Origin of the sequence: Pantoea sp. (assembly GCF_028283705.1) — a bacterium.
Lineage (GTDB): Bacteria > Pseudomonadota > Gammaproteobacteria > Enterobacterales > Enterobacteriaceae > Pantoea.
Genome location: NZ_JAPWKD010000031.1, coordinates 114741 through 230083, shown reverse-complemented (window position 1 = coordinate 230083; position 115343 = coordinate 114741). Strand labels below are relative to the sequence as shown.

101 protein-coding genes (2 of these 101 cut by a window edge) are annotated in these 115343 nt (G+C 52.6%); 63 read left to right on the top strand and 38 right to left on the bottom strand.

Features of this window, described 5'->3' with window-relative positions; genetic code table 11:
* Positions 1-429 carry the end of an endonuclease domain-containing protein gene (locus PW844_RS22925; protein WP_299456715.1) on the top strand. Its footprint begins 663 nt before the window's first position, so 429 of the gene's 1092 nt are visible here — the last part of the coding sequence; the start codon falls outside the window, past its left edge; it ends in the stop codon at positions 427-429.
* A gap of 81 nt (positions 430-510) precedes the next feature.
* Here PW844_RS22925 and PW844_RS22920 read toward each other — a convergent pair whose 3' ends face one another.
* Together PW844_RS22920 and PW844_RS22915 are read right to left on the bottom strand one after the other, a co-directional pair.
* The gene (locus PW844_RS22920) at positions 511-726 is read right to left on the bottom strand and encodes a YdgH/BhsA/McbA-like domain containing protein (RefSeq protein WP_084872098.1); all 216 of its coding nucleotides are present in this window, start codon (positions 724-726) and stop codon (positions 511-513) included.
* Between the two features lie 190 nt (positions 727-916).
* Positions 917-1843 (bottom strand): LysR family transcriptional regulator, encoded by a 927-nt coding sequence (locus PW844_RS22915; protein WP_299456713.1) that lies wholly within the window; start codon positions 1841-1843, stop codon positions 917-919.
* Positions 1844-2025: 182 nt separating this feature from the next.
* On the opposite strand from PW844_RS22915, the gene PW844_RS22910 reads away from it, so the two are divergent.
* The 6 genes from PW844_RS22910 (at position 2026) to PW844_RS22885 (ending at position 7753) form a co-directional block, all read left to right on the top strand.
* On the top strand, positions 2026-3189 hold the full coding sequence (locus tag PW844_RS22910; protein ID WP_299456712.1) for a mandelate racemase/muconate lactonizing enzyme family protein: 1164 nt from the start codon (positions 2026-2028) through the stop codon (positions 3187-3189).
* A gap of 169 nt (positions 3190-3358) precedes the next feature.
* Positions 3359-4687, top strand: coding sequence for an MFS transporter (locus PW844_RS22905; protein WP_299456711.1), 1329 nt, complete (start codon positions 3359-3361; stop codon positions 4685-4687).
* A gap of 172 nt (positions 4688-4859) precedes the next feature.
* Positions 4860-5171, top strand: coding sequence for a cupin (locus PW844_RS22900; RefSeq protein WP_299456708.1), 312 nt, complete (start codon positions 4860-4862; stop codon positions 5169-5171).
* A gap of 216 nt (positions 5172-5387) precedes the next feature.
* Positions 5388-6317, top strand: coding sequence for an alpha/beta hydrolase (locus tag PW844_RS22895; protein ID WP_299456706.1), 930 nt, complete (start codon positions 5388-5390; stop codon positions 6315-6317).
* A 41-nt stretch (positions 6318-6358) separates the two neighbouring features.
* Positions 6359-7213 (top strand): NAD(P)-dependent oxidoreductase, encoded by an 855-nt coding sequence (locus PW844_RS22890; RefSeq protein WP_299456704.1) that lies wholly within the window; start codon positions 6359-6361, stop codon positions 7211-7213.
* Between the two features lie 111 nt (positions 7214-7324).
* Positions 7325-7753 carry a MarR family transcriptional regulator gene (locus tag PW844_RS22885; RefSeq protein WP_299456702.1) on the top strand — a complete coding sequence of 143 codons (429 nt, stop codon included), beginning with the start codon at positions 7325-7327 and terminating at the stop codon, positions 7751-7753.
* Here PW844_RS22885 and PW844_RS22880 read toward each other — a convergent pair.
* The 3 genes from PW844_RS22880 to PW844_RS22870 form a co-directional block, all read right to left on the bottom strand.
* The gene (locus tag PW844_RS22880; RefSeq protein ID WP_299456700.1) at positions 7750-8172 is read right to left on the bottom strand and encodes an ester cyclase; all 423 of its coding nucleotides are present in this window, start codon (positions 8170-8172) and stop codon (positions 7750-7752) included. The two genes, PW844_RS22885 and PW844_RS22880, sit on opposite strands and share 4 nt — an antisense overlap.
* 68 nt (positions 8173-8240) lie before the next feature.
* On the bottom strand, positions 8241-9506 hold the full coding sequence (locus PW844_RS22875) for an MFS transporter (protein ID WP_299456698.1): 1266 nt from the start codon (positions 9504-9506) through the stop codon (positions 8241-8243).
* A gap of 55 nt (positions 9507-9561) precedes the next feature.
* On the bottom strand, positions 9562-12669 hold the full coding sequence (locus PW844_RS22870) for a beta-galactosidase (protein WP_299456697.1): 3108 nt from the start codon (positions 12667-12669) through the stop codon (positions 9562-9564).
* A 204-nt stretch (positions 12670-12873) separates the two neighbouring features.
* Here PW844_RS22870 and PW844_RS22865 point away from each other — a divergent pair, with 204 nt between their 5' ends.
* Positions 12874-13944 (top strand): LacI family DNA-binding transcriptional regulator, encoded by a 1071-nt coding sequence (locus PW844_RS22865; protein ID WP_299456696.1) that lies wholly within the window; start codon positions 12874-12876, stop codon positions 13942-13944.
* A gap of 337 nt (positions 13945-14281) precedes the next feature.
* On the opposite strand, the gene PW844_RS22860 is transcribed toward PW844_RS22865, so the two are convergent.
* The gene (locus tag PW844_RS22860; protein WP_299456695.1) at positions 14282-15151 is read right to left on the bottom strand and encodes an ATP-grasp fold amidoligase family protein; all 870 of its coding nucleotides are present in this window, start codon (positions 15149-15151) and stop codon (positions 14282-14284) included.
* Positions 15148-16392, bottom strand: coding sequence for an oligosaccharide flippase family protein (locus tag PW844_RS22855; RefSeq protein ID WP_299456694.1), 1245 nt, complete (start codon positions 16390-16392; stop codon positions 15148-15150). The genes PW844_RS22860 and PW844_RS22855 overlap by 4 nt, the downstream gene beginning before the upstream one ends.
* 1462 nt (positions 16393-17854) lie before the next feature.
* On the opposite strand from PW844_RS22855, the gene PW844_RS22850 reads away from it, so the two are divergent.
* From PW844_RS22850 to PW844_RS22790, 13 genes are all read left to right on the top strand, one after another.
* Positions 17855-18130, top strand: coding sequence for a hypothetical protein (locus PW844_RS22850; protein WP_299456693.1), 276 nt, complete (start codon positions 17855-17857; stop codon positions 18128-18130).
* Positions 18127-20307, top strand: coding sequence for a polysaccharide biosynthesis tyrosine autokinase (locus PW844_RS22845; protein ID WP_299456692.1), 2181 nt, complete (start codon positions 18127-18129; stop codon positions 20305-20307). Before PW844_RS22850 ends, PW844_RS22845 begins: the two co-directional genes overlap by 4 nt.
* A 72-nt stretch (positions 20308-20379) precedes the next feature.
* Entirely contained in the window at positions 20380-21123 is a 744-nt protein-coding gene (locus PW844_RS22840) for a hypothetical protein (protein WP_299456690.1), read from the top strand.
* Between the two features lie 317 nt (positions 21124-21440).
* Entirely contained in the window at positions 21441-23591 is a 2151-nt protein-coding gene (locus tag PW844_RS22835) for a polysaccharide biosynthesis tyrosine autokinase (protein ID WP_299456688.1), read from the top strand.
* 98 nt (positions 23592-23689) lie between these two features.
* Entirely contained in the window at positions 23690-24547 is an 858-nt protein-coding gene (locus tag PW844_RS22830) for a glycosyltransferase (RefSeq protein WP_299456686.1), read from the top strand.
* A gap of 31 nt (positions 24548-24578) precedes the next feature.
* Positions 24579-25835 (top strand): EpsG family protein, encoded by a 1257-nt coding sequence (locus PW844_RS22825; protein WP_299456684.1) that lies wholly within the window; start codon positions 24579-24581, stop codon positions 25833-25835.
* A 29-nt stretch (positions 25836-25864) separates the two neighbouring features.
* Positions 25865-26902, top strand: coding sequence for a glycosyltransferase family 4 protein (locus PW844_RS22820; RefSeq protein WP_299456682.1), 1038 nt, complete (start codon positions 25865-25867; stop codon positions 26900-26902).
* Between the two features lie 39 nt (positions 26903-26941).
* Complete coding sequence (locus PW844_RS22815; protein ID WP_299456680.1) at positions 26942-27757, top strand: glycosyltransferase; 816 nt, start codon at positions 26942-26944, stop codon at positions 27755-27757.
* Positions 27758-27825: 68 nt separating this feature from the next.
* Complete coding sequence (locus PW844_RS22810; protein ID WP_299456677.1) at positions 27826-29136, top strand: flippase; 1311 nt, start codon at positions 27826-27828, stop codon at positions 29134-29136.
* Positions 29136-29672 carry a serine acetyltransferase gene (locus PW844_RS22805; RefSeq protein ID WP_299456675.1) on the top strand — a complete coding sequence of 179 codons (537 nt, stop codon included), beginning with the start codon at positions 29136-29138 and terminating at the stop codon, positions 29670-29672. Before PW844_RS22810 ends, PW844_RS22805 begins: the two co-directional genes overlap by 1 nt.
* A gap of 70 nt (positions 29673-29742) precedes the next feature.
* On the top strand, positions 29743-30618 hold the full coding sequence (locus PW844_RS22800; protein WP_299456673.1) for a beta-1,6-N-acetylglucosaminyltransferase: 876 nt from the start codon (positions 29743-29745) through the stop codon (positions 30616-30618).
* 49 nt (positions 30619-30667) lie between these two features.
* Positions 30668-32338, top strand: a complete 1671-nt coding sequence (locus tag PW844_RS22795; RefSeq protein ID WP_299456671.1) for a hypothetical protein — start codon at positions 30668-30670, stop codon at positions 32336-32338.
* An 84-nt stretch (positions 32339-32422) separates the two neighbouring features.
* Complete coding sequence (locus PW844_RS22790) at positions 32423-33997, top strand: hypothetical protein (RefSeq protein ID WP_299456669.1); 1575 nt, start codon at positions 32423-32425, stop codon at positions 33995-33997.
* Between the two features lie 53 nt (positions 33998-34050).
* Here the strand turns inward: PW844_RS22790 and pckA are convergent, their stop codons facing one another.
* Positions 34051-35676, bottom strand: coding sequence for a phosphoenolpyruvate carboxykinase (ATP) (gene pckA, locus PW844_RS22785; protein ID WP_299456667.1), 1626 nt, complete (start codon positions 35674-35676; stop codon positions 34051-34053).
* Between the two features lie 218 nt (positions 35677-35894).
* On the opposite strand from pckA, the gene PW844_RS22780 reads away from it, so the two are divergent.
* From PW844_RS22780 to PW844_RS22740, 9 genes are all read left to right on the top strand, one after another.
* Positions 35895-36794 carry a LysR family transcriptional regulator gene (locus PW844_RS22780; protein ID WP_299456666.1) on the top strand — a complete coding sequence of 300 codons (900 nt, stop codon included), beginning with the start codon at positions 35895-35897 and terminating at the stop codon, positions 36792-36794.
* Positions 36795-37137: 343 nt separating this feature from the next.
* On the top strand, positions 37138-38247 hold the full coding sequence (locus PW844_RS22775; protein WP_299456664.1) for an SDR family oxidoreductase: 1110 nt from the start codon (positions 37138-37140) through the stop codon (positions 38245-38247).
* A 290-nt stretch (positions 38248-38537) separates the two neighbouring features.
* The gene (locus PW844_RS22770) at positions 38538-45626 is read left to right on the top strand and encodes a hypothetical protein (RefSeq protein WP_299456662.1); all 7089 of its coding nucleotides are present in this window, start codon (positions 38538-38540) and stop codon (positions 45624-45626) included.
* Between the two features lie 287 nt (positions 45627-45913).
* A complete protein-coding gene (locus PW844_RS22765; protein WP_299456660.1) occupies positions 45914-46357 on the top strand; it encodes a hypothetical protein in 444 nt (147 codons plus the stop codon).
* 662 nt (positions 46358-47019) lie between these two features.
* The gene (locus PW844_RS22760; protein ID WP_299456659.1) at positions 47020-48120 is read left to right on the top strand and encodes an ABC transporter ATP-binding protein; all 1101 of its coding nucleotides are present in this window, start codon (positions 47020-47022) and stop codon (positions 48118-48120) included.
* A gap of 27 nt (positions 48121-48147) precedes the next feature.
* A complete protein-coding gene (locus PW844_RS22755) occupies positions 48148-49425 on the top strand; it encodes an ABC transporter substrate-binding protein (protein WP_299456657.1) in 1278 nt (425 codons plus the stop codon).
* Positions 49426-49435: 10 nt separating this feature from the next.
* Entirely contained in the window at positions 49436-50347 is a 912-nt protein-coding gene (locus PW844_RS22750) for a carbohydrate ABC transporter permease (protein WP_299456655.1), read from the top strand.
* A complete protein-coding gene (locus tag PW844_RS22745; RefSeq protein ID WP_299456653.1) occupies positions 50344-51138 on the top strand; it encodes a carbohydrate ABC transporter permease in 795 nt (264 codons plus the stop codon). Before PW844_RS22750 ends, PW844_RS22745 begins: the two co-directional genes overlap by 4 nt.
* A gap of 12 nt (positions 51139-51150) precedes the next feature.
* Complete coding sequence (locus tag PW844_RS22740; protein ID WP_299456651.1) at positions 51151-52047, top strand: metallophosphoesterase; 897 nt, start codon at positions 51151-51153, stop codon at positions 52045-52047.
* Here PW844_RS22740 and PW844_RS22735 read toward each other — a convergent pair.
* From PW844_RS22735 to PW844_RS22720, 4 genes are all read right to left on the bottom strand, one after another.
* The gene (locus tag PW844_RS22735; RefSeq protein WP_299456649.1) at positions 52044-52820 is read right to left on the bottom strand and encodes a TraX family protein; all 777 of its coding nucleotides are present in this window, start codon (positions 52818-52820) and stop codon (positions 52044-52046) included. The two genes, PW844_RS22740 and PW844_RS22735, sit on opposite strands and share 4 nt — an antisense overlap.
* A 177-nt stretch (positions 52821-52997) precedes the next feature.
* Positions 52998-53399 carry an H-NS family nucleoid-associated regulatory protein gene (locus PW844_RS22730; protein WP_299456646.1) on the bottom strand — a complete coding sequence of 134 codons (402 nt, stop codon included), beginning with the start codon at positions 53397-53399 and terminating at the stop codon, positions 52998-53000.
* 600 nt (positions 53400-53999) lie between these two features.
* Positions 54000-55274, bottom strand: a complete 1275-nt coding sequence (gene otnK / locus PW844_RS22725; RefSeq protein ID WP_299456644.1) for a 3-oxo-tetronate kinase — start codon at positions 55272-55274, stop codon at positions 54000-54002.
* Complete coding sequence (locus PW844_RS22720; protein WP_299456642.1) at positions 55268-55936, bottom strand: aspartate/glutamate racemase family protein; 669 nt, start codon at positions 55934-55936, stop codon at positions 55268-55270. The genes otnK and PW844_RS22720 overlap by 7 nt, the downstream gene beginning before the upstream one ends.
* Positions 55937-56134: 198 nt before the next feature.
* Between PW844_RS22720 and PW844_RS22715 the strand changes: the two genes are divergently transcribed.
* Together PW844_RS22715 and PW844_RS22710 are read left to right on the top strand one after the other, a co-directional pair.
* On the top strand, positions 56135-57385 hold the full coding sequence (locus PW844_RS22715; protein WP_299456640.1) for an alpha-hydroxy acid oxidase: 1251 nt from the start codon (positions 56135-56137) through the stop codon (positions 57383-57385).
* The gene (locus tag PW844_RS22710) at positions 57382-58077 is read left to right on the top strand and encodes a substrate-binding domain-containing protein (protein ID WP_299456638.1); all 696 of its coding nucleotides are present in this window, start codon (positions 57382-57384) and stop codon (positions 58075-58077) included. Before PW844_RS22715 ends, PW844_RS22710 begins: the two co-directional genes overlap by 4 nt.
* On the opposite strand, the gene PW844_RS22705 is transcribed toward PW844_RS22710, so the two are convergent.
* Complete coding sequence (locus PW844_RS22705; protein WP_299456636.1) at positions 58074-59108, bottom strand: LacI family DNA-binding transcriptional regulator; 1035 nt, start codon at positions 59106-59108, stop codon at positions 58074-58076. The two genes, PW844_RS22710 and PW844_RS22705, sit on opposite strands and share 4 nt — an antisense overlap.
* 265 nt (positions 59109-59373) lie before the next feature.
* On the opposite strand from PW844_RS22705, the gene PW844_RS22700 reads away from it, so the two are divergent.
* The 8 genes from PW844_RS22700 to PW844_RS22665 all read left to right on the top strand — a co-directional run bounded on the left by PW844_RS22700 (position 59374) and on the right by PW844_RS22665 (position 68549).
* The gene (locus PW844_RS22700; protein ID WP_299456634.1) at positions 59374-60696 is read left to right on the top strand and encodes an MFS transporter; all 1323 of its coding nucleotides are present in this window, start codon (positions 59374-59376) and stop codon (positions 60694-60696) included.
* Complete coding sequence (locus PW844_RS22695; protein ID WP_299456632.1) at positions 60693-61331, top strand: aldolase; 639 nt, start codon at positions 60693-60695, stop codon at positions 61329-61331. The genes PW844_RS22700 and PW844_RS22695 overlap by 4 nt, the downstream gene beginning before the upstream one ends.
* 45 nt (positions 61332-61376) lie before the next feature.
* Positions 61377-62528 (top strand): beta-propeller fold lactonase family protein, encoded by a 1152-nt coding sequence (locus PW844_RS22690; protein ID WP_299456630.1) that lies wholly within the window; start codon positions 61377-61379, stop codon positions 62526-62528.
* Positions 62529-62579: 51 nt separating this feature from the next.
* Positions 62580-63287, top strand: a complete 708-nt coding sequence (locus PW844_RS22685) for a hypothetical protein (protein ID WP_299456628.1) — start codon at positions 62580-62582, stop codon at positions 63285-63287.
* A gap of 137 nt (positions 63288-63424) precedes the next feature.
* Positions 63425-64831, top strand: a complete 1407-nt coding sequence (locus PW844_RS22680) for a c-type cytochrome (RefSeq protein ID WP_299456625.1) — start codon at positions 63425-63427, stop codon at positions 64829-64831.
* Positions 64821-65345 (top strand): sugar dehydrogenase complex small subunit, encoded by a 525-nt coding sequence (locus PW844_RS22675; RefSeq protein WP_299456623.1) that lies wholly within the window; start codon positions 64821-64823, stop codon positions 65343-65345. Before PW844_RS22680 ends, PW844_RS22675 begins: the two co-directional genes overlap by 11 nt.
* Entirely contained in the window at positions 65342-66979 is a 1638-nt protein-coding gene (locus PW844_RS22670) for a GMC family oxidoreductase (RefSeq protein WP_299456621.1), read from the top strand. The genes PW844_RS22675 and PW844_RS22670 overlap by 4 nt, the downstream gene beginning before the upstream one ends.
* A gap of 148 nt (positions 66980-67127) precedes the next feature.
* Positions 67128-68549 carry a hypothetical protein gene (locus tag PW844_RS22665; protein ID WP_299456619.1) on the top strand — a complete coding sequence of 474 codons (1422 nt, stop codon included), beginning with the start codon at positions 67128-67130 and terminating at the stop codon, positions 68547-68549.
* A gap of 49 nt (positions 68550-68598) precedes the next feature.
* Here the strand turns inward: PW844_RS22665 and PW844_RS22660 are convergent, their stop codons facing one another.
* Both PW844_RS22660 and PW844_RS22655 read right to left on the bottom strand, forming a co-directional pair.
* On the bottom strand, positions 68599-70029 hold the full coding sequence (locus PW844_RS22660; protein WP_299456617.1) for a Cu(+)/Ag(+) sensor histidine kinase: 1431 nt from the start codon (positions 70027-70029) through the stop codon (positions 68599-68601).
* On the bottom strand, positions 70019-70702 hold the full coding sequence (locus PW844_RS22655; protein WP_299456615.1) for a copper/silver response regulator transcription factor: 684 nt from the start codon (positions 70700-70702) through the stop codon (positions 70019-70021). The genes PW844_RS22660 and PW844_RS22655 overlap by 11 nt, the downstream gene beginning before the upstream one ends.
* 179 nt (positions 70703-70881) lie before the next feature.
* Here PW844_RS22655 and PW844_RS22650 point away from each other — a divergent pair, with 179 nt between their 5' ends.
* The 4 genes from PW844_RS22650 to PW844_RS22635 are packed head-to-tail and all read left to right on the top strand — an operon-like array spanning position 70882 to position 77060.
* Positions 70882-72267 (top strand): Cu(I)/Ag(I) efflux RND transporter outer membrane protein, encoded by a 1386-nt coding sequence (locus PW844_RS22650; RefSeq protein ID WP_299456613.1) that lies wholly within the window; start codon positions 70882-70884, stop codon positions 72265-72267.
* Positions 72268-72299: 32 nt separating this feature from the next.
* On the top strand, positions 72300-72653 hold the full coding sequence (gene cusF, locus PW844_RS22645; RefSeq protein WP_299456612.1) for a cation efflux system protein CusF: 354 nt from the start codon (positions 72300-72302) through the stop codon (positions 72651-72653).
* 26 nt (positions 72654-72679) lie between these two features.
* Positions 72680-73915 carry an efflux RND transporter periplasmic adaptor subunit gene (locus PW844_RS22640; RefSeq protein WP_299456611.1) on the top strand — a complete coding sequence of 412 codons (1236 nt, stop codon included), beginning with the start codon at positions 72680-72682 and terminating at the stop codon, positions 73913-73915.
* Positions 73916-73925: 10 nt separating this feature from the next.
* Positions 73926-77060: a CusA/CzcA family heavy metal efflux RND transporter gene (locus PW844_RS22635; RefSeq protein ID WP_299456610.1), complete on the top strand. Its 3135-nt coding sequence runs from the start codon at positions 73926-73928 to the stop codon at positions 77058-77060.
* A 4-nt stretch (positions 77061-77064) separates the two neighbouring features.
* Here the strand turns inward: PW844_RS22635 and PW844_RS22630 are convergent, their stop codons facing one another.
* From PW844_RS22630 to PW844_RS22610, 5 genes are all read right to left on the bottom strand, one after another.
* Complete coding sequence (locus PW844_RS22630) at positions 77065-77667, bottom strand: cupin (RefSeq protein ID WP_299456609.1); 603 nt, start codon at positions 77665-77667, stop codon at positions 77065-77067.
* A 144-nt stretch (positions 77668-77811) separates the two neighbouring features.
* Complete coding sequence (locus PW844_RS22625) at positions 77812-78918, bottom strand: FAD-binding oxidoreductase (protein WP_299456607.1); 1107 nt, start codon at positions 78916-78918, stop codon at positions 77812-77814.
* 14 nt (positions 78919-78932) lie between these two features.
* Positions 78933-79676, bottom strand: a complete 744-nt coding sequence (locus PW844_RS22620; protein ID WP_299456606.1) for an amino acid ABC transporter ATP-binding protein — start codon at positions 79674-79676, stop codon at positions 78933-78935.
* Positions 79669-80472, bottom strand: coding sequence for an amino acid ABC transporter permease (locus tag PW844_RS22615; RefSeq protein ID WP_299456604.1), 804 nt, complete (start codon positions 80470-80472; stop codon positions 79669-79671). Before PW844_RS22615 ends, PW844_RS22620 begins: the two co-directional genes overlap by 8 nt.
* Before the next feature lie 68 nt (positions 80473-80540).
* Positions 80541-81353 (bottom strand): ABC transporter substrate-binding protein, encoded by an 813-nt coding sequence (locus tag PW844_RS22610; protein WP_299456602.1) that lies wholly within the window; start codon positions 81351-81353, stop codon positions 80541-80543.
* A gap of 198 nt (positions 81354-81551) precedes the next feature.
* Here PW844_RS22610 and PW844_RS22605 point away from each other — a divergent pair, with 198 nt between their 5' ends.
* A complete protein-coding gene (locus tag PW844_RS22605) occupies positions 81552-82625 on the top strand; it encodes a LacI family DNA-binding transcriptional regulator (RefSeq protein ID WP_299456599.1) in 1074 nt (357 codons plus the stop codon).
* A gap of 85 nt (positions 82626-82710) precedes the next feature.
* Here PW844_RS22605 and PW844_RS22600 read toward each other — a convergent pair whose 3' ends face one another.
* Both PW844_RS22600 and PW844_RS22595 read right to left on the bottom strand, forming a co-directional pair.
* Positions 82711-83052 (bottom strand): type II toxin-antitoxin system HicB family antitoxin, encoded by a 342-nt coding sequence (locus PW844_RS22600; protein ID WP_299456597.1) that lies wholly within the window; start codon positions 83050-83052, stop codon positions 82711-82713.
* Positions 83049-83303: a type II toxin-antitoxin system HicA family toxin gene (locus tag PW844_RS22595; RefSeq protein ID WP_299456594.1), complete on the bottom strand. Its 255-nt coding sequence runs from the start codon at positions 83301-83303 to the stop codon at positions 83049-83051. Before PW844_RS22595 ends, PW844_RS22600 begins: the two co-directional genes overlap by 4 nt.
* A 286-nt stretch (positions 83304-83589) precedes the next feature.
* Between PW844_RS22595 and fecI the strand changes: the two genes are divergently transcribed.
* The 8 genes from fecI to PW844_RS22555 all read left to right on the top strand — a co-directional run bounded on the left by fecI (position 83590) and on the right by PW844_RS22555 (position 92580).
* Positions 83590-84111, top strand: a complete 522-nt coding sequence (fecI, locus tag PW844_RS22590; RefSeq protein WP_299456591.1) for a ferric citrate uptake sigma factor FecI — start codon at positions 83590-83592, stop codon at positions 84109-84111.
* A 1-nt stretch (position 84112) separates the two neighbouring features.
* The gene (gene fecR / locus PW844_RS22585) at positions 84113-85066 is read left to right on the top strand and encodes a ferric citrate uptake sigma factor regulator FecR (protein ID WP_299456588.1); all 954 of its coding nucleotides are present in this window, start codon (positions 84113-84115) and stop codon (positions 85064-85066) included.
* A gap of 86 nt (positions 85067-85152) precedes the next feature.
* Entirely contained in the window at positions 85153-87492 is a 2340-nt protein-coding gene (gene fecA, locus PW844_RS22580; RefSeq protein ID WP_299456585.1) for a TonB-dependent Fe(3+) dicitrate receptor FecA, read from the top strand.
* 14 nt (positions 87493-87506) lie between these two features.
* Entirely contained in the window at positions 87507-88373 is an 867-nt protein-coding gene (locus PW844_RS22575; protein WP_299456584.1) for a Fe(3+) dicitrate ABC transporter substrate-binding protein, read from the top strand.
* Positions 88370-89335, top strand: coding sequence for an iron-dicitrate ABC transporter permease FecC (gene fecC, locus PW844_RS22570; protein ID WP_299456581.1), 966 nt, complete (start codon positions 88370-88372; stop codon positions 89333-89335). Before PW844_RS22575 ends, fecC begins: the two co-directional genes overlap by 4 nt.
* Entirely contained in the window at positions 89335-90291 is a 957-nt protein-coding gene (gene fecD, locus PW844_RS22565) for a Fe(3+) dicitrate ABC transporter permease subunit FecD (protein ID WP_299456752.1), read from the top strand. The genes fecC and fecD overlap by 1 nt, the downstream gene beginning before the upstream one ends.
* Entirely contained in the window at positions 90292-91065 is a 774-nt protein-coding gene (gene fecE, locus PW844_RS22560) for a Fe(3+) dicitrate ABC transporter ATP-binding protein FecE (protein WP_299456579.1), read from the top strand.
* 132 nt (positions 91066-91197) lie between these two features.
* Positions 91198-92580, top strand: a complete 1383-nt coding sequence (locus tag PW844_RS22555; protein WP_299456577.1) for a hypothetical protein — start codon at positions 91198-91200, stop codon at positions 92578-92580.
* Positions 92581-92611: 31 nt separating this feature from the next.
* Here PW844_RS22555 and PW844_RS22550 read toward each other — a convergent pair whose 3' ends face one another.
* Entirely contained in the window at positions 92612-93301 is a 690-nt protein-coding gene (locus PW844_RS22550; protein ID WP_299456575.1) for a response regulator, read from the bottom strand.
* The gene (locus PW844_RS22545) at positions 93291-94928 is read right to left on the bottom strand and encodes a sensor histidine kinase (protein WP_299456573.1); all 1638 of its coding nucleotides are present in this window, start codon (positions 94926-94928) and stop codon (positions 93291-93293) included. Before PW844_RS22545 ends, PW844_RS22550 begins: the two co-directional genes overlap by 11 nt.
* A gap of 334 nt (positions 94929-95262) precedes the next feature.
* On the opposite strand from PW844_RS22545, the gene PW844_RS22540 reads away from it, so the two are divergent.
* Genes PW844_RS22540 through citG form a run of 8 tightly spaced genes read left to right on the top strand, consistent with a single transcriptional unit; the run spans position 95263 to position 102618 of the window.
* Positions 95263-96633: a 2-hydroxycarboxylate transporter family protein gene (locus tag PW844_RS22540; protein ID WP_084878917.1), complete on the top strand. Its 1371-nt coding sequence runs from the start codon at positions 95263-95265 to the stop codon at positions 96631-96633.
* Positions 96634-96655: 22 nt separating this feature from the next.
* A complete protein-coding gene (locus PW844_RS22535; RefSeq protein WP_299456569.1) occupies positions 96656-97519 on the top strand; it encodes a fumarylacetoacetate hydrolase family protein in 864 nt (287 codons plus the stop codon).
* A 15-nt stretch (positions 97520-97534) separates the two neighbouring features.
* Positions 97535-98554 carry a [citrate (pro-3S)-lyase] ligase gene (gene citC / locus PW844_RS22530; RefSeq protein ID WP_299456567.1) on the top strand — a complete coding sequence of 340 codons (1020 nt, stop codon included), beginning with the start codon at positions 97535-97537 and terminating at the stop codon, positions 98552-98554.
* 17 nt (positions 98555-98571) lie between these two features.
* Positions 98572-98865, top strand: coding sequence for a citrate lyase acyl carrier protein (gene citD, locus PW844_RS22525; protein WP_299456565.1), 294 nt, complete (start codon positions 98572-98574; stop codon positions 98863-98865).
* Entirely contained in the window at positions 98862-99737 is an 876-nt protein-coding gene (citE, locus tag PW844_RS22520; RefSeq protein ID WP_299456564.1) for a citrate (pro-3S)-lyase subunit beta, read from the top strand. Before citD ends, citE begins: the two co-directional genes overlap by 4 nt.
* 10 nt (positions 99738-99747) lie before the next feature.
* Positions 99748-101268, top strand: a complete 1521-nt coding sequence (citF, locus tag PW844_RS22515) for a citrate lyase subunit alpha (protein WP_299456562.1) — start codon at positions 99748-99750, stop codon at positions 101266-101268.
* 2 nt (positions 101269-101270) lie between these two features.
* Positions 101271-101810, top strand: coding sequence for a citrate lyase holo-[acyl-carrier protein] synthase (citX, locus tag PW844_RS22510; protein WP_299456560.1), 540 nt, complete (start codon positions 101271-101273; stop codon positions 101808-101810).
* Positions 101788-102618, top strand: coding sequence for a triphosphoribosyl-dephospho-CoA synthase CitG (gene citG, locus PW844_RS22505; protein WP_299456558.1), 831 nt, complete (start codon positions 101788-101790; stop codon positions 102616-102618). Before citX ends, citG begins: the two co-directional genes overlap by 23 nt.
* Here the strand turns inward: citG and PW844_RS22500 are convergent, their stop codons facing one another.
* The 10 genes from PW844_RS22500 to PW844_RS22455 all read right to left on the bottom strand — a co-directional run bounded on the left by PW844_RS22500 (position 102619) and on the right by PW844_RS22455 (position 110195).
* Complete coding sequence (locus PW844_RS22500; RefSeq protein ID WP_299456555.1) at positions 102619-103164, bottom strand: GNAT family N-acetyltransferase; 546 nt, start codon at positions 103162-103164, stop codon at positions 102619-102621.
* Positions 103161-104432, bottom strand: coding sequence for a type II toxin-antitoxin system HipA family toxin (locus PW844_RS22495; protein ID WP_299456553.1), 1272 nt, complete (start codon positions 104430-104432; stop codon positions 103161-103163). Before PW844_RS22495 ends, PW844_RS22500 begins: the two co-directional genes overlap by 4 nt.
* Positions 104429-104743, bottom strand: coding sequence for a helix-turn-helix transcriptional regulator (locus PW844_RS22490; RefSeq protein WP_299456551.1), 315 nt, complete (start codon positions 104741-104743; stop codon positions 104429-104431). The genes PW844_RS22495 and PW844_RS22490 overlap by 4 nt, the downstream gene beginning before the upstream one ends.
* A 158-nt stretch (positions 104744-104901) precedes the next feature.
* Positions 104902-105843, bottom strand: coding sequence for a threonine/serine dehydratase (locus PW844_RS22485; RefSeq protein ID WP_299456549.1), 942 nt, complete (start codon positions 105841-105843; stop codon positions 104902-104904).
* Positions 105840-106847 (bottom strand): succinylglutamate desuccinylase/aspartoacylase family protein, encoded by a 1008-nt coding sequence (locus PW844_RS22480; protein ID WP_299456547.1) that lies wholly within the window; start codon positions 106845-106847, stop codon positions 105840-105842. Before PW844_RS22480 ends, PW844_RS22485 begins: the two co-directional genes overlap by 4 nt.
* 5 nt (positions 106848-106852) lie before the next feature.
* Positions 106853-107635 (bottom strand): transporter substrate-binding domain-containing protein, encoded by a 783-nt coding sequence (locus PW844_RS22475; protein ID WP_299456545.1) that lies wholly within the window; start codon positions 107633-107635, stop codon positions 106853-106855.
* 18 nt (positions 107636-107653) lie between these two features.
* Positions 107654-108382, bottom strand: coding sequence for an amino acid ABC transporter ATP-binding protein (locus tag PW844_RS22470; RefSeq protein ID WP_299456543.1), 729 nt, complete (start codon positions 108380-108382; stop codon positions 107654-107656).
* Entirely contained in the window at positions 108363-109019 is a 657-nt protein-coding gene (locus PW844_RS22465) for an amino acid ABC transporter permease (protein ID WP_299456541.1), read from the bottom strand. Before PW844_RS22465 ends, PW844_RS22470 begins: the two co-directional genes overlap by 20 nt.
* Before the next feature lie 2 nt (positions 109020-109021).
* On the bottom strand, positions 109022-109684 hold the full coding sequence (locus tag PW844_RS22460) for an amino acid ABC transporter permease (protein ID WP_299456539.1): 663 nt from the start codon (positions 109682-109684) through the stop codon (positions 109022-109024).
* On the bottom strand, positions 109668-110195 hold the full coding sequence (locus PW844_RS22455) for a RidA family protein (protein WP_299456537.1): 528 nt from the start codon (positions 110193-110195) through the stop codon (positions 109668-109670). The genes PW844_RS22460 and PW844_RS22455 overlap by 17 nt, the downstream gene beginning before the upstream one ends.
* Positions 110196-110475: 280 nt before the next feature.
* On the opposite strand from PW844_RS22455, the gene PW844_RS22450 reads away from it, so the two are divergent.
* The gene (locus PW844_RS22450) at positions 110476-111210 is read left to right on the top strand and encodes a GntR family transcriptional regulator (RefSeq protein ID WP_084878934.1); all 735 of its coding nucleotides are present in this window, start codon (positions 110476-110478) and stop codon (positions 111208-111210) included.
* A gap of 102 nt (positions 111211-111312) precedes the next feature.
* Here PW844_RS22450 and PW844_RS22445 read toward each other — a convergent pair whose 3' ends face one another.
* Both PW844_RS22445 and PW844_RS22440 read right to left on the bottom strand, forming a co-directional pair.
* Positions 111313-111465, bottom strand: a complete 153-nt coding sequence (locus PW844_RS22445; RefSeq protein WP_299456533.1) for a Hok/Gef family protein — start codon at positions 111463-111465, stop codon at positions 111313-111315.
* A 388-nt stretch (positions 111466-111853) separates the two neighbouring features.
* A complete protein-coding gene (locus tag PW844_RS22440; protein WP_299456531.1) occupies positions 111854-112006 on the bottom strand; it encodes a Hok/Gef family protein in 153 nt (50 codons plus the stop codon).
* Positions 112007-112498: 492 nt separating this feature from the next.
* On the opposite strand from PW844_RS22440, the gene PW844_RS22435 reads away from it, so the two are divergent.
* Positions 112499-114112 (top strand): ABC transporter ATP-binding protein, encoded by a 1614-nt coding sequence (locus tag PW844_RS22435; protein ID WP_299456529.1) that lies wholly within the window; start codon positions 112499-112501, stop codon positions 114110-114112.
* Here PW844_RS22435 and PW844_RS22430 read toward each other — a convergent pair.
* Both PW844_RS22430 and PW844_RS22425 read right to left on the bottom strand, forming a co-directional pair.
* A complete protein-coding gene (locus PW844_RS22430) occupies positions 114098-115231 on the bottom strand; it encodes a hypothetical protein (protein WP_299456527.1) in 1134 nt (377 codons plus the stop codon). The two genes, PW844_RS22435 and PW844_RS22430, sit on opposite strands and share 15 nt — an antisense overlap.
* Positions 115232-115313: 82 nt before the next feature.
* Positions 115314-115343, bottom strand: partial view of a sulfurtransferase gene (locus tag PW844_RS22425; RefSeq protein WP_299456525.1) — the 3' end only. The gene runs 783 nt beyond the window's last position; the window shows 30 of its 813 coding nt (coding positions 784-813); its start codon lies off the right edge, out of view; the stop codon is at positions 115314-115316.

Genomic DNA, 115343 nt, shown 5'->3' with positions numbered 1-115343 from the left:
GTTGACGTTGCCAGTACGAAGCAGAAGGCACTGGCTGGCTTTAAGTCTGCCATCAGCACTGAGCAGATGTTACTCGAAGCATTGGTATCGGAAACGGAGCGTGACATCCGTCGTGATGCCATGCCGCCGTTAGCCCGTAAGAATTACGAAAATCTTATGGCGAAACTTGAAGCGCAAAACGATGGTCCGGTAAAAGCGTCGCGTGCAGAGATTTACCGGTGGAAAGCAATCACCAAACCCTCCCCCAACGAGGATCTGGAAATACAGGGGCAGATCGAAAGGGTGTATCAGGATGAAATGGCCCAGCGGAACCTGCGGATGATGCAGCTCAAACAACGCTGCGCCAATGACCCGGAGTTTGCGCGGCGTTTTCGCCTGAAAGTTGAAGAGACACATTTCCCTGAAGCAGACGTTATTTTTGGCGTGTGAACAGCGTTAAAACGGCTTCAGATGCGAAAAAGGCCGCCCCGTGGGGCGACCTCTTCCGGCACTTCCTTTTGCGACCATCTGTTATTTGTACAGTTCTGCGGTCATATGCACACGGTTATTGGTGTTGGCTTCGGTAATTTTATACTGATCGCCATGCTGTGCGGCCTGAGCGGCAACCTGAGCTTCGGCACCGTCCAGAGTATCGGCGGTAACAGAGATGCTCTGCGCGAAGCTTGCTGCTGACATCAGAGAAAGAGCGGCTGCGGCGGCGATGGTCATTGCTTTGATAGTTTTCATGGTCTTATTCCTTAGTTTGTATGGTTGAAAGCATGATTGCTTTCGATGGAAATAATGATAACCATAGCAACCATTATCATATTAACAATAAATTCTGGTATTGTGATCGTGCTAACTATAACGCTGATAGGGCATGCCTATAGGGGCGGTGTGCATTAAAGGAACATGCCCCGGCACACCCTCGCTCAGGCTAGACCTGACCATCTACAAAAATTTCCCACAGCTCCTCAACAGCCCTGGACATTCTCGCTGCTGGCCGAAAAAGCCTGATATCTATTGGCACCCACAGTGCGCTTTCTTTGCCCGCAGCAGCGGCAATCGTCCCGGCTTCGACATCCGGACCAGCGAGTGTTTCCGGCAGCCATGCGATACCGTCCCCGGCTCTGACCATTGCCAGCAATGTGGCCGCCAGATCGGCGGTGAAGGCGATATCCATCCCGCGCCTGGCTCGGTTTACCTGTGAGATATTCGCAAGGATTCTGCCCAGGCCAGATTCCGCAGAATAGGAGAGGAAAGGGAATTTTTTCCCGCCGGAGGCATGCCAGAGCGGCTGTCGGGTTGCCGGATCGCATTTTGCGTAAGGCAATAATGTTTCACGTCCGAGCCGGACGCTGAGGTATTTCGCGTCATCGAGGTTAATGTGCATGTGAGGGTGGTGGTAGCAAAGCAGAAACTGAGCGTCACCTTTTGCAATCATCCGTTCACAGGCACTCAGCGTGTCAGATAACAGGCGGAAGGATCCAAAACGAGCAATTTTTTCGTTGTTACGCATCAGCGCCGGGAAAAAAGAAAACGACAGGGAATGCGTAGCGGAAAAAATAACGTCTGGTCGGGTTTCTCCTGCCGCTTCGATGGCTTCGCTTCTCAGGGTGTAGAGCGCGCGGATAAGTTCCGGGATCTGCGTGACGAAAACTTCTCCCGCACGCGTCAGGCTGACGCCGCGACGGTTCCGCTCAAAAAGCGGCGTCCCCAGCCACTCTTCAAGCGAAACAATCCTGCGGCTGAATGCAGGCTGCGTCACATATCGTGAAGCTGCTGCCCGGGAGAAATTCAGTGACTGCGCCAGTGCAACGCAGTCCTCAAGCCATGTTAACTCCAGATGATGCCGATTTTGCATTACAGCCTGCCTCTTTGGCATTAGAACAGAATTCCCTGACTGCTTAGGATTGCATCAGACAGGACTCCGACGTCCTCGAATACTACGTTGGTGCATTATGCCGATAATTATCTGGCATGACATAACCCCTTTCACAGGCACTTAAGTTTGATGGCCATTAACTGAGAACCGCAGGAGAGAACATGCGTATCCTGGATGTTGTAGAAATTACCCAACCCATTGCTTCCCCTATCCGTAATGCGTACATCGATTTCAGCAAAATGACGACGAGCCTGGTTGCCGTTGTGACTGATGTTGAGGTGGGTGGACGCCGTGTAGTGGGGTATGGATTTAACTCCAATGGCCGTTACGGTCAGGGCGGTTTAATCCGTGAACGCTTCCGCAATCGTATTCTGGAAGCCGAACCGGGCAACCTGCTGAATACCAAAGGCGACAACCTGGATCCGCATAAAATCTGGGACGTGATGATGAGCAATGAAAAGCCCGGCGGCCACGGGGAACGCTCAGTGGCAGTCGGTACGCTGGACATGGCTATATGGGATGCCACCGCGAAAATCGCGGACAAGCCGCTGTTCCACTTGCTGGCGGAAATGAAGGGCGTAAAGGCTAATCCGCGCGTTTTTGTCTATGCGGCGGGTGGTTACTATTATCCGGGCAAAGACCTGAGCGCACTCCGTCAGGAAATGCGTGGTTATCTGAACCGTGGTTATAACGTGGTGAAAATGAAAATCGGTGGTGCGTCGCTGGAAGAGGACCGCCGTCGTATTGAGGCTGTTCTGGACGAAATTGGTAGCGAAGCGCGCCTCGCGGTAGACGCCAATGGCCGTTTCGATCTGGAAACCGGTATTGCTTACGCCAAAATGCTGCGTGAATATCCGCTGTTCTGGTACGAAGAGGTTGGCGATCCGCTGGATTTCTCCCTGCAGGCGGCGTTGTCAGAATTCTATCCGGGTCCGATGGCGACCGGTGAAAACCTTTTCTCTCACCAGGATGCACGCAATTTGCTGCGTTATGGTGGCCTGCGTCCGGATCGTGACTATCTGCAATTTGACTGCGCGCTCTCGTACGGTCTGGTGGAGTACCTACGTACTCTGGATGTGCTGGAACAGTTCGGCTGGTCACCGTCACGCTGCATTCCTCACGGTGGTCACCAGATGTCCCTCAACATCGCAGCGGGTCTCGGCCTGGGAGGTAACGAAAGCTATCCGGATCTGTTCCAGCCCTATGGTGGTTTCCCGGATTCGGTGAAGGTCGAAGATGGCCACATCATTATGCCAGAGCTGCCGGGTATCGGTTTTGAAGGCAAATCTGACCTTATTAAAGAAATGCGTTCGCTGGCGGAATAAGTCCTGCCGGTTATATCGCCTTGCTTCGCCTCTTTGTGTTGTCGGGGGGCGTTGTGGAAATAATTATGTTGTCCTGGTTTCTAAATAATAAATAAAAAATATATGACTGATATTTAAAAGGATCTGAATTCAGCTTCCCCCTACATCTGCTCCAAACGAGGAAATTATCATGAGAGGAAATACTCTTAAAGGTAATGCACTTATCGGAACAAAACGCTGGACAATAATATTACCTGCCGTCTTTATTATGTATACCATCTCTTTTTTCGACCGGGTCAATATCGGCATGGCGCTGCCCCATATTACCGCCGAAATGGGGCTTGACCCGGTTGCAGCTGGCTGGCTCGGCGGTGCATTTGCCTGGGGCTATGTCGCTACGCAGTTCACCGCAGGCTGGCTGGCACTGCGCTTTGGTTCCAGAAGAATCATTGGCGTCAGCCTGTTTCTGTTTGGTGCCTGCGCCATGCTGACCGGCCTGACGCGTAGCTTCAGCGAACTGGTCGCCATCCGCTTCTTTCTCGGGCTGGCGGAAGGTCCGATTCAGGCCGCAACGGCGATGTTTCTGGCTCAGTGGTTTATGAAGCCGGAGCGCGGACGTGCTTTCGGCATCTGGAATCTCAGCCTCGGTGCGGGCGCGTTTCTTGCCGGTCCGATCTCTGGCTGGATCCTTGCGCACCATAACTGGCGCATGATGATGATCATTGAAGGCGCGCCAGCGTGGCTGTTCTGCATCATCTGGTTTTATCTGGTGCCCAAAAGCATTCAGGCGGCAAGCTGGCTCAGCGCTGAAGACCGGGACCATATACAGAAAGATCTGGCAGCGGAGCAGTCGGGCTATGTCAAAGAGAAATCTGACCCATGGTGGACCATCCTGAAAATACCCGCGCTCTGGCTGATGCTAATCGGTTATTCGCTGCACAGCATGCTGGCGTATGGCTTTACGCTCTGGCTGCCGACGGCCCTCAAAGGTTACGGCACGCTCAGTGAATTTATGGTTGGCCTGATAAGCGGCATTCCCTTCCTGATGACCATGATCGGTATCTGGTATATCACCCGGCGTTCCGATAAGTACAACCAGGAACGGCGGCTGCATGCGGCCATCCCTACCGTTTTTTGCGGAATGGCTCTGTCGGCCGCAGCCTTTGTTCCGCTTGCTTACTACTGGGTGCAGATTGCCCTGTTCATGTTTGTCGGCCTGACCATGAAGATGCTGGTGCCGCTGGTCTATGTCCGGCTGACGGAAATCCTGCCGACGAAAAAAGCGGTGCCGGCGGTGGCATTCGTGGGGGCGTGCAGCAATTTCATCGGGCAGTTTGGCGGTCCGCTGGTGGCCGGATATCTGAAGCATCTGGGTGGCGGTACCGATATGACGCTGGCATGGAGCGTGCTCGGCCTGTTCTCTATCGTGGGCGGGGTGTTGTTTGCGCTTGCGGTGGGCCAGAAGGAGAGTGTCTGGGACATCAGGCAGGCGTTCCGGCCTCTTCCCGCCAGGGAATGACCCATCACAGCCTGCTCCCCGACACGGGGGCAGGCTGGACGTTGACGCAGAGGCGTGATGCGGACGTAACGGTGACAGATCCGGACAAGAGAGGTTGACGGTGTTGAATCAGTCGATCCCGTCTGGTACTTCTGCATGAACGGAGCTAATCCATTTTTATGTCGGGGAAAAAATGAAGTTTTATTGCAGCAAAGAATTTACTGGCTCTCAGGCCTGGGAATCGTTACCTGTTGCCAGTTTTGATAACACCAGCGTAAAGCTTCACTGGACCGATCAACCGTACAAGTGGCACATCAACGATGGACAGGAAGTTTTTGCTGTTATGGATGGTTGCGTCGAGATGCTCTACAAAGAAAATGGCGAGGTTAAAAGTAAGACGCTGCATACCGGTGATATTTTCTATGCCAGTGAGGGGACGGAGCATGTAGCCCATCCACAAGGAGCCGCCCGCGTCCTGGTGATCGAAAAAGAAGGTTCTGTTTAACCCCACTTCTGTTCACTAACCCGGGACGTGCTAAGCGCATTTTCGGGTTAAGACCACAAATCCCCCCGGCCTCAATCCTTCTCATTAACATACTAAACGATACATATGTGTTGACGGGGTTGCTTTGGCGTTATTAATATACCAATCGATACATATGTTATCAGGTCTGTTCGCACCCCTATTTCTGTCCAATTTACCTTTTAAGGATGTTTGTCGATGCAGTCTTCTCCTTTGTTAAACGCACCTGTCTCAAGCGAAGCCGCTGCAACTGAAGAGTTTCCGGTACCCGTTGGTTTTACCAGCGGGTACCGGACGATCAATGGCGTTAAATTGCACTACGTTAAGGGTGGGTCCGGCCCGCTGGTCTATCTGGTGCATGGTTTTGGTCAGAGCTGGTATGAGTGGAACCAACTGATGCCTGAGCTGGCAAAACGGTTTACGGTCGTGGCCCCCGATCTGCCGGGACTGGGACAGTCCGGCGTCCCGCATTCATATCGCGCCACCGACATCGCGCCCCTGCTATACAAACTGGCTGAGCAGTTCAGTGCGGGGCAAAAGTTCGATCTGGTGGCCCACGATATCGGAATCTGGAACACATATCCGATGCTGATCCAGCATCAGGACCGTATCCGTCGGGTTGTTTACATGGAAGCCCCGATCCCTGATGAGAGTATCTATTCGTTCCCTGCTTTCACTCCGCAGGGAGAATCGCTGGTCTGGCATTTCAGCTTCTTCGCTGCCAGTCAGCAACTTGCCGAGACTCTGATCAGTGGAAATGAGCGCGAGTTCTTTGAGCATTTCATCAAAGAGCATGCGAGCAACAAAGATGCCTTTACGCCAGAGCTGTTTGATCTGTATGCGAAGTCTTATGCCAAACCGCATTCGCTGAATGCCGCGTTCGAATACTACCGCGTCCTTAATCAGGGGGTGGCTGATAATAAAGAACTGTCAAAGAGCAAGATAAGCATCCCCGCGCTCGCCATCGGTGGCGGCGGGCAGGGTGGAATGGGGCAGTATCAAATTGACATGATGCGGCGCTTTGCAACCGATGTAACCGGAATGGTATTGCCGGACGGCGGTCACTGGTTACCGGAAGAATGTCCGGTTGCGCTCAACCAGGCGGTGACAGAGTTTCTAAGCTATTAACTTCACGACTTTTCATCTCATTCAGATAGAAGGATTATGACATGGAGATAGGAATTATTGGTCTGGGGGCGATGGCGCGCGCAATGGCCATCAACCTGGTCGCGGCAGGCAATCAGGTCAAATGCTGGAACCGCTCCGGCGGAGATGTGCCGGGAGTACAGATGGTGGATTCTCCCGCCGAAGCTTTTCAGGCTGACGCTGTGCTGACGATGTTATCGGATGATGCGGCGATACGCAGCGTGCTCCTCGAAGGAAACATACTCGCACAGGCGAAACCGGGCGTTGTGCATGTCGTGAGTTCGACCATCTCGGTGGCATTTTCACAGGAGCTGGCCGAACACCATCGCCAGGCAGGGATCGCCTATGTAGCTGCTCCGGTTCTGGGCCGACCCGATGTGGCAGCAAAAGGCGAGCTGAATATCCTGGCGGCAGGCGATCCGGCGGCATTACAACGTGTGCAGCCGCTGCTGGACGCAATCGGCAAGCGCACCTGGCAGCTCGGAGATAACCCACCGGGTGCGCATGCCGCCAAAATCGCCTGTAACATGATGATTGCGATGGCAATTGAATCGATGGCCGAAGCTGTTGCATTGACGGATGCCAATAACGTTCCACGCAGTGACTTCTTTGAACTGATGCTGGGCACACTGTTTGGTAGCCGTTCGTATCAGGTCTATTCGGCGATTATCACTGAAGGAAAATACCAACCGGGCTTTAGAGCTGAGTTGGGACTCAAAGATCTGCGTCTGGCGTGCGAGGCGGCACAGAATTTGGCGGCACCGTTACCTGCTCTGGCGGCCGTGCATGGACAGATGCGCAAAGCCGTCGAGGCGGGAGGCGCAGACCGTGACTGGTCGATCATGGCTGATTACACACTACGAGAATCGCGTGGATGAAGTAGAAATGATGATAGCGTTGCCGGACAGCGGTGATTTGATTCTCAATGGCGTCATCGCTTTGAAAAACGTCCGGCCTTGCTTTACCGTATATCCCCTGGAATAAATCACATGCAGGAAAATCTGTTGGGCACACCACTTACTCTCGCTGAAGAACTGCGCCAGGTGGTCAGCACCTTTGTGCGGCAGGTTCGCGTTGCCACCGATACGGTGCGTAATTCCCAGCATGAAACCCTGGAACTTCTGGAAACCCACGGCCCGCTGTCAATTGCTGACCTGGCGCGTTTGCGCGGCGTTAAGCACCAGAGTATGCGTCTGGTCATTAATGAACTGGAACAACAGGGCAATGTGCTGCGGCAAAAAAATGTGCTGGATTCACGAGCGTTGCTCATGGTGCTCAGCGAAGCGGGTAGCCAGCAACTGATGGCTGCACGCGCAAGGCGTGCCAGCTGGATTGCTAACGAAATCACGTCAAAGCTGGATGAGCAGGCACAGCAAGACCTGAAAAAGGGCCTTGAGGCGCTACGTAAACTGCTTTAAGACGGGATTTGTGTTTGCTGGAGTTGAGCAATAACGTTGCTCAATGTGTTCATTCCCCAATGCTCAACGTACTGACCGTTTTCAAGGCGAACCATATCAATCACCTCTATGGTCACGGTCAATCCGGTGGGCGCGATGCCCATTAATGTGCCGCTGTGCATGCCAGTGATACGTTTTCGGGTGGTCACCCAATCACGTTCAGCCACCTGTTCTTCAATAGTGACAGTGAGTCCGGAAAATGCCGGACGGAGCAGTCGATCAAACGTCCGCCACAGACTTTCACGATCGTCGGGAACCCCCGGAGCGGCAGACCGATTGATAAAGTTTACGGCGACAAGCTGATCAAATGCCTCACGGTTCCCGGCCTCAATCACCTCATGGTTAAAGCGACATACTGCAAGTTTGTTGGTTTGTGTCATACGCCCCCCTGATATATACAGTCTAACTGTATATATCAGGGGCGGCTTCGGCAAGTCTTAAGTGCTGGTCAGGCGGCGCTGTTATACCCGGTAGCCGGGAGCAGTGTTTTACTCCCTTTCAGGGTAAAGAGGGACATCGCGGTAAAACACAGCGTGATACTGCCCAGAATCAGGTATGCCTGGTGGAAACCAACGGTGTCATACATCCGTCCTACCCACGCCGACAGCACCACCCCCGAAAGCTGTTTCGATAAATTAAAACCAATCAGGAATAACGTAGCCGAGAGTTTCGGGTTAAATGCCGAAGAGATGTATTTAAAGGTCCCAACCAACAGGAACGGCACTTCAAACATATGCAGCATTTTTAAAATCACCACTTCCACCGCCGACGTGGCAAACGACGATCCTAAAATACGCACGGACATAATTATCCCGGCGGTTAACAGGGCGTTTTTCGCACCGATTCGGTTAACGATAGCGGGTGCACAAAACATAATCAGTGCATTGAGTAATTCCCCGCCCGTGGTGACAAAACCAAAAACTTCGGTCCCGCGTTGTGGGCTGGAGAAAAAGCCTTTAAAGAAGTTGGCAAACTGCTGGTCAAAAACGTCATAGACACTGGCGACGCCCACGACGTAAATAATAAAGCCCCAGAAGCGTGGCATCCGCAGCAGCTCAGCGGCGGTACGCATCGAAAAGGCCTGGCGGTTAGCGCCCAGCGCGTCGATAACCTGCTCGCTGTGACTGCTTTCTGGTCGGGACAACCACAACAATGCGCCAAGGACCAGTGCAAAACCGGAGGCAATCCAGAAGGTTATGTTGGGGTCGATACCGAACAATATCCCGGTGATTGAAGCGCACAATGCCCAGCCAATACAGCCAGAAACGCGAACTCTACCGTATTCGAAACGGTTGGCGCGGCTGACGCGCTCAATATAAGCTTCTACCGCCCCGGATCCGCTGGAGAAGACAATTCCCAGATAGATCCCGCCCGCCAGCGAGCCGATAATAATATTCATCTGGAGCAAAGGGGACAGGACAAAAATAAAGAAGGGGGCAAACAGGATCAGTAAGACCGTAATGGTCCACAGCAGGTGTTTGCGTAATCCCAGCTTATCGGAAATCAGACCAAACACCGGCTGGAATATAATCGCGAATAGCGAAATAGAGGAGAAAACAATCCCCGTTTCTGTTTTGGTTAAGTGATTAACTTCCGCCAGCCAGACCGGGAAAAAGGGATAATAGGCCGACATAATGAAGTAGTAGAAGAAAAAGAACAGCATAAAGTAGATAAAATTATGCCGTTCTCTTGGTGTGAGTTCAGAGAGTTTCATTGTGACTTTTCCATATTATTATGCCTGTAGGGTAGGGGGTTCGCACCCCCGATTATTATTGGAAATGAATCGTTAACTGATATTGCCATTGTGTTTCGAGCAGCAACCATTGCGGCAGTACGCTGGGTGTCCAGGAATCATCACCACCAACGCCCATATGCTGGCCATCAAGCGTTATCCAGACACCGTTTTCCGGCTGCATCCAGTGCCAGTGGTCAGTCTCCATTAATTGCGCGGTGCTGTAGGGGTGTACGGAGAAGTGGAAATCCCCTGCCACGTGCCAGCGCCCCCAGTCCAGTACTTTGCTGTCGCAACGCAGTCCGTTTTCGCTGGGGAAAATGTATGGCGTGCTCATCTCCTCCAGCGGCAACGTCCAGCGAGAGAAACAGGCGCTGGTACGACGATCCGGGTAGTTCTCATGCGGGCCAAAACCCAGCCACGAGACCGGCGTACCCTGGTCCGGGACCTGGAAATTCAGTCCAACGCGTGGCAGTGGCGGCAGGGTACCTGCACGTTCGCCATCAATCGCCAGATGCAGTTTGCCTTCGGCATCAAAGGTCATCCGCCAGTGGCTGACAATCACCACCTCGTCACCACTCAGGTAGTGCCAGCGGCTATCAATCACCACGTCATGGGCCAGCGTCTGTGCCTCACATTGCACACAGCGTGCGGTGAGGGTGTACAAACCGGCACTTTTCCAGCGTTCTATCCAGGCATTGGGATCGATGCGCTCGACCTCGCTCACGCCGATGTCATTATCCAGTGGTGCACGCACAAACTGGTCGCGCAGTGGGGTGAGCAGTTGCTCGGCACCGTCCACCTGCCAGTGGGTCAGCAGACCGCTTTCACGGTCGATCACCCACTGTTGTGATCCGGAGCGTACCGTCCACGCACGGCTGCTGCTCTCCAGCACGGGTGCCATTCCTGCCGATGCCGGAGCAGGTAAAACCAGCGGGGCGGCGAGGGCAAACTGCTGCCAGGCGGCACGATGACCGGCATCAGACCAGACAGTCGCCTGCGGCTGGATAACTTCCAGCGTCAGCCACACCGCTTCGGCACCTGCTGGCAGCGTAAGCGCCTCGCACAGCGTCAGTTCACACTGGCCTTCGGGACGAAGCTCAAGCGTCACGCTGCCGTGGGCAACGGTTTCACCAGCCGCCTGCACCTGCCAGTGCAGCACTTCGTTATCTGTCGCGCGGAACAGGTATTCGCTGGTAATGCTGATACGCAGCGGGTTTTGCGCCAGCAGAGCAAACTGGAAATATTGCTGCGCATGTTTGGCTTCAATCAATGAAGGGTGCGGGCGGCGGTCAGGGAACACCAGACCGTTCATGCAGAACTGACGGTCGTTCGGTTTATCCCCAAAATCACCGCCGTAGGCCCATCCCGTGCTGCCATCGTCAAAGGTTTTGCTGATGGCCTGATCGGCCCAGTCCCAGATAAACCCGCCCTGCAGGCGCGGGTAGTCACGAAATGCCTGCCAGTAATCGGCAAAATTGCCCAGGCTGTTGCCCATTGCGTGGGCGTATTCACACAGGATCAGCGGGCGCTGCTCGCCAGGCATACTGATCCACTTTTTGATCCCCCATTTAGGCACCGCAGGAATCAGGAGATCGTTTTCTACGCGGGCATACATCGGGCAGAGAATATCGGTTGTCGTGCTGTTGGCCCCGCCGCCTTCATACTGCACCGGGCGTGACGGATCATTACGCTTGAGCCAATGGTACATCGCTTCATGGTTGCTACCACCGCCGGATTCATTACCCAGTGACCAGATAATAATCGACGGGTGGTTACGGTTGTTCTGCACCATCCGTGTGACGCGGGCGCTGTAGGCTGGCAGCCAGGAGGGATCGTCGGAAAGACGACTCATTGGCACCATGCCGTGCGTTTCGATATTGGCCTCATCAACCACGTACAGGCCATAGCGGTTACAGAGCTCATACCAGCGCGGCGCATTGGGGTAGTGTGAGCAGCGTGCGGCATTAAAGTTGTTCTGCTTCATCAGCAGAATGTCCTGCACCATGTCTTCTTCGGTAACAACCTGACCACGCTGGTGGTGATGCTCATGTCGGTTGACGCCGCGGATCAGCAGCGGTTTACCGTTCAGTTTCAACAGGCCATTGCTGATTTCGACCCGGCGAAAGCCGATATCCCAGGCTTCAGCTTCGATCAGTTCATCGCCGCGCCACAGGGAAACCACTGCCCGATAGCAGTTCGGTGTCTCCGCACTCCACAGCGCCGGGCGTTCTACCGGCAAACGCATTACGGCGCGTTCTGCATAGTTGCCGCGCTCATCAATGATCGGCGAACCGGGTTGTTGCTGATGGCTGGCGACCCGCTGCGTGTCATGCCACAGTTCAACCTTAACTGTCAGTTTTTCCAGCAGCTGCGCCGGAGCGGCAACAGTGACATTGACCTCCAGCCCGGCGTCACGATAAAGCGCATCGAGCTGCGGGGTGAGTTGAACATCACTCAGGTGCAACGTTGGCTTATTCAGCAGCCAGACAGAACGGAAAATCCCGCTCATACGCCACATATCCTGATCCTCAAGCCAGGTGCCCGCGCTCCAGCGCATCACCATCACGCAGATACGGTTATCTCCTGCCCGCAGCTGGTTGCTGAGATCGAAGGCCGCAGGCAGGCGGCTGTCCTGCGAGTAGCCCACCCATTCCCCGTTACACCACAGATGAAAAGCGGAGTTCACACCATCGAAGATGATTTGCGTCTGTCCTTCGCTCAGCCAGCTTTCGTCCAGGGTGAGCGTCAATGAATAGCAGCCGGTCGGGTTGTCTTCGGGGACGCGCGGTGGGGGAGTGTCGATGGGGTAACGGACATTGGTATAAACAGGGGCGTCATAGCCCTCCATCTGCCAGTTAGAGGGGACCGGCGTACTGCTGCTGTCTGCCAGATCGCTTTCCAGCCAACGGGCATCCACCTCAAACGGGCTACGGGCATAAGAAAACTGCCACTGCCCATCCAGCAGGCGGCGGTATGCTGAGGGCTGATTATCCTTTGCGCAGTCAACGTCGCGCCAGCTGGCGAAAGTCGGATGGGCTGGTAAACGGTTAAGATGCGTAATGGTTTGGTTTTGCCAGTCTTCACGGACAAGCACTTCATGAAACAAAGGGGCCCGGGAGGTACTGGAATCGTGTTGATGCATATGCATTCCTGATGGATAAATGGAAATGTCATTCGCTAGACAAGTTGGGGTGAGTTATCAGATATTTTGTTTAAATCCACAATATTGGCGGAGGCGAAACTCACTATCGATCACGAAACACGACGGAATTGGCGGATTTTTGTCGTCAGTTAGACATAAAATGTTAGCGGACGACATTACTGTCGAGGAAAAAAGGAGAAGACGATGCAGCGCCATACGGCAACATTAGAAGATGTGGCTCGCGCAGCGGGAGTGTCTGAGCAAACCGTTTCAAGAGTATTGAATAAACCTGATGTGGTATCTGAACGTACCCGCGATAAAGTCATCCGTGCGATGCAGGCGTTGCACTATGTGCCAAATCGCTCGGCACAATTACTGGCGGGAAAGTCCGCACCGTCGATTGGCTTGATTACCGCGTCCTTGACCTTGCATGCGCCATCGCAAATCGCCGCCGCAGTGAAAAGCCACGCGGGTATACATCAACTGGAAGTGGCGATTGCTATGCCAGTAATGGCAGATTACGCCTCACTTCAGGCGCGGCTGAATGAGTTCCGCGCGCAGAATATTCGCGGTGTAATTATAAATTTGCCGCTGGAAGGCAGCATTGCCGAAAAGCTGGTGAGCGAAAACCCGGATATTTGCTGTCTGTTTTTGGATATCTCGCCGGAGACCGATGTTTGCTGCGTGCGGTTTGATCATCTTGATGGCTGCGGGGCCTGCGTAACCCACCTGTGGGAATTAGGGCATCGGGAGTTTGGGCTACTTGCCGGGCCGGAAAGTTCGGTTTCGGCACGCATGCGCCTGAGCAGTTGGCGTGAAACGCTGCATCGGCTGGGGGTGAGCAACGCCGTGACGGTCTTTGGTGACTGGAGTGCGGCCAGCGGCTGGCACAAGGCCTTCGAATTGTTGCATCAGTATCCGCGGATCAGCGCGATTGTCGTGGCGAACGACCAGATGGCCCTCGGCGTGTTAAGCGCACTGGCGCAACTGAATCGCACGGGGAGCAGGGCGGTTTCCGTCACCGGCTATGACGATACGGCGGACAGCCTCTATTTTCAGCCGCCGCTCACGACCGTTGCGCAGAATTTTAATAAGCTGGGTAAGCGGGCCGTTGAATTGTTAATCCAGAAGATGGCGGCTCCGCAGATAAGGATCCGCGAATTGTTGCCGACGCGTTTGGTTATCCGTCAGTCAACCTGGTCCAGGGGTGGAGATACCGCAGATGAGAAAGAAGCTGTCATTGCGCAATTGAAATCGCTGGTGGAAAAACTGTGAAAATGTCGCGTTCAGGTCATGTGGTTGAGAGGGAGCGGTGCGGGTCAGGTGTATATTGCAGCTGATTTTGAACACGTAGCTCCCTAACTGACTCCATATGAAACCGTGACCAGGAGATGCCATACAGATGTAGTCGTTCTCACCAGGCTGTCAGTCCTGACTCAAACGTATTTCATGCAGGTATTTTGTGACGGGAACTGAGGAAAGGAGAATGTGGATCCCTTTTAATTCCTAACCAAGGCGGCATACCGCTGAATTGCCGACTTGTGGTTATTGCCAGACTAAGTGGTAACGTAGTTATCTGTTCCAATAGTCAGTATCTATATCGTTTTGCACACTATAATTTTAGCTGGCTGCCCAAAACATTATCTGCTTCCTGTAAAGCAACATCCAGTCCCGCTGAAGGGGTAAATGTCAGTTCGCCGAAAATAACCATGCCATTTAGCAGGTAGAAGTCAACCCTGACAAACTTAAAATCAGATGCTAATTTAATGGCGTAATCTTTCATTATATCAAAACCATCAGGCATCTTTGGATGCTGATTTTCATTGATTAATTTAATCGTGTCCTCGAAAGGAAGAGGGTTCCAGTTCATGTCAAAATAATAGAACTTAGGTGTTCCTTTGTCTCGTCCTACGCAAACCATTACCGCGTAGGGTTTACCATTGAAACAGTAAAATTTATAATCGTCAGGAAAGCCACCGCGTTCATTTTCAATGAACTTTTCACATAGGATTTTTCTTTCTATCTTTCTATATTGTGGCTCAACAAAATTTGCCGAGTAGTCCTGTTTTAACCATTCAGTGAGTTTTTTGTTTGTTTTCTCAACGTCCATGGATGATTTATCATTGCATATTATGTTATATCCTGCTCCATGGTTGCATTTAAGTGCAAATTTTTCAGGTAACGCATCGTAATCTATATCTTGTGGCTTATCATACACGCCGTAGAGGACATTAAGGATTTCACCACACCCTTTAGAGGAAACATACTCCCTGACCTTATATTTATCAGCACATCTCGTGTAAATATCATTGTTAAGTTCATTGAACTTAAGCCATTGAATTTTCTCATTAAAGCTGGTGGGGTTTGATAAGTTTAATTTTCGCTTGAACCTGATAAAGTAGTGAGCTTTAGCATAAAACTCAGGGAAGGTGTTAGCGCTCATTTGCAGAGCCGATCTAACTGTTTGCTTGATCATTCTCATTTTAATACCCTTGGATTGAAAATATTAAGGTGCATTTTGATGATTGTTTTATTTCCGAAGAAATAATTAAGTAAAGTGCAAGACAAAACCTCTACAATCAAAAAGCAATAGGCAGCGCCATTAATCCCAAATGTACTAATCATCATCCAGGACAATGGTATTGTTAATATGCAACATAAAAACATTTTCTTAGCCAGGTAACTATACCCGGACTCTTTTATTATATACCTGTAACAAATTGTCCCTAACGCAGAGAACATTGTGGCAATAATTATGATGGGGATGATATTAATTGAAGCTATATAATTATCTCCATATAGTAAATGTACAAAAAAATCACCAAAAAGATAAAATCCGCATAAAGCGATAAGAGAAATCAGGATGACAATTCGATTGATTTTAATCAGTAGCTTATCGATGGTTGCCTGGTCTTTTTCATTATATATCTTTGAGAAGAAACTCGTGATTAATGCCAAAACAATGAATGACCAGGCGCCTCCTATTGTTAATGCGACGCTATAAATCCCCAGGTTTGAGTAAGAAAGTATCCTGGTTAAAAAAATACCCGATATCTGAGTGTATATGTCTACTGACAGGCTCGATAAAATTAACGTCCCCCCGGTGTATAGCATGTACCTGTTATACACTCCAGCACCTTTGCTGTTGTCTTCGATTTTTGTCGTGTATTTAAAATATATCAGGCGCATGACATAAGGGATGAGGGGGATTATGATAATGGGTATTGTGAAATAGTAAACCGGCATTTCGAAGTGCGAGATGCTGAATCTGATTAATAACGCAAAAGACAGCCCAATCACATTGGTTATTGTGTTGATCTTTGACTTTAATTGAGTGTTGTTGTAAATGGAAAAGAAATCCATCACGATGTAGTATGTGGCAATGCAATTGGCCACGCCAAATAAAAACACAATTGAATCAGTGAATAAGTAGAGATAAATTAAAATTGAACCTGATGACAGGAGAAAGAGGACCCGCCGTTGGTTCTGAGTGTGTATCGCCATTGCGATTCCGGATTTTGTTCTCTCACTCATGCGTTTAAATAGAATATTCTGACCACCAAACCATGATAATGTTTGCACGAATATAAACAGCGAGGTTGAAATATTTATTTTCCCAAAGTTTTCAGGCCCAATGTACTTCGCCATAAGTGAATTGATATATATCAGTCCGATAATGTTGACCGATTTTTCTAACATGATCCATATTGCGTTAGAGTACATTTCATGTCTCTCATATGTATAGTTATTTTTGTTGTTTACTTATGAACAAAATGTATATTTATCTGATAGGCTGCTATTTATTCAGATGGATATATATTTTCACTCATTGTTTTACGCATTTTATTTGGTGGGTAGTGTGGTTGTTTATATAAAAATAGTGAAGTCCATTTTCAATAAATCAGATTAATAGCAATGACACCCTTATAATAAGTCCGCATGTTAGTCGTGTTTTATGGTCAGATGCCGCGATGAATGGGATGATGCTCTTCGGGAGTATACTTTTCACTGGATCTGTCGTCAGCATTCTGATCCTGATATTGTTTACCCCCTGTTTAAATAAGGGGTGATCTGCACGCCCATCGGTTTACTCACAGCACATAACAATGTTGCTGCGAGCCTCTATGTTAATTGATGATTTTATTTTTACGCAGGGAAGTGACGACTGGTCTGAATTAAAATCTCACTTAATAATAAATCATTAATGTGATGCGGGTGTTATGAATACACATTAATAATCACGCGTAACCCAAATGGTCAGAATCTGGCAATGGCTTTGCTGTAAGCGCTGGTACTAAGATAAATCGCAGAAGCCGACCATTAAACATTAAAGGAAAATAAAGTAACTGCAATAATGGTTATCAATGTGCCATGGGAGGGGCCTCGTGAGGGTTGTGAAAAGCCAGGGTGTAATACCGACGATTGTTACTTTAGATTGGGGGTAATAAGGCAATGAAATCCCACATGGCAGGAATCTGAAGACCTTACGTTACCGAACAGTTCTGACCTGAGTGTCATTATAATGCCTGTGACGTAACTCTCTGTAATTATGATGATTTTTTGAGTGTTTAAGCCTGCTTTTTTTTATTCTTCGTATCCATCCATATCATGGCCTATCACCTCTTTCTCACAATCGCTATAAGATAATCACTAAATCAAATATCCTTGCAGTGGTGCCTAAAAGAGCCGTTATGTGTAGTGATCTGAGTCTGAAAAAAATATTCAGGCTTGTTTATGACGTTATGTCCAGATTCTGAAAAACATTGAAAATCACTAAAAATCCTTCTTTAAAAACCGGAGGTTAGAGATTTTAATATTCTGCGTGGCGCTATTATATCAATCGGGAAACTACGCTATGGAAAGTAAATCAAGGCGTCAGAAAGGAATAGTCAGATACCGGAATAAGGTTGTCATTGAGTATGCATTGTCAGCATTTCTCGTATTTTCGGAAAGAGGCTATATTCTTTTGAACTTAATAGGCAGATAGTGCCAACCAGGACGAAGACATTTTCTTGCAGGCTACCTGATACCGCGATGTCTGTTTTATTTTCCCTGCCTGCGCCCTGGTTCCTGAACATGTTTTATCCATGAGTAGTCAAGATCTGATTAAGTAAATGGATGCAGATTCGACACCGATGAATATCGGATCTCCTCTCTCCATTGGTACCAAAAATTAATAGAGTCATTGCAACCGAAAACGGTGATTTCCAGCCAATCGCTGGAAGATGAAATTAGAAAAATTCGATATCGTTTCGGCATTGGTGATGTGCTGATGGTTGCGCGTTCGCCTCAGGTAAGAGGGAAAATCATGCTATTCAGGCACGGGTTAGGCCAGCAAGTCATTATCAATACCTGGCACCAAAACACGGAAGCTTGCGAACCGTTTTTCAACTTATCGATCAGGCCTGTAAGCGTGGGGCAACAAGGCTCACTGGCTGATTACACAGGAATCATGGCATGATAACGGCTATCAAACATAAAATCATCACCGCCGAATCAGATGAAATCGATTTGGGGCGCGCGTACGGTGAGCTGCTTGATCATCGTAAATTGATTATTGGCGCGGCAATCGTTTCCACGATGCTTGCGGTAACCTATGCGTTATTCGCCACGCCGGTTTATCAGGCAAATGCGATGGTTCGGATTGAGAAAAATCAGGGTAATGCCATCCTCGAAAGTATTAACCAGATACTGCCGGATACGCAGTCCGTTGCTAAACCCGAAATGGCTTTGCTGCAATCGCGCATGATCCTCGGAAAAACCGTAGAGGATTTGAACTTACAGGCCGTTATTAGTCAGAACTATTTTCCGCTATTTGGTCGTGGCTGGGCAAGAATGACCGGAGAAGTGCCGGGCAAACTCAGTATCAGCCGGTTATATATGCCGCGGACCAGCAAAGATGTCCCGCATATGACCTTGACGGTTTTGGACAACAACCGCTTTCATGTTGAGGGGGATAACATTCAGTTTGATGGTGAAGTGGGTAAGCTCGTGACCCGCGATGGTATCGCTCTGAATGTTGACAGCATGAATGCTCAACCGGGTACCCAGTTCACCATTCAATATGTCTCACGCCGGGCCGCGATTGCTACTCTGCAGGATGCCTTCAGCGTGGAGGATCAGGGTAAAGATACCGGGATCCTGCTGCTGAGGTTGAGCAGTGATGATAAAGACAGGGCAGGTTCGCTCCTCAACAATATCACCCAGAACTATTTAGATCAGAACGTTATCCGGCAAGCGGCCCAGGATTCACAAAGTCTCGATTTTATCAGTCAGCAACTGCCGCAGGTGCGTAGTGATCTCGATACCGCAGAAGACAAACTTAATCATTACCGTAGTCAGAAAGACTCAGTGGATTTATCACTTGAGGCAAAATCCCTGCTTGATCAGACGGTGAATGTTGATAGCCAGCTGAATGAGCTTGCTTTCCTTGAAGCTGATATTTCCAAGCTGTATACCAAAGGTCATCCAACCTATAAGACGTTACTTGAAAAGCGTCAGACCTTATTGCAGGAACGCGATAACCTGAATAATCGTGTCGCCGAAATGCCCGCGACCCAACAGGAAGTTGAGCGACTGAGCCGCGATGTGGATTCTGGCCGCGCGGTTTACATGCAGCTGATCAATCGTCAACAAGAGCTGGATGTATCGAAGAACAGTGTCATCGGCAGTGTGCGTATTATTGACACTGCCGTCACACAACCTAAACCTGTCCAGCCACAAAAACTGATGGTTGTTGTCACCGGTCTGGTTTTTGGTTTGATGTTTGCACTACTTGTAATCGTGCTGAAAATTTTGCTGCGCCGCAGAATTGCCTCTCCTGAACAGCTGGAAGAGCAGGGTATTAGCGTTTATGCCAGTATCCCGCTGTCCGAATGGCTCAGTAAACTGAATAACCGCGGGAAAGCAAAACGCTTCAAAGGGAAGAACTCCGTTTCAGAGAGCAAATTTCTGGCGATCGAGAATCCTGCTGATATTGCCATTGAAGCCATGCGCAGTCTGCGTACCAGCCTTTACTTTGCCATGATGCAAGCCAGAAACAATGTTCTGATGATCTCTGGTCCCACACAAAATGCGGGTAAGACATTTATTGCCAGTAATTTAGCGGCAGTGATGGCTCAGTCAGGCAAGAGGGTGTTATTTGTTGATGCAGATATGCGCAAAGGTTATGCCCACAAACTGTTTAACCATACGGGCACGCAGGGATTGTCGGACATTATCACTGGCGCAGTGAACCCAGCGGAGTTAGATAAGAAGATCCCCTGCGCAGCATTCGATTTTATTGCCCGCGGGAGTGTTCCGCCGAATCCTGCGGAATTGCTCTCTCATAAAAGATTTGAAGGATTTTTAGCCTGGGCATCCAACAATTATGATCTGGTCCTTGTTGATACTGCACCGATTCTGGCCGTCACTGATGCAGCCATTATTGGACGCCATGCCGGTACGTCGATGCTGGTGGCACGGTTTGAGGTTAACACGCTCAGGGAAGTCGAAGTCAGCATTAAACGTTTTGCAAGTGCAGGGGTGGAAATTAAAGGATGCGTTCTTAATGGCGTGGTCAATAAAATGAGTAGTTATTATGTCTACGGATATAGCCCATATAACTACACCTATGCAGAAGAAAAAAATGGACGATAGCTGTGAGTAAATGCAATTGCCGTCCTAAGAGAGTGCTTTTAAACGCTAAACTCAATGGTTAAGGGTTTTCCTATGCGTAAAACTATCTTCGTAGTGATTTTAAGTGGTAAAAATTACAAAGACTCACGCGTACTGAATTGCATGATGAACAGGACCTATGCTGATACGGATCTTCTGATTATCAACCGGGGACCTAATCCACTACAATTTGATAAAGATTTTATTCATACGCTGGGCTTTTTTGTGAATAGTATCGATATTAAAGAGTCGATTGGTGACCTGCCGCTCGGTGAAGTCTGCAACGACGTCATCAGGGGTAGTGAAAGGTACGAGCGATTTATTTTCTTTGATGATGACAGCATTCTGAACAAAGAATATATAAAAAGACTGGATCGTTATCATGAAAATGGTGTGGATTTACAGATACCGAGTATCCGGGGCCGACTGGATGGGAAAGTATACTATCCCATCATTAACGATTCGGTATGCAAAACCAGTGATGGCCTGAAGATCAATACTGAAGTAAACGTAAAATCATTAGGTTTAGGTCTGGTGATCTATCGCTCTTTGGTGGAGAAATTTTCTGCAATAAGTACGAGCGTATTCGACAGCCATTTTACACTGAATGGTTGTGATACCGGATTTTTTAGTCGGCTCGAATTGCTGAAAATGGAAAAGATTGATGTAGCAATACAGGTGGTTAATACACTTAATTATTCACTGGCGCAATCCCACGATTTAACCAGTAAATGGCGCTTGCTGGACAAGATACGGGACGGATTCTTATCCGTAAAAGTCAGTCGCTTTCGCTATTGAAATGAATTCATTGTTAATGATGCCTTTACGGAAGAACGGGTTGTGCATTTTTAAGATTTTTTCAGCAAATACGTAAAATAAAATATTCAGTGATGTAATTGATTGGATTTACTTTATATGACTACTTTACAGCAGCGCATACACTTTAACGCCGCCTTGTTAATCTCTCTGGCATTGATTCATTTTATGGCGCACTCGCCACTGGCAGCGATTACTGCGAAAAATCTCAATCTGGAGATTGCTGCAGATATTTGCCTGTCTGTCATTTGGCGCGGGCTATGCCTGTAAATTATGCAGCAAGATAACAGGATGAAATCATGGCAACAAAACCCGTTGTGAGTATTTATAGGGAAGAAGAAGATGGCGTTGAGGTAAGCCGACTCTGCGCAGAGTTGCTTGACTCGCGCCATTTGATTCTGGGCATCACCACTGGTTTTATGCTGCTGGCTTTGGGCTACGCCTTTCTATTGCCCGCCACGTACCAGGCAAATGCGCTGATTCAGGTTGAACCCGAACCGACCAACACTGTTCTGGCCAGCCGCAGCAGCCTGATGCCAGACGGTAAGCCGGTCTCTTCAATTGATGTGAAGCTGTTACAGTCAAGACAGATTATCGGTGAGACAGTGGATGACCTGAATTTGCAGGCCGATGTACAACCAAAGCGTTTACCGATAATCGGTAATGCGCTGGCGCAGCTGACGGGTGAAACCGGGGGTGAAATTGATGTAAGTCAGCTCTATCTCCCCGGGGCAACGGACGATAAAACTGACCAGGCAACATTAACGGTGATTGATAGCCATCACTATCAGGTTGACTATCATAATAAATCATTCATTGCTGAAACCGGCAAAGTAGCCGGTCAGGCGGGGATGAAGATTCTGGCAGACAGAATTAGTGCCTTGCCTGGCGCGCAATTTATCGCAACTTATACTTCGCGACTAAATGCAATCAACGCGGTGATGCGTAATCTGACAGTGCTGGACCCTGTCATGAATAGCGGCATGCTGACTCTGACACTGACAGGTAATAGCCGCAGTGAAACCATTAAGATCCTGGATAATATCGCATCGCATTATCTGAGCCAGAATATCAGCGAGCAGGCGGCGCAGGATAGTCAAAGCCTGGAGTATTTAGATCAGCAACTGCCGATTGTCCGCAGTGATTTAGATCACTATGAAGATAAGCTCAATGCCGCCAGAGAGATCAATGGGACGGTTGATCTGCCGTTAGAAGCACAGTCTGTTCTTGACCAGTCGGTAGCCATTGATAGCCAGCTGAATGACCTCACCATCAGCGAGTCTGAAATTGCGCAGCTTTATACCAAAGATCATCCGGCTTATAAGACCCTGCAGGAAAAACGTAACACGTTGCTGACAGCAAAAGCGAAATTGAATGAGAAGATTTCTGGCATGCCCCTTATCCAGCAGGAGATATTGCGCCTGACGCGGAACGTGGATGCTAAACATGATATCTACATGCGTTTGCTGGCAAGGCAGCAGGAACTGAAAGTCGCCATTTCCGGCGCGATAGGCAACGTCCGCATTGTCGATAGCGCGGTTGATGATTCCGAATCACTGTCACTACAAAAACTCATTATTGTTTTTCAGGGCCTGTTATTGGGAATTTTTGTCTCAGCGACAGTGATCTTTATCAGAATAGCGATGAATAAGGCCGTGGAATCGTCAGATGAGTTAGAACAACGCGGCATGGCCGTGTATTCCAGTATTCCGTATTCGGAATGGCTGGAAAAAAGGAATCGGAAAAAGTCCTGCCAAATGTCTTCGGCTTTTCTGCTACGTGAAAATCCTGACGATTTGGCAATTGAAGCAATGCGCAGCCTGCGTACCAACATGTATTTCGCCATGCTTGAAGCACGTAACAACATCCTGATGATTTCGGGTGCTAGCGCGAGCGCAGGGAAAACATTCGTCAGCACTAACTTCAGTGCAGTAATTGCACAAACAGGAAAAAAAGTGCTGTTGATTGATGCAGATTTACGCAGGGGGACTGCACATCAAATTTTCAATATCCCGGGTAAGGCAGGGTTAGCGGAAATACTTGCGGCGGATTATCCGATCTCAGCAGTTCTGCCGGTCGAAATCAGTGACAGCCTGCACTTTATCGCTCGTGGCAAAGTTGCTCAGGGTTTCACCGAACTCCTGATGAGTAAACGATTTGGCGAGTTAATGCGGTGGGCCGAGAAAAATTACGATCTGGTGGTAATAGATACGCCTCCGGTGCTGGCGGTGACAGATGCGGAAATTATAGGTACCTACGCCGGAACGACGATGATGGTGGTTCGCTGTGCAAAAAATACAGTAAAAGAAATCGAAATTAGTCTGCGTCGTTTTGAGCGCAGCGGCATCACAGTGAATGGCTTTATTCTGAATGGTGCAAAACTCCGCGCCAATGGCTACTACAGCTACAGCGATATCCAATATTCATATGAATCCGTTGGTAAAGGATAATAGCAGTTATTAAACGAATCAGGCGAGTTGATTTTTATTATAAATACGTTATCTGAAAATAAAGATGCATATTATTTTCTATGCATGGAGATAAGATTATGAATGCCAGGCACACAGCACAGCCATTGGTCACAGTTTACATTCCCACGCATAACCGTTCGTCGCTGGTTAAAAGCGCAATCGCATCGGTGCAAAACCAGACTTATAAAAATCTGGAAATTATTATCTGTGATGATGGTTCATCAGATGACACCGCAGTCGTCATCGCTGAGATGCAAAAGAGTGACAATCGGATCGTTTATCTGAAAAACGATGTACCGATGGGGGCCTGCTATGCCCGCAATCGCTGTATTGAAATTGCACAGGGTGAGTTTATCACGGGTCTTGATGATGATGATTATTTCTTAAGTGAAAGGATCGCTAACTTTGTCGAGGCCAGTCGCAGGCTGAACAAATCATTCCTCTGTGCCAATATGATCTTCAAGAACAGGGATATTGAACGCAAATGGAAAGAATATACCGGTGATGTCACGTTAAATATGATGGGATTTAAAAACTGGGTCGGGAACCAGGTGTTTATTAAAACGGTGATGATGAAAAACATCGGTGGTTTTGATACCACTTTTCCGGCATGGCAGGATTATGATCTCTGGTATCGCATGATTTTGCGTTACGGCGCATGTTACAGAATGAATGATGCAACTTATGTGGTGAACATCGAAGATGATCGGCCAAGAATTACAACAGGAAGTAAGGCCTGGCAGGGATATCAGAAATTTATTACCACACATAAAGCACATCTGAGTCGTCAGCACCTTAATTCTCTCTATTTTCAGGATAAGCAGAACAGGAAAGATGAGATAAATTTTAAAGAATTTATGAGCTATCCTGGCATTGACAATCTGCTAATACTGGCTAAGCAAAAAGTCAGAAAGCTTATTGGTATCCAGAAATAAAGAATCACTGACAATAATGTAAGGTGAGCTCATGACTATGAGACTGAATAAGCTAATGCCTTTGAGCTTAGCAATGAGCATGACTATTCCATTAGGCGGTTTGGCACTTTCCTTTTTCTCTCTGGATAAAAAGGGAATGAACCGTCTGCCATTTTTTGTCATGTCGATGTTCTACTTTTTCCTGCTGATTAAGATTCCGCCATTGGGCGATCTTTACCGGCGCTATCTGGAGATCAGCGCCTATGGTCCGGGAACAAGATTTTCAGATATTGCCGGGGTGCATACTGATGTCCTGCTTTATGTCAATGGCTGGATATTCCAGTTGCTGAAAATCCCGTTCTTTTTCATTCCAGCCTTTTATGGCGGACTGATGTGTTATTTGTTACTGGCCTCGTTCAGAAATGTGACGTTGATAAAAAATTCAGGGATAGAAGATCGTCCGGTATCTTGCGGGAAACTGGCATTGACTTATTTTACTGTGTTTTCAACACTCAATATCTTAAACCTGGTGTTGGGCATTCGCTACGGCACTTCACTGGTATTTATGATCTATGCGGTTACCAGCTACTACAGCCGTGGCAAGATACGATGTGGACTATTTATTGCACTTTCAATACTCATGCACTTTTCCATGGCGTTTGTATTCCTGGTATTTTTAGGAAGTCTTTTCGTTAGAGTTGAAAAGAAATTTGTCATTCCGCTGAGCATATTTTTTGGTCTGTTGAGTGCTGTTGCATTGCGATCGATTCTGCCCAGCATTTCTTTTATGGGGGTTGGTGACTATGCAATGGGAGGGTATGTTGACGGTTCTTTTAGTTCCTCCCCCAACGATAGCAATACAATTGTTGTTGCACTCATTACGCGGCTGCTTGGATTTGCTTCTCTGATCTTTTATCTGCTGAGTAAAAGTGAATTGAAAGGATACGATAGATTCCTGAATGTATTCATTCCCAGCTGTTTCATCATGTCTATTTCATACACGGCAATGGGGCGTTACCTTAACATTGCTCAATATTTGCTTGCGATCAGGCTTTGCTATATCTATTTGTTTTCTGCCGGGATTAACTCGGTAAAATTTCGCATTCTGCTCAGGAATTTTCTGGTGGTATTTGCCCTGCTAAGTTTGCTGGTCATCAATATCTATACCCAGAGAAGGACGTTGTCGATGGGGGGGTTATGGTCCTACGCCTGGACAAGCCCGGTATTTCTGCTGAGTTATAGCGAAAGTGATTTTGATAAGTACCTCAACGATATCGACTATGACGGGTACTGGATAAAACATAGATAAATTTATCAATTTTTAAAAGACACCATTAAATGAAAAACAAGATCCTTTTTATTGTCCCGAGTTTAAAAAACGCGGGGCCGGTAAACGTATGTCTGACCATAATAAAAAATCTGCCTGACTTTTATGACATTGAAGTATTGGCTCTTAATGACGGCGAACGTAAAGGGGAGTTTGCTACACGAGCGAAAGTCACCATATTCAAACGAACGGCCATTTTACAGGCATTGAAGTTTATCCGGAAAGGAGGATTTTCGGTTGTGCATAGTCATTGCACGGTCTCCGATATCTTCAATTATTTCTCGTTTGCTTCAGTTCCACAGGTCACCACCATACATAACTATTTTGAAGTGGATTTCGTGCAGACCAAAGGGTTCGTTAAAGGGATGCTTGAAGGTCTGGTCGGACGCTTCATGATTCGTCATTTCTACAAAGTTGCCTGTTCAAATGCGGTGATGAAACATTGTGTAGGTCATCACGCGATGAAGAAGGTGACTGCCATCCCCAATGGTGTCGAACAGCCGCGTTCTTTACAACATCAGCATCATGGCAATGTGGTGCATTATTTTTATTTGGGTGTGCTAAACAAAAGGAAAAATGTTCAGCAAATTCTGGAAGCGTTTGAGACCTGGTGCCAGGGGAAGCGCGCTGAACTGCATATTATTGGTTCGGGTACTGATGAAGAACATCTCCGCAGCAGATTTAACAACGAAAAGGTTATTTTTCATGGTAGTACCGATCAACCTTATTCACTGTATAAAGATTTTGATTGTTTTATTTCAGCCTCTCACGCGGAAGGTCTTCCATTAGCCCTGATTGAGTCAATGGCCTCGGGTAAGACATTCATCTGTTCAGATATCGAGCCACATAGAGAAGTTCTTAATTCCTGGGAAGAGAAAAGTGGGTTTTTATTTAATAAAACAACATCGGGGCTGATTGACTGCCTTGATGAGCACTATTTTTTCAACGACAAGGCCAGTCTGTCAGTAAATGCCAAAAACAATTATTCGAAAAACTACTCCGCAAAAAAAATGGCACTTAGCTATAGCGAACTTTATCAGGAGATTTGATTGCATTGATTACTGATTACACACAGCAAAAGGTGACGTATGTTACAACAACCATTCTCTGTATTGATGTCCTTATACTTTAAGGAAACACCAGAAAATCTGGAAAGTTGTTTTCTCAGCCTGGAGCAGCAAACGCTTCAGCCTAAGGAAATTATTCTGGTTATCGATGGCCCTATTGATAATGCACTGGAGGAAGTGGTGACACGGTGGGAAAGTAAACTCTCCGTTCAACGGGTACAACTGGAAAAAAATATCGGTTTAGGACTGGCACTGGCCGAAGGCATGAAACACTGCTCCTGCGAATACATCGCGCGTATGGATACGGATGATATCTGTCTTCCGGAACGTTTCCAGCGACAGATGAAGTTTATGGAGGAAAATTCTGAAATTGCCTTACTGGGAGCTGCGGTTATTGAGTTTGATGAAATCGGCCAGCAGCGACTTAAACGTCTTCCTGAGAACCATACGGATATTAAACGCTTTTCAAGACTCAAAAATCCATTCAATCATATGAGTGTGATTTTTAAAAAATCGGTAGTTGATCAGGTCGGAGGCTATCGTCATCATCTATTTATGGAGGACTACAATCTCTGGTTAAGAATAATCGCAGGGAATTTTACAACACATAATTTAACAGATATTTTGTTGAATGTTCGGGTTGGCTCTGGCATGTTAAAGAAACGCCGGGGTTTTAACTACATTAAGAGTGAAGCGTCTCTCTTTAATCTGAAAAGACAACTGAAGACGGTCTCGATAGTTAACAACCTTGCTGCTTTTCTTGTCCGGGTTTCTACCCGGGTTGCGCCAGAGAAATTCCTTAACTTTCTTTATCGTGTTGATAGAGTAAAAATTTAATCTTTGCCTTGCCATCCCACCATATTTATTTTTGACGTGAAACAGTTTTGCTCTTACAGGAGATTGCTGTGAACAGGCGAGTGGTCACTAATGCTTTCTGGATTATCTCAGAAAAGCTGATAGCTGTATTTGGCCTGATTTTCGTTACGTCCTTCGTAGCAAAATATGTAGGGCCAGAGATATTTGGAGAGATCGCGTTCGCGACTTCAATTTTCCAGATAACGCAAATTGTTGCCCAGATGGGTAGTGATGTTATCATTTTCAAAAGGATGAGCAGGAATCAGCAGTCGGGAATCAAGATCACACTCACCACAGCCTGGTTCAGGTTGTTGATTTTTGCTGTGCTCTGTATTCCCTTCATCGCATTTACCTGGTGGCGATTGGGTGAAGAGGGCATCTATTTTGTCTTTGCATGTTGTCTGGCCTGCTTATTCACCACGCTGGATGTTTATAACCTGTTCTTTGATGCAAAGCTGGAGTCAAAAAAGAACACCTTGATCAATGTGATTGGTCTGGTGGTGAGCCTGCTTTGCCGCTGGGGGATTGCCTGGCTGGAAATGGATCCAGTCTGGTTATGTGTACCGATAATCCTGACAGGACTGATACCTTTTGTATTGCGTCGGTTCCTTTTCCATCTGGAAATTGACCGGCCAACGGTGGTCTGGCGAAATCAGATGCGTTATGCAAAATACCTTTTTTATTCCGGTATGGCGTTTGTTATTTCCTCAATCTCGGTTGCACTCTATACGCGACTCTCGATGATGGGGCTGGAATTTATGAAAGGTCATGGGAGTGTCGGGGTGTTCTCGGTTGCGGCCACTCTTGCAGGTGCATGGTCATTTGTGTTCAATGCTTTTACAACTTCTGCATTCCCTGCAATTTTTTCAGAAAATGATGAAGAAGAGGCATTAAACAAAACGGCCAGGCTTAATATCACGGTTATTGCTTTATCATTACCTGTTTTTATCGTGTCATTCTTTTTTGGTCGCTACTTCATCGATTATTTCTATGGCGAAAAATACGAGGACGCCTATATTCCGTTGTTGATTATTTTTGGCTCGACTATGCTGTCAGCATTGGGAACCGTGTCAGGACGATTTATCGCGAAGTATTCGGGCTATGCATTTTTGTCCAAGAAAACACTGTTGGTACTGTTTACCAGTATGGCTTTGAATTTTCCACTTATTTGGTTCTATGGCATCTACGGTGCAGCGATAGCGAAATTATTAACAGAACTTATTTCTCTGACTGTCTTCAACTATTTTTTCAGAAATGGGATTGTCTTCAGACTCCATGTTAGAACATTTCAGATCAATTTGCTTGGTTTTCTTAACAATAAACAAATCAGGATTAACTATAACTCTGGATCAGGTGAGTAATGATGAATATTTTTCGCAGCATGAAACTGACATTGTCAGAAATTAAAATGAATCCAGGTATCAAGTCAAAGCTGGTTGTATTGCTGTATCGGCTGGCATCTTTACATGCCCGGCGTGTGGCGGTGTTTTATCCGATAACATTGATCTTTGTTATCATGCATAAGTTTTTTAATGAATTTATGTTTGGGATTGAAATCTCATATCGGACAAAAATTAGCCATGGATTTGTTATCTGGCATGCCTACTCGGTTGTCATCAATAGCGGGTGTGTTATTGGCAAGAACTTCAATATCAGACAATGTTGTACCGTGGGAGGGAACCGATTGTCCTACCCCGAGCACTTTATCATCGGTGATAATGTCTCGATGGGGGTTAACTCCTGTATTCTCGGTGATGATATCGAGATCGGCCATAATGTGGTGATAGGTGCCGGAGCCATAGTGATGACCAGTGTTGCCGACGATCACTACGTGATAGCGCAAAAGCCTTTTATCAAAACCCGGAAATATCAACCTGAGAACATTCGTGTAGCCTGATATGAAGTGTTGCTTATCCTGTTGATTGAATTCATTAAAATGAGCTGTTTCAACTTTAGGAGAGTAAAGAATGAAGAAAATATTTTGTATTCTTTGCCATAAAATAACCAATCCACTTTTATATACGGTGAATTACTTATCTTCTTTTGAAGAAAATGTCATTTTAATCCATGTGGATGCTAAGTCTTCGATGGATGAATTTGAAGTTTTCACCGCGAAGAATGTTTTTTTTGTCAGAGATCGTGTTGATATATCCTGGGGAGGGTATAGTCTCGTTGACTCGACGATTAAAACTTTCAATGAAGCATTAAACTTTAATTTTGATTATATGTTTTTAATTTCGGGAGATGACCTCCCATGTATGACTAATCAGGAAATCAATGATTTGTTATCTTCCATTGAAATGAGGAATTTGATCCACTATCAGGATAAACGCAATACTTATGTGGATCCTCTGCTCCGGGTCAGGTATGACTACCCACACTATTTCTATAAGAAAGATAAAAGCCTCCCTGAAAAGGTGAAGACTCGAATGTTCAGACTGATTATGCCATTTTATGTCAGCAGGCGTTTTAAACAGGATGCGCATAAGGTGGCGAAGTTTTACAAAGGGACTAACTGGATTTCATTGAACCAGAAAACGTTACAGGCTTTAATGGCATTTATTAATGCCAATGACTGGTATCGTGATTTGTTTCATCATTCTTTTATTTCTGATGAAGTTTTCTTTCATACTGCTCTTAAGGAGATCGGTGTGACCGATAATTATCATGACGAAAATAAGCTGAATGATGCATTGAGATACATCGACTGGACAACCGGACCAGATTATCCAAGAATTCTTGATAGTAGTGACCTTGAAAGGATCAAAGCTTCGGGCTGTGTCTTTACCAGGAAAATATCATCAGGCATTCCTTATGAGTTCTTCGAAAAACTGATCCAATAAATAGTAAAGGGCTGGCATCCTGGCCCGCTCATTATCAGGGTATTTCAGAATGAAGTATATCTATGTTGATCCCTCATCGACTGCCCGTGGTGATGGGAGCCGGGAGCATCCCTTTCGTTCGATGGATGAAGTCATCGCCTCTGGTGTCACCCATCCTGTTACCGTTGCAATCAAATGTGGTACGCGTTTTAACTGGTCCTATCTTAGCCAGAACAAACTCGCCTTTTTCCTGAATCGTTCGGGTACACAAAGTGTCCTGACGTCTTATGGAGAAGGTGCCTGGCCGATCTGGTATCCTAAAGATGCCGCCACACGTCATACCGACACGACTTTCCAGAACTTTAATATCAATTCGTTACAGCTCTCCTCGCCGCCTGGCGAACAGCATACCGGAGGCTATCTGTATGGCACGGTGCGGGGAGACGAAAACGGAATATGCAATCTGGAAATCCACCATATTAATTTTATCGGTGACCCCGCCGCAATTTCTGGATCCGCACCCACTAAAGAAGTCGCCTGCATTCATCTGGCAGTCAGAGACAAGACAAATATTGCCCATAAAATCTTTCTTCATGATATTTACGGTGATCACATCAACTGTGGCATATTTTTTCGTGGTAACCCCAATCTTTCCGATCCTGCAACCTATTATGGCGACCAGCGCAAAAGTTATGGGGTGCGTATCCTTGATGTTTCATTCACTAATATCGTCAACTACGGCGTTTTACTTTCCGGTGCCGCCAGTAAAAATAAAAACCGTGATGTGCGTGGTGATGAATGGGAATCAGGTTGGGATAATATTTATTATTCTTCTTACCGCACTAATGTTTATAACCCGGTTAAAGATCCACAAGCCTGGACCACAGCCCGTGCTGATGTTCCGTTATGGATGACCATGTGCGCTTATGCCACCGGCCAGAATTTTGAGGTGCACGGTTCTGGTCCGGCAGCTCCTGATCGTTACGCACTGGATTTGGATTACCATTGCAATAATTGCCTGTTACGCTGGGGCTACCTGACCAATAATGCCAAGCCGTTTATGCTGGTTCAGGGACCGTTTTCTAATAGCTGGTACCATGCTAACGGCTATAAACCACTCAGTGAAGATACCTACACTCTCTACCATACCTATGGTGTAGGCTGTGTCGATAACGTGATTGAATATATTGTCTCGTACAATGATGGGGTAGCGCGAACGCAACGGACCTCTGATATTTACTGGAAAAAAGCCTGCTGTTTCCGCTACTGCTATAACAACGTGGTGCGTAACTGCCTGTTTATCGACACCGTTTCTCAGGCCAATGACCATGTTCTTTATTGCAATCCACGTAAAGAGGATAACCCGGCGGCTATAGCGTTAACCCTGGAGAATTGTATTTTCTACTGGAAACATCGGGATAATTCAGATCTTATCAGCCCGGAGCATGTTGCGACGTTTGGCAGTTTATTGACCAAATACGCTTTTAAAAATTGTATTTTCTTCTCAGAAGCCTGGCCGGACGCCGCGTCGGCAGCCTTACCGGGGGTTTTGACCCGTGATTTACATTATGTCGATCCTAAATTCAGATTCACTGTACCCCTGGTCCCTCCTGCGGGAATAAAAGAGGCAAAAAATATCCTTCAGCTCGCCAGCGATTCTCCAGCGTTAAAAACAGGCACAGCTAACACCAGTGTGGATATATGGGGAAAAACTGGCAATAACATTGGCTGGCAGCAGTAACCAGTGGCCGATAATAATGATGTCCGGGACTCTTTTTTGTGCTGTAGAGTTTTTTAATATGACCAGCATAGGCAGTGATTAATTATGACGATATCACGCAGAAATCTTTTGCACTGGATCCTTCCTTCAGCACTTCTCACGCTGTTCTCAACCCGAAGTGCGGCGGCAGCTTCCGCTGGGGGCCAGTCAACAACGCATCCGGCACCGGGCATTCCTTTCGTTACCAAAGCAGAACCAATGGCTGATGTTTTTAGCGGTGAAGGAAAGGCGATCGTTGGCAATGGTTTAGCCTCGGTGTTTGATCGGGTAAAACAACGCGGCCAGTTCGATGTTGTGCAGGGCGCTTCGGACCCAAAAGGCATCGCCGGAATGAGTTTTGGCGGCCCGGACAACCGGGCGGCTTTAATTATTGATGAACGCGGTCGTATGCAGACCTATGCGATAAAAGAAGGACGACCCACTGCGGCCAGAGTGGCGATCCCGTTCACTGAACCCTATGGGCAAGGTGTTGCCGCATGGAATGGCAGCATATTGCGATTACCTTTTGCCGGTGCAGAGGATGATACGCTGCACTCATCGTTGATTTTTCTCCCCAAATCTGACGGCTCTGCTGACATGTATATTGCCGGTCCCGGGCAATATACCGATTACGGTGCACCTTATGGCGGGGCCGGGGTGGTTGCTCCACGCGCATTAACGGATAAGGATTTAATCGCGCCGTTGAGGAAGGGCAGTGTCTATCCCACTGGCTGGAACAGTCAGCCTTATTGGGTCAAATTATTCGCGATTAAGACCGGGATCAGAAGCTCAGGTCCCAACTTCACCGGGTTTTATATCTCCGGCGGGACGTTATCAGAATCAATCTATACCTATCTTATCCAGTGCAATGATGTTCTGGTTTCGTCTCTGAATACGACTACCGCAAAGCATGTGTTGCGTATTACGAACCTGCGCGATCCTTCCGACTCACGACATGGCATTGCAGACCTGACGCAATTTGGCTATGTGTATGATGTTCCAAACAACATGCTCATCGTGTATGCAAAAATTGCCGCACGCAATGAAGGTGCGACGTTCATACCACTGCGTTATACCGATGCCGCAAATTCAGGTGTGGATAAAGTCTTTATTAACAGTTCAGGTGATGAGCACGTCACCAGTGAGCCTGATGGTATTGTGTATGTGGAGGCGGCAAATTCATTAACATCAAATACCTATGTTCCACTTAACGACGGGCGCGTCGTGAAGACGCTGGGAGCAGTGATCCGCATTTGTGATGCGATACCGGCAGCAACCCGATCGCCGGTGCAGGATGGCTTTAAACAAAACGATAATTTTAGTGCGATTAATCGCGGTTATGCGCAGTCAGGTCAAATTGCGGTGACAAAGCAATCGACGGGGAAATATAAAGTCACAGGCGCATCCGCAATCAGGAATAATTCCACCTGGAGAATCAGCAATCCGATGATTGCGGGAGGAGGAGGAATGCAGCATCTGGTGGCTGCCATCGAGTCTGACGCTGCCAATACGCTTGTGATTGGTGTCAGGTCGCTGAAGTACGCCTATAACAGTGCGGAAGGCACTGTGACCCCGGTTGCCGGTGACTATGCTGATATTCCTGCTGACAGCTGGGTCGATATACATACGACACTGCTGTGATGTATGCAGATGGCCTCCCCACTGAATACCGGGGAGGCATGCGTGCTTAGCCGTTATTCGCTGGCAACATCAGGCCCTGCCAGGGCGATGCGCGCGCCTTCCGGGGTTTCTGCGTACTGACTGAAGTTCGTCACAAACAGGCGGCCCAGTTTGGTCGCTTCTTCCTGCCATTTTTCTTCAGATCCCCAGCCATTACGCGGATCGAGCAGTCTGGTTTGCACTTCCGGCACCGCATCCGGGATCAGCAACCCAAATACCGGCAGCGTGTTATCGCCGAGCACAATGGTGTCATTCAAAATGCCACGAATGATATTACGCGTATCACGCAGTGAAAGTCGCTCACCGGCACCATTCCAGCCGGTGTTGACCAGCCAGGCTTCTGCACCCGTTTCGGCCATTTTCTCCGCCAGCACTTCAGCGTACTGGGTCGGATGCAGCATCAGGAATGCCGCGCCATAGCAGGCTGAAAACGTCGGAGTGGGTCGGGTAATGCCGCGTTCGGTGCCCGCCAGTTTCGAGGTAAATCCAGACAGGAAGTGATACTTCATCTGGTCAGTCGTCAGGCGCGATACCGGCGGTAATACGCCAAAAGCGTCAGCCGCGAGGAAAATCACTTTAGACGGATTTCCGGCACGCGATACCGGCTTGACGATATTCTCAATATGCGACAGCGGGTAGGAGACACGGGTGTTTTCGGTTTTGTGCCCATCAGCGTAATCAACGCTGCCATCAGCTCTGACGACCACATTCTCCAGCAACGCATCGCGGCGAATAGCGCGGTAGATCTCTGGCTCAGCGGCCTCACTCAGATTGATAGTTTTGGCGTAGCAACCCCCTTCAAAGTTAAACACGCCTTCATGGTCCCAGCCGTGTTCATCATCACCGATCAGCTCACGCTGTGGATCGGTAGAAAGGGTCGTTTTGCCGGTACCTGAGAGACCGAAAAACAGCGCGACATCGCCCGCTGCACCACGGTTGGCTGAGCAGTGCATTGAAGCAATGCCCCGCTGCGGCAGGAAATAGTTCATCACTGAGAATAAACCTTTCTTCATTTCACCGCCGTACCAGGTGCCACCGATCAGTTGCATCTTCTCGGACAGGTTAAAGGCAACAAAATTCTCAGAGTTCAGACCCTGTGCCTGCCAGTTCTGATTAGTGCACTTGGAACCGTTCATCACGATAAAATCAGGTGTGAAATTCTCCAGTTCTTCAGCCAGCGGCGGAATAAACATGTTTTTCACGAAGTGCGCCTGCCAGGCAACCTCGGTAATAAAGCGTACCGCCAGGCGTGAGTCGGTGCTTGCTCCACACCAGGCATCGACGACATACAGTTTTTTACCGGATAACTGGTTTGAGACCAGATGGCGTAATTCAGCCCAGACCGAAGGGGACAGGGGTTTGTTATCATTGCGGCCGGTACCGGCGTCAGACCACCACACGCTATCCTGCGTCAGCTCGTCGCGGACAATATATTTATCCTTCGGAGAACGACCGGTGAACTCGCCGGTATCAACTGCGACGGCACCGGATGCAGTCATCATTCCGCGCTCATAGCCACTGAGTTCAGATGAAGTTTCATGCTCGATAAGCAGATCATAATCCGGGTTATAGATCACTTCAGAAACGTCGGTGATCCCTAAATCTGACAGGGCAGTTTTAATCATCGCAGTGCTGGACATGTTATACCTGACTGATAGCTGGCTGAGTATTGGGTTGCATTAAACTGCGACCGGTTGTTGAGCGTGATAGTTAACTGAGCTGTTAATGAGTTTACGGAAATCAGTTAATCAACTGTTCTGGATACTAGCACCATCATTCAGATGCAATGATTGCATAATTTCTATATGCCATGCATAATTTGCATAGCGCCAGTTATGGTTTTGTGAGATTCCGCACTGTGGTCAGTAATCTTGAAGTTAAATGGTTTTATGACGTCATTGCTCTGGAAGAGACCCGCAGCTTTACCTTAGCGGCGGAAAAAAGAAACATTTCCCAGTCTTCATTTAGCCGCCGGATTCAATCACTTGAGTCTGCCATCGGCTTTGCCATCTTCGATCGCAGCGTCAATCCACTGCAACTTACCCGGCAGGGGAAGAGTTTTGTCGGTTATGCCCGCAACATGCTGGATGATATGGACTACCAGCTGAATCGAATCAAAGGGCTGGATAACTTTCGGCAAAGTATCAAGTTCGATGCCGCCCCCTCACTTTCCGTACTGCTGCTGCCTAACCTGATCGCCGGATACACCGATAGCGCTGAAAGAATTCATTATGTTGAGTCGATCAACGTTGACGAGGCGGTTTATAACCTGAAAGAAGGAAAAAGCGACTTTATTCTGACCTTCTACAACGAAGAATTTATGAATTATCCCTTTATTCATCATAAGGTTTTTGATTCCTTCCTTCATCTGGTCAGCCCCTGTGATGTGGATGGCAGACCCTTATTCAGTCTGAATGGCGATGTTTTGCCGTTGATGAAATATGCCAACGACAGCTATATGGGGCGCCAGGTTAATCAGGTCATCGATAAAATTCCCGAGAATACCTTTACGCTCAGCTTTGTGTCTTCCATGAGTGAGCTGCTCAAACGGATGATCGTAAATGGTCATGGGGTGGGGTGGTTACCGCAGTATTCGATTCAGCGGGAATTACGAGAAGGCAAGCTGGCCATTATGGATGGTTCACTGTCGTTGCCGATCTCGGCATATGTTTATCGTTCGGGAGCGAGGCTAAATCTTGCGGCAGAGCGCTTCTGGCAGCATATAAAATCGCAAAATATCAGGTTGGATGAGTTCTAACTCGCCATATCAGGTTATCGCCCTATTTTATATGAATTCTCTGGTGACCGGGCAGAATGATGGTAATAAGAATGAGAATTCTATCTATTTGATTTTTTTACTGCATGCGCCGATGTTTTTATTAAAGTGTTTCAGGGGTATAAATAAGTGCGTCAAAATGAAAGCGGCTGAAGATATTATCGACAGGATTTCCCTTGTGCCATGGAAGCATTGACCTTTCTTGATAAAGTTCACTCCTCCTGCCAATTTTTTTATGAATTACTTATTTAACTGCCATTTAATCTCGATGGAATAACGTGTGCCGGGATAGCCACTCTTTACACAACACCATTAGATTAAATCCATGCAAAATATATTAATCACAGGCGCAACAGGTTTTCTTGGCGGCGCAGTTACTGCTAATTTGTTAAAGAAAGGTCAAATAAACAACCTGCTACTGCTTGTCAGGGGAGAAACGCCTGAAGAGGGACTGGAGCGGGTTAAAAAAAATCTGGCGAAGTTCGGACTGGATAGCATTCTGCTGGATTCCCTGACAACGCAACAAATCCTGCCTGGCGATCTCTCTGCACCAGAGCATTTTACAGCGGATCCCCGGCTTGATGATGTTACTCACGTCCTGAATTGCGCCGCTGTGGCATCGTTCGGCAATAATCCCTACATATGGAAGGTAAACGTGGAAGGCACCTTCAAGTTTGCCAGCCGTATGAGTCAGGTGAGTGGACTTAAACGCTTTGTCCATGTGGGGACTGCCATGTCTTGTGTTCCTCGTGCCAACAGTCTGGTGACGGAAAGCGAACTGACCACATCCCGTCAGCAGCACATTGTTGAGTACACCTGGAGCAAAGCGACAATTGAAAGAATGATGACGGAGTCCTTACCTGCTCTGCCTCTGGTGATTGCGCGTCCTTCCATTGTGGTAGGTCATTCGCAATACGGTTGTGAACCCTCTGCCAGTATCTTCTGGGTGTTCCGCATGGCGCTTATGCTGGGTAAATTTATGTGCGAGCTTGAAGATCGTATCGACGTTGTTCCGGTGGATTACTGTGCCGATGCGCTCGAATTGCTGCTGACAGCTGACAAAGTTGAGAAGGATGTATTCCACATTTCAGCCGGGGTGGAAAGTAGCGTAACCTTTGCCGAAATCGACATCGCGATGGCAAAAGCATCTGGAGACGCACCCGTTTCTGCAACCTACCAGAAAGTTAATTACAAAGAATTGAGTGCGGATAAAAAGAATTTTTCTGCACTTTTTGGTCCGTGCAACGAACGCATCATGCTGCGGGCGATGAATCTTTATGGCCATTTTTCACAGCTTAACGTGGTTTTCAGTAATGAGAAGCTACTCAAATTAGGCATGCCACAATCATCAAAATTTACTGATTATCTTGATCGCTGCGTAGCTTCAACTCAGGGTTCTACTATTGCGGAGTTGATGGCGATTGATTTTAAATAACAAGGCGTAACCCAAATCATCCCTGTATATGCGATGCGGCGCAATGTATTGCGCCTGTTTCTGGCATCGTCGAGTGCATCCATGGCATCAGCCAGTTTTCTCCGTATTTCTTCTCCTTTACGTTCCCTGCTGCAAAATTTCTTCTGCTTACTGACCGCCCTGATAACAAGCCTATTCGCCTGGTAATTGGGCTAAATACATAAGTTCAGGTCTTTTCCCGATAATCCCGCCGAAGTGTTACCTGTAATCTCCCTGATTAATTTTTCTACTTTTTTACATCAGGGATTTCCATGGTTTCCAACGTTCTTAACAGCCGCATTCACACCCCGGCCGCAGAATCTCTCAGTATCGCAGGCAAATCCGGCAGTGAAGAGTTTCCGGTCCTGGCGGAAAAAAACGCTATCAGCTTATTCGATGCTCTCGAGATGCTTGCTTTTAATCCTGAAGGTGCATTCAACAAAACCGGTTCCGGCGAACTGTTAAACCTGAAGGATGAGCAGTGGGAAATGATGGCCTGGCTGGAAGCTAAAACCAGTGTGACATTAAATTTCAGCGAAGAGAATGGCCCCGTGAAACCTCTGGCAGAGAGGATGACCTGTAACGGGGCACCGGTTTCGAAAGAACAGTTCCATAAGTCGATGGAAGCGTTGGCCGAACTTTCTGAACACAACCCGGTACCTGAGCCCACGGTTGAGCAGGCGGAGACGCCGCTGTTCCCGGCGCTGGAGGAAGACATGCCCGAAGTGAAGCTCCCGGACCTGCTTAAAGAGCACGGGAAGCTGCAGGAGTTCCGCCGTCTGGGGAGGCTTCAGGAGCACCTGGACGTCAATATGGATGAGATGAAAAAGGTCCAGACGGAGATGTCGGAACGAAAGTGGTCCCCCTCGGAACCGTCTCTGAAAAAGGCTGGCGATGCTATCGGGGAGCTGAGCAAGGCCCTGGCGGGGTTGCCTCCGCAGTCAGGCCACCAGAAGGTTGGGATGATGAACGCGCAGCTTTCGTTAAACGGGGTGGCAGAGGCGCTGAAGAAGGCGGATGCAGTGCTGGCCGGGGTGGCGGAGCACCGGAAAAGCGGCGGCGTGGCGCAGCTGGCAGAGGGGCCGGAAGCGGTGCGGCGTGAGCTGCAACAGGCGCTGGGAAAAAGCAGTTTTATGTACCTGTGGCAGGCGGTGGAGGTGTCGGAAAAAGACAAGCCCTGGTCGGAGCAGGCGCTGCTGCATAAGGGTCTTGGAAACGCTTACGATGAGATGAAGTCAGACTGCGAGAAGGTAGTGAAGGCGCTGGAAAAGGTGCGCGACGCGTACCTGCGCGATGTGCGGTCAGAACAGAACGGGCTGCTGGAGGAAGAGCTGGCGCTGACGAAATTAGCAGTGGACACCGACGGGGCGGACGGTATGTCCGCCAGAATCCGGGACGCAGCACGGGCGCTGGCAACGCTATGTGGGGGGATAGGGAGTGAGCTGTCAGAGGAGGCAGGAAACAGGAAGACCGCGTCGTTACAAAACATGAAGGAAGCCGCCGTGGAACTGCGTAATCTGTCAGCGGCGCTGCACAGTGCCGCAGCCATCCGGGAGGTGACAGACGCGGCAGAGAAGGAAAAAGGGGGAGAACCGGTGAGGGCGCTGGCGGTAAAGGCGCTGGAGACGGTGATGAAGGACCTGAGTAAAGCGCGGGAGAGTCTGAAGCAGCACCTGAAGCCGGGGCGTATAAACCTGACGGAGAAAGCGTTATCGCGAGGCAGCCACTCACAACTTGCGCAGCAGCTTGAGAAGGCTGCCGCAGCGGTGAAAAGCGTGAAGAAGGCTATGGACCAGAACCGCAGTTTGCTGAAACTGGAAGTGGAGGTGGAAAAGGACGCGGTGGACGTCTTTCTGCATGTCCTGAAATCTGACAGGGCCATGAAGGCGACGGGGCGGCAGTGGGACAAGGTGGTGGACGTGGCGTCGGCGCTGGGACACCTTGCGGTGAAAGGCTGGCGTGCCACGCAGACCGGTATGGCGCACGGCTTTAATCCGGCGGAGCACAGCGATTTTCACTCGCAGATCAGGGGGGTGGTGTCCGGTCCGCTGGGGATGATGGTGAATGTTCAGCGGGCGATGGAAGACCTTGCCGGGGCGGCGATGGCGGCGTCAGAGAAGAAGCCGCAGGTGAAAAGACAGCTGAATGACGACTGCCGGGCACTGACCCCGGACCAGCGGAAGGAAACGCTGCAGCAGTACCGGGAAGAAAAGCTGGCGGAGCTGGATAAAAAACGGGTAGCGGCAGAGCAGCAGACAGAGATGCTGGGGCTGGTGATGGCGATGACGGAGAGTGAACTGGAAGACATGCTGGCAACCTTCACTGATGATCGGCACAGGAAGAGCATCGGAGTGCTGAGAAATAAGTGCCGCGCCACGGTAAAGCAGTGCCGGGAGGCGACCGGGAAAATGTGCCGCGAGATGGAGCAGCTGGTGAATCCGGGCGGGCGCAGCGGGATACCGGCGACAGCCCTGCGGGGTAAGCAGGATTACAAAAATGCTCAGCGCGCCATCCAGAAATGCCTGCAGTCCTCTGAGGCGGCGATGAAGAGTCTGTCGACGGAGCTGGCGGAAATCACCCACAAGGCGATTAACCTGTTTTCAAAGGATGCGAAGCTGGCGAAACATATTGCCGGGGTGGTGCACGCCAGTAAGGCCCAGATACCGGAGAATGCAGATGAGGCGCAACGGGCGCGTTTACTGGTGCTGTTTGACAGGATGGTAGATGAGCTGGGGCCGGCTTTTAAAACAGACGAAGACCCGGAGGGTAAAGATTTTGCGGCGCGTGTCAGGCGGGAGCTAATGCTGCATGACATGGAGGTGAACCTGGTGGCGGAAACGCCGGAACGAGCGGCGGAGCATCTACAGGGCTGGGTGCAGAAGATGACGAAAAAGTCATCCGGGAAGGTGTCCTCTGAGTTTACCAAAAGGATGGCGCAGACGCTGCTGGGACAGACAGCAAAGAGCCTGCTGGGCGGTATGTTCCATGGGACGAAGATACTGAAGTTCGGGTACAGCGTGGGGAAAGCGGTTGAGTCCTATCTATCGGACACGCAAAAGCTGGAGAGCACCGGGACGGTAGAGCGCCCTGTCCCGCAGTATATGCTTGATGCGGTGGAAAAACGGCTGATGTGCTCATTGATGGAACAGACGGTGAGTTTATTTGCGCCTTCGCTGCTGAAAACGGGTGTGCAGATTGGCTTTATGGTGAATAAAGTCCGGCAGGAAGGCTTCAGTGAGACGATGAAGGAGACGGTTGCGAAACTGCCGGAGAATATGGTTATTGATGGCGGTTTTCAGGGGATTATCGCGGCCGGAACAGTGGAGGTACGTGCGTTGCAGGAAACCGCAGCAACCGAAGCCGTGCAGGCAGCCACCCGCAGTGAAGGAAACGCGGGTGAAGCGGATAAGCCCAAAGTGGGGAAAGGCCGCCCGGCAGAGGCGCACCGGTTAGCGGAGCCGCAGGTAAAAAGCCGGGTCGGACGAAGTGCTCCGCCCGACAGGGAACAGGCAGCATCTGATGCCAGAGCCGTACAGCCACCGGTAAATGCTGCATCGGAAGCGGCAGAGGATGGTATCCCGGTGGATGCTTCACAGAAGACGTCCGTCGGCAATACCGACGCGACCGAATTCACGATGACCGAAGAGGAATATAACGATACGCAAATTGGTATCGACGTCCGCAATAGCACCAAAGTCAGAACATTTATCGAGAAAGATATTCAGGATGTCATAGACAGGCATCCTGATGGGCATGGAAAAATAACCTCCCCCTATAGCTGGGTGGATACCGTTAATTACAAAACAAAACCCCCCACTTTTGATCGCAAGCGTGTGATTGACATCTATACCGGTAACGGTGTTACTGATGATGTAAAGATATTGTGGGAAGGTGGCACGGGTAAGCGTGATTCAACTGACACCACAGAAGCCTTCCGCAGGGATCTTTTTGGTCATAAACCGTATAAATCAGACAAGAATAAGCCTTTCGAAATTATTCGTCTTACACCTGATGATGTAAATAATGCTGAGCGTTCATACACCAGGCTGCATCAGGCATGGACGAATCATATGACTGGAATGCGAAATCGAAAGCCTGAACTGGCAACGCTTTACCGCAACGCATTTAAACTTGGTTTTACCAATGCACTTAATTCGTCGGAAAATAATCATTCCGAAACTGAAAAAATAGCGATAAGGGGGTACTTAAACGGTGATACCAGCGGTGTTATCACTCTGAGATATAATGGGCAACCGGTACAGGACGTTATCGCCCTGGTTGTACCTGGTACCTCGGAGAATGAAACACATATATTAGTTATGGATTATGATGGCAACTTCAAACGGGTTAAGGCTACTCGTGAACTTGGTGAAATTAAGGATGGTGATACCCGCTACGCATTTAAACCTGATGAAGAGACTCAGCAATTTATTTCCCGGCGTCTGGTTTTGGGTGACAGGGAAAAAGCCTCAGCTCAGAGAACCCAAAAAGTCATCATGGACCCTTCCAGTCATTACGACACAAAACTGGCAGACAGGTATCTTACTACTCAGGATAGGGAGTTCAAACGAGTGGTGGCGGATCCAAAGAAGGAAATGCTCGATATCACATATAAAGCGATTGATGATATGGCAGGGCATCTGAGTATGGCGCTGGGTATGGCGGGTTTTCCTGAATCTACGCCGATGGGAGTGCTTGTTGGTGCACTCATAACCACAGGAAAGGGAATTGTAAAATACGTTATCACCCCAGCTGATGAAACGACCCGGTTGCGGAATATCCGCAACCAAACCATCAGAGATGTCCTATCGGGGGGGGTTGCCGACGAAATTACCGGGAAGACGATGGATAACTTGCCAAAGGGTGTTAATAAAACGGCAAAAAGCGGTCTGGTGTGGTATCAAAAATCAACAATGATGTCTGGGGATGCGGGTAAGATATTCAATAAAGGCCTTGATAAGGCATATGACTGGATGGGGTTGGCCATAGAGGATACGACGAGACCCGACACCCTCTTTTCAAATGCTGAGCAAACATCTGCACCCTCAGAGGACGCGCTGACTTCATCTTCCGGTGTCGGCGCGGATAGATCAAAAACTGAAACACTATGGACCCAGACCTTAGCTGATCTTAATAAGGGATTTGACGAACTTAGATATACTAAGCTATCGAAAGAAACCCTGGAAAGGCTGGAAAAATCAGGAATAGATTATAAGAAAATACTGGATAAGCATGGTAGCCCTGCTTCCATTGAAAAAGCGACCGTTAACGGCGTTACGGATTATAGCCAGGTAGTATATGATCAGCACGGCGTGAATGAACTCTGGGGGGAAGCCTCGAAATCGCATAAGAAATGGTCCCAGTCTGAGCGCCTTGAGAGAATGATCGATAAACTGGGGGAGCTGGAGAGTAAAGTAACGGGTGATCAAACCATCCAGATTCCATACAGTTTATTAAAAGACTTTCGCGATGCGGGGATTGATATAGATGATTACCTGTCAGGAAATGCTGTCGATGATGATAATAATCCGCAAACCCGATACGCGCAGAAATCTGAGCGTGCACGGTTAAATCACACTGAGCTAAAAAGATTAAAATTCATAGCGGAAGCGAAAAAGCTGCAACCTTCAGATATTAACGGCGCTCTAAAATTACTTGATGAAATAAGATGGTCCTTGAGTGGCGATGAAAAAACCACCATACCAGATGAGTTACAGCAAATACTTGAGAAACAGGGAATAAAGGTTAAGGATTATATCCGTACTCATGGCGACGAAGGACCTGCCCGTAAGGCAGTAAGTCAAAAAGGACTTCCACAGCTAGATCGACATTTATTGTTATCCGATCGTACCCTGGATAAACATCAATTCAGTGATCTGGCGGTGATGGCTCGTCTTAAACTCCTTGAGAAAAACGTGCAGGCACCTAAAGATGAGGTTGAGTCACTGATAAACAGTGGCACCCCAGGTCGATTAACTCCGGCGACAATTACGTCACTGAGGAATAATGGCATAAATATTGACGCTATTGCTCATCGTTATGGTACATCGTCTTCAAAAGAGGCGGCAATGAACGCGACAGGCGAACTTAATGTTGAAAAGGTTGATATTGATGCGAGCGGGGCCTTGTTACTTAGAACAAAAATTGAGAAAAAAATCAGGGACTATAAAATCAGTATAATGATTGAGAGAATGAAGTCTCTTAATAAAACGCCAGGTGTTGGCTATCGCCTGCCACATGATATTACTGACTTTATTAAACAAGGTCAGGCAACCAGTGATGGTGAACTCTTTCTGGAACATCTCAGACATAAAAATCTCAGCGATGCACAATTGAAATCGCTGCGCTGGATGTTAGAAGCTGAAGTTGAGTTATCTCCCGAAAGTACGTATGAAGAACTCGCTGCATTTGTACGCAAAATGGAAAGCGAGACTGCACCGGGGGAAAACGTTACTCTTCCCCCTGCTTTAATTCAATATTTAAGAGCGCGTGGGGTGAGTATTGATAAATATCTGCAGGAGAAGGGTAACTCAGAGATTGCGAAAGAAAATGCCAGAATAAGAGGTGATGAAAATCACCTTAACAAGGCAGAAATTGATATAAATAAAAGTCACCTCAAAGAAATAGAGGACATGGTTTTTGCTCAAAAAAGAAGGGCTGAGACTCCTGACATGATGAAGAGGCTAAATGATAGCAGGATGTCAATAGTTGGAAATGGCGAAGTTGACCTGCCTGAAGATATAAGGAAGTTTGTACTTGCCAGTCCGGAAATTGATGATAACAACAAGTTTCTGGAAGAGTTAAAATGGAGGACCGTGACCAAAGCCGAACTGGACTGGCTATATTGGACATTAAAAGCTGAAAATGAGCTAGGCACAGACAGTACTCCGGAACAAACCACTGCCTTTATGCGGGAAATGGAAAGTTCAATGGCCGGGGATGAGGTCAGAGCACTTCCTCCACGTTTAATTAACCGTTTGAAGAGCCATGGTATTGACGTTGATGATCATCTTAAACGGTTTGGTGATACCGGGCTTGCAAAGAATCTTGCGGTACTACGAGGCACTGAAAACATTCTCGACTCGAGAGATATTAAACTGAGTAAGCCTGGGCTCATAAAGTTGAGAGAGATGCTTGCCGCTAAGCCCGGTGCGCGGTTGAGAGAGATGCTTACCGCCGATCCAACTACGCAGTTGAGGGGGATACGTGCCCGCAAGCCAGCTGCGAAGCCGGAAGAGAAGCCAGCCGCCAATCCAACTACGCAGCCGGGAGAGATACCTGCCAGCAAGCCAGTAACGCAGCCGAAAAATGACGACATGATTCCCTTTATGGGAATGTCTGGAGAACGAAGGATGTGGTAGACGCAAGATAAGTCATATGGTCTGCGGAAAGCAAAATAGCGTACACTGGCAAGCGGTTCCCGGCCTCGTCATCTGAGATTGTTCAGCCTGCCTTGTCAGGTGAAACCAGTCTCGCGAGAGTAAGCTTTCTGGTTTTATTCGACCTGGACAAGGCGGCGGGAGCCATTCTGGAAACGAAGTCGCGGTGCCAGTGACTTCCGGCGGCGCGCGGATTTCAGGTTGTCGCACAATGTTGCATGGAGGAAGGTGCTGCCGGTAAAAGCAGTGATAACACAAAGGAAGTGATTATGGACAAAACGTTTATGCCCGCTCTGATATGGGGGACCGTTTGCTTTTTGCTGTTGTATTGCACGCTGCCTTCCGACTTCGCTCAATGGTGGCAGGTTCACCAGCAGTTCGGCGTTCCAATGCTGCAACTGCTGGCGAATAGTATGATTGCCGTCATTCCAGCGCTGATGCCGTTGGTGTGCTATGTGATATTAAGTGAACGGGTAAGCAGCAATAAAGGCGTTATCCTTGTCATCCCCGTGATGGCGTGGTTAATCGCCAAATTGGTGATTCTGGGAGTACTTTATTTTATTGCTGCGAAAACAGGTGATATGCCGCTGTATGCAGAGGGGTTTTTCAGCCTGGTGGGAAGAATTGTCACCCCACACTGGCTGATTAATGCACTGGCTTATATCCTGACCATTATGGCCAGCAGTTACGCCTTTTGGCGTGAGTGCCGGTGATAATGATGAACGCCCTGTCTCTGGCAGGGCGTTCATATTTTAACGTTCTACTCCGGGAAATGTCTGACCGGTACTGGCGTAATCCTGGGGCTGGAAATATTGTAGTGACGCCGTTTTAAAATACATTGTACACAGGGGATAACTTTTCTGAAATTATTCCTCGAAATACCTAACGCAATAACGAGCTGTTCATAACGTCCAATCAGAATCATATCCTCTTTATTTTCGCTATAAATACGGCAGGTAGCGTTATGGAGAATATGGTTATCATGAGTTTTAGATATGCTGATGTAGTATGTATTTTTCATTGTTATTATCTCTGAGGTATGGGGAAGTGGTAGGATGACTTAGGTATCCGGAAATGTGTAATTATTTTGTATGTTTTGTGATTGAATGCTTATTACGTTTTGTTACATGATTAACTAACATCATGAAAAGCGTGGGATCCCGTTTTTCGGTGAAACGCATTTTTCACACTATTGTTATACGAAATTTATATGAGTCAAAATTTATGATGGTTGAAGCGTTCAATCAGACAATTAATTTGTATTACCAGAAAGGGGCTGTTTGGTACTGCATCACTTAAACGTCATTCAACTTAAATAATTCCTTCATTATCCCCAGCTAACTTACCGCCATTCTGATTCCGGGCCAGAGGGCGCATGAGCTACCTTTCTCTTCATCACATCACCAAAGCCTGGGGCGAAAAAGTTGCCCTGAATGACATCAGTTTTACGGCTGAGGAAGGGACTTTTGTTGCGTTACTTGGGCCATCTGGTTGTGGCAAATCGACGTTGTTGCGGACCATCGCAGGTCTGGAAAACGCCGATCATGGCGAAATACATTGCCGCAATACCCTGATTACTCATTTGCCACCCTCACAGCGCAAGCTATCCATGGTATTCCAGTCCTACGCTTTGTTTCCGCATCTCAGCGTGCGGGAAAACCTGCTGTTTGGCCTGAAAGCGCGCGGCGAAGATAAACAGACGTTTGCCTCGCGACTGGCGGAAGTCAGTAAGCTGATGGAACTGGACAAACTGTTGGATCGCCAACCATCACAGCTTTCCGGCGGGCAGCAACAGCGCGTGGCGCTGGGCAGGGCGGTGATTGCCAATCATAGCTTGTGTCTGATGGATGAACCGCTTTCCAACCTTGACGCCAAACTGCGCCAGAGCATGCGCCGGGAAATCCGTGCACTCCAGAAGAAGCTGGGTCTGACAATGCTGTATGTGACGCACGATCAGACCGAAGCCATGAGCATGGCCGACAGCATCATTCTGCTCAACGACGGCTGTATTGAGCAGCACGCCACGCCCGATGATCTCTACAACAACCCCGCCAGTGTCTTCGCAGCGCAATTTATTGGTGCGCCGCCGATGAACATTTTGCCGCTGCAGCGGCGGGGCTGTAGCCATTACTTATCCCAGATGAACTGGCCGGTGCTGGATGATGATGAACCGGCCCTGAGTCTTGGCATCCGTGCTGAGGACATTCAACTTATCGACATCGCGCATGCTGCGCTCACCGCCCGGGTAATCAGTTACGAATATATGGGGGCGGATACCCTGTTGGTGTGTGCGCTGCCGGATATCAATGAGCCGTTAACCGTTAAAGTGCCGGGTATGAAACGCTTCGACGAAGGTAGCCGGGTCGGGCTGCAATGGTCAGCCTCGAAGCAATACCTGTTTTCCACCACCACGGGGAAGCGCTGCCCATCGGCTGAACAACAACTTTTCGCATCCGGAAAAAAATACGCTGTTTAATCTTCATCTTTTGATCAGGGAATAATCATGTCTGCTATCCGTCCTTTACGCCTGGCTTCTGCATTATTGCTGTGTACGGCTTCCACTGCCTTTGCCGCTGACGCGGTCAAACTGCAGATGTATTACCCGATTGCGGTCGGTGGCAAGGTCAGCCATACCGTGGATACGCTGGTGGCCGACTTTGAAAAAATTCATCCGGAAATCAGTATTCAGCCGGTTTATACCGGTGACTATGCCACGACGGTGACCAAAGCGCTGACGGCGTTTCGCGGTGGCAATGCACCGCAGATGGCGGTGATTGGTGATATCGAAGCCTATTCGCTGATAGATGCCGGTGCCATTGTGGCTGCCAGCGATCTGGCGAATGATGCAGAAGGGAAAAAATGGATCGACGGTTTCTACCCGGCCTTCCTGCGCCACATTGATGGTAAGGTCTGGGGTATCCCATTCCAGCGCTCCACGGTGGTGATGTACTGGAACAAGCAGGCATTCGAAAAAGCCGGTCTGGATGGCAACACGCCTCCTGCGACCTGGCAGCAGGTAGTCGATTTTGGTAAGAAGCTGGTGATCAAAGATAATAACGGTGTCAGCCAGTGGGGGATCGAGATCCCATCTACGCCAAACGGTTACTGGAACTTCCAGGGACTGTCAGCCACCAACGGTGGCCGTCTGGATAACGGAAAAGGCACGGCGGTGAACTTCAATACACCGGGCAATATCGAAACGCTGCAATGGCTGACCGACCTCGGCCAGAAAGAAGGCGTATCACCGAAGGGCGCTATTGCCTGGGGCACCACCCCACAGGACTTTATCAGTGGCAAAACCGCCATGATGGTCACCACCACCGGCAACCTGACCGGGGTGCGTGAAAACGCCAAATTCCCATTCGGTGTCGCGATGCTGCCGGAGAAAACTCAGCGCGGTAGCCCAACGGGTGGTGGCAACCTTTATGTGTTCAAAAATGCCTCCCCGGAACAGCAGAAAGCTGCCATGGAATTTATTCGCTGGGTTTCTGCTCCTGAGCAGGCCGCGCGCTGGAGTATTGCGACCGGTTACGTAGCCACCTCGCCAGCCGCCTGGGACACCACGGTGATGAAGGATTATGTGAAGGACGTTCCGCAGGCGCTGGTGGCGCGTGAGCAGCTGAAGTATGCCCAGCCTGAGTTGTCAACCTACAACAGCGTGCAGATTCAGGAAGCGCTCAACCATGCGATCGAAGCGGCTGTGACCCAGGCGAAGACCCCGGCAGAGGCGCTGGAGTCGGCGCAGAAGCAGGCCGACCGTCTGTTAAAATCGTACCAGTAAGCGCCCTATTATGAGCACGTTACTCACCATGGCACCGGCTACTCGCCCCAGATTCTGGTCGTTGCAGCTATATGGCTACCTGCTGATATTACCTGCGCTGGGTTTTTTGCTGTTGTTTACCCATTATCCAGCGCTGGCTACGGTGTGGGAGAGCGTGTTCAGTGCCGCGCGTAATGGCCATCCAGCTCGCTTTGTCGGGCTGGACAATTATGTCGCGCTGCTGGATGACGATGTGTTTATCCAGTCGCTGCTCAATAACCTGTTATATGCGGTGATCACCATTCCGCTGGCGGTGGTGCTGTCGCTGATGATGGCGCTGGCGGTGAATCGCCACCTGCGCGGTAATGCCATGGTGCGCGCCGCTTTCTTTATTCCTTCTCTGTTGCCGATGATTGCCATCGCCAATTTATGGCTGTTCTTTTATACGCCACAGCTCGGATTGCTGAATAAGCTGCTGGCGGTGTTTTCCCTGCCTGCGGTGAACTGGCTGGGCGAGCCGGGTAGCGCCCTGTATTGCCTGATGGCGGTATCGGTATGGCGCGAAGCCGGATTTTTTATGATTTTCTATCTCGCCGCATTGCAGCAAATCGACCCGCGACTGAGTGAAGCCGCTGAAATTGAGGGCGCATCGCGCGGGTACTTTTTCCGTCGTGTGCAGTGGCCGTTGCTGATGCCCACCACCTTGTTTGTGTTGATCAACGCATCAATGAACGCCTTCCGCATTGTGGACCAGGTGATCGCCATGACCAACGGCGGACCCGATAACAGCAGCAGCCTGTTGTTGTTCTATATCTACCGTACGGCTTTCAGTTACTGGGACATGCCTGCGGCGGCCGCGATGACGGTGGTACTGCTGGTGATCCTCGCCTCTATTGCGCTGATCAAATTCAACCTGCTGGATAAGCGAGCGCATTACCAATGAGATTACTCAACCTGGCGATTTGGCTGGCCGCGCTGCTGTGGTTTTTACCGATTCTGGTGGCCTTGTGGGTGGCAATCCATCCGGCGTCCGACCAGGGCAGTTTCAACCTGTTTTCACCGCTGACGCTGCAAAACTTCGTCAATGCCTGGCATGCCGCGCCTTTTGGTCGCTATTTTCTCAACACCATCCTGCTGGTGCTGATGATTGTGATTTGCCAGCTGGTGCTGGCGACAATGGCGGCTTACGCGCTGGTACGCTTCCGCCTGAAATATTCCGGCGTGCTGTTTGCTCTGATCCTGCTGCAACTGATGATAAGCCCGGATGTGCTGATCCTGAATAACTACAAAACCATCGGCGCGCTGGGCCTGCGCGACACGCTGACGGGCATTGCGTTGCCCTATTTTGCTTCGGCGTTTGCGATTTTCCTGCTGCGCCAGGCATTCAAAAGTATTCCACTGGTGCTGGAAGAGGCAGCGATTATCGAAGGGGCCAGCCGTTTCTATATCCTGCGCAAGATCTATATTCCGCTGGCGAAGCCGATTTATGTCGCGTTTGCGCTGGTGTCGATTAGCTTTCACTGGAATGATTTCCTCTGGCCGCTGGTCATTACCGATTCCGTCAATGTGCGGCCATTAACCGTGGGTCTGCAACTATTTTCCGCGCCTGAACAGGGTGTGCAATGGGCGCTGATTGGGGCCGCGACGCTGATGACCACCTTACCGTTGCTGATCCTTTTTTTGGTGTTCCAGCGCCAGTTTATCCAGTCCTTTATGCGCGCCGGTATTCGTTAAGGAGTGATACCCATGGCATTTCCTGTTCCCTTCACGCAGCAGCAGCGTGAATTATTGGGTGACGTCAGTCAGCTTTATCAACTGCCCGCCTTACGTCCGGCTATGCTGGATCCCACCCGGTTGCGTTTTGGTTTGATTGCCGATCCGCAGTATGCCGACGTGGATACGGACTGCGAAAATAACCTTTACTATCGTCACGCGTTGCACAAACTGCCAGGCGTGATTGATCAACTTAACCAACAGCCGCTGGATTTTGTGGTGACGCTGGGCGATTTGGTTGATCGTCATTGGGAAAGCTATGCCAGGTTGCTGCCGCTCTATCAGGCGCTGCAACACCCCCATGCGGTGGTAATAGGTAACCATGATGCCCAGACCATCATCGGACATCTCAAAGACGCCGCGGCGTTGCCGAAAAGTTATTACGCTTTCCGTCTCCAGGGCTGGCGCTTTGTGTTTTACGACGGTAATGACATCAGCTTTTATTGCCTGGGTGAGGAACGCCAGCAGGCCGAATTATGGCTGGCCGATTTAATGGCGCGTGAACAACCCCAGGCGCAGCCGTGGAATGGCGCAGTAGGCCGCCAGCAGTGGCAGTGGCTTGAACAACAATTGCAGGATGCGCAGGCCTGTGGCGAGCAGGTGGTGGTGTTTGGTCATTATCCTCTGGCACCGCATAAGAAACATATCCTTTGGAATGGTACCCAGCTGGCGCAGTTGTTCAGTGATTACGGCGTGCGCGCGTGTTTCGCCGGACATGATCATCGCGGTGGTTATGCCCGTAGCGGTAATACGGAATTTATCACCCTGAAGGGGATGCTGGATGGCCCTGATGCTGCACCTTTTGCGATAGTGGATATCACTGCGGAGTCATTGACGGTGACGGGGTACGGTGGCGAGATCAGCCGTTAAACGCGTACCGGCATCACCGCCAGCACGCCGAGCAGGGTAAGGTGTCCGGCATAAGCATGATAGAAGAAGCGCCGCGGCCAGAGTCGCGTGGCCGAGATATGCGGCAGGGCGGCCACTGCCGCGATAATCAGCAACGGCACCGCCAGCGTGGGTAGCAGATCATACATGAAGGTGTTTTCATAGCCGCTGCCCGGCGTATTCAGCCAGGCCAGCGCCGCCAGCACCAGCAATAAAAACAACCGGCTTTCTGCCACGGCACTGATGCAGCGGGCGGCCATACACAGCAGGCAAAATACCACACCGGGAATGCCGTAGCTTGCCGGTGTCAGTGGCCACGCCAGCATCAGCAGCACCGCCAGCCCGGCCATTGCGCCATTGACACCCCAGCGGGACGCCCAGCTCAGCATCTGCGTACAACCGGCATAGGCAAACAAAATATTCAGTGCCAGCCAGGATTGACCTTTCATCATAAACGCCAGCCAGAATAACGGCTGGGTTGCCATTGCCCATAACCAGAGACGTCTGGCGCGCTGACGCAGACGTACGGCGTCATCCGGCAGATTGGCGGCCCAGATAATGGTAAATAAAGGAAAGGCAATATGGCCGATGGCCGAGAGTAACGCGCTGCGACCATTTAATAAAATGGTGTTGATGTGATCAGCTAACATCGCTGCCAGGGCAATAGTTTTTATGATATCGGCCTGAAATGGGCTTAACGATTTAACCTGGTCAAAAGGTGAGGGGAACCTAAGAGAAGTAAGCAGCGCGTGCATGGGTGGTCACCGACTATTTATGTTTATACCGGTCATACTTCAATCTTTCGCTAACCGAAACATTACAATGTGCGCCAGCGCGAGTAAAGCAGGTAATAATCCTAATCAGCCAGGGAAAAAAGTAATGTGGGCTGGGCAGCCCACATTTTATCATTTGAGGATCGACGTGATCGGCAATTAGATCAGGAAGTCGTCCAGGGATTTACCACTTTCGATAGCGGCTTTAATCACCGCAGGGGTACGCCCCTGACCCGTCCAGTTTTTCTCCTGACCGTCTTCGTCAGTATATTTATACTTCGCTGGACGCGGCGCGCGTTTGCTACGGGTTTTACCCGCTGCCTGCAATGCACCTAATAATTCGTTCGGGTCGATACCGTCACCCAGCAGCAGGTCACGATACTTCGCCAGTTTTTCCGCTTTCTCACGTACGGCGGCTTCTTCTGCCTGGCTCTCATCGCGACGTTCAGTCACGATAATGGTGAGCTTCTCCAGCATTTCTTCCAGCTCGCTGAGCGGAAATTCACGCGCCTGGGCGCGCAGAGTACGAATGTTATTTAACGCCTTAAGTGAATCACTCATGGACTTCTCCCAAAAAAATCTGTGTCGTTGAACGAATAAAATGAGGTTATGTTAATTTATACAACGCAATTATAGGTAGAGACGCTATCCTTACATTTCTGTGCCGAGAGTACAACACAACCTCGCTGTAGAATAAAGTACGTTGAGTGTTAGTTTTAACTTTCTCTGCGAAACATCCTGTAAGTAGTGAGACAATTTTAATGCTAAGTTGATGTGAATTACAACGTTTCAACGGTTGCAGCACAAATTCATCATTTATTGTTGTGAGAAAGTTCAAACGTTGGCGAGGATCTTTAATGTCAGTTGTGTCAAAAAAGATCCTTTCTGTTTATTGTGATCGACAGAGAAGACGCGGGCTGGCGGGAAGTCTGGAGTAGTGATTTTAGTTAATGGTTTCGATAAATATTAAAAACAGTCTGAAATCATATGAGAAAAATCTATCTGCTGGCGGATTTAACGACTTAAGAAGTGCCATATAGACCTCTCAATTCAAGAAAGTTAAGGGCGACTCATGTCGCTTATCGGTTATTTTTGCGAGGGGTGTATAACAACGCTTTAAAGCCAAAAAACCCGGTGAGCGGGTTTTTTGTATGCTTGATCTCAAATCAACTCTTTCCCAGCCAGCCTGTCCAGCGCATGCTGGAAAAAACTCACCCGGCCAAAGTTGCCAGATTTTAGCGCCAGCGCCAGTGGTTTTTCTCCGCCGGAGAATAACGCCGGGACGCCAGGATCGATTTCAGCACCGACCCGCAGTTGGCCGAGATTAAGTGCGCTAACCACCGCGCCCGAGGTTTCGCCACCCCCCACCACCAGGCGTTGTATTCCGGTTGCATGAACCAGTTTTTTAGCGGTTTCACCAAACAGCTGATCCAGCGCAGCCGATATTGCGTGCTGACCATAGCGTTGCTGCGCGCTTTTGATGGTGTCGGGATCGCCGGAAGAATAAACCAGCGGGTATTTATCCAGGTTGGCACTTATAAAGGCCACCAGGTCATCCGGTCCCACGCTGCCCGCCATCACGGCATCAAGGGCGATTGGCAGCACCGCCCAATGGCGCTGATGCTCCGCTATCTGCCCGAGGGTGGCTCCTGAACAGCTGCCTACCAGAATCGCCCCCGGTCCCGGCAGAGAAGGGGGTTCCGTCTGGCCTCCCTGGGCTTTGCCCGCCTGAATAAAGTTATGAGGCAACGCGGTGGCGATACCGGAACCGCCACTGACCAGGCGTGACCCGGCGGCGGCGATACCGATCAGCGTTAAATCATGATCGGTGATCGCATCGGTCACCAGTAGCGCCGGATCGCCGTTATGCAGCGCCTGACGAATCGCTTCGCTACCCTGGACTACCTGCTGCCAGCTGATAAAACCTACCGGGGTTTTCGCCTGACGGGCCAGCACCCGGCGGATATCGGCATCGGTCATTGGGGTGAGGGGATGATGTTCCATGCCGGACTCATTCAGCAGGCGATCACGGACAAACAAATGCCCCTGATACAGGGTGCGGCCCATGGCCGGAAACGCCGGGCAGACAATCACGCGCGGCGCGTCCAGCCTGGCGGCCAGCGCATCCAGCACCGGACCGATATTTCCTTCATCGGTAGAATCAAAGGTGGAGCAATATTTAAACACGATCTGCTCGCAACCCTGATCCAGCAGCCAGTTGCAGGCGGCCAGTGACTGTTGCACCGCCTCTGCGGCGGGTAGCGAGCGAGATTTCAGCGCCACCACACCGACCTCAACATCCGGTGATGCCGGTTGTTGTTGCAGGCCAAGATATTGCGTGGTGCGCAGCCCGCCTTCACCCGGCAGACCTTTGGTGAAGGTCACGGCGATATCGCTGGCACCGGTAAAATCATCTGCAATCACCCCAATTAACATGATGCCGCTCCTGTTACCTGCAGCTTCATCTTATCGACCGCCGCATGGGGTGCCGTCAGTACCGGAACCGTAACCTGGCGGCGGACTGCTTCCGCCGCCTGCGAGGTGGAGAAGTGCGCCAGCATAATCACATCGCAATGGCTGAGCTGAGGAGCGGCGGCGGCCACCAGGCGGTTATGGCTGGCGACATCGCCTTTACGCAGCAGGTCGATGGCATCGGGTACCAGCACGCTCTCCAGTGTCGCCGTCGAGCCGATTAATGACGCGTAGTGGTCGAACTCCTGCGTCATGGTGCCGAGTGAAGGTCCGAACGTTGCCAGCATGCCAATGCGCTGACCCTGTTGCAGTGCGGCTTCAAACATCGCTTCGTTAGGTTTCAGCACCGGAACCGGCACGCTGGCCGCCAGGGCATCGATCGCCGGGCCGAATGCGGAACAGGTTACCAGAATCCCCTGTGCCTGCATGGCGTAGCCGTAGCGCCCGAGGGTGACGAAGCGATCGGTCAGGGCAGGTGACAACTGATCTTCTTTCGACCGGTCAAGGGTCAGGCCGTCATCAAGCAGATTCACCACTTCGGCTTCAGGCCAGTTATCTTTAAACGCGTTCTGCACCGGTGCCATGGCTACCGGTGTCGCGTGCAGTAAAACAATTCGTGTTGTCATCTTTTATTCCCGTCGCGGAAGAGTTGCGCTGAGGTGCTACAACACCATAACTTGCGCGACATGAAAATGTAAGGGCTTACAAAATTACTCGTAAGGTGACAGCGATCACATAAAAAAACTCAATTCCTGTCAGGATTAGCGTGGGATGCATTCACCTGAGTGCGCAATTTGAAATCGCTTACACGCTGAGAGCGCAATATGACAACACATGGAGAGACGACATCGTTAGATGCGGTGGTAACCCCACAGGCGCAGACCCGTCCGGCCAATACGGTGCCACGACCCTTCCGCGACCTGCTGGCACTGGAAGATTTCGAACGGCACGCGCGCAAGCGCTTACCGAATATGATTTATCAATACGTGGCGGGTGGGGTAGAAACCGGACGCGGTATCGCGGCCTGTTATGAGGCGTATCAGCAGTATGTTTTTGTGCCGCGCATGTTTCGTGACGTCTCGGGACGCGACCAAAGTGTCAGCCTGCTCGGCCATAACTGGTCCCATCCGTTTGGTGTTGCGCCGCTGGGTGGTGCCTCGTTTGTCAGCTATCGTGCCGATATCATGCTGGCCCGCGCTGCCCGCGCGATGAACGTGCCGATGATTCTCAGCGCATCGTCGCTGATCCCACTGGAAGATGTGATCGCTGAGAACCCCAATGCCTGGTTTCAGGCGTATCTGGCCGGAGATCAGCCACGTATTGATCGTCTGGTGGACCGCGTCGCACGCGCCGGTTACCAGACGCTGGTGGTCACCGGCGATACCCCAATGCTTGGCAATCGCGAGCACAACACCCGTAGCGGCTTCAGTATGCCGATCAAACTCACCCCAAAAGTGATGTGGCAGAGCGCGTTAAGCCCGCGCTGGCTGTTGGGCACCGTGGCCCAGACGTTTCTGCGCCATGGCGCACCGCATTTTGAAAATACCGATGCGGAACGTGGGCCACCGATGATGTCCAGCAAAGTGCGTAACACCAACGCCCGTGACAAACTGAGCTGGAAGCATGTCGAAGCGATCCGCAAAAAATGGCGCGGCAATCTGGTGATCAAAGGCTTGATGTCGCCGGACGATGCCTTTATCGCCCGCGACCTTGGTGCGGATGCGGTCATCCTCTCCAACCACGGTGGCCGCCAGCTCGATCATACCGTGCCGCCTCTGCACACCCTGGCGGAAATCGCCGCCGCCAAAGGGGATATGAAGGTGATTATCGACAGCGGTATCCGGCGTGGCACTGACGTGATGAAAGCTATGGCTCTCGGCGCGGATTTTGTCTTTCTTGGGCGCCCGTGGCTGTATGGCGCAGTGATTGGCGCACAGGCGGGTATTGAACATGGCATGCATATTCTGCGGGATGAAATTGATCGCGATATGGCGCTCATTGGCGTGACACGTCCGGATCAGCTGGACAAATCATTGCTGCGTCGCGCCCCGTTATTTGCCCGTGAGGAGGGATGATGGTGACTTTGCACATCTACAGTGCGTTGGCGCTGAGTGCGCCGTTCGAGCGCCTTGCCCGTTTATGGCAGGCAGCGTATCCGCAGATCGCGCTTCAGTTCCGCTGGCATCCGAGCACCGTGATTGAGCAGCAGATCAACGCCGGGCAGGCGGCGGATGTGGTGATCGCCACGGTGGAGACGCTGGACCGCTTAACCCAATCCGCACGGGCGGAAACGGCAAGCCGCATCGAGCTGGTGGATTCGCCGATCGGGCTGGCAGTGCTGGCGGGTGCGCCAAAACCGCCGATTCATGATACCCAGGCGCTGGTGCAATCGCTGCTGGCGGCACGTTCGGTGGCGTGGTCAGAAGCCGGGGCCAGCGGTATTTATTTTTCCGGCCTGCTGAAGACGCTGGGCATTGACGACGCGCTCCGCGCCACGGGCACAGTAATCCCGGCGGGCTTTACCGCCGAACAACTGGTGAACGGGAAGGCGGATGTGGCCGTGCAGCAAATCAGCGAGCTATTGATGGTGGAAGGGATTGAGATCGTCGGGCCGCTGCCAGCGGAGGTACAGCAACCTATCTCGCTGTCGGCGGCGCTGCTGGCTACGGTGCAACAGCGTGAGGCGGCAGAGATATTGCTGGCCTGGCTGAAAACACCGGCGGTGACGGATGTTTTCAGCCATTTTGGGCTGGTGAGCCGCAGTTAACGTTCCTGGCGGGGCACGGAGCCGCTGCTGCCCCGCACAATCAGTTCCGTTTGGATCAGCGTATGCCGTTGTGCCGGCTGATTATTCAGCGTTGCCAGCAGGTATTCAGCCGCGTGGGTGCCAATCGACGCCAGATCGACGCGCATGGTGGTCAGCGGATGTTCCAGATGCTCGGCGTATTCGTAATCGTTGAAACCAACGATGGAGATGTCGTTAGGAATACGCAGATAGCGCTCGCTGGCGGCGCGCATCGCACCAAAAGCCAGCAGATCGTTACCACAGATGATGGCGGTGGGCGGTTCCGGGCTGTCCAGCAGACGGAAAACCGCTTTGCGCGCATCGTTCATGCTGTAGGCGTTATCAATCAGATGGCTTTCCGGCAGGGTCAGGCCCTGTGCTGCCAGCGCTTTGCGCGTGCCGTACAGACGATCGGAGATACGATCGTTCGAAGGCGGCGTGCCGACAATCACCCCAAAGCGGGTATGTCCCAGCGCCAGCAAATGGCTGGCAATGGTCTGGGCGGCCCCCTCGCTGTCGTATCCTACGCAGGGTTTCTCGCTATCCTGGGAAAAAGTTTGCACGCAGGGCAGATCCTGCGCGTTGATGCGCTCCCATAACTTCGGATGATGGGTATGGCCCACCAGCATCAGGCCATCAATGCCGTATTCAATCAGTTTGTTAACTTCTTTCAGCTCGGTATCAGGGTCGAAATTGGAGTTGGCCAGCAGCAGCGTATAACCCGCGTCGTGGATTAACTGCTGAAACGCCGCCAGCGGGCGTGAGAAGGTTTCGGTGGCCAGCGTCGGCACCACGGCACCAATCGTCATGCTGCGGCGCGAAGCCAGCGTGCGTGCGGCGCGGTTAATCACATATCCCAGTTCTTCACACGCCTTTTCCACCGCCGCCCGGCTTTTGGCTTTGACGGTATCGCTGCCGTTCAGTACGCGTGATACGGTCGCGGTGGAGACGCCAGACAAGCGTGCGACATCCTCCAGCGAGACGCGTCCAGATCCATTCTGCTTTTCACTCATCAAGTCACTCCTGTTGAAACAGTGAGCTTGTCCACAAAATTCGCAGACAAACGCCCTGCAATTTTGAAAGCGCTTACTTTTGGCTTGACTCCATTTTGTAATCGCTTACTTTTTACCTCATGTTATCAGGTTGGGGTGGCCTGCTCACGTTTAATTAACGGTTTTATGACTTCTCACCCCATTTGGTAAACAAACAGCCTCTGATGACCGCCGTGCGGCAGCAGAACCTCTTGTTACTCATAAATAAATCATAAAGGAATTCACCATGCGCAGATATCCACGTATTCGCTGGCTGATGATCGTGTTCTGCTTTTTCGCCATCGCCATTAACTATATTGACCGTATCAACCTCGCGATCGCTGCGCCGCATATCAAAGCCGATCTCGGGCTGGATGATGTCAGCATGGGGCTGATCCTCGGAGCCTTTTTCTGGACTTACGCCCTGCTGCAAATCCCGGCGGGTCGCATTATCGACAAACTGGGTACCCGCGTCGGGCTGGCGCTGGCCGTGGGCTGGTGGTCGCTATTTACCGTGTTTACCGCCTTTGGTAAAGGTTTCACCTCGCTTTTTGCGGCTCGCCTGATGCTAGGTGTGGGCGAATCCGGTGGTTATCCGGGTTGCGCCAAGGTGGTCTACAACTGGTTTGCGAAGAAAGAACGTGCGACAGCCAGCGGCATTTTTGATGCGGGTCCGCGTGCGGGGAGTGCGCTGGCGTTGCCGCTGGTGGCCTGGCTGATCAGTACCTGGGACTGGGAAACCTCCTTTGTGGTCACCGGGGCGCTGGGTCTGGTGTGGGTGGTGATCTGGCTGGCGTTCTACCGTGAACCGGAGGATATGAAGGGGCTGAACGATGCTGAACGCCAGAACCTGCTGGAAGATCGCGCCGCACCGACAGTGAGCGCCAATGCCAGTGTGAAAATCGGCGCGCTGTTCCGCTACCGCACGGTGTGGGGCATGATGATTGGCTTCTTCTGCATGAACTTCGCCACCTATTTCTTTGTCACCTGGTTCCCGACTTATCTGACCATGGCACACGGCTTCTCGCTGAAAGAACTGGGTACGCTCGGCGCGATCCCGGCGCTAATGGGTATCCCCGGCAGCCTGTTAGGCGGCGTCGTGTCCGACTGGTTGTACCGCAAAGGCTTCAGCCTCACCACCGCACGCAAAACCTGCCTGATTGCCGGGATGCTGCTGTCGTCGGTGATTGCTTTCGCTGCCTTTACCGACAGCATCGCGGTGATCCTGACGCTGTTCTCGCTGACCTATGCCGGTCTGGCATTCACCGCCGCCAATATCTGGACCTTACCCGCCGATGTGGCACCGGCTTCCGGTTATGTGGCTACGCTCGGTGGTATCCAGAACTTCGCCGGTAATCTCGCCGGGATTGTCACGGCCTCCTTTACCGGCCTGATGCTGACCCTGAGCCACGGATCTTTCGTGGTGCCATTGCTGGTGGCGGGCGGCATCTGTTTGCTGGGTGCTGTTAACTTCATGTTTATCATGGGAAAAATCGAACCCCTCAAACTCACCCCTGCTGACGACGTTGATGTTGTGACAACCGCCAGCAAAAAAGGAGAGCTGTTATGAAAAGTGAAAATCAGATCCGTGAGGAGATTGTCCAGGTCGGTGCTGACCTGTTCAACCGTGGCTACACCACCGGAACGGCGGGTAACATCAGTGCGCGGCTGGAAGATGGCTGGCTGATCACCCCCACCGATGCCTGCCTTGGTCACCTGGAGCCTGCGCGCATTGCCAAAGTCAGTCTGGACGGTGAGTGGGTGTCCGGCGATAAGCCATCGAAAACCCTGCTGTTGCATCGTCAGATTTATGACCGCAATACCGAAGCGCAGGGGGTGGTGCATACCCATTCGACCCATCTGGTGCAGCTGACGCTGGCCGGGGTATGGCAGCGCGACAGCATTCTGCCGCCGCTGACGCCCTATCAGGTAATGAAAGTGGGGCGCATACCGCTCATCGGCTACCAGCGTCCCGGCCATCCGGCGGTGGCAGAGCAGGTGGCCGGACTGGCGAATGAGGTGCGCGGGGTGATGCTGGAACGCCTGGGGCCGGTTATCTGGGGTGCATCGGTTTCGGCCGCCAGCTTTGCTCTGGAGGAGCTGGAAGAAACCGCGCGCCTGTGGCTGAACTGCCTGGATAAACCCGCCGCGCTGGCCGATGCAGCAGTGCAGGAGCTGTGCGCGCACTTCAATACCCGCTGGTAACTCACGCTGTACCCTACAACGAGCAGACGATATAAAGAGAAGACGATGAAAAAAACGTTAATGGCGGCAGGTATGATGCTTTTTGCTACATCACTGATGGCACAGGAAACACCGAGCTACGTCTATGTCTCGAATGGTGACAGCGGCACCGTCACGGCGTATCAACTGGATAAGGCTCATCACCACCTGCAACCGATCGGCGAGTATCCGACCGGCCTGAAAAGTATGCTGATGGTGGTATCGCACGATAAAAAGACGCTGTATGTCTCGGTACGCAGCAAGCCTTATCACGTCTCGGCATGGCATATTGCTGCGGATGGCAAACTCAGCCATTTCGCCGATACGCCGCTGCCAGAAGCGATGGCTTATGTGGCGCTGGATAAAACTGGTCGCTTTTTGCTGTCGTCATCTTATGGTGGCGATCTGTTCAGCATCAACCGCATCGCGGCGGATGGTAAGGTGGAAAGTGCCCCGGTGCAGGTGGTGCACACCGGCAAACGTGCCCATGCAATCCAGACTGACCCCAGCAACCGCTTCCTGTTTGTACCTCTGTTAGGCGCGGATCAGCTGTTACAGTTCCGCTTTGACGCGGCCAGCGGCAAGGTCAGTGCGAATTCTCCCGCTTTTGTGAATATCCAGCGCGAAGCCGCCACCGGCCCACGCCATTTTGTCTTTGCGCCCCAGCGCGATCGGGCCGGACAGCAAAACATGTATCTGCTGACCGAGATGGCAGGTAATATCTCGCGCCTGACGCTGAATGATGACGGCACCATGACCGAGCATGAGGCCACGCCGTCACTCGATCCGGCCATCGCCCGCGATATGCAGCGCGGTGAGGCGCGCCCATTAACCGGTGACGACGATTTGCCCAAATCGGCAAAACCGCGCCTGTGGCAGGCAGATATCCATATCACCCCCGATGGCCGTTTCCTGTATTCCACCGAACGGACCAGCAGCCATATCACCGCATTTCGGGTATCGCCAGAAGATGGCCGACTGCAATTGATTAACAGCACGCAAACCGAAACTCAGCCGCGTGGCTTTGCTATTGATAATAGCGGTCACTATTTAATCGAATCCGGACAGAAGTCGGATAAGGTCGCGCTATATTCCATCGATCAGCAAAGCGGCAAGCTGTCTTTAATTGAGCGCGTTCCAACCGGTGCCGGTGCGAATTGGGTGACTATCGTCGAATAAATAAGTTATGTCCGGTTATTAATGTTCTCATGCGTTAAACAAGGAGTTCTTATGGCTAACATTCGTCCGGCGCTGCTGTGTGCGGCTTTATTTTCTGCTGCCTTCAGCACGGGAATGCCGACTTATGCGGCGGAACACGTCGTCGCTACCCATCTTGAACCACTGCATCACGTTATCCTGGAAAACAAATATGTCACCGTGATGCGCGTACTTATCCAGCCGGGACAAAGCACGTTATTTCATGAACAACACCTCGATTATGTCAATACACATATCGAGGGCAGCACGGTGAAAATCGAATACCCGGATAAACCGGCGAATAACACCGAAATGAAAAGCGGCAATGTCAAATTCGGTGCCCATCAGGGTAAATCCGAAACCGATAAAGTCACCAACACCGGGAATAACGTCAATCATCAGGTGGCGTTTGAGATCAATATTCCCGGACCACAACATTTTGGGGGCGCAACCCGTCCCGCCAGTGACGCTTTCCAACCGGTATTGGATAAACCCACGGTGAAAGGTTGGAAGGTGACGCTGAAACCCGGAGAAAGCACTGGCGAGTATGTGCAGCACGGCCCGGGCGTCAGGGTGTTCTTCACCGAAGGGCGGATACTGCTGGCCGATCATGCCCATCCCAACCGGGTTAAGGAACTCTGGGTTCATGCCGGCGATGCGTTTCTGACCTCACCCGGTAAAGTCGATATCACCGCAGCCAGCGATCAAAATATTGTGTTCAATGATTATGAGTTGTTGTAGTTTCGTTTAGGTTTGTTTCGATCGTGTATAAATAACGTAATCAAAAATCTGTTATTGTGTATCCCGGCAGGGAATACCTGTCGGGATGTGCGCATTATTTCAACTATTCTAATTATTATTTACCGGAAGCAATTAAAATGAAGGCAAGAAAGGTTAGACGGGGTTGTCTGCCTTTCGCGTTGAGCATTCTGCTGTCTGCCACATTTTCAGCCCATGCTGAAAATGCGACAGACTCTGCGGCGCTTATTGCGAAAGGCAAGTATCTGGCTATTGCAGCAGACTGTGGAGCCTGCCATACCGCACCCGATCATGGTGCAGAAATGGGTGGGGGATATATTATTTCCTCACCACTGGGGAATATCGTTTCCAGCAATATCACGCCATCAAAAATCGCAGGAATTGGTAATTATAGCGAGGCGGATTTTGCTAAGGCGGTAAGAGAAGGTGTTAATAAACAGGGGCAGAATCTTTATCCGGCGATGCCCTATACCTCCTATGCCAAAATTAGCGATGACGATATTCATGCGTTATATGCTTATTTTATGCACGGAGTGAAACCGGACGATAAGGTTCCTGCACAAACTGATTTGCCTTTCCCGTTTAATATTCGCGCCAGCATGATGGTGTGGAATTTATTGTTCGCTGATGACCAGCGTTTTACCCCGGATGCGGGTAAATCGGCGGCCGTCAATCGCGGTGATTATCTGGTGAATGCGCTGGCACACTGCGATACCTGCCATACGCCACGTAATGCGCTGATGGGGCAGAATAACGACAAGGCACTGTCTGGCGGTAGCCTCGGCAGCTGGTACGCACCGAATATCACCCCGGATCGTGAAGCGGGCATTGGTAACTGGAGCGATGCTGAAATCGCGCAATACCTGAAAACCGGTCATGTGGCAGGCAAAGCGCAGGCGGCAGGTCCGATGGCTGAAGCGATTGAGCATAGCCTGCAATATCTGTCGGATGATGATATCAACGCGATGGTGGCTTATCTGCGCCAGATCCCGGCTGTCAGCCAGCCTGGCCTTCCGGCACGCGATAACCAGGGTAAGCCGGCGGTCAATGAAGCTGCGCTGCGCGCCTTGCCAAACCCTGATCCGGGCTGGGCGGTGTATAGCAGCACCTGTGCCAACTGCCATCAGCCGGATGGTGCAGGCAACGCTGTCTATCCTTCACTGTTCCACAACACCGCCACTGGCGCACCGCAGGCCGATAACCTGATCGCCACCATTGTTTATGGCGTGCATCGCACGGTTAACGGCAAGCCGGTGGATATGCCGGGCTTTGGCCCGGAGGCCTACTTTACCGATCGTCTGACCGATCAGCAGATTGCCGATGTCAGCAATTACGTGCTGAAAAATTTTGGCAATGCGCAACTCAACGTTACACCTGAACAGGTGAAAACCATCCGTAACGGCGGCGAACCTCCGCTGATTGCCCGGCTGGCACAACCGCTGACCTGGGGTGGTGCCGTGGTTGTCCTGATCATTATTGTGCTGGCTGTTTCGATTTCGCGCAGGAGAAAACATCATGGCGCATAACATTTCGCTCTCAAGGCGTCGGTTGCTGCAGGGCATGGGTATTCTTTCACTGGGCGCGATGTGCAACACGATTTTCCCGGCACGCGGGCGGGCGGCAGAATTGATGGCCGACAATCCGTTCCTGGCAATTTCCAGCTTCCTGGTCAGTCGTCCGGTCAGCCCAATCCTCGGCCAGCGCTACTATGCCGCGCTGACAAAGCATGATGCACAATTCAGTCAAAAGCTGGATGCATTGCATACCCTGCTGCAACAGCAGCATTTTTCTCATGTTGACGACTTCCTTGCTGCGACCAGCCAGGATAATGCCGACTGGCAAACCGCGCGCACCATCATCTCCGCCTGGTATTCCGGAGTGGTGGGAGATGGCAGCGATCTGGAGCTGATCGCCTACGCCGATGCACTGATGTATCTGCCCACGCGTGACGTACTGGTGGTGCCGACCTACGGCGGCGGACCTTTTTTCTGGGCGGTAACAGAACCGGGTAAAGTGGCAACAGCAGGAGAACGCGCATGAGTGCACAAAATAAAGATGCCGATGTCATCATCATCGGCTCTGGCGTAATGGGCGGACTGATTGCCACCCAACTGGCGAAAGCGGGTAAATCGGTGATCATTCTTGAGGCCGGTCCCCGCGTCTCAAGGCAGGAAATTGTTGAGCGTTTTCGTAACTCGCCCTTCAAGATGTCGTTAACCAACATCAAATTGCAGGGCGTCGGCTCACCTTATCCGAATCCGCCGCATATCCCCTCCACCTACGGTGATTATCTGCAACAGATTGGGCCGGTGAAATATTCCACCAAATATCTGCGCGTGGTGGGCGGCACCACCTGGCACTTTGGGTCGGCGCTGTGGCGCATGATCCCCAATGATTTCAAACTCAACACGCTGTACGGTCGCGGACGTGACTGGCCGTTCGGCTATGACGAGCTGGAACCCTGGTACGGCAAAGCAGAACATGAGCTGGGTGTGTCCGGCATGGATGGCCAGGACGAAAGCGGTCAGGGTGGTAAAGCCTGGCCACCGCGTTCCACACCGTTCCCGATGCCCGGTCTGCCCACCAGTTATATGTTTGACCGGTTGACAGAAATGCTCGGCAAGGGCGGCTATAACCCCGTGCTGGAGCCGAACGGCCGCGCGACTAAGCCGTGGGGCAAACGCCCGATGTGCGCTGGTAACAACAACTGCAACCCGGTGTGTCCGATTGCCGCGAAGTACGACGGTTCGATGCATATCGATGAAGCGGAACGGCTGGGTGCGAAACTGCTGGATAACGCGGTGGTGTACCGTATCGAAGCCGGAGACGACGGTAAGATTACCGGTATCTGGTACAAAAAACCGGACGGTTCGGAACATCACTTAACCGCCGATTATTTTGTGCTGGCAGCCTACGGCATTGAATCACCGAAGCTGTTGCTGATGTCCACCTCGGAAAAATATCCCAACGGTATCGCCAACTCTTCCGATCAGGTAGGACGTAACCTGATGGGACATACCGGCATCAGTATGAATGTGATGATGTCGGAAGATGTGTGGCCAGGACAGGGACCGACCGAACTGCTGGTGTATCTGAATAATCGCGATGGGGCGTTCCGCAAGGATTTCCCCAGCTACAAGATCAAAGTGCGTAACACCGTGCCGACCGCCGATTACACCGCGTCGCTGATCGCTAAAGGGGTACTGGGGTCAAAACTCGATGAAGAGATTCGCCGCCAGTCGGCGCGCTCGCTGAACTTCGCCATCGATTTTGAAACGCTGCCGCTGCCGGAAAACCGTGTGACGCCGAGCAAAACCAAAAAGGATGCGATTGGTATTCCGTTACCGGAGATTTATTACAGTGTCACGGATTACTGGCATGCGGGTAAGGACGAGGGCATCAAGGATTTCCATAAGTTCGCCGAACTGCTGAACGCGGAAATTTTGTCGATCGATACCAAGTATCAGGATCGCCAGCACATTATGGGCACCACCATTATGGGCGACGATCCGAAAAACTCGGTAGTGGACAGCGATTGCCGTACCCATGACCATCCGAATATGTGGATTGCCGGGACCAGCGTGATGCCTTCAGCATCCTGTATGAACCCGACACTGACCGGTGCGGCACTGAGCCTGCGACTGGCGCAACATATGCTGAAAACCATGGCGTAAGGAGCAATAACCGTCGCGGTGCGATGTGGACTACATCGTGCCGCGACGACTCCTGATTTTACCCTGATAAAAGCAGGAATATTTAGCATGTCACGGAGGTAAGCAGTAAGGTTCCGGCAATGGATTTCCTAAAAATCAAGGAGCGACTATGCCGATAGAATCGATTGCGAAAGGTTCTTTGCTGGCGGTTATTGACCAGGTAGCGGAAGATGATTTCAGTTTCCCTGCCACCAGCGTTAAAAATGTCAATGATAAACCTTCCCTTTATACGAATTCACTTCAGCCGATAATGTCCCGGCTGGATATCGTTAAAGCAAAGTTCAATGATGACTCGGTGTTGTTTTTAAACTCAGCCACCCCGGTAAAATGCAATAATTTTGCCATGAATTTTATTGATGTATTTCTGGCAAATACACCTGATGTTGCACAGGTCATAAAATCGCTGAGTTTATCGACGCAAGATGCAGGATCCATTGCGAATAAAATATCTGAAAATACCCAGGAAAGAACATTAGCGATTCTTGCTTACGGACAGGAAAATCATCTGGTTGATTATCAGTTGTGGGGCGAATTTTTTTATTCGGAATTGCGTAAGATGCAGAGTGATAAGGTTTTTATTAAACCGTTCCTCATTTACTCTCGCCCGCATATGATTAAGGAAAATCTGCATGAATTCACCGTTGCGATACACCATACCATGGCGGCGGTGCTTTCCTGCCAGAAAGGCCTCTGCCAGATAGTGGTTTACGACCCGACGCACACCACCGGGTACTTTTCCACTGAGCTGGAGGAGACAGCAGAAATACGAAAATGCGATATTTTTTCCTTCATTAATAAAGGGGATAGCATCGAGTTTGTGACCGATGAACCGGGTAATACCTTGTCATACTTCACCGCTGTTCCAGGTCGCTGGGATGGGAGCCGCTTTTCACTTTTTCAGGAAAGAATAGATCAAAGGAATATCTGCAATACCTTCCTGACTGAAAAAACACAAATTCTACAACAGGAATTGTTTTATGCGGCCATCACGGGGTTGCCAGTTAAGAATTTCGTATTCTGTCTCAAACATGTCCCAGAAAATTCACGTGCCGAATTCCTGACCATAAAAGGTGAGGCGGGTAAAACTATCATCAATTTTCTGGCTGGCTTACCAGATAAAAATTGCCATCTGCTGACTAACTATTTCTCTTTTATAAAGGAAGCATTGAGGGCAGGTTTGCTGGATAAACAGGAGATGATTAAGCAACTCAGCGATAAAGTGGTTGAAGATGTGGGTTATGCCTGGTTTGAGGTAACGCTCTTTGGCCGTGCTTTTTTGCGACCCTACACGGGTAAAGTTGCAGAGGTTTTTGCTACTGAAGTTATCAGTTTGATTAAGGAGGACAGGTTAACGGAGGAAGAGGGAAAAACCATTCTGGACGATATGATCGTCATAAAAGAAAAAGAGGGCGGAGTGATGTCGGAATATGAGGGTTTTGAGTTCGCCAGACTTAGACATTATGTCCATGCCTGCGCAGCATGGGCAATGATTCAAAAGAATTTCCCTGCATGGGAAATGGGTGAGCAATAGCATTGCCCCGTCGCGGCGCTACAGACCCGATCCCACGACTGGTTTATGCTCAGCTCTGAATCCTGGGCAACAACAACGTAAATCGGGTAGATACCGCATCAGAGGCGACGTGAATCTCCCCCTGATGGGCTGTGACGATTGATTTGACGATGGCCAGCCCAATGCCGCTGCCTTCGCCTTTTCTCTGGCGTGACGGGTCAACACGATAAAACCGGTCAAAAAGGCGTGCCAGATGCATCGGCGCAATAGGGATGCCTGGATTTTCAACCCTCAGCTCCACCCAGACATCGCGCTGCTGGAGATGAACGGTAACCGACTCACCCGCAGGGGTATGGCGAATGGCGTTGGAAAGTAAGTTGTTGATAACGCGACGCAGCATCAGTGGATCACCCTGAACCAGCGCCGCGTCGCCCGCCAGCGTCAGCCCTACCTGCTGTTCTTCCGCCCAGGCTTCAAAAAACTCAAACACCTTGATGGTTTCAGTGCGCAGATCGAGCGGGATGCGTTCCGGGATCAGCTGATTATTATCCGCCTGAGCCAGAAACAGCATATCGCTGACCATTTTCGCCATCCGGTTGTACTCTTCCAGGCTGGAATACAGGACATCCTCCAGTTCTTTCACCGTACGCGGCTGGCTGAGGGCAATTTCCGTCTGCGTCACCAGATTGGTGATGGGGGTTCTGATTTCATGGGCGATATCGGCGGAGAAGTTGGCCTGACGGGTGAAGACATCTTCAATACGTTCAATCATATGGTTGAAGGACATCACCAACTGTTGCAGCTCAATCGGCACGTTATCCGGTTCCAGCCGGACATCCAGATTTTTCGAGGTGATGTTGTTTATTTGTTGGCTGACGTTGCGTAACGGCAGATAACCCTGGTGAACCGCAAACAACACGATCAGGATAATCAACAGGCTAATGGCTGAGGCGATGATTAACAGATTATGTTTCAGCGCGTCCAGGTAGTGCAGGTGGAAATCAATCGAAAGTGCGATCAGCAGCCGATCAGTGCTGGTGTGCCCGTTGTACGGTGAACTGACGGCAGTGGCCATCACCCGGTAGCTGCGATTGCCGTTGTGGGCAGCATGCGCGCCCATCGGGTCTGACCACAAAAATACCTCACCGGAATCAACTTCTGTGCTGTGGACCAGCGACATCAGGTCTGGTCCGTCTGCCGAGCGGTATAAAACCTGATTTTCCGGGCTGAGTAGCATCACCGAGATATAACGGTAGCTGTCGAGAATGGAGTCGATTTTCGCCACTTTTTGCTGTTCTGTCTCGCCGGGATTTTTCAGAATGGCTGTCAGCGTGCTGTTGATTTGCTTAAGGTTGGTCACGTCCTGTTCGGCAAAGTGATTCTGGACTGAATGCAGCATAATCCAGGCTGCGGTGGCGAAGGCAATGATGGTGGCGAGACTGATAAAGAAGGTAAGCCGGATTTCAAGCGACACAGGACGGCGCAGTCGCTTAATCTTCATCAGGCACCTCAAGCACATAACCGACGCCGCGTACGGTCTGGATCAGTTTGGGGGAGAAGTCATTATCGATTTTTGCCCGCAGCCGTTTAACCGCAACATCGATGGCATTGGTATCGCTGTCAAAATTCATATCCCACACCTGCGAGGCAATCAGCGAACGGGGCAGGACCTCACCGCGATGACGGATAAAGAATTCCAGCAAGGTGAATTCTTTGCTGGTCAGGGTGATGCGGGTACCCGCGCGGCTCACTTTACGTGACACCAGGTCAAAGTTGAGATCCGCCAGCTGGAACTGGCTCTCAGGAATAATATTGGCCCCGCGGCGCAGCAGCGTTCTGACACGCGCCAGCAACTCGGCAAAGGCAAAGGGTTTGACCAGATAATCATCGGCACCCAGTTCCAGTCCCTTTACGCGATGTTCAATGGTGCCCAGCGCGGTCAGCAGCAGAATCGGCATCCCTTTGCTGGCAGCACGCAACATACGCACGATATCCCAGCCGTTGACATCGGGCAGCATAATGTCCAGTACGATCAAATCGTACTCAGCGGTCATCGCCAGATGGTAGCCAGTGAGGCCGTTGTCGGCGCGATCGACCACAAACCCCGCCTCGGTCAGCCCTTTGCTGAGGTATTCCCCTGTTTTCACCTCGTCTTCGACAATCAGTATCTTCATTTTCTCACCCATCCCCTCATCGGTGCCATTCTAGTGGGCCAAAGGACGATATCAACGACTTCAGTCGAAAATGACAGCTTTGTCATTGTTGGGTCACGCTGCCAACAGAGTCGCTTCGTTACAGTGTCCGCCGTCATCATCTGGAAACAATGGGCAGGCAGGCCCTGGCGGTTAGCGATATGGTCAAATTAATATTACGGGTGGTGGGTGCGGCGTTTTTGCTGACGGGATGTGTCTCGCTGGCCCCCGAATATCAGCCCCCTGAACTCCCGGTTCCACAACAATTCTCTCTCTCCCGCAACACGCTGGTGCCGGTTACCGCAGGCTATCAGGATACCGGCTGGCGGACCTTTTTTGCCGATCCTCAGGCCAGGCAGTTCATTGATGTGGCGCTACGCAATAACCGTGATCTGCGTATGGCGGCATTGAAAGTGCAGGAAGCACGCGCACAGTACCGGGTAACCAATGCCGATCGCTACCCGCAGCTGAACGCTGCTACTGAAGCGAGTTACAGCGGTGGCCTGAAACGCAGCGACCTGACGGAAAAACAGTTTCAGGCCGGGCTGGATCTGAGCTTTGAGCTGGATTTTTTCGGCAGATTGAAAAATCTGAGCGAAGCCGACCGGCAAAACTACCTTGCCAGTGAGGCTGCTCAGCGTGCAGTGCATATCCTGCTGATTTCCAGCGTTGCTCAGAGCTACTTTAGTCAGCGGCTGGCAGTGGCACAGCTGCGTATTGCCCGGGAGACGTTACAGAATTATCAGCAATCTTATGCCTTTGTGGAGCAGCAGCTAATTACCGGCAGCAGCAATGTGCTGGCGGTAGAACAGGCGCATGGCCTGATTGAAAGCACCCGCGCGGAGATTGCCAGCCGGGAAGGGCAACTGGCGCAGGCGAACAATACCTTGCGGCTGGTAGTGGGCCGCTGGCAGGGACTGCCGGATGATCAACGCCGCGTGGTGGGGGTTCTTAACCCGGTCAGGCTACCCGCCGGACTTTCCTCGGAAATCCTGCGTCAGCGTCCGGATCTGATGGAGGCTGAACACCAGCTGATGGCGGCCAATGCCAATATCGGTGCGGCCAGGGCTGCGTTCTATCCGTCGATTAGCCTGACCAGCGGCTTGTCGGGCAGCAGCGATGACCTGTCAAATCTGTTTTCCGCAGGCAGCGGCATGTGGAATTTTGTGCCAAAAATCGACATCCCGATTTTTAATGCCGGTCGTAACCAGGCCAGCCTGACGCTTGCTGAAGTGCGCCAGCAGCAATCGGTGGTGAATTACGAGCAAAAAATCCAAAACGCGTTTAAGGACGTCGCCGATGCGCTCGCGCTGCGCGACAGCCTCAGCAACCAAATTGCGGCGCAGCAGCGTTACCTTGCTTCCCTGCAAATTACGCTGCAACGCGCACGCGGATTCTATGCCAGCGGTGCGGTGAGTTATATCGAAGTGCTGGATGCTGAGCGCTCATTATTCAGCACCCGGCAAACGTTATTTGATTTGCAATATTCCCGGCAGGTCAATGAGATCAATCTGTTCACTGCCCTGGGGGGCGGCTGGACGGAATAATCCTTCCATTACATTTTTCAGGAGTCAATATTATGCATCAGTTAATCAAAGTGGTTTTATTCGGTATTTTTCCGGCACTGATTGCCGCGGGTGCACAGGCCAGTGAGCAGCATCAGAGCATGATGTCACATGCGGAGATGGCGGTTCAGCAGCCGGTGATTAACGCCACGGGGGTGATTAAACAGATTGATTTAGCAAATAAAAAAATCACTATTGATCATCAGGCGATCCCGGCGCTTGGCTGGCCAGCCATGACCATGCGTTTTACCTTTACCACTCAGGACGACAGCATCAACGCGTTAAAAGTGGGTAGCCCGGTTAACTTTTCTTTTATTCAGCAGGGGAATATCTCACTGCTTCAGGAAATAAAAGTCAGTCATTCTTAATTAACGGATGGTTGTCAGGAACAATTATGGCATCGTTAAAATTAAAATACGCGGCGGTGATGGTCAGTAGCCTGATAATCGGAGGGCTGATTACGACAGCGGCTTTCCATTATCTGCCTTCTGCCAATAAAAAGTCAGCGCCAGAACGCAAAGTTTTATTCTGGTATGACCCGATGAAACCCGATACCAAATTTGATAAACCGGGTAAATCACCGTTTATGGATATGGACCTGATACCCAAATACGCGGATGAAGGCGAGGCGGACAATAGCCAGGGCATGCGTATCGATCCGGTGCTGGTACAGAACCTCGGTCTGAAGACCATCAAGGTCAGCAAAGGGCGATTGCAATATAGCCAGACCATTCCGGCCAACGTCAGTTTTAACGATTACCAGTTCGTGATTGTGCAGGCTCGTTCGGAGGGTTTTGTCGAAAAAGTCTACCCATTGACTGTTGGCGACAAAGTCAGCAAGGGCACACCGTTGATCGATATCACCATCCCGGAGTGGGTGGAGGCGCAGAGCGAATATCTGTTGCTGTCAGGCACCGGGGGATCGACTACCCAGGTGAAAGGTATTCTTGAACGGCTGCGTCTTGCCGGGATGCCGGAAGAGGATATTCAGCGTCTGCGCAGTTCCCGCACGGTACAGACCCGCTTCACCATCAAAGCCCCAATCGATGGGGTGATCACCGCATTTGACCTGCGCAGCGGAATGAATATCTCCAAAGATAAAGTGGTGGCCCAGATTCAGGGCATGGACCCGGTGTGGATCAGCGCTGCGGTGCCAGAGTCGATCGCCGGATTGCTCAGCGATCGATCGCACCTGTCGATTTCAGTGCCGGCATACCCGGGTCGCAGCTTCAATATCGAAAAATGGAGCATCCTGCCGAGCGTTGACCAGACCACCCGCACGTTGCAGGTGCGTCTCCAGGTGGCGAATCGCGATGAATTGCTGAAACCCGGTATGAATGCGTATCTGCATCTGAACAGCCAGAGTGAGGAGATGCTGCTGATCCCGTCTCAGGCGGTGATTGATACCGGTGATGAGCAGCGCGTGATTGCCGTGGACAGCGAGGGACGTTTTGCACCCAAAGCCATCCGCATACTGGCGGAATCGCAGCGCCAGAGTGGTGTGGCGGCAGGGCTAAGCGAAGGGGAGTCAGTGGTGGTCAACGGGCTGTTCCTGATCGACTCGGAAGCCAATATTACCGGGGCGCTGGCGCGGATGCGTCAGGCCGACAACGCGCATTCCGATCACTGAGGGAACGACGATGATTGCATGGATTATCCGGCGCTCGGTCGCTAACCGTTTTCTGGTGATGATGGGGGCACTGTTTCTCAGCGTCTGGGGGGCCTGGACCATCATCAACACCCCGGTTGATGCCCTGCCGGACCTCTCCGATGTACAGGTGATCATTAAAACCAGCTATCCCGGCCAGGCACCGCAGATTGTGGAAAATCAGGTCACTTACCCGCTCACTACCACCATGCTTTCCGTGCCGGGTGCTAAAACGGTACGCGGCTTCTCGCAGTTTGGTGATTCCTATGTCTATGTGATTTTTGCTGACGGCACCGACCTTTACTGGGCGCGCTCCCGCGTGCTGGAGTACCTCAACCAGGTGCAGGGTAAATTACCGGCCGGGGTCAGTTCCGAAATCGGCCCCGATGCCACCGGGGTGGGCTGGATCTTTGAGTATGCGCTGGTGGATCACAGCGGTAAGCACGATCTGGCGGAGCTGCGTTCATTGCAGGACTGGTTTCTGAAATATGAACTGAAAACCATCCCTGACGTGGCAGAAGTGGCCTCGGTGGGGGGAGTGGTGAAGCAGTACCAGATTCAGGTCAACCCGCTGCAGCTGGCGCAGTACGGCATCAGTCTGGCGGAGGTGAAATCCGCCATGGCATCCTCCAATCAGGAGGCGGGCGGATCCTCCGTAGAAATCGCTGAAGCGGAATATATGGTGCGGGCCAGCGGCTATCTGCAGACCCTGGATGATTTCAATAACATCGTGCTGAAAACCGGCAGCAACGGCGTGCCGATCACTCTGCGCGATGTCGCCCGCGTGCAGATTGGACCGGAAATGCGGCGTGGCATTGCCGAGCTGAACGGTGAAGGCGAGGTGGCCGGTGGGGTGATTATCCTGCGTTCCGGCAAAAATGCCCGCGAAGTGATCACCGCCGTGCGGGATAAGCTTGATAGCCTGAAAAAGAGCCTGCCGCAGGGGGTTGAAGTGGTGACCACCTATGACCGCAGCCAGCTTATCGATCGGGCGATTGCTAATCTCAGCCATAAGTTGCTGGAAGAATTTGTGGTGGTCGCACTGGTTTGTGCGCTGTTTCTCTGGCATGTGCGTTCGGCGCTGGTGGCGATTATCTCGCTGCCGCTGGGGTTGTGTATTGCTTTCATTGTGATGCATTTCCAGGGGCTGAACGCCAATATCATGTCGCTCGGTGGCATCGCCATTGCCGTCGGGGCAATGGTGGATGCGGCAATCGTGATGATTGAAAATGCCCATAAACGGCTGGAGGAGTGGCAACATCAACATCCTGATGAACGCATCGACAACGATAGCCGCTGGCAGGTGATCACCGATGCGGCGGTAGAAGTTGGTCCGGCGCTGTTTATCAGCCTGCTGATTATCACCCTGTCGTTTATTCCTATCTTCACGCTGGAAGGCCAGGAAGGGCGGCTGTTTGGCCCGCTGGCGTTTACCAAAACCTGGTCGATGGCGGGTGCTGCCGTGCTGGCGATTATCGTGATCCCCATCCTGATGGGATGGTGGATCCGTGGGAAAATCCCGGCGGAAAGCCACAACCCGCTTAATCGTTGGCTGATCAGGATTTATCACCCGTTGCTACTGAAGGTGCTGCACTGGCCGAAGCTGACCTTACTGGTGGCGGCGCTGTCGATCTTCACGGTGTGGTGGCCGCTGAGTCAGGTGGGTGGCGAGTTCCTGCCAAAAATCAATGAGGGGGATCTGCTGTATATGCCCTCAACCTTGCCGGGCGTCTCGCCAGGGCAGGCGGCGGCGTTATTGCAGACCACGGACAAACTGATCAAAACCGTACCGGAAGTGGCCTCGGTGTTTGGCAAAACGGGCAAAGCGGAAACCGCGACCGATGCAGCACCGCTGGAGATGGTAGAAACCACCATCCAGCTGAAGCCCGAAGCCGAGTGGCGGCCTGGCATGACGCTCGATAAAATTATCGACGAACTGGATGCCAGGGTGCGGCTGCCGGGGCTGGCCAATCTATGGGTTCCACCGATCCGCAACCGTATCGATATGCTCTCCACCGGGATTAAAAGCCCGATTGGGATAAAGGTCTCAGGCAGCGTACTGGCGGATATCGATATCACCGCCCAGCGCATCGAAGAAGTCGCGAAAACTGTACCTGGCGTGGTTTCGGCGCTGGCGGAGCGTCTGCAGGGTGGACGCTATATTGATGTGGATATCAACCGGGAGAAGGCGGCGCGTTACGGTATGACGGTGGGGGATGTCCAGCTGTTCGTGTCATCGGCGATTGGTGGCACCACGGTCGGCGAAACCGTGGAAGGCGTGGCGCGTTACCCGATCAATATTCGCTACCCGCAGGGGCTGCGCGACAGCCCGGAAGCACTGCGTCAGTTGCCGATACTCACGCCGATGAAGCAGCAGATCACCCTGAGCGATGTGGCTGACGTCCGTGTGGTGTCAGGTCCCAGCATGCTGAAAACCGAGAATGCCCGTCCGACCAGCTGGATTTATATCGATGCCCGTGGTCGTGACATGGTATCGGTAGTCAATGACCTGAAAACGGCGATCGCAGACAAGGTGACGCTCAGGCCTGGCACCAGCGTGGCGTTTTCCGGGCAGTTCGAACTGCTGGAACATGCCAATAAAAAGCTGAAGCTGATGGTGCCGATGACGCTGATGATTATCTTTATCCTGCTGTATCTGGCGTTTCGCCGCGTAGATGAGGCGCTGCTGATTCTGATGAGCCTGCCTTTCGCGCTGGTGGGTGGCATCTGGTTTCTCTACTGGCAGGGATTTCATCTGTCGGTCGCCACCGGTACCGGATTTATCGCCCTGGCCGGGGTCGCTGCCGAGTTTGGTGTGGTGATGCTGATGTATTTGCGACACGCGATTGAAAATGAACCCGCGCTGTCATGCCCTGAGACGGTCACACCGCAGAAACTGGATGAGGCGCTGTATCACGGCGCGGTGCTGCGTGTGCGGCCCAAAGCGATGACGGTGGCGGTGATTATTGCCGGTCTGCTGCCGATTCTGTGGGGCAGCGGGGCGGGTTCCGAAGTGATGAGCCGCATTGCGGCACCGATGATTGGCGGCATGATCACCGCGCCGCTGCTGTCGCTATTTATCATCCCGGCGGCTTACAAACTGATCTGGCTGCGCCGCCATCGATAAGCGTCTATGCCTGCTGCCAGCTGTGGGTCAGCGGACCGGTTTGACCGGCCACCGGATCGCTGTCCGGGAACGGCAGTTGGCTGATACGTTGCAGCATCTCTGGCGTCGGGGCGGCACGGCAGATATCCCATTGCTGGTGGGGAGGATAGGCCCCCACCACCTGGAAATCATCGCTGCTGCCGTCGTTAAAATGCCCGGTGCCTGCGGGCAGCAACGCCACATCACCCGCAGCCATGTTAATCACATGGCCACCTGGGCCACCCAGCATCACTTTTGCGTTACCGCTGACACATCCCAGCACCTCATGCGCGGTGCTGTGATAGTGATGGAAGGTAAAAATCGAGGCGACCCATTGTGGCGGCCAACTGTTTTTCTCAAATAAGGATTCGGTGGGCGAGGTCATTTCAGCCGCTTTCGGCAAAACGTTTTGGTAAATAATCACCGGAAGATGGGGATTGTTCGGCACCCAGCCATTACGTTCCAGGCGCAGCAACTGCACATTTTTCGCTGTGGGAGCGGCGGTGGCGTAGCGGTTAAACAGGGCTGGGGCGGTCAGTGCCAGACCCGACATGACGCGCATAAAGTGGCGACGTGATAAATCATTCATCCTTTCCTCCAGACTTTAAATGAGATGCAGATCACGTTTTAAGCGTAATGCAAATAGCGTAGCGACGCGATTTATCGCGCGGGTTTTCTCCCGCAGATGCTGCCAAAGATGCGCGATAAATCGCGCCGCTACGGGGTGGACGTCTTAGCCAAACCGCTCAGGCCGGAAGGTCGCCAGCATCGGGTGTTTCGTTCCGGTGATCATCTCCTGTGCCAGTAATTCACCGACAATTAACGCCAGCGTGGCGCCGGAATGGGTAAAGGCGACAAAACAACCCGGCACCTGCTGCAACTCCCCCAGCACCGGCTCGCCGTCGCCGGGAATCGGTTTGTAGCCCATCTTCCAGCTCTGTGCCTGCAAAGGGGCATTGTTCAGCAGCAGCTTATCGGCTTCCTGCACCAGCTGGTTCACCACCTTCTCATCGATAGTAAAACCACCGTCGGGCAGTGGCTGGATATCGTTCTCGTACCAGTCGTGATCCAGCGCCAGCGAATTCCCCGGATTAGGGCGCACTGCGGCGCGTGGCGTATTCAGCACCGCTGTGAGTTTTTGCTCAGCGGGTTGGGTGATCACCAGCATCGACAGCGGCGAACCGTTGGGGATGGTGACGCCGAGCGGGGCCACCACTGCCGGGGTGGAAGGGCCGCAGGCCACCAGCACCTTGTCGGCGGGCAATTCGCCCTTCTCCCAGCGCACGCCACAGGCGCGGCCCTCGGCGGTTATGACTTCGGCTTGTCCGGCAAACTCAATAATTTCCCCACCGAGCGCGCGTAGTTGCTGTGCCAGATGTTCGATCAGATGCGGAAGGCTTACCCAGCCTTCACCCGGATTAAAGATTGCCTCGCCGCTTAGAGCGGCGGGATCGATCTGTAGCTCCGTTACCGTGTCACGACTGCGCAGGTGTGAATCATAACCGTGCGCGTTTTCATACTCATGGCGGGCGTGCAGGGTGGTGGGGGTGGCGGCGGTCCAGAATAGCCCACCATCAAAGCGCAGCCAGTCACGGGAAGGATCGTCGGCAAACAGCGTCCGGTAACGATCAATGCCCGCCATACGCAGCGCATGGTAAGGTTTTGAACGCTCACCGGAGGAGTTCAGCCACGATAGCGAACGACCGGAAGCGCCGGAGCACAGCTCAGCCTCCGTCACCAGCGTGACTGCCGCACCGCGCTTTGCCAGCTGCAGCGCGCTGGAAACCCCCAGCACGCCGCCTCCCAACACCACTACACGAGCCTGATTTTCTACAGCCATCTTTGGTTCCTTGTTTACAGCACTTCAGAAAGAAAACGTTGCAGACGCGGCGACTGGGGGTCATCGAACAGTGCGGCAGGGGTGCCGACCTCGATAATCTCGCCTTCGTCCATAAACACCACCTGATCGGCGACCTTGCGGGCAAACCCCATCTCATGGGTCACCACCACCATCGTCATGCCACGACGACACAAGTCGGCCATCAGGGTCAGCACACCCTTCACCAGTTCCGGGTCGAGCGCCGAGGTGGCTTCGTCAAACAGCATCACCTCAGGGTCCATCGCCAGCGCGCGGGCAATGGCCACTCGCTGCTGTTGGCCACCGGAGAGGTCGCGCGGATGATGATCGGCACGTTGGCCGAGTCCTACCTCTTCCAGCCGCTGGCGCGCGATCGTCATCGCCTGAGACTTCGGCAACCCTTTCACTTTCCACGGTGCCAGCGCGACGTTCTCCAGCGCGCTATGGTCGGGGAACAGGTTGAAATGCTGAAATACCATGCCGATGCGCAGACGCAGGGCATCTGGCTTTTCGCGCAGCACCGAACGCCCGGCCAGCAACACATCGCCGGATTTCGGTTCGTGCAGCCGGTTGATGCCGCGCAGCAGGGTGGATTTACCGGAGCCCGACGGCCCGATGATGCAGGTGGTGGTGCCCGGTGCGACGCTGAGTGATACCCGCCGCAAAACCTCAATCGGCCCGTAAGCCAGCGACAAATCGCGCAGCTCCAGGCTGGCCCCTTTCCAGCTCGTATCAGTCATGATGGCCTCCTGCGCTTTCCAGCAGTGCTTTGTTGGTGGGTTTCTGTACCTCCTCCACCTCTTTCAACCCGCTCTGCGGCGCGGTGAGGCGGCGGCGTCCGGTGCGGTAACGCACGTCAACGTAGTTCACCATATGTGTCAGCGGTACGGTGATGATCAGATAGAACACCCCGGCCAGCATCAGCGGCGACAGGTTACCGGTCAGTACCGCCGCATCCTGACCGACGCGAAACAGCTCACGCTGGTTGGTCATCAATCCCAGCAGATAAACCAGCGAGGAATCTTTGATGATGGCGATGAACTGGTTAACGATAGCGGGAAGCACGCGGCGGATGCCCTGGGGGATCACCACCAGCCGCATGGCCCGGCTATAGCTCATACCCAGCGCCCGGCAGGCTTCCATCTGTCCGCGTTCCACGCTCTGGATGCCGGAGCGGAAAATCTCACCCATATAAGCGCTGGCGATCAGGCTAAGAGCAAAAATACCCAACGGGTAAGGTGAGGGGCCAAACAGCTGGTAACTGAAACGTGCTAATCCCTGACCGATCAGCAGAATAGTCAGAATTGACGGCAATCCGCGAAACAGATCGGTATACATACGCGCGGGCAGACGCAGCCAGCGCGAGGGTGAAATCCCCAGCAGCGCCAGTGCCAGTCCGAGCAACGTACCGAGCACGGTCGCCGCCACGGAGATGATCAGCGTGTTGACCAGGCCGGTAGTCAGCAACTGCGGCAACACTTCGATCATCGATGGAACATCAAAGAAGGTACGGGAAAGAATTGTCAGCATGTCCATCGCCGTCTCCATTCAGTGCGGGTGATGAGCACGCTCATCACCGGTGAAAAGACAAACCCTGAGCCGCGTTACTGGCCGCCAGGCAGGTACTGTTTTGGCATCGGTGAACCGGGAAACCATTTCTGGTAGAGCTGTTTCCAGGTGCCATCCTGCATGGCCGCTTTGATAGCTTTATCCAGAGCGGCTTTAAATGCCGGTTTGTCTTTGGCGATGGCAACGCCAGCGGGGGCGTTGAAAGAGGGAATATCGGCAGCCGAGACCAGCTTGAAGCGTTCGGCATAGCTTTTCGCCGCTTCGTAATCGAGGAACACCGCATCCAGCGTGCCGTTATTCATCGCCGATACCGCGGTGTTGTTATCCGGGAAACGCACGATATCGGTCTGGGTAAAGTGCTCCACGGCATAGTTCTCCTGTAACGTCCCCTGGATCACCCCAAGGCGATGTTTCGCCAGCGTGGCAACGTCAGTGACGCCACTGTCGCTGCGTGTCAGCACCGTCAGATAACCAGCGAGATAACCGGTGGAGAAATCGACAGTTTTTTCCCGTGCCGGGGTGATACCGATTGCCGCCACGCCCGCATCAAACTGGCCGTTGGCGACGGCGGGCAGGATGGCGGAGAAATCCTGCCCAACAAAATCCACCTTGTCGATACCCATACGGTGGGCCACGTTCTTAAAGAACTCCACATCGAACCCGGTGAACTGCCCGCTGGCGTCGGTGAAGGTATAAGGTTTGGAATCGCCGACGCTGGCGACGCGCAGCTGACCCGGCGTCAGCAGGCCATACGGGTTGTCATTACTGGCAGCAAACAATGGGAAGGAAAGCGAACACAGGGCGATGGCAGCGCCGAACAGGGCGTGCAGGTGTTTATGCGATTTCATAGCTCGTCCGTTTTTGCAGGTTTAAACATCAGAGACTGTTGAGCCGGAGGATGTAATGTTTTTGAGACCGGTCTCAACGCAAGTGGCTTCCTGAGCAACAGTGATTGTGAGACCGGTCTCAGGGAGTTACAATGAGTTTAAGCACACACGTTTTTCATCGTCAATCTTCCTGTCATCAACCTGTGATTCGAATTAATTATGACCAACCAGAAAGTGCGTTCTAAAGCGCCAACCGTGGCCGATGTCGCGCGAGCAGCAAAAGTATCAAAAGCGCAGGCTGCACGCGCGCTGGGTGGCTATGGGGCGGTGAGCGAAGAGGTGCAGACCCGCGTCAGTAGCGCAGCCGCAGCGCTCGGTTATCGCCCCAATGAACTGGCTCGCAGCATGAATACCGGACGTTCCAACACCATCGGCGTGATCGTTGGTGATATTGAGAACCCACACTTTGGCCTGGCGCTGCGCGGTATGGCGGACGTCACCCGGCAGGCGGGTTATCAGTTACTGCTCAGCAACAGTGACGAGAAGTGGCAGGCGGAACAGGACGCGGTGCGGGTGATGCTGGAAAAACAGGTGGATGGCATCATCGTTACCCCCTGTTGCTCGGAGCGGGATAAAAACGCTCACCTGATGCAGGTGCTGGCGGAAGGGCGCGCGTTGAAGTTATTCGATCGCGCCGTCATTGATCTGAACGTGGAAGCGATTTGCTGTGATTTCACCGATGTTGCGCAGCAGGCAACGCAGGCATTGATCGCTGCCGGGCATCGTCAGGTGGCATACGTCACCAGCATGATGCTGGCAGGGGAGTTTACGCAGCTCAGTGACTTTGGCTTGACGCCGGTCGCACAGCGTGTCGGTGGCATGATGCGGGCGTTTGCTGCCGCCGGGCTGCCATTTGACCCGACGCTGGTGCAGGTCAATGCCGACAGCGATGAACAAATCCGGCAAATCGTCGCAAGGCTGTGGCAACGCGAACAACCGCCTACCGCGCTGATCGCCTCCGACAGCGTGGTGGCGATGTCACTGCTGCGCGAAGTGATGCGCCGGGGTCTGCGTATTCCGCAGCAGCTGTCGTTTGTGATGTACGACAATTTCCCGTGGAGCGAGATTGTATCGCCGCCGCTCACGGTAGTCGCGCAGCCGGTATATGAAATGGGACGCGAAGCGGCACGCAGGCTGATTGCGGAAATTCGTGGCGAGGTGCTTGATCCGTTACCCCGGTTCAGTGCGGAATTAATTGAACGCCAGTCGATTGGGGTAATAGCAGCCAGTTAATCCGAGGTTTTATCATCCTGGACACTTACCCGGGTTTGTAGCTGCTGCATTGTAACAAGTGATGCTTAGGCATTCTGAATCTTCCTTAAGAATGCTTCTGTATAACGAGATCAACACCTTCATTGAGTAATTCGTTAATAGACACACCATGAGCCTGAGCGGTAACTGCAAGCGCCTGATGCCGTTCTGGTGTCAGACGGGTCGTAACCTTGCCGCTGAAAGTTTTGTAAGGTTCAATCCCGTCTTTCTGGCATTCATCCAGAAAAACAGCCAGTGATACAGAACCTTCTTTTTTGAGTTCCTCCACGCTGTAAGCGTAGAAATCAGCCCCGCCGTTCAGGCCGACAAACTCCCCGCGAAACATTTCTATCTCTGGATCAAAAGTGATAACGGCAACATGGCCGTCTATTTTGAGTGTATTATTCATGGTCTGATTCCTAAACTATCCAGCCATATCCGAATGGAGTTAACCGCCCCCTTGTCAGTGGTAGGTCTCGGATGTGGCCTGTGAAAGATTTTCTTTTGTCCTTTCAGTAGAACCGCAATCCTTGAGCCTTCCCTTTCATGAACTTCCGCACCCAAGGCAATAAAAAGCGATTCAATATCGCTCCATTTTATCGAACCGCTTACGGGTCGGGCGAACACATCTGACAGCGTTTTTTGGTGTCGTTTGTTCATGCGCAAATAGTATCACATTGTGACACCACGTCAAATTCCCGTGGAGCGAGACCGCATCACAACCGCTCACGGTGGTGGCACAACCTGGCGCGATAAATCGCGCCGCGACGGATCCCTGCGTCGACATAAATACCGACCCTGCTAGCGTAGGGGGCGCATTGATGCGCACCTGGTGGTTGATGTTCAAGGCGGTAGTACGATCCGTGCCGTTACTGGAATGGTTGTAATGATAACCATTCGCAGTTAGTATCATTGCACTTTTCACCTTTTGACATACTTTGACATCATGTTGCCTGCTGCTGAATCCTCTGCTGCGCCGTCTCTGGCGCTGTTCTATGCCAACAACCATCGCTGGCTCAGGCACTGGCTGACGGGCAAGCTGCGTTCAGCCTTTGATGCGGATGATGTCACTCAGGACACCTTTCTACGGGTGATGTCCGGCGGCCATCTGGCCGACATCCGTGATGCCAAATCCTTCCTTTGTACGCTGGCGAAGCGCGTGATGGTGGATCGTTTTCGCCGCAACGCGCTGGAAAAAGCCTATCTCGAATTACTCAGCCAGCTGCCGGAAGTTGTCGCCCCGTCACCGGAAGTGCAGCAAAGCCAGCTGGAAATCCTGCAATTGATCGACCGCATGCTGGACGGGCTGGGCTTCAAAGCGCGTCAGGCTTTTTTGCTGTCGCAGCTGGATAACCTGACCTATGCCGAGATCGCTGTACAGCTGTCGGTGTCGGTCAGTTCGGTGAAAAAATATATGGCGAAAGCCACCGAGCATTGCCTGTTGTTCCGTCTTGAGCAGGGGCTGTGACATGAGCGCGCCGCTGTCGAATGCGCAACGGGAAGCGCTGCGCAGCGCATCGCACTGGTATGCGGTGCTGAGCGGTGAACGGGTCAGCCCGCAGCAGGAATTAAAATGGCAACGCTGGGTCGATGCGCATCAGGATCATCAATGGGCGTGGCAACAGGTGGAGAACCTGCGCCAGCAAATGCAGGGGATGCCGGGCGAGGTTGCCAGCAGAGCGCTGCGCGATTCGCAGATGACACGCCGTCATGTGCTGAAAGGCTTGCTGCTGGCGGTGGGTGTGGGCGCGGGATGGCAGCTGTGGCGGACTGATTACGTAACGGGGCTGCGCGCCGATTATCGTACGGCACGCGGCGAGATTCGGCAGCATCAGCTGGCGGATGGCAGCCTGCTGACACTCGATACGGCTTCAGCGGCCAATGTCACCTTCAGCGCCAGCGAGCGACGCATCGAGTTACTCACCGGCACCCTCGCTATCACCACCGGCAAAGATGCGCAGCAGCGTCCGTTTCGGGTCTACACCCGACAGGGGCAACTGACCGCACTCGGTACCGCTTTTAGCGTACAGCAGCAGGACGATGCCACGCTGTTACGCGTCAGCCAGCACGCAGTGGCGGTGCGTCTTATCAGCGCTCCGCAGCAGAGTGTTACCGTGCAGCAGGGGCAGATGCTGCGTTTCTCGGCCGACCACTACGGTGCGATTAGCACGGATGCACAGCCAGAACCGGGCTGGATCCACGGTTGGCTCAGTGTCAGCGATCGGCCGCTGGGTGAAGTGATTACCCAGCTGGCGCGTTATCGTCAGGGTGTGCTGCGCTGCGATCCGGCCGCCGCCAGCCTGCGCGTCAGCGGCACCTTTCCGTTACGCGAGAGCGACCAGGCGCTGCACGCGCTGGAGCAAACCCTGCCGATTGCGGTACATCGCATTACCCGCTACTGGGCCACGGTTCAGCGTCGTTAAATTTTTTTTCACCGTCATTGTCCCTTTTACCCCGGTCATACGACTTATCTCTGAAAACCACAAAAATTATCATCTTTGGAGACGTTATGACCGCTTCACGTCCACATGCGCTGCGGGTGTTACCGCTGGTGACGGCAATCCGCTTCAGCCTTCTTCCTGCCTTACTTTTCACCTCGGGAATGGTGGTGGCCGCAGCGCCTGCCACCACGCATTACAATATCGCCGCCGGTCCGCTGGATAGCGTGTTAAATCAGTTTGCAGCAACTGCGGGCATTACCTTATCGATGGATGCCAGCCTGACGCGTGGTAAGCAAAGCGCGGGATTACAGGGCGATTATGCGGTAAATGAGGGGCTGGCGGCACTGTTGCAGGGGGCGCAGCTGGAAGCCAGCGCGCTTGGTAGCAATCTGTGGACGGTTAAACCGCAACCGACTGAGCAGAGCCTGACCGTAGTCGGTGACTGGCTGGGTGAAGCGCGTGAAAGCGACGTGTTTGAACACCCGGGTGCGCGTGACGTGATTCGCCGTGCCGATTTTGCCAAAAACGGTGCGACCACCATGCGTGAAGTGCTCAACCGTATTCCGGGCGTCAATGCCCCGGAAAACAACGGTACCGGCAGCCATGATCTGGCGATGAACTTTGGCATTCGCGGCCTGAACCCGCGCCTTGCCAGCCGATCTACAGTGCTGATGGATGGCATCCCGGTGCCGTTTGCGCCATACGGTCAGCCGCAGCTATCGCTGGCCCCGATCTCGCTCGGCAATATGGATGCGGTGGATGTGGTGCGTGGCGGCGGAGCGGTGCGTTATGGGCCGCAAAGCGTGGGCGGGGTGGTTAACTTCGTAACGCGCGCCATTCCCAAAGATTTCGGTATTGAAGCGGGGGTTGAAGGGCAGCTCAGCCCGACATCTTCACAGAACAACCCAAAAGAGACGCATAACCTGCTGGTGGGTGGCACGGCGGACAACGGTTTCGGCAGCGCGATCCTTTACTCAGGTACCCGTGGCAGCGACTGGCGTGAACACAGTGCGACCCGCATCGACGATGTCATGCTGAAAAGCCAGTATGCCCCAAACGAAGTGCATACCTTCACCAGCCTGCTGCAATATTACGACGGCGAAGCGGATATGCCGGGCGGGTTGAGCCGCGCCGATTATGATGCGGATCGCTGGCAATCAACGCGTCCTTATGACCGCTTCTGGGGCCGCCGTCAGCTGGCCAGCCTCGGTTATCAGTTCCAGCCAGATCAGCAGCATAAGTTTAATATCCTCGGTTTCTATACCCATACGCTGCGCAGCGGTTATCTGGAGCAGGGAACGCGTGTGACACTGTCACCTCGTGAATATTGGGTACGGGGTATTGAGCCACGCTACAGTCAGAGTTTTAACCTCGGTCCGACCGCGCATGAAGTGGGTGTCGGTTATCGCTATGTCAGCGAATCCGGGCACGAGATGCGTTACTACACCCCAACTGCCAGCGGTGAGTTGCCATCTACCGCCAGCCCGTATGACCGCGACACCCGTTCCGGCACAGAAGCCCATGCCTGGTATCTGGATGACCGTATTGATATCGGCAACTGGACCATCACGCCGGGGATGCGTTTTGAACATATCGAGTCGTTCCAGCGCAATGCGATTCGCGGCACGCGCCAGGATGTCAGCTATAACGCGCCGCTACCGGCGCTGAACGTGCTGTACCACCTCACCGACAGCTGGAACCTGTATGCCAACACCGAAGGTTCCTTCGGCACCGTGCAGTACAGCCAGATTGGCAAAGCGGTGGAAAGCGGCAACGTTGAACCGGAAAAAGCCCGCACCTGGGAACTGGGCACCCGTTACGACGATGGCGGGCTGACGGCCGAAGTGGGCCTGTTCCTGATCAACTTTAATAACCAGTACGACTCGAACCAGACCAACGATACCGTCACCGCGCGCGGTAAGACGCGCCATACCGGGCTGGAGAGCCAGGTGCGCTACAACCTCGGAGAGCTGACGCCGCAGCTGGAAGAGGTGTCGGTTTACGCCAGCTACGCCTATGTGAACGCTGAAATTCGCGAAAAAGGCGACACCTATGGCAACCAGGTGCCGTTCTCTCCGCGTCAGAAAGGCACCCTCGGGGTGGATTACCATCCCGGCAGCTGGACTTTTAACCTCAACAGCGAATTCCAGTCGAGCCAGTACGCGGATAACGCCAACACCGTGCAGGAAAGCGCCGATGGCAGCACCGGTCGTATTCCCGGTTTTATGCTGTGGGGCGCGCGTGCCAGTTATGATTTCGGCCCCAGCCTCGCCAATCTGAATCTCGCTGTCGGGGTGAAAAACCTGTTTGACCAGGACTACTTCACTCGCTCCTACGACGATAACAACAAAGGCATTTATGCCGGGCAGCCGCGTACCTTCTATGTGCAGGGTGCACTGAAATTCTGACGGGAGACATCACCATGCGTGTTCTGTTTTTGCTGCTGGCGTTGATGGGGTCAGCCAGCGCGGTGACGGTGCAGGATCAGCACGGCACTTTTACTCTGGCGCAGGTACCACAACGGATTGTGGTACTTGAACTGTCGTTTGCCGATGCGCTGGCTGCGGTGGATCTCAGCCCGGTTGGCATTGCTGACGATAACGATCCGCAACGTTTACTGGAGGAGGTGCGGGTGCACCTCCAGCCCTGGCAATCCGTCGGGCTACGCGGGCAGCCCAGCCTGGAGGCGATCAGCAGCCTGCATCCTGATCTGATCATCGCCGATAGCAGCCGTCATGCCGGTATCTACAATGCATTGCAGCGTATTGCGCCAGTGCTGCTCCTCAAATCGCGCAATGAAACGTACCAGGAAAATTTGCAGTCTGCGGCCATCATCGGTGCGGTGGTGGGTAAACAAGCGGAGATGGAGCAACGGCTGGCGTTACATCGGCAGCGAATGGCTAGCGCCGCTGCACAGCTGCCGCAGGGAACCCGGGTGATGTTCGGCACGTCGCGTGAAAATCAGTTCACGCTGCATTCGCGTGACAGTTACACCGGCGGGGTGCTGAGCGCGCTGGGATTGCAGGTGACGGAGCCGATTAATGGCGCACCGATGACGCCGATCGGCCTGGAAACCCTGCTGGCGCAAAACCCCGACTGGTTACTGGTGGCGCACTATCGGCAGGAGAGTATCGTGAAGCGCTGGCAGGCTGATCCGCTGTGGACGATGCTGAAAGCCGCACAGCAACATCATGTCCGCGAGGTCGATAGCAACAGTTGGGCGCGCATGCGCGGATTGTTCGCGGCGGAAAAGATTTCGCGTGACGCCGTCACGTTATTTGCACCATGACACGCTGGCTTTTCACCGTGGCGTTATTGCTGTGCGCCTTCTGGTTCAGTCTGACCAGCTTCTCTGCGGTGCCAATCGCACCGCAGTCGGCCTTGCACGCGTTATGGCCGGGCCAGCCTGCCAGTATCGGCGAGGCGCTGGTATTTAATCTGCGCTTGCCACGCGCGCTGGTGGCGGTGCTGCTGGGGGCCGCACTGGCGCTGGCGGGCGGCCTGTTGCAGGCGCTGACGCATAATCCGCTGGCTTCGCCGTCGGTGCTGGGAATCAACAGCGGCGCGGCGCTGGCCATTGCGCTGGTGTCAGCCTTTGCCCCGGTGCAACTGGAGGGCTATCCGCTGACAGTGATCGCCGCCGGTGGCGGTGGGCTGAGCTGGGTCTGCGTGACGCTGGCGGCGCGCAGCCATGACCGGCAGCGGCTGATCCTCGCCGGTATCGCGTTATCGGCATTTTGCATGGCGATGACGCGCATCGTGTTGCTGCTGGCGGAGGATCACGCTTACGGCATTCTGACCTGGCTGGCGGGGGGCATTGCCCAGGTGCGCTGGCAGGAAGTGTGGCAATTGCTGCCGGTGATGGTGGTAATCATCCCGCTGGTGCTGACCCAGACGCGTGCCCTGAACCTGCTGACGATGGGCGACAGCGCGGCGCATAGCCTCGGCGTCAATATCGTTGTGCTGCGCGTCGGGCTGAGCAGCGCGCTGTTGTTACTGGTGGGGGCATGCGTCAGCGTAGCAGGGCCGCTGGGCTTTATTGGTTTGCTGGTGCCGCATCTGGCGCGCGCGTGGATCGGCCACGATCTGCGCATCATGCTACCGATGGCGATGCTGCTTGGCGCAACCTTGCTGCTGGTCGCCGACATTGCTGCGCGTGGGCTGGGCTGGCCCGGTGAACTGCCTGCCGGGGTGGTGCTGGCGCTGGTGGGGGCTCCCTGCTTTGTCTGGCTGGCAAGGAGGCAACGATGATGCCCTGGCGTTACCTGCTGCCGCTGATGCTGATGGGGCTGGCGGTCGGCGCGATTATCAGCCTGAAACTGGGCGTGCAGTCCTTCGCGTGGTCAACGCTCTGGACGGCGTGGCAGCCTGCCAGCGCGGCGCATTTTGTGGTGATGGAATACCGCTTGCCACGGGTGGTGCTGGCACTGCTGGTGGGAGCGGCGCTGGCCGTGTCCGGCGTGCTGGTGCAGGGGGTGATCCGCAATCCGCTGGCATCGCCCGATATCCTCGGCGTCAATCATGCCGCCAGCCTGGCCTCGCTGGTGGCCCTGCTGTTGTTTCCCGCATTTCCGCTGGGATGGCTGCCGCTGGTGTCGTTTGCCGGGGGCTGTTGCGCGCTGATATTGCTGCGCTGGCTTACTGGCACCACGTCATCGCTGCGGCTGGCTGTGGTAGGCGTTGCACTCGCCGCCTGTTTTGCCAGCATCACGGATTATCTGCTGCTGTCGCGTCCGCAGGATATCAATACCGCCCTGCTGTGGCTGACAGGCAGCCTGTGGGGACGCGGCTGGCAGATGGTGCTGCTGGCGTTACCGCTGCCCCTCTTGCTGCTTATCAGCCTGAGTGTTGGTCGTGATCTTGACCTGCTGGCATTGGGGGATGAACGTGCGGCGACCCTCGGGGTTGCTTTACGCCCCTTCCAGCGCGGCGTGCTGTTGCTCGGCGTGGCACTGGCGGCGCTGGCGGTAGCGGTGTGCGGACCGATCAGTTTTATCAGCCTGGTGGTGCCACATCTGGCGCGCCGTCTGGTCGGGGGGCGTCATGCCCGCCTGCTGCCGTTTGCTGCCTTACTCGGGGCGCTGGTGTTGCTGCTGGCCGATGTGCTGGCACGCACCCTGTCTCCACCGATGGAGTTGCCCGCTGGTGTCATCACCGCGCTGATCGGCGCTCCGTGGTTTTTCTGGCTGTTAATCAGGACACGATAAATGCAACTGAGGGTTGAGAATCTGGCTGCTGGCTACGCGGGAAAACGCGTGCTTCAGGACGTAAGTGTCAGCTTTGCCTCCGGCCAAATCACCGCGTTACTTGGACCTAATGGCTGCGGTAAATCGACACTATTAAAAACGCTGGCGCGTCTGCTGCTCCCTGGTGAGGGACAAGTGTTTATCGGTGATCAGCCGCTGGCGCGTTTTTCATCACGTCAGCTGGCCCGGTATCTGGCGCTGCTGCCACAGCAGCATCTGACGCCGGAAGGGGTCAGCGTGGCGGAGCTGGTGGCTTATGGCCGCCATCCCTGGTTACCGCTGTGGGGGCGGTTGTCGGCGCAGGACAGGGAACAGGTGCAGGAGGCGATGGAACGGATGGGGATCGCTCAGCTGGCGCAGCAGCGCATCAGTGATTTATCGGGTGGGCAGCGTCAGCGGGTGTTTCTGGCGATGCTGCTGGCGCAGGATACACCGGTTATCCTGCTGGATGAACCCACCACCTGGCTGGACATCAATCATCAGATTGAACTGATGAAACTGCTGGGGGAGCTGAAAGCACAGGGTAAAACCGTGGTGACCGTGTTGCACGATCTCAATCAGGCCAGCCGCTATTGTGATCGTCTGGTATTGCTGGCCGAAGGGGCATTGGTCACCGCGGGAACGCCCGCGCAGGTGCTGCAACCTGAGATACTTAAACGCGTATTTCAGGTTAATGTGGCGGTGGTGCCGGAACCGTTGAGTGGGGCGTTGATGTGTGTTCATCACGATGAATAGCAATCCCGGCGTTTTAAAACAGGGAATTTAATTTGCAAGATGATATAAAATAATAATTTTCCGATGAATACAGAATACTCTATCACATGGAAGCCGATGGAAATAAACACATAAAATCAGAATGTTTTTTAAATGGAAATTAAAAACATGTCAAAAAAAACACTACTCATCATCCCTGCTTTATTGTCAATAACACCAGTAGCCTCTGCATGGGATACGTCGGGTTATTACCCTGACTGCCGGGAGAATATTAATTTCTCCCGGGCGTCAGAGAAACAACCTGAATTAGTATGGAGGCATGATCACAATATTTTATGGCGTGGCGATACCAATAATGAAGGGCTGGATGCATTCAAAAATGGGATGGTGCCGAAAGGCGTGACCAGAGGATACCCCGAAGCAGAACGCGATCATGACTGGCGTTGCCACAAAGAGGATTCTTTCCGCTCAGTTTTTATCAGTACGACAGAAAATTTAACCACGGCAATCGCCTTTGTCGATATTTTCCATCCTAAAAAGGAAGGCTGGGTATATGAAATTCATGCACCTGGCGGGATCAATCAGCAGTTATCCATTGGCGCGGAGGGCGGGAGCTATGAATCAGAGATTTCTTTCCCGGGTGGAATAAAAGGGAAATTTATTAAGCAGGCATGTTATTACATCAAAAAGCAGCTGCAGCGTTGTGAGGACAACCCAAACTTTCAGGAACCGTCATGGAAAGAAAGCCCTGAAGAAGTGGCTGCCGCAGTGACCAACCTTACCCGGGTGGTCCCCAAAGGCAACTGCGAAACAACGGACTCTGCAGAGACCATGCCAGCCGGGCTATGCCCACTGCCAGATATGGCCACCACGCAATATTTTCAGGAGGGAAATACCCTCGCTAAAGAGGGCATGTATATTGATTATGATGTCTCAGATCGTGGCCCGGAAAAGCCGGAACGCTGGATTATCTTGATGAGCGGAAATAAAAAGTCAGATTTCAGCCACATTGCGGTCAAAATACCGGTAACAGCCAGCATGCCGGATAAAGGGAATGTTTATATTTCTCCCGACAGACTGTCATCACCAGCTTATCCATGGCAGAAGATATTTCAGCGATGGTCACTGGGGGTAGCCCATGCTGAAGATAGTAATCAGATCGCAGGGCCAGTATCTTACTTCCATACAAGCTATCTTCCGGTTGTGGGTGATGTGGTACTGGATGAAAAGACATCAAACACCATGAATTCAGAAGCCGCCGAACAGGGTATTCGCGTCACGGCCAGCGCCCCTGCAGGCCGTGATTCCTGGCTTTACACGCAGTTTAAAAATCCGGTGACAGGGCAGTGGGGCAAGTTTGGCAGTTATCAGAAAATAAAAGCCGGGTCCTACAAAACCATTGACGCAAAAATAATCCGTAGCTGGCATCCTGAGGGCGGTATTTTTCGTATCGGGTTATCAGAAAGCGTTAATACCCCCGGGGATGTCAAACCGCTGGGTAACACGCCTTATATCGAGGTGACGGACAAACCGTAACGCATGGGTGAGGCGTGACGCCTGCCACGCCTTACCCGCCCCAGCGATACATCCTCCTCGGGTGTCCAATCTTGCCGTACTGCATTTCAACGGCCAGAAAGCCCGCATCCACGCAGTGCTCCAGATAGCGTCGGATCGTGGTTTTACTCAGCCCGGTTTCGTTCACCACTTCATCCACGGAAAAACAGCGCTGCGCGGCGTCGGCAAACATGTTTTGCACCAGCGCCAGCGTCTTCTCTTCGATGCCTTTGTTGCTGTTATGCTGACGGTAATTTTTCGCCTGAAGTTGATACAGTGAATCGACGTTTTGCTGATCGACAATCTTCCAGACTCGCTGCTGTTCAGCGAACTGCACAAAACGCTCCAGCGACTGGCTCAAACGCTTCCAGGAAACCGGTTTGAGAATATAGTCGAAGGCACCATTGCGGATCGCCTGGCTACAGGTGTCCATATCGCTGGCGGCAGTGATGAAAATCACCGAGCAGTTCGCGCGCTGTACCAGCGGATCGCCGATCAGCGTGATGCCTTTACCATCCGGCAGATAATTGTCGAGTAACACTAATTGTGGCTGCTTGCTTTGCAGCAGAAGCTGAGCTTCAGCGAGTGACGAGGCAACCCCAACCAGCCGCAAGCAGGGATGTTCACTGATCAGTTCGGCATGCAACTGGGCCAGCGTGTTTTCATCTTCAACAATCAATACGTCTATCAGTTCAGGTTGCATAATACGGTTCTTCCAGCGTGGATACGGGACGCGCCTGGTCGCCCGTTTCAGGAATAAATAACGAAAAAATCGTGCCGTGCGGTGCATTGTCGGAAACTTCAATCGACCCGCCGACCTGCGTGACATAGCTGGCGATTAAATACAGGCCGATACCATGATCGCCACTGCGTTTGGTGGTGATCCCGCGTTCAAAAATATGTTCCCGGATAGCCGGGTCGATACCGATACCCCGATCCGCCACTTCAATAATCAACTCCCGCTCGTTGAGCAGGATCAGCACCTCCACCGGTTCGTGCGGCAGAGGGGAACGCTGTGTGGCTTCTATGGCGTTATCCAGCAGGTTGCCGATGATGGAGATCAGCTCGGCTTCTCCCAGCATGTGGCAGGGGCGTTCCAGCTGGCACAGCGGATCAAATGCCAACTCCACGCCTTTTTCACGCGCGCGTGCCGCTTTCCCCAGCAGCAGGCCGCACAGGGTCGGCGAGTTAAAGCGCGCGGAGATAAAGTCCAGCAACTCCTGCGCATGTTCTGACTGTGCCTGGATATAGCGCACCGCTTCGTCGTAGCGTCCCATATGCAGCAGGCCGGAGAGGGTGGTCATACGATTTAACTGTTCATGACGCATAATGCGCAGGTTATCGACATAACGTTTGACTTGGCTGAGCTGGGCACTGAGGCTGTCTATCTCGTTGCGATCGCGAAAGGTGATGACCCAGCCCTGCAATTCATCCTCCAGCATAATCCGTACCCGGCTGGCGAGTACCGTTAACTGATTGAAGCGGCAAATCTCGTCATGGGTATCGTTTTCCAGTATCGCCTCGCGATTGAAAAAGGGGACCGGGGCAATCACTTCGCCGATATTATGCCCGCGCAGCATGCGGGTTGGCTGGCTTAAACCTAACAGTTTACGTGCTGCCTGGTTGATCACCTCGATGCGTAACTCGCTGTCGATGGCAATCACCCCTTCATAGATAGACTCCATCATCGCTTTCTGCTGGCGCACCAGCAGGCCAATTTCCCGGGGTTCCAGCGAGAAAATCTGTTTTTTAATCCCGCTGGTGAAAAACCAGGAAAAGATAAACAGCGCCGCCAGCAGTAACACCGCCGCGATAAAGATATTGATCACTTTACTCAGCGTAATGGTGTCGAGATAGCTGGTGAGATAACCCACCGAGATAATCCCGATCACCTGATGGTTATCGTCAAAGATCGGCGCTTTGCTGCGCAGGGAAACGCCCAGCCCTCCTTTCCGAATGGTGGTGGTGCTGATTCCGCGTAATACTGCGTCATTGTCGCCTCCGACCAGTTTTTTACCGACCACATCACCTTGCGCGGAATGAAATAGATGAATGCCCTTATTATCCCCCACCACAATAAAGCTGGCGTCGGTATGCAACACCACCTGATGCATAAACTGATTAATCGCCGGAATATCTTTTTCCGCTACCGCTGTTCGCAAATTCGGAATGATCGCGATTTCTTCCGCCTGTATTTTTGCTCGGGTGCTCATTTCCTGATAAAGCTGGCGGCTGACGTCCTGGTAATAATAAATGCCGAGCAGAACAAAAAGACCGGAAAAGAACAGAACCAGAGAAATAAAAAGTTTGATTTGGAAGGATAGCTTCATAACGGCACGCACCACAGCCAGTAAAGGGTCAATGTACCATTTTTTATCACTATTGCGCGTAGTTTACTGGAAACTTGTGATCCCTTGCACAGCAGGAAGTTGTGCAAAAAATGGCATGTTAAATACTCATTTTGGGAAATGTTATTAACTTGTACCCCTGGATATAAAAACCATTAAAACCACGCCAATAATTCAGGTATCAATCACAGAAAATAAAAGAAACCATAAAAACCATAGGTGCCATTAAAACTCCGCTTTTATTATGCATTCCCTCACATATCCTGCGCCATTAACGCTTTACCCTGAGGGCACAAAATAACCAAGGGGCTTAATTATGAGCACAACTGACGATTCGTTTTCTGTTACCTCGGAATCACTGGCGATTCAAAAAAAATCACTGAAGGACCGATGGTGGCATATTATGGACACCTGGAAAATCGGCATCATTCCATTGCCATTATTCCTGCTGGCGGGTGCGTTAATTGCTGTCGATTGTCTCGGCGGCAAACTACCCAGCGATATCGTGGTGATGGTCGCGACGCTGGCATTTTTCGGTTTCGCCTGTGGTGAATTTGGCAAACGTCTGCCGATTGTCGGCAAACTCGGTGCCGCCGCGATTTGTGCCACCTTTATTCCGTCGGCAATGGTCTACTATGGCCTGCTGCCTGACGTCGTGGTGGAATCCACCACCAAATTCTACAAATCCACCAACATCCTTTATCTGTACATCTGCTGCATTATCGTTGGCAGCATCATGAGTATGAATCGCACTACCCTGATTCAGGGCTTCCTGCGCATTTTCTTCCCGATGTTATGCGGTGAGATTGTCGGCATGCTGGTGGGCATGGGCGTTGGCCTGATGCTCGGCATGGAACCGTTCCAGATCTTCTTCTTTATCATTCTGCCGATCATGGCCGGTGGCGTTGGCGAAGGCGCGATTCCGCTGTCAATTGGTTACGCCACCTTGTTGCATATGGATCAGGGCGTGGCACTGGGTCGGGTATTGCCGATGGTGATGCTGGGTGGCCTGACGGCAATCATCATCTCCGGCTGTCTCAACCAGCTCGGTAAACGTTACCCGCATCTGACCGGTGAAGGCCAGTTGATGCCGAACCGCGCCAATAGCGACGAGAAAGCGCCAGCGGTGGCTGCCGGTAAAACCGGGTTGACCACCGATGTGACTACCATCGCTGCAGGTGCGTTGCTGGCGGTGCTGCTGTACATGATCGGGATGCTCGGCCACAAACTGATTGGCCTGCCAGCGCCGGTCGGCATGTTGTTTGTCGCGGTGTTGATCAAACTGGCGCACGGTGTGTCGCCACGCCTGCTGGAAGGATCTCAGGTGGTCTACAAATTCTTCCAGACCTCGGTTACCTATCCCATCCTGTTTGCCGTGGGTGTGGCGATTACCCCGTGGGAAGAACTGGTCCACGCCTTCACCATCAATAACCTGCTGGTGATTGTCAGCACCGTATCTGCGCTGGTCGCCACCGGCTTCTTCGTGGGTAAAAAGATCGGCATGCATCCTATCGATGTGGCCATCGTCTCCTGCTGCCAGAGCGGCCAGGGTGGGACAGGGGATGTTGCCATCCTCACTGCGGGTAACCGTATGAGCCTGATGCCGTTTGCACAGATTGCGACCCGTATTGGCGGCGCGATCAACGTGTCGGTGTCGCTGCTCATCCTCGGCAATTTCCTCAGCTAATTTATGCATGACAGGTAAGACTATGAAACTTGCAAGCTTTGTCCACCAGGGAAAGCGTAGCTACGGCATTGTCCACGATGACGGTGTGATCGATTTGGGTCGTCGTCTTGGTGACCGCTACGCGGATTTAAAATCGCTGCTCGCGGCCGACGCGCTGCATGAGGCACAGCAGCTGAACCATGAAACACCGGACCTGCGTTTCGACGATCTCGAATTGTTACCGGTGATTGATAACCCGGGCAAAATCCTCTGCGTTGGCATGAACTACGCCGAAAAACGCAAAGAGTTTGATCAGCACAACCCGGCACCGACGCTGTTTGTCCGTTTTGCCGATTCGCAAACCGCCCATAACGCGCCGGTACTAAAACCGCGTCACTCCAGTGAGTTCGACTATGAAGGCGAGCTGGCGGTGATTATCGGTCAGAGCGGTGAGGATATCGTGCGTGAAGATGCGCTGAAGCATGTCGCGGGCTACAGCTGTTATATGGATGGTTCCGCGCGTGACTGGCAGCACACCTGGTTTACTGCCGGAAAAAACTGGCGTCAGACCGGTGCCTTTGGCCCATGGATGACCACTGCGGATGAAATCCCGGATCCGCATCGGCTGGCGATCCGCACCTGGCTGAATGGCCGCATGGTACAGGATGACAACACCGCCAGCATGATCCACAAAGTCGCCGAGCTTATCGAATACATCAGTACCTTTACCTGTCTGCATGCCGGTGACGTGATCATCACCGGCTCGCCGGGCGGTGTGGGTAAGAAACGCAATCCGCCGCTGTTTATGCAGGCAGGCGATCGCATCGAAGTGGAGATCGAAAATATCGGTCATCTCAGCAATGTGATTATGGATGCGCCAGCTCACGTGCTGACGGCGACGCACTGAGGCGAAGGCGGAATTATGCAACCACGACCCTCCATCGACTTCCGCATTGCGGAAGTCAGCAGTAACCCCCGACGGCGCGAAAACATCCGCGCACTGTTGGCGGATAGCGGATTAGGCATGGATAGCGATATCACCACTTTCGTTGAAGCCTGGGCAGACGATCGGCTGGTGGGCTGTGCCGGCCTTGCCGCTAATGTCATCAAATGCGTCGCCATTGATGAACAGTGGCGCGGCGAAAATCTCAGCGCGCGGCTGCTGGCAGAAGTGGAGCATCTGGCGCTGGCACGCGGGCATTTTCATCTGTTTCTGTGTACGCGCCCCTGCAATCGGGAACGGTTTCAGCACAACGGCTTCTGGCCGGTGGTACAAAGCGGCCAGAACGCCATCCTGATGGAGAACACGCCTTCAGGCATCCAGCGCTACTGCCGTACCCTGCAGGCCAGCCGTGTTGCCGGGCAGCGTATTGGCGCGATTGTCATGAACGCCAATCCTTTCACGCTGGGACACCGTTATCTGGTGGAACAGGCGGCCGCGCGCTGCGACTGGCTGCATGTGTTTGTGGTACGCGAAGATGCCTCGTTCTTTCCCTTTAGTGCACGTTTGCACATGGTGCAGGCCGGCGTTGCCCATCTGCCCAATATCACCGTGCATCCGGGTTCGCAGTACATCATCTCCCGTGCCACCTTTCCGGCCTATTTTCTGAAAGAGACCGGTAAGGTACAGCAGGCGTGGAGTGAGATCGACCTGCTGCTGTTCCGCAACCATATTGCCCCAGCCCTGGGGATTACCCAGCGCTTTATCGGCAGCGAACCCTTTTGCGAGATTACCCGCCAGTACAACCACACCATGCATCAGCTGCTGGCCGACACGGTGGAGGTGGTGGAAATCCCCCGTATCAAAACCACGGGCAATGCCATTTCGGCGTCAGAAGTCCGTCGCTTACTTAAAACACACCAGTTTTCCCGTATTCGGGAAATGGTACCGGATACCACTTTCGCGCATCTTACATCCCATTACAGCGCGGAAGTTGCTTAAAAATCAGGAATATAAATATGAAAATTGTGAGGGAGGCGCTGGCGGGAACCATGGAGTCCAGCGACCTGATGGTAAAAATAGCCCCCAGCGGGGGCGACCTTGAAGTGGTGATTCACAGCGAGGTGATTAAGCAATTTGGCGATCAGATTCGCCAGGTCGTGCACACCACCTTGCGGGAAATGCAAGTCTGGCAGGGCCTGGTCATTATCGAGGACAAGGGTGCGCTGGATTGCGTGATCCGCGCCCGTCTGCAAAGCGCCGTGTTGCGTGCCGCTGATGAGACGGAGATCGACTGGGGGAAGCTGCAATGAAAAAACTGCGTCGTAGCATGTTGTTTCTGCCCGGTGCCAATGCCGCCATGCTCTCCACTGCCTTTATCTATCGGCCTGATTCGATCATGTTCGACCTGGAAGATGCGGTGTCGCTCAGGGAAAAAGATACCGCACGTTTGCTGGTGTTCCACGCGTTGCAGCATCCGATGTACCAGGACATTGAAACGGTGGTGCGCATCAACCCGCTGCACACGCCGTTTGGTTTACCTGATCTGGAGGCAGTGGTGCGTGCCGGGGTTGATGTGGTGCGCCTGCCGAAAACCGATACCCCGGAAGATATCTATGAACTGGAGCGCCACCTCGAACGTATCGAACTGGCCTGCGGGCGTCCGATAGGTTCCACACGCGTGATGGCGGCGATTGAATCGGCCATAGGGGTGATTAACGCCGTGGCGATTGCGCGCAGCTCCCAGCGTCTGATCGGCATTGCACTGGCGGCGTTCGACTATGTGATGGATATGCAAACCGAACGCGGTGACGGCACCGAGTTGTTCTATGCACGCTGCGCCGTGTTGCATGCCGCCCGCGCCACCGGTATCGATGCCTTTGATGTGGTGTGGTCAGACGTGAATGACGAAGCCGGTTTTCTGCACGAAGTTGAGCTGATCCGCAAAATGGGTTTTAACGGCAAGTCGCTGATCAACCCGCGTCAGATTGATTTGCTGCATAACGCCTATGCCCCGACCCAGCAGGAGGTGGATCACGCTGAGCGCGTCATCGAGGCGGCAGAGGAAGGGGACCGCAATGGCCTCGGCGTGGTGTCGTTGAACGGCAAAATGATCGACGCCCCCATTATTAATCATGCGCAGATGGTGCTGGAACGTGCGGCTGCGTCCGGCGTGCGTCGTTAAGGACAAAACCATGAACCAGACTGAACTTCTTCACGTTAATTTTCCCCATCTGCGTGCATTAAAACCTTTTGAAGGTGCTCATGAGGCCACGCCGTGGCTGGCGGATATCCATGCCAAACACTGCCGTAAATTATGCAGCTCGCTGGATGACGCTATCGCACGCAGCGGTTTGCAGGACGGTATGACCATTTCCTTCCATCATGCCTTTCGTGAGGGTGACCAGGTCATCAACAATGTGGTGGCGGCACTGGCGCGACTTGGATTTAAAAATCTGACGCTGGCCTCCAGCTCGCTGATGACCTGCAATGATGCACTGATCGAACATATCCAGAGCGGCGTCATTACACGCATCTTTACTTCCGGTATGCGCGGCAAACTGGCGGAAGCCATTTCTCATGGGTTGATGACTGAGCCGGTACAGATCCACTCCCACGGTGGTCGGGTGAAACTGTTGCAGGACGGCGAACTGAGCATTGATGTCGCTTTTCTCGGCGTGCCTTGCAGCGATGAGTTTGGCAATGCTAATGGCAGCGAGGGGCGTTCCGCGTGCGGGTCGCTTGGTTATGCGATGGTCGATGCCCGTTTCGCCAAAAAAGTGGTGCTGCTGACGGAAGAGCTGGTGCCCTTTCCCAATATGCCCGCCAGCCTCGGACAGGAGCAGGTGGACTTGATTGTCCAGGTTGCCAGCGTAGGTGATCCGGCGAAAATCAGTGTCGGGGCGGCGCGCGTCACCAGTAATCCGCGTGAACTGATGATTGCCCGCTATGCCGCTGATGTGATCGAACATTCCGGTTATTTCCGCGATGGCTTTTCAATGCAGACCGGTTCAGGCGCTGCCGCCACCGCTGCGACCCGTTTCATGGAAGAAAAAATGGCGCGTCATGGCGTCAAAGCGCGTTTTGCCCTTGGCGGCATTACCGGCAGCCTGGTCGATCTGCATGAAAAAGGGCTGATCGAAAAATTGCTCGATACCCAGTGCTTCGACAGCGAAGCAGCCGCGTCGCTGCGGCGTAACCCGAACCATGTTGAGATCTCCACCGACGTGTATGCCAATCCCGGCGGAAAAGCGGCCAGCTGCGATCAGCTGGATGTGGTGATTCTCAGCGCGCTGGAAATTGACGTCGATTTTAACGTCAACGTGATTACCGGTTCCGATGGCGTGATGCGCGGTGCCTCCGGTGGCCACTGCGATGTGGCTGCTGCGGCCAATCTGACGATCGTGGTCGCGCCGTTGCTGCGCAGCCGTATTCCCACGGTGGTCAAACGCGTCACCACCCGGCTGACACCCGGAGAGAGTATCGATGTGCTGGTGACGGATCACGGTATCGCCGTGAATCCTGCGCGCCCGGAAATCCGCGAGCGATTACTGGCGGCAGGGATGAAACTGGTCGATATCGCAGCACTCTATCAGCGAGCGGTCGCCCTGACCGGTGAGCCCAAACCGATTGCCTTTACCGACCGTATTGTCGGGGTGATCCGTTATCGTGACGGTAGCGTGATTGATGTTGTCCGCCAGGTGAAGGAGGAATAACGATGACAACCATGACGCCCGTGCGAGCGGGCGTCAGTCTTGCAGCGCTACTGGCGGCGAAAGAGGCTCGCGCGGCGCGGCAGACTGACTGGCTCACTCGCTATCAACAACCTATTATTTCTCTGACCCTGGTAACGCCAGGTGCGGTGAAAGACAGTATCCGTTATCGCAACACCATGGGGGTGGCATTGCAGACCTGTGATCAGTTGCTGTGGCAGCATCGCTGGCCGGTGGTGGCCCATCAGGTCTTATGGCTGGAGACCGGCCCGGAAGCGTTATGGTGTGTGGAACATCCGGCGGTGGAGATTAAGGCGCAGTGCGTCGAACTGGAACAGACTTTCCCCCTCGGCAGGTTGTGGGATTTTGATGTGTTTTGTCCGCAGCAGGGGCAGATAGGACGGCAGTCGCTGGATTTACACACCCGCCGTTGTCTGGTGTGCGACGAACCCGCGCATGGCTGCGCACGTTCACGTCGCCACTCGCCTGAAGAGGTGGTATCTCGTGTGGAGAACATGATTGATGGCTGGTTTGCTCGCGACTAAAGCCGAAGCGCCAGACGTGCCTGGCCTGGCGGCGCAGGCGCTGCTTGTTGAGCTGAATTTAACCCCGAAACCAGGGCTGGTGGATCGCGCCAATAGTGGTTCGCACCAGGACATGGATCATGGACTGATGTTAACCAGCATTACGGCCATCACGCCGTGGCTGGCGGTTTTCTCCCGCCTGGGATCGGAGCATGCACAACAGCCCGTCGCTGAACAGTTGTCTCTGCTGCGTCCGGCGGGCATGGCCTGCGAGCAGGCGATGCTTGCCGCCACTGGCGGGGTGAATACACACAAAGGAGGCATCTTCTCCCTTGGGCTGCTGTGTTTCGCCGCCGGGCGTTTGCGGGGACAAAGACGCAGAGTGAGTGCTGACGCGCTTTGTCGTCAGGTCAGTGAAATTTGCTGTGGGCTGGTGGCGCGTGAACTGGTTAATCGTAAACAGCGGTGCACAGCCGGGGAACGGCAGTTTCGTGACTATGGTCTGACGGGCGCACGGGGTGAGGTGGAGAGCGGTTTCGCCACGGTACGCAACGCGGTGCTGCCGTTCTGGCATCATGAACAGGGCGAGCGGCGGTTACAACATGCCTTGCTGCGTCTGATGGTGTCTAACCCGGACAGTAATCTGCTGTCACGGGGGGGGATGGCAGGGTTACGTTATGTGCAGGATTATGCGGCGACGCTGCTGGCAACCGGTTGGGACAACGCGGCCCTGCGCCAGATGGATCAGGCTTTGATGGCGCGCCGTTTAAGCCCGGGCGGTAGTGCCGATTTGCTGGCTGTGGCCTGGGTGCTGGCCGAACTTGGGTAATCAGGGGGAGGGCCGGTAATCCTCGCGTGGCAAAGAAAACAGCCAGTCGCTATGCCATGTATTCCTCAGCCAGTAGCTTTCGGGGATTTCTTTTTCGAGGACAAAACCTGTTTTTTCCAGCAAACGACGGGAAGGGAGATTTCCGGCAGTGACGGTGGCGACCAGCCGCTTGATTCCTCCCGCACCAAAGGCAAAATCGCAAACGACCTGCAATGATTCCCGTGCGTACCCATTGCCCTGCGCTTCGGGCGCGAACAGAAAGCCGACTTCGGCGCAGTCATTGTCCTGCCGGATATAACCGGTAACGCCGAGTCTCACGCCGGTTTCCCGTTCCCGTACCACCAGACAGAGCCAGTGCGAGCTCTGTGTGGACCACACTGGCAACCGCGCCGCAAAAGCCGCGCGAATCTCCTCTTCGGGTTTGACATCGGCAACGTAAAATTGCACTTCCGGTGAGACCAGCAAGCGGTGAAAGAATGCCCAATCCTGCTGCTCTATCTGTGCACAGATCAGCCGGGGAGTCGTTAACTGCAATCCGTGTGTCATGCGTCCAGCGCCCGAATGTTAGCGTGTATTTTTTCTGCGCTGGCTTTGATCACACTGGCAGGAATGGCATCTCCCAGTTCCTGCGCCACCTTAATAAAGGATGCAGCAACATCGGTCACTTCCTGAATGATCAGGTTAAGGCTTTTGCCGGAAATATCTGCCGATGCAGCGGCTTTTACTAAGGCTTTCCGACTGATGTTTCGGCCGTAACCTGCCACGGATGTCTGATGCTGGCCGCCTGGTCCCATTTGTAAGGTCAGGTCATAGGCGGGTGATACCTGCCACTCGCCATGTTGATTAAGGATAAAGGCAAAGTTTTTGGCGTGATCATCCTGGTTATTCATGATGACGTTGAACACCATCCTGCGCGCCTGAATGTTCCGCTCCAGCACTGAGCGGGTAATCATGCCTGTCGCCTGAAGTATGTCGCTGTAATCAAGGCAGGGCAGCCGGAAATCCGCCTGTAGTGCACCTGCCATGCTCAGTACCGGCACCCGCATTCCCGCCACGCGATCAAAACGCTTCACGCCGAAAGCAGATAAACCTGCCCCGAGATCGAACCACTGGCTGTCAGGAAAATCGATGCCAGCGAGGCGTGCCATGCGTGCATACACCTCTTCAAGCGCACATACCCATGTATCTTCCTGCGCTGCCGGGAATTTAATCAGCCAGGGATGACTGCCAGTGAATGGCGTAGCCGCAACATGACCCGTGGCCGGATCAAATTCGACCAACACTTTTGGCCGTGCGCCATGGGGTGAGCCACCGAGGCGAACCAGTTCTGGCAGTACGTCGGAATGCTGACCAGTGACTTCAATCTGAATTTCCTGAGCCAGGATCACCAGGTCATCGATATTTTGCCGGGATTTATCCTGTTCTGGCATGTTGATCAGCGGCCGGTAGGTCAGGGCCCCCATGGTGTTGTTACCCAGCAGCGCAAGGCGATCAAGCGCCGATAACGCGGCAGGTTCGATGTTATTACGGCGCAGCAAACGGTCCAGCAGTAAGCGGCCCCATCCATCTGGCAATGAATCGGCGATAAAGCCAGGTACACCTTCCTGATGACGTTCAAAGTCGGCATAGGTGGTGCTGGTCGGTGGATGCAGCAGCGGAGAGAATTCGATGCCGCGCTGAATGCTTTCCTGTGAATATTCAAACAGCCACTGACCGCGACCACTGGCTGCCGCCAGAATACCCAGCGGCCACTCTTCCCCCCATCCCTGATAAATCACTTCAAGCCGCTGAAGAGGTTGATAATGACCTGTCAATTTCCTTTCACCTTGCGTTGTGTCGCGCGTTGACGCGTGGGTTCCCTGAGGGCCTCAACCTGTGCGATGCTGAGCGCTGGGGCGGAAAATAGCTGGGTCATCTCTTTTTCCAGTCGCAGGGCAAACACCACTTTCATAAAGTTTTCAAGGGTGGCTTTACCGTCGTTTTCCAGGTTTTTCAGTGCGGAGACGGAGATGCCCGCTTTTTCTGCCAGTTCCTTTTGCAGCATATTACGGCGCAGGCGTTGGTTTTTTAATCGCTGCCCAAGCTCGGACAATAGCCTTGCTTCAGAATAGAGATTAAGGGCCATAGATAAAGCTCCTGGTGCCTTATTGTGGATATAGGGGTTTCATTTATGGCTTTTATTATAACACAGAGAAGTAAAAGGAGAGTGGTGATTTAGAAGCTTTAAATAAAGCCCTTAATGGCAATTAACGCCATTAAGAGCTTTGAATAAACCCTTTAATCTTACATGCCGTTAGTGCCGCTGCCGCACAGTACCACCGCGATTTTTTCATCGGGTTTGAGGGTAAACAGCTGTCGGGTGACCGCAGCAACAGCGGTGGCGGCCCCCAGCTCGATCGCCAGGCCAGTCGCCCCCCAGACCTCACGGGCAGAGGCTTCGACCTGGTCTTCCGGCACCAGCACGATCTCATCGACATATTCTTGCACCAGCGCAAAGTTGATGGCTTCCGTCGAACGTGCCGCGAGGATCGGGACGATGGTTTTGACCTGTTCCAGTTTCACGATGCGCTGCTGCTGACGGCAGGTCCACATCATCGGACAGCCCGCCGCTTCTACGCCGATAATACGAATGCCGGGCTTCAGTAATTTCGCCGCCTGTGCCACCCCGGCAATCAATCCCCCACCACCAATGGACACCACCAGCGTCTCTACTTCAGGCCATTGTTCAAGGATCTCCAGCGCCATGGTTCCCTGGCCGATAACCACGTCGCGGTCAGCATAGGGATGGAGTAACGCGCCACCCGTTTCCTGAATACGGGCACCTGCCGCATCCCAGCTCTGATCCCAGAAATCACCTTCCACTGTCAGCTTCGCACCGTAGCTTTCGATGCGCTGGCGCGTCAGTTCGGTGCTGGTGTTCATCACGAAGACATCCGTGGGGAGTTCCAGTTGCTGACCAACCCAGGCAACGGCCGCACCGAAGTTACCGCCCGATGCGGTGGCCAGTCCCTGATTGCGTACCGCTTGTGGCAGGTTAAGCACGCGGTTAAATGCGCCGCGTGCCTTAAAGGAACCTGTAACCTGTGAGCATTCTGCTTTCAGGCGCAGCTCAATACCGGGCACCGGTTGCCACGGTGCCGCCTCGACCAGTGGCGTTTTGCGCACCCAGGAACGCACACGATCCAGCGCTGCCTGGTAGTCATTCAGGGTAATATTTTCGCTCATGCCTGCTCCTTCGCGTTCAGGTCCTGCACCAGCACCGCCAGACTGTTGCCTTGTGCGGTAGCACCAAAGGTGCGCTGTGAATAGATACGTCCGCCCTGGGGGAAATGCACCGCCTGGGGTTGCGCGTGCGGTTCGGTCAGGCGATGCAGCCAGCCGGCCAGTTCACCGGCACTGACTTCATCGCCGATATCATGTAACGGCTCAAACCAGCCATCCCCGGGGGAGAGCAGATTGCCACCCGCAGGGATAAACACCTGGCGTGATGGCTCCGCAGGAACCCTTTCCGTGCTGATCACGCCCAGATGATTCAGTACGCGTGTCACCGCAGCGCGGGTACGCCGGACGCCGCGCGGGGAGACACTGCCGTTCCAGCCCATTTCCGCTGCTATCGCCGGTAAGCCCAGATTGGCAGCTGCGCCACAGCTGGTACGGGGATCACCCATATTGTTGGTGACGACCGTCAGCGTGGCACCAAAGGCACGCGCCATCGCTTCACTGCGTTCACGCACCTGAGGATCGAGTTCTTCAGTGACCACTACCTGCGCGCTCTCTTCGATAAACAACGAGCTGCCACCGCTGTGCAGATCGATATAGAAATCGCACAGTGGGAAGATGGCATCGTGGATCCAGGCGGCAATCTGTTCGGTCGGCGTGCCCCACGGGTTACCCGGGAAGACGCGCGCCAGGTTTTTGTTGTCGAGCGGACTGACGCGCATTGAGGCACGCAGCGCCGGGGTATTGGCGCAGGGCAGCAGGATCAGACGCCCCTGTACCTGCTCCGGCGTCAGGTTGCGGATCAGTTCATTAATAATGATCGGACCTTCATACTCGTCGCCGTGAATACCGCCGGTAATCAACACCGTCGGGCCGCTGCCATTGGCGATCACCGTCAGTGGCATGGCAATGGTGCCCCAGGCGTCGGTATGGGCTGAAAGGGGCAAATGGGCGAAACCCACCTGCTTACCCTGGCGATGAAAATCGATTTCACTGAATACTGTGGACATGCTGACTACTCCGCCTTCAGATCGTTTTGTGCATCGTTAAACCATTTCTGGCGCAGTGCAGGCAGTTCCCCGTCCTGGGTGCTTTTATCGATAAACTGATTAATCGCCGCCATCAGCTCGGGCTGACCTGGGCGAATGGCGATATAAGCCGGGCTTTTACGCAGCAGGTATTTCAGCGCGATATGCTTCGACGGGTTCTCCTGCGCCACCTTTTGCGCAATCAGGTTGTTTTCGGCAAACATCGGTGCCTGACCCGCCAAAAATGCGCTGACGGCGGAGGCGGTATCTTCCAGCCGCAGATAGTTGCCCTGCGGGTTTTGGTCACTCAGCGTCAGATCAGGCGTGGAACCCTTAGGTACGGCGATGGTGGCATTGCCGAGATCGCTCAGCTTATCGACTTTTTTTACGCTGTCACCGCCATACACGCCGAGGTAAACCGCCGCATAAGGTTCAGAAAAATTCACCAGCTTCGCGCGTTCCGGGCTGGAGCCGAGCGCGGCTATCAGTACATCCACTTTGCGCGACATCAGGTAAGGAATGCGGTTGGCTCCGGTGACCTGCTGCAATTGCAGTTTGACGCCCATGTTGTCGGCCAGCTTCTGCGCCAGTTCCACATCCAGCCCGGTGGGTTTACCGGCGGCATCAGTGAAGCCCCAGGGGGCGGCATCAACGGTGGTAGCGACACGCAGTACACCACGGGATTTGATGTCATCCAGCGAACTGGCCTGCGCCAGCAGCGGCAGGGTACAGAGCGCGATCAGCGCCAGGGTTTTGCCCATCATTTTCATGTGTTTTCTCCGGTGTAGTTAAGCTGGGGTTTGCACAAAGCGTTGTAATTCCGGGGTGCGGGGGGCACCAAACACCTCGGCGGGCTGCCCGCTTTCCCATACCTCGCCCTGATGCATAAAAATCACCTTGCTGGACACTTTGCGGGCAAAGGCCATTTCATGGGTGACGGCAATCATCGTCATGCCTTCTTTTGCCAGGTCTTCCATGACCCGCAGCACTTCACCCACCAGTTCCGGGTCAAGTGCTGAGGTGGCCTCATCAAACAACATCACTTCAGGCGACATCGCCAGCGCACGGGCAATGGCGACACGCTGCTGCTGCCCCCCTGACAGGGAAGAGGGGAAAGCATCGCGCTTCTGTCCCAGCCCGACCTGCTCCAGCAGACGTTTTGCCAGCGCCGGGGCTTCCGCTTTGGTTATGCGTCGGGTCAATAGGGGTGCCAGCGTCACGTTCTCCGCCGCCGTCAGGTGGGGAAACAGGTTAAAACTCTGGAATACCATGCCTACGTTCTGGCGGAGTTTTTGCAGCTCGGCAGCGCTGCCGCCAACCTGCAGTCCTCCCACGTGGATGGTGCCGCTGTCCGGTTGCTCCAGCCCGTTAATACAGCGCAGCAGGGTGCTTTTGCCGGAACCACTTTTGCCAATAATGGTAACGATATCGCCACGTTCGACAGTGGTGGTGATACCCCGCAGAACTTCGTTTTGCCCAAAGCTTTTCCTGACTGCATCAATGACGACCAGCGACATGGAAACGTGCCTCCAGTTGAAGGGAAAGTCGCGCCAGCGGAAAACAAAGCGCGAAATAACAGAGCGCTACCAGCAGGTAGACCACCAGTGGTTGCAGAGTTGAACCACTGACAATCTGACCGGATCGGGTCAGCTCTACGAAACCCACCAGCGCAGCCAGTGAGGTGTTTTTGATTAGCTGCACCGAGAAGCCCACGGTGGGAGGCAGTGACAGACGAAACGCCTGCGGCAGGATGACGGTACGCAGCATTTGCAGCCGCGAGATCCCCAGCGACAGCGCGGCTTCCCACTGTCCTTTCGGCACCGCCATGATGCTTCCGCGCCAGATTTCCCCGAGAAATGCGCCTGCTGACAATGAAAAAGCGATCAGGGCGGCGGTAAAGGAACTGACATCAATACCGAGAAACATTGGCGTACCGAAAAACAGCAGGAACAACATGCCCAGCAGCGGAATGCCCTGAATCAGTTCGACATAAAACCAGGCGATGCCCTGGAGCCAGCGCTGGTGGGAAGTGCGCGCCATGGCGATCAGCAACCCGATCACCGCCCCGCAGGCAAAGGTGGTGAGTGCCAGCAACAGCGTCCAGCGCAGAGCGCTGATGATCATCCAGATATCATGAAGAGAAATACCGCGCATGCTTACCTCCGCGCCTGAAAGCGATACCACAGGATACGCAGCAGCACTTTCATCAGACTGACGGCGAAAAAATAGAGGCCGCAAATCAGCAGATAAATTTCAAAGCTGCGAAAGGTACGTGAATCGACGAAACTGCCGCTGTGGAAGATCTCTTCCACGCCAATCTGGGAAATCAGGCTGGTGCCAATCAGCGTCAGCACCATCTGGCTGGCCAGCGCCGGGAAAACGTTCTGCATCGCCGGTAGCGTCAGTACATGGGTGATGATTTGTCGCTTTGACAGACCCAGCGCTTCACCCGCCTCAGTTAAGCCGCGTGGCAGAGAGAGAAAACCAGCACGTAAAATCTCCGTCATATAAGCCCCGCAATACAGCGACAGGGCGATAATGCCCGCCACCGGTGGCGAAAGATGCAGCCCGAGGCTGGGCAGGCCGAAGTAGATCAGAAACAGCTGTACCAGCGATGGCGTATTGCGGAAAAATTCCACATAACAGCGCACCACACGCCGCCAGCCACGCCGGGCGTAGACCAGCGTCAGGGCGCATATTGCCCCCAGTGTCAGACCGAACAGGATCGATAACAGGGCATAGATGGCGGTTTCCAGCAGTCCTTTTGCCAGTACGTCGCAATAGGGTCGCAGGGCGGCGAAATCAAAGACGTAATCCATCGGCAACCCCCTCCTCCAGTTCGAAAATCGCTTCAATCTCCACCGTCTGGTTTTGTGGCAGCGAACCGGCGCCAATGGCGGAACGTGCGCCACGGCCAATCTGCTCACCAAACACCTGTACAAAGAGATCGGAACAGCCATTGATCACTTGTGGATGCTGTTTGAATACCTCATGGGCATTGACCCAGCCCAGTAGCTTGACCACGCTTTTGACGGCTCCGAGATCGCCGGTTGCCTGACGCGCCACCGCCAGTAAATTCAGGCCGGTCAGGCGCGCGTGGTAGTAGGCATCTTCTACGCTGACCTCACTGCCAACTTTGCCGGTATAAAGATGACCATTGGCTTCCAGTGGCCCCTGTCCGGAGAGATAAAGAAAATTGCCAAACAGCCGCCAGGTGACAAAATTTGCCACCGGGGTCGGTACCGGTGGTAATTCAATGCCCAACGCCAGCAAATGGCCGCTTAAGCGACATTCAGCGGGAGAGAATGGCGCTGCGATGGATGTGTTCATTTTTTGCCCTGAGTGTGTTTTTTCGGCATTATGAACACGCTGGTTTTTAATGGTCAACCATTATGGTTAACCAATAAGTAAGATGTATGGCCGATTTGTGAGACGGTTCACGTTAAAGCCCGAGGACAGCAGGGTGGCATGATAAGTAAAGGATCTGGCTGGAAATAATGACCTGACTCTGGTCTAAAACGTTGCTCGCCGAGACGTCAATCTCAGGCTATAATCGCCGCCAGCTGACCAAATTGGTCAGCCATTTACAGGTATTTTCAGGAGTCGCCGGATGAACAGCACTGATGACATCTCACAGCGTATTGTCGGTCACGACAAAACCGCTGCGGTAAGCGTTTATCGTTCCATAATGCAGGCCATCCGCGATGGGGATCTGAAAGCGGGTGATAAGTTGCCCAATGAGCGTGAGCTGGCGCGCCGCTTTGATACTTCCCGCAGCACCATTCGTAACGTGCTGGCCATGATGTCTACCCAGGGGTTGGTAACGCGTAAAGTCGGCAGCGGATCTTACTTATCCGATAACCTGCAAAACCAACTCAATGATGCCGATCGGCCGGTGGCCGCCTGGCATAAAGAAGTCCCGACCTATAGCGAAATCCTTGAAGGTCGCCTGCTGTTTGAACCGATGATGATGCAGCTGGTCACGGCGCGTGCGACAGAGGAAGACTTCACCAAAATGCGCCACCATTTGCAGGGCATTCGCGAGGCTCAGGAGTGGCTGCTGTATAAAGAACATATCTATGCGGTACACCAGGCGATGTTTGCTGCCACTCGCAACCGCTTTCTGATCCAGATTTTCGATAACGTAATCGCTGACCGGCGTGCGGTGCAGTATGACGGACAACATTCACTGCACTCGGCGGTTAATGAGATTGTGCGCGAGCAGACGCTGCGCGAGCTGACGCCGCTGGTGGAAGCACTGGAAGCCCGCGACGGTAAGCTGGCCCAGAAACGCGCGGATGATTACTTTACCCGAATTCTTGCCTCGCTGAGTGTTTACGGTTAACCACAGGACTGACAGCCTGAAGTGGGCGTGAAAAGAAGGGTGCCTGAGAGCCCGTGCCTGACAACAACCGGAACGGCGGGATGAATCCCGCCGTGGTGACCCTTACCTGATAGATTCACAGGCCATTGAAACAGCCACCTCCATGAAGCGGGTGCGGAAGCGTATCTCACAGAGATCCTTACGCGAGCCCAGTATGGCGGCGGTCACCGCCATGATCATAAAGGAAGCGAATAGCATCGCCGTAAACTGTTTCATGGTTGCTTCTCCTTCTTGCCTTGCGGCGTGTAAGAGGCTACCTTTATGTTGCGAGCATAAGGGGGCCTCAGGTTGATGGAAAATCTCCTGGGGCTTTTCTCTTTCTGCCGTCAGCCATGCTTAAGACAGAAAGTCTCAAGCACCCGCCGCAAGTCTACGCTGTGCCGCCTGATACTACAATTCTGCTAATAAGTAACGCGTGGAAGTAATCACACTGCGACTCCAGGCATTTATCCTGTTAAATCAGTGGTAAAGGCTATTTCCTGTGAAAAGCGATATTTGACGGAAAGGTGAAATTGAGTGGGGAACCGGGCGGGGAAGAAGGGTGCCTGAGAGCCCGTCCCTGACAACAACCGGAACGGCGGGATGACTCCCGCCGTGGTGACCCTTACCTGATAGATTCACAGGCCATTGAAACAGCCACCTCCATGAAGCGGGTGCGGAAGCGTATCTCACAGAGATCCTTGCGCGAGCCCAGTATGACGGCGGTCACCGCCATGATCATAAAGGAGGCGAATAGCATCGCCGTAAACTGTTTCATGGTTGCTTCTCCTTCTTGCCTTGCGGCGCGTAAGAGGCTACCTTTATGTTGCGAAGCATAAAGAACGGCCTCAGGTTGATGAAAATCTCCTGGGGCTTTTCTCTTTCTGCCGTCAGCCATGCTTAAGACAGAAAGTCTCAAGCACCCGCCGCAAGTCTACGCTGTGCCACCTGATACTACAATTCTGCTAATGAGTAACGCGATGATGTAATAGCATGACAGGATGACTGGTTATTGATTAAAAATCAGAGGGATAGTGATTTTCTATGCCGGGAAAGGGTTTAACTGATAGCGAAACAGGCCCGGGCCTCCATCCTTGCTGTGCACCGCGTTTATTTGTCGGAATGCCCATGACAATGCCAGAATGGGGAAAATCCCTTCGCGGGTGTCTTCCTTTATATCCATAATCCTCCCGTCATAACCTAACGTTCTTGTTGGCTTTTCTCTCAGGATATATCCTGTATCTTTCTGCTTTTTCGGATCTATTGCCTTATGAATGCAGCCACGCGTCTGCTCTCTGTAGAACACCTCAGTCTGGCAACGCATGACCACCGCGTGCTGGTGGATGATGTGTCTTTCCATCTCGACCAGCGGGAAATTCTGGCGCTGGTGGGGGAATCGGGTTCCGGCAAGACGCTCACCTCGCTGGCGTTAATGAACCTGCTGCCTGCAAACGTCCTGCAAACCGCAGGAACGTTGCGTTTTCAGGACGAGGTGCTGGATGCGCGACGCATTGCCTCGCTGCGTGGTTGCCGTATCGCCACCGTATTTCAGGAACCGATGACCAGCATGAACCCAACGCTGCGCATCGGTGAGCAGATTGCTGAGGTGCTGGTGCGCCATCGTCAGTTCAGCTGGAAGCAGGCGCAACGTGAAGCGATAGCTCTGCTCGATCGGGTGGGCATCGTCAATCCTCAGCAGCGGGCGCGGCAATATATTCATCAGCTCTCGGGTGGTATGCGCCAGCGTGTGATGATTGCCAGTGCCATCAGCGGACAACCTGACGTGCTGATTGCTGATGAACCCACCACCGCGCTTGACGTCACTATTCAGGTACAAATCCTGTCGCTGTTGCAGGAATTGCAGCAGGAAATGGGGATGGGTATGTTGCTGATTACCCACGATCTCTCCGTCGTTGCACGCTATGCGCATCGGGTCTGCGTGATGCAACAGGGGCGTCTGGTTGAGCAGGGGGATGTGGTCAGCACTCTCGGCACGCCAGCGCATCCCTATACGCGTAAACTGATTAACGCTTCACTGTCTCATCTTCCCCCGGTGGTTCCCGTTCGTGAGAGCCAGGCGCCATTGCTGGTGCTCAACAACATTTGTAAAAGCTACCCGATACCAGGTCGGTTGCCGCTGTGGCCAGCCAAACGCCAGACGGTGCTGCATCCCACCAGTTTGCAAATCCAGCAGGGGGAAATCGTCGGTCTGATTGGTGAGTCAGGATCGGGCAAAACCACCCTGGGCAGCGCGGCGATAGGCCTGATAGAAGCTGACAGTGGAGAGGTACAATTTCAGGGCCAGCGGCTACAGGGGCGGCAGCTCAGTACCCTGCGCCGTCACGCGCAGATCATTTTCCAGGACCCTTATGCCAGCCTGAATCCAAAAATCGCTGTCGGGGAACAGATCGCCGAACCGCTGCGCGTCTGGCAATTACGTCACGGTAAAGGTATCGATGCGCGCGTTAATGAGTTGCTGGATCTGGTGGGGTTAAAACCGGAACATGCCAGCCGCCTGCCTGGTGCGTTTTCCGGTGGTCAGCGTCAGCGCATCGCCATTGCTCGCGCACTGGCGATGGAGCCAAAACTGTTGGTGGCGGATGAAGCCGTAGCCGCGCTTGATCTCTCGGTGCGCGGCCAGGTGCTTGCGCTGTTCAGCGAGTTACGGGAAAAGCTGGGTTTGTCGGTATTGTTTATCAGCCACGATCTCAGTGCGGTGCAGCAGCTTTGTGATCGGGTGGTGGTGATGTACCACGGGCGAATTGTGGAGGCGGGTGCGACTGCCAGTGTGGTCGGAGATCCTCAGGAGAGTTATACCCGTCAGCTACTGGCAGCAGCTCCCAACATTCAGCAGGCACTGGCCGGGCGGTCAGCGTCGTTGTGACAGCGGTGCCACCGGGGGAGTGACATGACAAGTTGCCTCCCGGTAAAAAATGCTATTGAGCTGGTCATCACGATAGGTTTGTATTTGCATCAGTGCCAATCTGGCGCGTTGTTTCTGGTATTCTTCATCGCTCAGCTGTAATTGTTGCACCGCTTCTGCCTGAAAGACTTTATCAATATCGTAACTCGATGCGAACAAGGCCCATTCCAGGAACGGGTCTTCATTTTTTTCAATATCCTGGCGGATGACGGTCTGCACCGTTTCTTCAATTCGCACAATAATGGTCAGTCGTCGCTGCAGGATACAGATGTCTGTCTCATCGAGATGGTGGTTATGTGCAAGAATGTCGTCAACATCCCGCATGCTGACCCTGATACCGAGGGTCAATTTCGCCAGAAATTCCTGTTCAGCTTTATCAATGTATTCGCCAACTATGCGGGTTCGCTGATTTTCAGCTTCGGCTAATCGGATCCGCGTTGTGGTTATTTCATGCTGCATATGCTGTAAACGGGGATGATCGGCTTGCGAGGCTGGATGCTCACTCTGAATCATCGCGGGTGAGGTTGCCTGGGTGATTTCCTGCCTGAATCCGGGATGGTCAACGGCTAACAGCAGCCGACAGAGCGGGTTCTTCGCCACGATCACCCGCAGTACATTGTAATTGTTCTCCGTCGTGAGCGTTGGTGTGCCTGCTTCGTCTAACACCCTTTTTAATTTCTCTACCCACTCTGCGCCCGTTTGATATGCACGGTCCATTGCGCGGATAAACATCGCTTCAGTGGCAATATCAGCCGCAGTAAATGGCGGAACGCCAGCCTCCGATGTTTCATCTGACGCGAGAATGGCGCTAACGATGTTTTCCAGCACACTTTCTAAGTGCGGGGAATGTGGTTTTCCGGGGCGATAAGGATAATCGCTGATGGAGGATTGCAGCGTTTTCAGCACCGCTTCACCCGCTTTGGTGGTGATGACTGATTCGTGGTGATGAGAAGACAAATTCTGGCGTGTATTGTGTATTTGCACGATACGGGTGGGGCGGTTTACTGGCTGCGCAGCAGGCGCGATATTCAGCCGCTGCGGACCGGATGAAGATGAGACAATCGGCATGTTTTCCTCCATGAATACCAGGATCCAGATAGCGAACCTATTACATCCTGGTCAGGACGGGAAAAAATCGACGCCGATCGCCTTTCACGGGAATTCAGGGAAGCAGGGGGAGCTCGTCGTGTTC

Coding starts and splice junctions, on each gene's coding strand:
- PW844_RS22660 (WP_299456617.1), bottom strand. CDS start 70,029: ATGAAGATTAAGCGACTGCGCCGTCCTGTGTCGCTTGAAATCCGGCTT.
- PW844_RS22900 (WP_299456708.1), top strand. CDS start 4,860: ATGAAGTTTTATTGCAGCAAAGAATTTACTGGCTCTCAGGCCTGGGAA.
- PW844_RS22595 (WP_299456594.1), bottom strand. CDS start 83,303: ATGAACAAACGACACCAAAAAACGCTGTCAGATGTGTTCGCCCGACCC.
- PW844_RS22490 (WP_299456551.1), bottom strand. CDS start 104,743: ATGGCCCTTAATCTCTATTCTGAAGCAAGGCTATTGTCCGAGCTTGGG.
- PW844_RS22770 (WP_299456662.1), top strand. CDS start 38,538: ATGGTTTCCAACGTTCTTAACAGCCGCATTCACACCCCGGCCGCAGAA.
- PW844_RS22840 (WP_299456690.1), top strand. CDS start 20,380: ATGCGTAAAACTATCTTCGTAGTGATTTTAAGTGGTAAAAATTACAAA.
- citG (WP_299456558.1), top strand. CDS start 101,788: ATGGCTGGTTTGCTCGCGACTAAAGCCGAAGCGCCAGACGTGCCTGGC.
- PW844_RS22805 (WP_299456675.1), top strand. CDS start 29,136: ATGATGAATATTTTTCGCAGCATGAAACTGACATTGTCAGAAATTAAA.
- PW844_RS22620 (WP_299456606.1), bottom strand. CDS start 79,676: ATGACTGATACGAGCTGGAAAGGGGCCAGCCTGGAGCTGCGCGATTTG.
- PW844_RS22480 (WP_299456547.1), bottom strand. CDS start 106,847: ATGTCCACAGTATTCAGTGAAATCGATTTTCATCGCCAGGGTAAGCAG.
- PW844_RS22910 (WP_299456712.1), top strand. CDS start 2,026: ATGCGTATCCTGGATGTTGTAGAAATTACCCAACCCATTGCTTCCCCT.
- PW844_RS22890 (WP_299456704.1), top strand. CDS start 6,359: ATGGAGATAGGAATTATTGGTCTGGGGGCGATGGCGCGCGCAATGGCC.
- PW844_RS22600 (WP_299456597.1), bottom strand. CDS start 83,052: ATGAATAATACACTCAAAATAGACGGCCATGTTGCCGTTATCACTTTT.
- PW844_RS22845 (WP_299456692.1), top strand. CDS start 18,127: ATGATAACGGCTATCAAACATAAAATCATCACCGCCGAATCAGATGAA.
- PW844_RS22610 (WP_299456602.1), bottom strand. CDS start 81,353: ATGAAATCGCATAAACACCTGCACGCCCTGTTCGGCGCTGCCATCGCC.
- PW844_RS22765 (WP_299456660.1), top strand. CDS start 45,914: ATGGACAAAACGTTTATGCCCGCTCTGATATGGGGGACCGTTTGCTTT.
- PW844_RS22815 (WP_299456680.1), top strand. CDS start 26,942: ATGTTACAACAACCATTCTCTGTATTGATGTCCTTATACTTTAAGGAA.
- fecC (WP_299456581.1), top strand. CDS start 88,370: ATGACACGCTGGCTTTTCACCGTGGCGTTATTGCTGTGCGCCTTCTGG.
- PW844_RS22700 (WP_299456634.1), top strand. CDS start 59,374: ATGCGCAGATATCCACGTATTCGCTGGCTGATGATCGTGTTCTGCTTT.
- fecI (WP_299456591.1), top strand. CDS start 83,590: ATGTTGCCTGCTGCTGAATCCTCTGCTGCGCCGTCTCTGGCGCTGTTC.
- PW844_RS22750 (WP_299456655.1), top strand. CDS start 49,436: ATGAGCACGTTACTCACCATGGCACCGGCTACTCGCCCCAGATTCTGG.
- PW844_RS22635 (WP_299456610.1), top strand. CDS start 73,926: ATGATTGCATGGATTATCCGGCGCTCGGTCGCTAACCGTTTTCTGGTG.
- PW844_RS22680 (WP_299456625.1), top strand. CDS start 63,425: ATGAAGGCAAGAAAGGTTAGACGGGGTTGTCTGCCTTTCGCGTTGAGC.
- PW844_RS22705 (WP_299456636.1), bottom strand. CDS start 59,108: ATGAGTGAAAAGCAGAATGGATCTGGACGCGTCTCGCTGGAGGATGTC.
- citD (WP_299456565.1), top strand. CDS start 98,572: ATGAAAATTGTGAGGGAGGCGCTGGCGGGAACCATGGAGTCCAGCGAC.
- PW844_RS22735 (WP_299456649.1), bottom strand. CDS start 52,820: ATGCACGCGCTGCTTACTTCTCTTAGGTTCCCCTCACCTTTTGACCAG.
- PW844_RS22885 (WP_299456702.1), top strand. CDS start 7,325: ATGCAGGAAAATCTGTTGGGCACACCACTTACTCTCGCTGAAGAACTG.
- PW844_RS22695 (WP_299456632.1), top strand. CDS start 60,693: ATGAAAAGTGAAAATCAGATCCGTGAGGAGATTGTCCAGGTCGGTGCT.
- PW844_RS22880 (WP_299456700.1), bottom strand. CDS start 8,172: ATGACACAAACCAACAAACTTGCAGTATGTCGCTTTAACCATGAGGTG.
- PW844_RS22830 (WP_299456686.1), top strand. CDS start 23,690: ATGAATGCCAGGCACACAGCACAGCCATTGGTCACAGTTTACATTCCC.
- PW844_RS22685 (WP_299456628.1), top strand. CDS start 62,580: ATGGCTAACATTCGTCCGGCGCTGCTGTGTGCGGCTTTATTTTCTGCT.
- PW844_RS22470 (WP_299456543.1), bottom strand. CDS start 108,382: ATGTCGCTGGTCGTCATTGATGCAGTCAGGAAAAGCTTTGGGCAAAAC.
- fecD (WP_299456752.1), top strand. CDS start 89,335: ATGCCCTGGCGTTACCTGCTGCCGCTGATGCTGATGGGGCTGGCGGTC.
- PW844_RS22535 (WP_299456569.1), top strand. CDS start 96,656: ATGAAACTTGCAAGCTTTGTCCACCAGGGAAAGCGTAGCTACGGCATT.
- PW844_RS22790 (WP_299456669.1), top strand. CDS start 32,423: ATGACGATATCACGCAGAAATCTTTTGCACTGGATCCTTCCTTCAGCA.
- PW844_RS22640 (WP_299456611.1), top strand. CDS start 72,680: ATGGCATCGTTAAAATTAAAATACGCGGCGGTGATGGTCAGTAGCCTG.
- PW844_RS22710 (WP_299456638.1), top strand. CDS start 57,382: ATGATGGTGACTTTGCACATCTACAGTGCGTTGGCGCTGAGTGCGCCG.
- PW844_RS22760 (WP_299456659.1), top strand. CDS start 47,020: ATGAGCTACCTTTCTCTTCATCACATCACCAAAGCCTGGGGCGAAAAA.
- PW844_RS22715 (WP_299456640.1), top strand. CDS start 56,135: ATGACAACACATGGAGAGACGACATCGTTAGATGCGGTGGTAACCCCA.
- fecE (WP_299456579.1), top strand. CDS start 90,292: ATGCAACTGAGGGTTGAGAATCTGGCTGCTGGCTACGCGGGAAAACGC.
- PW844_RS22465 (WP_299456541.1), bottom strand. CDS start 109,019: ATGCGCGGTATTTCTCTTCATGATATCTGGATGATCATCAGCGCTCTG.
- citC (WP_299456567.1), top strand. CDS start 97,535: ATGCAACCACGACCCTCCATCGACTTCCGCATTGCGGAAGTCAGCAGT.
- PW844_RS22475 (WP_299456545.1), bottom strand. CDS start 107,635: ATGAAAATGATGGGCAAAACCCTGGCGCTGATCGCGCTCTGTACCCTG.
- citF (WP_299456562.1), top strand. CDS start 99,748: ATGAACCAGACTGAACTTCTTCACGTTAATTTTCCCCATCTGCGTGCA.
- PW844_RS22440 (WP_299456531.1), bottom strand. CDS start 112,006: ATGAAACAGTTTACGGCGATGCTATTCGCCTCCTTTATGATCATGGCG.
- PW844_RS22795 (WP_299456671.1), top strand. CDS start 30,668: ATGAAGTATATCTATGTTGATCCCTCATCGACTGCCCGTGGTGATGGG.
- PW844_RS22430 (WP_299456527.1), bottom strand. CDS start 115,231: ATGGAGGAAAACATGCCGATTGTCTCATCTTCATCCGGTCCGCAGCGG.
- PW844_RS22435 (WP_299456529.1), top strand. CDS start 112,499: ATGAATGCAGCCACGCGTCTGCTCTCTGTAGAACACCTCAGTCTGGCA.
- PW844_RS22630 (WP_299456609.1), bottom strand. CDS start 77,667: ATGAATGATTTATCACGTCGCCACTTTATGCGCGTCATGTCGGGTCTG.
- PW844_RS22445 (WP_299456533.1), bottom strand. CDS start 111,465: ATGAAACAGTTTACGGCGATGCTATTCGCTTCCTTTATGATCATGGCG.
- citE (WP_299456564.1), top strand. CDS start 98,862: ATGAAAAAACTGCGTCGTAGCATGTTGTTTCTGCCCGGTGCCAATGCC.
- PW844_RS22500 (WP_299456555.1), bottom strand. CDS start 103,164: ATGACACACGGATTGCAGTTAACGACTCCCCGGCTGATCTGTGCACAG.
- PW844_RS22460 (WP_299456539.1), bottom strand. CDS start 109,684: ATGGATTACGTCTTTGATTTCGCCGCCCTGCGACCCTATTGCGACGTA.
- PW844_RS22455 (WP_299456537.1), bottom strand. CDS start 110,195: ATGAACACATCCATCGCAGCGCCATTCTCTCCCGCTGAATGTCGCTTA.
- PW844_RS22835 (WP_299456688.1), top strand. CDS start 21,441: ATGGCAACAAAACCCGTTGTGAGTATTTATAGGGAAGAAGAAGATGGC.
- PW844_RS22690 (WP_299456630.1), top strand. CDS start 61,377: ATGAAAAAAACGTTAATGGCGGCAGGTATGATGCTTTTTGCTACATCA.
- PW844_RS22540 (WP_084878917.1), top strand. CDS start 95,263: ATGAGCACAACTGACGATTCGTTTTCTGTTACCTCGGAATCACTGGCG.
- PW844_RS22895 (WP_299456706.1), top strand. CDS start 5,388: ATGCAGTCTTCTCCTTTGTTAAACGCACCTGTCTCAAGCGAAGCCGCT.
- PW844_RS22865 (WP_299456696.1), top strand. CDS start 12,874: ATGCAGCGCCATACGGCAACATTAGAAGATGTGGCTCGCGCAGCGGGA.
- PW844_RS22720 (WP_299456642.1), bottom strand. CDS start 55,936: ATGACAACACGAATTGTTTTACTGCACGCGACACCGGTAGCCATGGCA.
- PW844_RS22575 (WP_299456584.1), top strand. CDS start 87,507: ATGCGTGTTCTGTTTTTGCTGCTGGCGTTGATGGGGTCAGCCAGCGCG.
- PW844_RS22605 (WP_299456599.1), top strand. CDS start 81,552: ATGACCAACCAGAAAGTGCGTTCTAAAGCGCCAACCGTGGCCGATGTC.
- PW844_RS22860 (WP_299456695.1), bottom strand. CDS start 15,151: ATGAGAATGATCAAGCAAACAGTTAGATCGGCTCTGCAAATGAGCGCT.
- PW844_RS22545 (WP_299456573.1), bottom strand. CDS start 94,928: ATGAAGCTATCCTTCCAAATCAAACTTTTTATTTCTCTGGTTCTGTTC.
- PW844_RS22550 (WP_299456575.1), bottom strand. CDS start 93,301: ATGCAACCTGAACTGATAGACGTATTGATTGTTGAAGATGAAAACACG.
- PW844_RS22730 (WP_299456646.1), bottom strand. CDS start 53,399: ATGAGTGATTCACTTAAGGCGTTAAATAACATTCGTACTCTGCGCGCC.
- otnK (WP_299456644.1), bottom strand. CDS start 55,274: ATGTTAATTGGGGTGATTGCAGATGATTTTACCGGTGCCAGCGATATC.
- fecA (WP_299456585.1), top strand. CDS start 85,153: ATGACCGCTTCACGTCCACATGCGCTGCGGGTGTTACCGCTGGTGACG.
- PW844_RS22665 (WP_299456619.1), top strand. CDS start 67,128: ATGCCGATAGAATCGATTGCGAAAGGTTCTTTGCTGGCGGTTATTGAC.
- PW844_RS22450 (WP_084878934.1), top strand. CDS start 110,476: ATGAACAGCACTGATGACATCTCACAGCGTATTGTCGGTCACGACAAA.
- PW844_RS22855 (WP_299456694.1), bottom strand. CDS start 16,392: ATGTACTCTAACGCAATATGGATCATGTTAGAAAAATCGGTCAACATT.
- PW844_RS22625 (WP_299456607.1), bottom strand. CDS start 78,918: ATGGCTGTAGAAAATCAGGCTCGTGTAGTGGTGTTGGGAGGCGGCGTG.
- PW844_RS22820 (WP_299456682.1), top strand. CDS start 25,865: ATGAAAAACAAGATCCTTTTTATTGTCCCGAGTTTAAAAAACGCGGGG.
- PW844_RS22485 (WP_299456549.1), bottom strand. CDS start 105,843: ATGAGCGAAAATATTACCCTGAATGACTACCAGGCAGCGCTGGATCGT.
- PW844_RS22650 (WP_299456613.1), top strand. CDS start 70,882: ATGGTCAAATTAATATTACGGGTGGTGGGTGCGGCGTTTTTGCTGACG.
- PW844_RS22825 (WP_299456684.1), top strand. CDS start 24,579: ATGACTATGAGACTGAATAAGCTAATGCCTTTGAGCTTAGCAATGAGC.
- cusF (WP_299456612.1), top strand. CDS start 72,300: ATGCATCAGTTAATCAAAGTGGTTTTATTCGGTATTTTTCCGGCACTG.
- citX (WP_299456560.1), top strand. CDS start 101,271: ATGACAACCATGACGCCCGTGCGAGCGGGCGTCAGTCTTGCAGCGCTA.
- PW844_RS22755 (WP_299456657.1), top strand. CDS start 48,148: ATGTCTGCTATCCGTCCTTTACGCCTGGCTTCTGCATTATTGCTGTGT.
- fecR (WP_299456588.1), top strand. CDS start 84,113: ATGAGCGCGCCGCTGTCGAATGCGCAACGGGAAGCGCTGCGCAGCGCA.
- PW844_RS22915 (WP_299456713.1), bottom strand. CDS start 1,843: ATGCAAAATCGGCATCATCTGGAGTTAACATGGCTTGAGGACTGCGTT.
- PW844_RS22615 (WP_299456604.1), bottom strand. CDS start 80,472: ATGGACATGCTGACAATTCTTTCCCGTACCTTCTTTGATGTTCCATCG.
- PW844_RS22655 (WP_299456615.1), bottom strand. CDS start 70,702: ATGAAGATACTGATTGTCGAAGACGAGGTGAAAACAGGGGAATACCTC.
- PW844_RS22555 (WP_299456577.1), top strand. CDS start 91,198: ATGGAAATTAAAAACATGTCAAAAAAAACACTACTCATCATCCCTGCT.
- PW844_RS22745 (WP_299456653.1), top strand. CDS start 50,344: ATGAGATTACTCAACCTGGCGATTTGGCTGGCCGCGCTGCTGTGGTTT.
- PW844_RS22775 (WP_299456664.1), top strand. CDS start 37,138: ATGCAAAATATATTAATCACAGGCGCAACAGGTTTTCTTGGCGGCGCA.
- PW844_RS22875 (WP_299456698.1), bottom strand. CDS start 9,506: ATGAAACTCTCTGAACTCACACCAAGAGAACGGCATAATTTTATCTAC.
- pckA (WP_299456667.1), bottom strand. CDS start 35,676: ATGTCCAGCACTGCGATGATTAAAACTGCCCTGTCAGATTTAGGGATC.
- PW844_RS22870 (WP_299456697.1), bottom strand. CDS start 12,669: ATGCATCAACACGATTCCAGTACCTCCCGGGCCCCTTTGTTTCATGAA.
- PW844_RS22675 (WP_299456623.1), top strand. CDS start 64,821: ATGGCGCATAACATTTCGCTCTCAAGGCGTCGGTTGCTGCAGGGCATG.
- PW844_RS22670 (WP_299456621.1), top strand. CDS start 65,342: ATGAGTGCACAAAATAAAGATGCCGATGTCATCATCATCGGCTCTGGC.
- PW844_RS22905 (WP_299456711.1), top strand. CDS start 3,359: ATGAGAGGAAATACTCTTAAAGGTAATGCACTTATCGGAACAAAACGC.
- PW844_RS22800 (WP_299456673.1), top strand. CDS start 29,743: ATGAAGAAAATATTTTGTATTCTTTGCCATAAAATAACCAATCCACTT.
- PW844_RS22740 (WP_299456651.1), top strand. CDS start 51,151: ATGGCATTTCCTGTTCCCTTCACGCAGCAGCAGCGTGAATTATTGGGT.
- PW844_RS22920 (WP_084872098.1), bottom strand. CDS start 726: ATGAAAACTATCAAAGCAATGACCATCGCCGCCGCAGCCGCTCTTTCT.